Annotated in this window: 112 protein-coding genes, 1 tRNA gene, 2 rRNA genes and 4 pseudogenes (1 of these 119 only partly in view); 35 read left to right on the top strand and 84 right to left on the bottom strand. The window is 63.0% G+C overall.

The window, feature by feature from the left end:
• From EPD66_RS16335 to EPD66_RS16205, 26 genes and pseudogenes are all read right to left on the bottom strand, one after another.
• Positions 1-506, bottom strand: the 5' portion of a protein-coding gene (locus EPD66_RS16335; protein ID WP_086466205.1) for a nucleotidyl transferase AbiEii/AbiGii toxin family protein. It extends 409 nt beyond the left edge of the window; only the first 506 of its 915 coding nucleotides appear in the window; the start codon lies at positions 504-506; its stop codon lies beyond the left edge, outside the window.
• Positions 499-1,377 (bottom strand): type IV toxin-antitoxin system AbiEi family antitoxin domain-containing protein, encoded by an 879-nt coding sequence (locus EPD66_RS16330; protein ID WP_086466204.1) that lies wholly within the window; start codon positions 1,375-1,377, stop codon positions 499-501. The genes EPD66_RS16335 and EPD66_RS16330 overlap by 8 nt, the downstream gene beginning before the upstream one ends.
• Positions 1,378-1,454: 77 nt before the next feature.
• A complete protein-coding gene (locus EPD66_RS16325) occupies positions 1,455-1,754 on the bottom strand; it encodes a hypothetical protein (protein WP_142849567.1) in 300 nt (99 codons plus the stop codon).
• Complete coding sequence (locus EPD66_RS16320; RefSeq protein ID WP_086466203.1) at positions 1,751-2,068, bottom strand: DUF736 family protein; 318 nt, start codon at positions 2,066-2,068, stop codon at positions 1,751-1,753. Before EPD66_RS16320 ends, EPD66_RS16325 begins: the two co-directional genes overlap by 4 nt.
• A 3-nt stretch (positions 2,069-2,071) precedes the next feature.
• Positions 2,072-2,395, bottom strand: a complete 324-nt coding sequence (locus EPD66_RS16315) for a DUF2274 domain-containing protein (RefSeq protein ID WP_086466202.1) — start codon at positions 2,393-2,395, stop codon at positions 2,072-2,074.
• 38 nt (positions 2,396-2,433) lie between these two features.
• Positions 2,434-3,654 (bottom strand): TrbI/VirB10 family protein, encoded by a 1,221-nt coding sequence (locus EPD66_RS16310; protein WP_142849566.1) that lies wholly within the window; start codon positions 3,652-3,654, stop codon positions 2,434-2,436.
• Between the two features lie 11 nt (positions 3,655-3,665).
• Positions 3,666-4,667 (bottom strand): P-type conjugative transfer protein TrbG, encoded by a 1,002-nt coding sequence (gene trbG / locus EPD66_RS16305; RefSeq protein WP_221931007.1) that lies wholly within the window; start codon positions 4,665-4,667, stop codon positions 3,666-3,668.
• On the bottom strand, positions 4,664-5,383 hold the full coding sequence (gene trbF / locus EPD66_RS16300) for a conjugal transfer protein TrbF (RefSeq protein WP_142849564.1): 720 nt from the start codon (positions 5,381-5,383) through the stop codon (positions 4,664-4,666). Before trbF ends, trbG begins: the two co-directional genes overlap by 4 nt.
• A 3-nt stretch (positions 5,384-5,386) precedes the next feature.
• Complete coding sequence (gene trbL, locus EPD66_RS16295) at positions 5,387-6,730, bottom strand: P-type conjugative transfer protein TrbL (protein ID WP_142849563.1); 1,344 nt, start codon at positions 6,728-6,730, stop codon at positions 5,387-5,389.
• Between the two features lie 21 nt (positions 6,731-6,751).
• Entirely contained in the window at positions 6,752-7,465 is a 714-nt protein-coding gene (trbJ, locus tag EPD66_RS16290; RefSeq protein WP_142849562.1) for a P-type conjugative transfer protein TrbJ, read from the bottom strand.
• Entirely contained in the window at positions 7,462-9,987 is a 2,526-nt protein-coding gene (gene trbE, locus EPD66_RS16285; RefSeq protein WP_142849561.1) for a conjugal transfer protein TrbE, read from the bottom strand. Before trbE ends, trbJ begins: the two co-directional genes overlap by 4 nt.
• Complete coding sequence (locus EPD66_RS16280; RefSeq protein ID WP_142849560.1) at positions 9,981-10,250, bottom strand: VirB3 family type IV secretion system protein; 270 nt, start codon at positions 10,248-10,250, stop codon at positions 9,981-9,983. The genes trbE and EPD66_RS16280 overlap by 7 nt, the downstream gene beginning before the upstream one ends.
• On the bottom strand, positions 10,250-10,558 hold the full coding sequence (locus EPD66_RS16275; RefSeq protein ID WP_142849559.1) for a TrbC/VirB2 family protein: 309 nt from the start codon (positions 10,556-10,558) through the stop codon (positions 10,250-10,252). Before EPD66_RS16275 ends, EPD66_RS16280 begins: the two co-directional genes overlap by 1 nt.
• An 11-nt stretch (positions 10,559-10,569) precedes the next feature.
• Complete coding sequence (gene trbB / locus EPD66_RS16270) at positions 10,570-11,535, bottom strand: P-type conjugative transfer ATPase TrbB (RefSeq protein ID WP_142849558.1); 966 nt, start codon at positions 11,533-11,535, stop codon at positions 10,570-10,572.
• Positions 11,532-11,933, bottom strand: coding sequence for a CopG family transcriptional regulator (locus tag EPD66_RS16265; protein WP_142849557.1), 402 nt, complete (start codon positions 11,931-11,933; stop codon positions 11,532-11,534). Before EPD66_RS16265 ends, trbB begins: the two co-directional genes overlap by 4 nt.
• 116 nt (positions 11,934-12,049) lie before the next feature.
• A complete protein-coding gene (locus EPD66_RS16260; protein ID WP_142849556.1) occupies positions 12,050-14,086 on the bottom strand; it encodes a conjugal transfer protein TraG in 2,037 nt (678 codons plus the stop codon).
• 794 nt (positions 14,087-14,880) lie between these two features.
• Positions 14,881-15,114 (bottom strand): annotated as a pseudogene (locus tag EPD66_RS16255) (transposase); the annotation flags it as partial.
• 358 nt (positions 15,115-15,472) lie between these two features.
• Positions 15,473-16,618 carry a cation:proton antiporter gene (locus EPD66_RS16245; RefSeq protein WP_142849555.1) on the bottom strand — a complete coding sequence of 382 codons (1,146 nt, stop codon included), beginning with the start codon at positions 16,616-16,618 and terminating at the stop codon, positions 15,473-15,475.
• 48 nt (positions 16,619-16,666) lie between these two features.
• Entirely contained in the window at positions 16,667-17,089 is a 423-nt protein-coding gene (gene trxC, locus EPD66_RS16240) for a thioredoxin TrxC (RefSeq protein WP_142849554.1), read from the bottom strand.
• A 52-nt stretch (positions 17,090-17,141) separates the two neighbouring features.
• Positions 17,142-17,984 carry an ATP-dependent Clp protease proteolytic subunit gene (locus EPD66_RS16235; RefSeq protein WP_142849553.1) on the bottom strand — a complete coding sequence of 281 codons (843 nt, stop codon included), beginning with the start codon at positions 17,982-17,984 and terminating at the stop codon, positions 17,142-17,144.
• Positions 17,975-18,727, bottom strand: a complete 753-nt coding sequence (locus EPD66_RS16230) for a rhomboid family intramembrane serine protease (RefSeq protein WP_142849552.1) — start codon at positions 18,725-18,727, stop codon at positions 17,975-17,977. Before EPD66_RS16230 ends, EPD66_RS16235 begins: the two co-directional genes overlap by 10 nt.
• Positions 18,728-18,760: 33 nt before the next feature.
• Positions 18,761-19,339: an NADH dehydrogenase ubiquinone Fe-S protein 4 gene (locus EPD66_RS16225; RefSeq protein WP_142849551.1), complete on the bottom strand. Its 579-nt coding sequence runs from the start codon at positions 19,337-19,339 to the stop codon at positions 18,761-18,763.
• Positions 19,336-20,475 carry an RNA polymerase sigma factor gene (locus EPD66_RS16220; protein WP_142849550.1) on the bottom strand — a complete coding sequence of 380 codons (1,140 nt, stop codon included), beginning with the start codon at positions 20,473-20,475 and terminating at the stop codon, positions 19,336-19,338. The genes EPD66_RS16225 and EPD66_RS16220 overlap by 4 nt, the downstream gene beginning before the upstream one ends.
• Before the next feature lie 78 nt (positions 20,476-20,553).
• Positions 20,554-23,208, bottom strand: a complete 2,655-nt coding sequence (locus tag EPD66_RS16215) for an ATP-dependent Clp protease ATP-binding subunit (RefSeq protein ID WP_370511891.1) — start codon at positions 23,206-23,208, stop codon at positions 20,554-20,556.
• A 315-nt stretch (positions 23,209-23,523) separates the two neighbouring features.
• A complete protein-coding gene (gene ftsH, locus EPD66_RS16210; RefSeq protein WP_142849548.1) occupies positions 23,524-25,356 on the bottom strand; it encodes an ATP-dependent zinc metalloprotease FtsH in 1,833 nt (610 codons plus the stop codon).
• 17 nt (positions 25,357-25,373) lie between these two features.
• Positions 25,374-25,802 (bottom strand): MarR family winged helix-turn-helix transcriptional regulator, encoded by a 429-nt coding sequence (locus tag EPD66_RS16205; RefSeq protein ID WP_063187815.1) that lies wholly within the window; start codon positions 25,800-25,802, stop codon positions 25,374-25,376.
• Between the two features lie 203 nt (positions 25,803-26,005).
• On the opposite strand from EPD66_RS16205, the gene EPD66_RS16200 reads away from it, so the two are divergent.
• The 8 genes and pseudogenes from EPD66_RS16200 to EPD66_RS16165 all read left to right on the top strand — a co-directional run bounded on the left by EPD66_RS16200 (position 26,006) and on the right by EPD66_RS16165 (position 31,214).
• Positions 26,006-26,431: an Hsp20/alpha crystallin family protein gene (locus EPD66_RS16200; protein ID WP_063187817.1), complete on the top strand. Its 426-nt coding sequence runs from the start codon at positions 26,006-26,008 to the stop codon at positions 26,429-26,431.
• Positions 26,432-26,445: 14 nt separating this feature from the next.
• Positions 26,446-26,844 (top strand): Hsp20/alpha crystallin family protein, encoded by a 399-nt coding sequence (locus EPD66_RS16195; RefSeq protein ID WP_142849547.1) that lies wholly within the window; start codon positions 26,446-26,448, stop codon positions 26,842-26,844.
• A gap of 20 nt (positions 26,845-26,864) precedes the next feature.
• Positions 26,865-27,356 (top strand): Hsp20/alpha crystallin family protein, encoded by a 492-nt coding sequence (locus tag EPD66_RS16190; protein ID WP_142849546.1) that lies wholly within the window; start codon positions 26,865-26,867, stop codon positions 27,354-27,356.
• Between the two features lie 120 nt (positions 27,357-27,476).
• Positions 27,477-27,968 carry a phosphate-starvation-inducible PsiE family protein gene (locus EPD66_RS16185; protein ID WP_142849545.1) on the top strand — a complete coding sequence of 164 codons (492 nt, stop codon included), beginning with the start codon at positions 27,477-27,479 and terminating at the stop codon, positions 27,966-27,968.
• The gene (locus EPD66_RS16180) at positions 27,965-29,083 is read left to right on the top strand and encodes a S1C family serine protease (RefSeq protein ID WP_142849544.1); all 1,119 of its coding nucleotides are present in this window, start codon (positions 27,965-27,967) and stop codon (positions 29,081-29,083) included. Before EPD66_RS16185 ends, EPD66_RS16180 begins: the two co-directional genes overlap by 4 nt.
• A gap of 9 nt (positions 29,084-29,092) precedes the next feature.
• Positions 29,093-30,037 carry a zinc metalloprotease HtpX gene (locus EPD66_RS16175; RefSeq protein ID WP_086466659.1) on the top strand — a complete coding sequence of 315 codons (945 nt, stop codon included), beginning with the start codon at positions 29,093-29,095 and terminating at the stop codon, positions 30,035-30,037.
• Between the two features lie 183 nt (positions 30,038-30,220).
• Positions 30,221-30,523, top strand: a pseudogene (locus EPD66_RS16170) (IS481 family transposase); the annotation flags it as partial.
• Between the two features lie 133 nt (positions 30,524-30,656).
• Positions 30,657-31,214, top strand: coding sequence for a hypothetical protein (locus EPD66_RS16165; RefSeq protein WP_140056107.1), 558 nt, complete (start codon positions 30,657-30,659; stop codon positions 31,212-31,214).
• A 396-nt stretch (positions 31,215-31,610) separates the two neighbouring features.
• Here the strand turns inward: EPD66_RS16165 and rlxS are convergent, their stop codons facing one another.
• The 6 genes from rlxS to EPD66_RS16135 form a co-directional block, all read right to left on the bottom strand.
• Positions 31,611-33,671, bottom strand: a complete 2,061-nt coding sequence (gene rlxS, locus EPD66_RS16160; protein WP_255448542.1) for a relaxase/mobilization nuclease RlxS — start codon at positions 33,669-33,671, stop codon at positions 31,611-31,613.
• 302 nt (positions 33,672-33,973) lie between these two features.
• The gene (locus tag EPD66_RS16155) at positions 33,974-34,621 is read right to left on the bottom strand and encodes a lytic transglycosylase domain-containing protein (protein WP_142849542.1); all 648 of its coding nucleotides are present in this window, start codon (positions 34,619-34,621) and stop codon (positions 33,974-33,976) included.
• Positions 34,609-35,112, bottom strand: coding sequence for a conjugative transfer signal peptidase TraF (traF, locus tag EPD66_RS16150; protein WP_221931006.1), 504 nt, complete (start codon positions 35,110-35,112; stop codon positions 34,609-34,611). The genes EPD66_RS16155 and traF overlap by 13 nt, the downstream gene beginning before the upstream one ends.
• A complete protein-coding gene (locus tag EPD66_RS16145; protein WP_142849541.1) occupies positions 35,109-35,348 on the bottom strand; it encodes an AlpA family transcriptional regulator in 240 nt (79 codons plus the stop codon). The genes traF and EPD66_RS16145 overlap by 4 nt, the downstream gene beginning before the upstream one ends.
• Positions 35,349-35,541: 193 nt before the next feature.
• Positions 35,542-35,754: a hypothetical protein gene (locus EPD66_RS16140; RefSeq protein WP_142849540.1), complete on the bottom strand. Its 213-nt coding sequence runs from the start codon at positions 35,752-35,754 to the stop codon at positions 35,542-35,544.
• 336 nt (positions 35,755-36,090) lie between these two features.
• Positions 36,091-36,465 (bottom strand): DUF736 domain-containing protein, encoded by a 375-nt coding sequence (locus EPD66_RS16135; protein ID WP_255448541.1) that lies wholly within the window; start codon positions 36,463-36,465, stop codon positions 36,091-36,093.
• An 824-nt stretch (positions 36,466-37,289) separates the two neighbouring features.
• On the opposite strand from EPD66_RS16135, the gene EPD66_RS16130 reads away from it, so the two are divergent.
• A complete protein-coding gene (locus EPD66_RS16130) occupies positions 37,290-38,465 on the top strand; it encodes a DUF3644 domain-containing protein (protein WP_142849539.1) in 1,176 nt (391 codons plus the stop codon).
• A gap of 66 nt (positions 38,466-38,531) precedes the next feature.
• Here the strand turns inward: EPD66_RS16130 and EPD66_RS24650 are convergent.
• Positions 38,532-38,648, bottom strand: a pseudogene (locus EPD66_RS24650) (DUF2493 domain-containing protein); the annotation flags it as partial.
• Positions 38,649-38,730: 82 nt separating this feature from the next.
• The gene (locus EPD66_RS16120; RefSeq protein WP_142849538.1) at positions 38,731-39,135 is read right to left on the bottom strand and encodes a helix-turn-helix domain-containing protein; all 405 of its coding nucleotides are present in this window, start codon (positions 39,133-39,135) and stop codon (positions 38,731-38,733) included.
• Positions 39,136-39,202: 67 nt separating this feature from the next.
• Between EPD66_RS16120 and EPD66_RS24405 the strand changes: the two genes are divergently transcribed.
• Both EPD66_RS24405 and EPD66_RS24400 read left to right on the top strand, forming a co-directional pair.
• Positions 39,203-39,982 (top strand): MFS transporter, encoded by a 780-nt coding sequence (locus tag EPD66_RS24405; protein WP_221931005.1) that lies wholly within the window; start codon positions 39,203-39,205, stop codon positions 39,980-39,982.
• On the top strand, positions 39,982-40,533 hold the full coding sequence (locus tag EPD66_RS24400; protein ID WP_221931004.1) for an MFS transporter: 552 nt from the start codon (positions 39,982-39,984) through the stop codon (positions 40,531-40,533). The genes EPD66_RS24405 and EPD66_RS24400 overlap by 1 nt, the downstream gene beginning before the upstream one ends.
• 18 nt (positions 40,534-40,551) lie before the next feature.
• On the opposite strand, the gene EPD66_RS16110 is transcribed toward EPD66_RS24400, so the two are convergent.
• From EPD66_RS16110 to EPD66_RS16070, 10 genes are all read right to left on the bottom strand, one after another.
• Positions 40,552-41,496 carry a DUF2493 domain-containing protein gene (locus EPD66_RS16110; protein ID WP_142849537.1) on the bottom strand — a complete coding sequence of 315 codons (945 nt, stop codon included), beginning with the start codon at positions 41,494-41,496 and terminating at the stop codon, positions 40,552-40,554.
• Between the two features lie 238 nt (positions 41,497-41,734).
• On the bottom strand, positions 41,735-42,748 hold the full coding sequence (locus tag EPD66_RS16105; RefSeq protein WP_142849536.1) for a toprim domain-containing protein: 1,014 nt from the start codon (positions 42,746-42,748) through the stop codon (positions 41,735-41,737).
• Positions 42,749-42,751: 3 nt separating this feature from the next.
• A complete protein-coding gene (locus EPD66_RS16100; RefSeq protein WP_221931003.1) occupies positions 42,752-47,008 on the bottom strand; it encodes a strawberry notch-like NTP hydrolase domain-containing protein in 4,257 nt (1,418 codons plus the stop codon).
• A gap of 88 nt (positions 47,009-47,096) precedes the next feature.
• Entirely contained in the window at positions 47,097-47,204 is a 108-nt protein-coding gene (locus EPD66_RS24395; RefSeq protein WP_221931002.1) for a DUF6117 family protein, read from the bottom strand.
• Positions 47,201-47,800 carry a hypothetical protein gene (locus EPD66_RS16095; protein ID WP_142849535.1) on the bottom strand — a complete coding sequence of 200 codons (600 nt, stop codon included), beginning with the start codon at positions 47,798-47,800 and terminating at the stop codon, positions 47,201-47,203. Before EPD66_RS16095 ends, EPD66_RS24395 begins: the two co-directional genes overlap by 4 nt.
• A gap of 94 nt (positions 47,801-47,894) precedes the next feature.
• Positions 47,895-49,985, bottom strand: coding sequence for a ParB/RepB/Spo0J family partition protein (locus EPD66_RS16090; protein ID WP_142849534.1), 2,091 nt, complete (start codon positions 49,983-49,985; stop codon positions 47,895-47,897).
• 82 nt (positions 49,986-50,067) lie between these two features.
• The gene (locus EPD66_RS16085; RefSeq protein WP_142849533.1) at positions 50,068-50,454 is read right to left on the bottom strand and encodes a hypothetical protein; all 387 of its coding nucleotides are present in this window, start codon (positions 50,452-50,454) and stop codon (positions 50,068-50,070) included.
• Positions 50,455-50,571: 117 nt separating this feature from the next.
• Entirely contained in the window at positions 50,572-50,880 is a 309-nt protein-coding gene (locus EPD66_RS24390) for a hypothetical protein (RefSeq protein WP_221931001.1), read from the bottom strand.
• 540 nt (positions 50,881-51,420) lie between these two features.
• A complete protein-coding gene (locus tag EPD66_RS16075) occupies positions 51,421-51,936 on the bottom strand; it encodes a thermonuclease family protein (protein WP_142849532.1) in 516 nt (171 codons plus the stop codon).
• Positions 51,937-52,000: 64 nt separating this feature from the next.
• The gene (locus EPD66_RS16070) at positions 52,001-52,519 is read right to left on the bottom strand and encodes a DUF2285 domain-containing protein (RefSeq protein WP_142849531.1); all 519 of its coding nucleotides are present in this window, start codon (positions 52,517-52,519) and stop codon (positions 52,001-52,003) included.
• A gap of 782 nt (positions 52,520-53,301) precedes the next feature.
• Between EPD66_RS16070 and EPD66_RS16065 the strand changes: the two genes are divergently transcribed.
• The 5 genes and pseudogenes from EPD66_RS16065 to EPD66_RS16045 all read left to right on the top strand — a co-directional run bounded on the left by EPD66_RS16065 (position 53,302) and on the right by EPD66_RS16045 (position 57,561).
• Positions 53,302-54,183, top strand: coding sequence for an AraC family transcriptional regulator (locus EPD66_RS16065; RefSeq protein ID WP_142849530.1), 882 nt, complete (start codon positions 53,302-53,304; stop codon positions 54,181-54,183).
• A 93-nt stretch (positions 54,184-54,276) separates the two neighbouring features.
• Positions 54,277-55,341 (top strand): annotated as a pseudogene (locus tag EPD66_RS16060) (IS630 family transposase).
• Between the two features lie 143 nt (positions 55,342-55,484).
• Positions 55,485-55,757: a DNA -binding domain-containing protein gene (locus EPD66_RS16055; RefSeq protein ID WP_142849529.1), complete on the top strand. Its 273-nt coding sequence runs from the start codon at positions 55,485-55,487 to the stop codon at positions 55,755-55,757.
• A 397-nt stretch (positions 55,758-56,154) separates the two neighbouring features.
• Positions 56,155-57,288 carry a site-specific integrase gene (locus tag EPD66_RS16050; RefSeq protein ID WP_142849528.1) on the top strand — a complete coding sequence of 378 codons (1,134 nt, stop codon included), beginning with the start codon at positions 56,155-56,157 and terminating at the stop codon, positions 57,286-57,288.
• 51 nt (positions 57,289-57,339) lie between these two features.
• Positions 57,340-57,561 carry a helix-turn-helix domain-containing protein gene (locus EPD66_RS16045; protein WP_071923272.1) on the top strand — a complete coding sequence of 74 codons (222 nt, stop codon included), beginning with the start codon at positions 57,340-57,342 and terminating at the stop codon, positions 57,559-57,561.
• 60 nt (positions 57,562-57,621) lie between these two features.
• Here the strand turns inward: EPD66_RS16045 and EPD66_RS16040 are convergent, their stop codons facing one another.
• The 9 genes from EPD66_RS16040 to EPD66_RS16000 form a co-directional block, all read right to left on the bottom strand.
• A complete protein-coding gene (locus tag EPD66_RS16040) occupies positions 57,622-60,240 on the bottom strand; it encodes an AAA family ATPase (RefSeq protein WP_142849527.1) in 2,619 nt (872 codons plus the stop codon).
• On the bottom strand, positions 60,237-62,390 hold the full coding sequence (locus EPD66_RS24385; protein WP_221931000.1) for an N-6 DNA methylase: 2,154 nt from the start codon (positions 62,388-62,390) through the stop codon (positions 60,237-60,239). The genes EPD66_RS16040 and EPD66_RS24385 overlap by 4 nt, the downstream gene beginning before the upstream one ends.
• A complete protein-coding gene (gene hsdR / locus EPD66_RS16030) occupies positions 62,377-64,749 on the bottom strand; it encodes an EcoAI/FtnUII family type I restriction enzme subunit R (RefSeq protein WP_142849526.1) in 2,373 nt (790 codons plus the stop codon). The genes EPD66_RS24385 and hsdR overlap by 14 nt, the downstream gene beginning before the upstream one ends.
• A gap of 123 nt (positions 64,750-64,872) precedes the next feature.
• The gene (locus EPD66_RS16025; protein WP_142849525.1) at positions 64,873-65,067 is read right to left on the bottom strand and encodes a helix-turn-helix domain-containing protein; all 195 of its coding nucleotides are present in this window, start codon (positions 65,065-65,067) and stop codon (positions 64,873-64,875) included.
• A 73-nt stretch (positions 65,068-65,140) separates the two neighbouring features.
• Entirely contained in the window at positions 65,141-65,719 is a 579-nt protein-coding gene (locus EPD66_RS16020) for a recombinase family protein (protein WP_142849524.1), read from the bottom strand.
• Positions 65,720-67,022: 1,303 nt separating this feature from the next.
• Positions 67,023-67,781 carry a hypothetical protein gene (locus EPD66_RS16015; protein ID WP_058898883.1) on the bottom strand — a complete coding sequence of 253 codons (759 nt, stop codon included), beginning with the start codon at positions 67,779-67,781 and terminating at the stop codon, positions 67,023-67,025.
• Positions 67,782-67,961: 180 nt separating this feature from the next.
• Positions 67,962-68,168: a hypothetical protein gene (locus EPD66_RS16010; protein WP_058898882.1), complete on the bottom strand. Its 207-nt coding sequence runs from the start codon at positions 68,166-68,168 to the stop codon at positions 67,962-67,964.
• A complete protein-coding gene (locus tag EPD66_RS16005; protein ID WP_058898881.1) occupies positions 68,165-68,785 on the bottom strand; it encodes an acyl-homoserine-lactone synthase in 621 nt (206 codons plus the stop codon). Before EPD66_RS16005 ends, EPD66_RS16010 begins: the two co-directional genes overlap by 4 nt.
• 97 nt (positions 68,786-68,882) lie before the next feature.
• Positions 68,883-69,575, bottom strand: a complete 693-nt coding sequence (locus tag EPD66_RS16000; RefSeq protein WP_142849523.1) for a LuxR family transcriptional regulator — start codon at positions 69,573-69,575, stop codon at positions 68,883-68,885.
• Positions 69,576-69,733: 158 nt separating this feature from the next.
• On the opposite strand from EPD66_RS16000, the gene EPD66_RS15995 reads away from it, so the two are divergent.
• The 6 genes from EPD66_RS15995 (at position 69,734) to EPD66_RS15970 (ending at position 73,507) form a co-directional block, all read left to right on the top strand.
• Positions 69,734-70,387, top strand: coding sequence for a ParA family protein (locus EPD66_RS15995; protein WP_142849522.1), 654 nt, complete (start codon positions 69,734-69,736; stop codon positions 70,385-70,387).
• Position 70,388: 1 nt separating this feature from the next.
• The gene (locus tag EPD66_RS15990) at positions 70,389-70,616 is read left to right on the top strand and encodes a hypothetical protein (protein WP_142849521.1); all 228 of its coding nucleotides are present in this window, start codon (positions 70,389-70,391) and stop codon (positions 70,614-70,616) included.
• Between the two features lie 263 nt (positions 70,617-70,879).
• On the top strand, positions 70,880-72,475 hold the full coding sequence (locus tag EPD66_RS15985; protein WP_142849520.1) for a type IV secretory system conjugative DNA transfer family protein: 1,596 nt from the start codon (positions 70,880-70,882) through the stop codon (positions 72,473-72,475).
• 15 nt (positions 72,476-72,490) lie between these two features.
• Positions 72,491-72,880, top strand: a complete 390-nt coding sequence (locus EPD66_RS15980) for a hypothetical protein (RefSeq protein WP_142849519.1) — start codon at positions 72,491-72,493, stop codon at positions 72,878-72,880.
• Between the two features lie 49 nt (positions 72,881-72,929).
• Positions 72,930-73,181, top strand: a complete 252-nt coding sequence (locus EPD66_RS15975) for an AbrB/MazE/SpoVT family DNA-binding domain-containing protein (RefSeq protein WP_142849518.1) — start codon at positions 72,930-72,932, stop codon at positions 73,179-73,181.
• Positions 73,175-73,507: a type II toxin-antitoxin system PemK/MazF family toxin gene (locus EPD66_RS15970; RefSeq protein ID WP_221930999.1), complete on the top strand. Its 333-nt coding sequence runs from the start codon at positions 73,175-73,177 to the stop codon at positions 73,505-73,507. The genes EPD66_RS15975 and EPD66_RS15970 overlap by 7 nt, the downstream gene beginning before the upstream one ends.
• Before the next feature lie 798 nt (positions 73,508-74,305).
• On the opposite strand, the gene EPD66_RS15965 is transcribed toward EPD66_RS15970, so the two are convergent.
• From EPD66_RS15965 to EPD66_RS15950, 4 genes are read right to left on the bottom strand one after another with little or no spacing between them, the layout of a single operon-like run.
• Positions 74,306-74,920, bottom strand: coding sequence for a plasmid pRiA4b ORF-3 family protein (locus tag EPD66_RS15965; protein ID WP_142849516.1), 615 nt, complete (start codon positions 74,918-74,920; stop codon positions 74,306-74,308).
• 35 nt (positions 74,921-74,955) lie between these two features.
• Positions 74,956-75,426 carry a c-type cytochrome gene (locus tag EPD66_RS15960; RefSeq protein WP_142849515.1) on the bottom strand — a complete coding sequence of 157 codons (471 nt, stop codon included), beginning with the start codon at positions 75,424-75,426 and terminating at the stop codon, positions 74,956-74,958.
• Complete coding sequence (locus EPD66_RS15955; RefSeq protein ID WP_142849514.1) at positions 75,423-76,310, bottom strand: exo-alpha-sialidase; 888 nt, start codon at positions 76,308-76,310, stop codon at positions 75,423-75,425. Before EPD66_RS15955 ends, EPD66_RS15960 begins: the two co-directional genes overlap by 4 nt.
• Positions 76,307-76,771, bottom strand: coding sequence for a hypothetical protein (locus EPD66_RS15950; RefSeq protein ID WP_255448539.1), 465 nt, complete (start codon positions 76,769-76,771; stop codon positions 76,307-76,309). Before EPD66_RS15950 ends, EPD66_RS15955 begins: the two co-directional genes overlap by 4 nt.
• Positions 76,772-76,926: 155 nt before the next feature.
• Here EPD66_RS15950 and EPD66_RS24105 point away from each other — a divergent pair, with 155 nt between their 5' ends.
• Positions 76,927-77,091 (top strand): hypothetical protein, encoded by a 165-nt coding sequence (locus EPD66_RS24105; protein WP_185961454.1) that lies wholly within the window; start codon positions 76,927-76,929, stop codon positions 77,089-77,091.
• A 123-nt stretch (positions 77,092-77,214) separates the two neighbouring features.
• Here the strand turns inward: EPD66_RS24105 and EPD66_RS15945 are convergent, their stop codons facing one another.
• From EPD66_RS15945 to EPD66_RS15900, 10 genes are all read right to left on the bottom strand, one after another.
• Positions 77,215-77,883, bottom strand: coding sequence for a hypothetical protein (locus EPD66_RS15945; RefSeq protein WP_142849512.1), 669 nt, complete (start codon positions 77,881-77,883; stop codon positions 77,215-77,217).
• Positions 77,880-78,536, bottom strand: coding sequence for an isoprenylcysteine carboxylmethyltransferase family protein (locus EPD66_RS15940; RefSeq protein ID WP_142849511.1), 657 nt, complete (start codon positions 78,534-78,536; stop codon positions 77,880-77,882). Before EPD66_RS15940 ends, EPD66_RS15945 begins: the two co-directional genes overlap by 4 nt.
• Entirely contained in the window at positions 78,526-78,774 is a 249-nt protein-coding gene (locus EPD66_RS15935) for a DUF2933 domain-containing protein (RefSeq protein WP_142849510.1), read from the bottom strand. The genes EPD66_RS15940 and EPD66_RS15935 overlap by 11 nt, the downstream gene beginning before the upstream one ends.
• Entirely contained in the window at positions 78,771-81,299 is a 2,529-nt protein-coding gene (locus EPD66_RS15930; protein ID WP_142849509.1) for a heavy metal translocating P-type ATPase, read from the bottom strand. Before EPD66_RS15930 ends, EPD66_RS15935 begins: the two co-directional genes overlap by 4 nt.
• Positions 81,296-81,526 carry a hypothetical protein gene (locus tag EPD66_RS15925; protein WP_142849508.1) on the bottom strand — a complete coding sequence of 77 codons (231 nt, stop codon included), beginning with the start codon at positions 81,524-81,526 and terminating at the stop codon, positions 81,296-81,298. The genes EPD66_RS15930 and EPD66_RS15925 overlap by 4 nt, the downstream gene beginning before the upstream one ends.
• The gene (locus tag EPD66_RS15920) at positions 81,523-82,371 is read right to left on the bottom strand and encodes a ferric reductase-like transmembrane domain-containing protein (RefSeq protein WP_221930998.1); all 849 of its coding nucleotides are present in this window, start codon (positions 82,369-82,371) and stop codon (positions 81,523-81,525) included. Before EPD66_RS15920 ends, EPD66_RS15925 begins: the two co-directional genes overlap by 4 nt.
• A 151-nt stretch (positions 82,372-82,522) precedes the next feature.
• Positions 82,523-84,028 carry a multicopper oxidase family protein gene (locus EPD66_RS15915; protein WP_142849507.1) on the bottom strand — a complete coding sequence of 502 codons (1,506 nt, stop codon included), beginning with the start codon at positions 84,026-84,028 and terminating at the stop codon, positions 82,523-82,525.
• Between the two features lie 670 nt (positions 84,029-84,698).
• Positions 84,699-86,396, bottom strand: a complete 1,698-nt coding sequence (locus tag EPD66_RS15910) for a relaxase/mobilization nuclease domain-containing protein (RefSeq protein ID WP_142849506.1) — start codon at positions 86,394-86,396, stop codon at positions 84,699-84,701.
• Positions 86,386-86,946 (bottom strand): hypothetical protein, encoded by a 561-nt coding sequence (locus EPD66_RS15905; protein WP_142849505.1) that lies wholly within the window; start codon positions 86,944-86,946, stop codon positions 86,386-86,388. Before EPD66_RS15905 ends, EPD66_RS15910 begins: the two co-directional genes overlap by 11 nt.
• A 557-nt stretch (positions 86,947-87,503) precedes the next feature.
• Entirely contained in the window at positions 87,504-87,698 is a 195-nt protein-coding gene (locus EPD66_RS15900; protein ID WP_058898873.1) for a hypothetical protein, read from the bottom strand.
• 499 nt (positions 87,699-88,197) lie between these two features.
• On the opposite strand from EPD66_RS15900, the gene EPD66_RS15890 reads away from it, so the two are divergent.
• Entirely contained in the window at positions 88,198-88,428 is a 231-nt protein-coding gene (locus EPD66_RS15890; protein ID WP_058898871.1) for a hypothetical protein, read from the top strand.
• A 66-nt stretch (positions 88,429-88,494) separates the two neighbouring features.
• On the opposite strand, the gene EPD66_RS15885 is transcribed toward EPD66_RS15890, so the two are convergent.
• The 10 genes from EPD66_RS15885 to EPD66_RS15840 all read right to left on the bottom strand — a co-directional run bounded on the left by EPD66_RS15885 (position 88,495) and on the right by EPD66_RS15840 (position 94,907).
• A complete protein-coding gene (locus tag EPD66_RS15885; RefSeq protein WP_058898870.1) occupies positions 88,495-88,713 on the bottom strand; it encodes a hypothetical protein in 219 nt (72 codons plus the stop codon).
• Positions 88,714-89,232: 519 nt separating this feature from the next.
• The gene (locus EPD66_RS15880) at positions 89,233-89,598 is read right to left on the bottom strand and encodes a phosphoglycerate kinase (RefSeq protein ID WP_142849503.1); all 366 of its coding nucleotides are present in this window, start codon (positions 89,596-89,598) and stop codon (positions 89,233-89,235) included.
• A gap of 280 nt (positions 89,599-89,878) precedes the next feature.
• Positions 89,879-90,388 carry a hypothetical protein gene (locus tag EPD66_RS15875; protein ID WP_142849502.1) on the bottom strand — a complete coding sequence of 170 codons (510 nt, stop codon included), beginning with the start codon at positions 90,386-90,388 and terminating at the stop codon, positions 89,879-89,881.
• 66 nt (positions 90,389-90,454) lie between these two features.
• On the bottom strand, positions 90,455-90,751 hold the full coding sequence (locus EPD66_RS15870) for a DUF736 domain-containing protein (protein ID WP_058898867.1): 297 nt from the start codon (positions 90,749-90,751) through the stop codon (positions 90,455-90,457).
• A 504-nt stretch (positions 90,752-91,255) separates the two neighbouring features.
• Positions 91,256-91,441, bottom strand: a complete 186-nt coding sequence (locus EPD66_RS15865) for a hypothetical protein (protein WP_142849501.1) — start codon at positions 91,439-91,441, stop codon at positions 91,256-91,258.
• 12 nt (positions 91,442-91,453) lie between these two features.
• On the bottom strand, positions 91,454-91,771 hold the full coding sequence (locus EPD66_RS15860) for a hypothetical protein (protein ID WP_142849500.1): 318 nt from the start codon (positions 91,769-91,771) through the stop codon (positions 91,454-91,456).
• 55 nt (positions 91,772-91,826) lie between these two features.
• Complete coding sequence (locus tag EPD66_RS15855) at positions 91,827-92,180, bottom strand: hypothetical protein (protein ID WP_142849499.1); 354 nt, start codon at positions 92,178-92,180, stop codon at positions 91,827-91,829.
• A 98-nt stretch (positions 92,181-92,278) separates the two neighbouring features.
• The gene (locus tag EPD66_RS15850; RefSeq protein WP_142849498.1) at positions 92,279-94,120 is read right to left on the bottom strand and encodes a ParB/RepB/Spo0J family partition protein; all 1,842 of its coding nucleotides are present in this window, start codon (positions 94,118-94,120) and stop codon (positions 92,279-92,281) included.
• Between the two features lie 64 nt (positions 94,121-94,184).
• Positions 94,185-94,499 carry a hypothetical protein gene (locus EPD66_RS15845; protein WP_058898862.1) on the bottom strand — a complete coding sequence of 105 codons (315 nt, stop codon included), beginning with the start codon at positions 94,497-94,499 and terminating at the stop codon, positions 94,185-94,187.
• Positions 94,500-94,514: 15 nt separating this feature from the next.
• Positions 94,515-94,907 carry a DUF2958 domain-containing protein gene (locus tag EPD66_RS15840; RefSeq protein WP_142849497.1) on the bottom strand — a complete coding sequence of 131 codons (393 nt, stop codon included), beginning with the start codon at positions 94,905-94,907 and terminating at the stop codon, positions 94,515-94,517.
• Positions 94,908-95,783: 876 nt separating this feature from the next.
• Between EPD66_RS15840 and EPD66_RS15835 the strand changes: the two genes are divergently transcribed.
• The 4 genes from EPD66_RS15835 to EPD66_RS15820 all read left to right on the top strand — a co-directional run bounded on the left by EPD66_RS15835 (position 95,784) and on the right by EPD66_RS15820 (position 98,609).
• Positions 95,784-96,818 (top strand): hypothetical protein, encoded by a 1,035-nt coding sequence (locus EPD66_RS15835; protein ID WP_142849496.1) that lies wholly within the window; start codon positions 95,784-95,786, stop codon positions 96,816-96,818.
• A 321-nt stretch (positions 96,819-97,139) separates the two neighbouring features.
• Positions 97,140-97,502: a hypothetical protein gene (locus EPD66_RS15830; protein ID WP_142849495.1), complete on the top strand. Its 363-nt coding sequence runs from the start codon at positions 97,140-97,142 to the stop codon at positions 97,500-97,502.
• A 269-nt stretch (positions 97,503-97,771) separates the two neighbouring features.
• Positions 97,772-98,089 carry a hypothetical protein gene (locus EPD66_RS15825; RefSeq protein ID WP_142849494.1) on the top strand — a complete coding sequence of 106 codons (318 nt, stop codon included), beginning with the start codon at positions 97,772-97,774 and terminating at the stop codon, positions 98,087-98,089.
• A 271-nt stretch (positions 98,090-98,360) separates the two neighbouring features.
• Positions 98,361-98,609 carry a hypothetical protein gene (locus tag EPD66_RS15820; protein ID WP_142849493.1) on the top strand — a complete coding sequence of 83 codons (249 nt, stop codon included), beginning with the start codon at positions 98,361-98,363 and terminating at the stop codon, positions 98,607-98,609.
• A 155-nt stretch (positions 98,610-98,764) separates the two neighbouring features.
• On the opposite strand, the gene EPD66_RS15815 is transcribed toward EPD66_RS15820, so the two are convergent.
• The gene (locus EPD66_RS15815) at positions 98,765-99,349 is read right to left on the bottom strand and encodes a site-specific integrase (RefSeq protein ID WP_142849492.1); all 585 of its coding nucleotides are present in this window, start codon (positions 99,347-99,349) and stop codon (positions 98,765-98,767) included.
• 210 nt (positions 99,350-99,559) lie between these two features.
• Between EPD66_RS15815 and EPD66_RS15810 the strand changes: the two genes are divergently transcribed.
• Positions 99,560-100,015 (top strand): hypothetical protein, encoded by a 456-nt coding sequence (locus tag EPD66_RS15810; RefSeq protein WP_142849491.1) that lies wholly within the window; start codon positions 99,560-99,562, stop codon positions 100,013-100,015.
• Positions 100,016-100,018: 3 nt separating this feature from the next.
• The gene (locus tag EPD66_RS15805; RefSeq protein ID WP_142849490.1) at positions 100,019-100,555 is read left to right on the top strand and encodes a hypothetical protein; all 537 of its coding nucleotides are present in this window, start codon (positions 100,019-100,021) and stop codon (positions 100,553-100,555) included.
• Between the two features lie 47 nt (positions 100,556-100,602).
• On the opposite strand, the gene EPD66_RS15800 is transcribed toward EPD66_RS15805, so the two are convergent.
• Entirely contained in the window at positions 100,603-101,043 is a 441-nt protein-coding gene (locus EPD66_RS15800) for a hypothetical protein (protein ID WP_142849489.1), read from the bottom strand.
• A 75-nt stretch (positions 101,044-101,118) separates the two neighbouring features.
• Positions 101,119-102,024: an ArdC family protein gene (locus EPD66_RS15795; protein WP_221930997.1), complete on the bottom strand. Its 906-nt coding sequence runs from the start codon at positions 102,022-102,024 to the stop codon at positions 101,119-101,121.
• A 539-nt stretch (positions 102,025-102,563) separates the two neighbouring features.
• Between EPD66_RS15795 and EPD66_RS15790 the strand changes: the two genes are divergently transcribed.
• Both EPD66_RS15790 and EPD66_RS15785 read left to right on the top strand, forming a co-directional pair.
• On the top strand, positions 102,564-104,579 hold the full coding sequence (locus EPD66_RS15790) for a type IV secretory system conjugative DNA transfer family protein (RefSeq protein ID WP_142849487.1): 2,016 nt from the start codon (positions 102,564-102,566) through the stop codon (positions 104,577-104,579).
• A gap of 90 nt (positions 104,580-104,669) precedes the next feature.
• Entirely contained in the window at positions 104,670-104,900 is a 231-nt protein-coding gene (locus EPD66_RS15785) for a hypothetical protein (RefSeq protein WP_142849486.1), read from the top strand.
• Between the two features lie 541 nt (positions 104,901-105,441).
• Here the strand turns inward: EPD66_RS15785 and EPD66_RS15780 are convergent.
• Complete coding sequence (locus EPD66_RS15780) at positions 105,442-106,404, bottom strand: replication initiator protein A (protein WP_255448531.1); 963 nt, start codon at positions 106,402-106,404, stop codon at positions 105,442-105,444.
• Positions 106,405-106,615: 211 nt separating this feature from the next.
• Here EPD66_RS15780 and EPD66_RS15775 point away from each other — a divergent pair, with 211 nt between their 5' ends.
• The 3 genes from EPD66_RS15775 to EPD66_RS15765 are packed head-to-tail and all read left to right on the top strand — an operon-like array spanning position 106,616 to position 109,651.
• Entirely contained in the window at positions 106,616-107,602 is a 987-nt protein-coding gene (locus EPD66_RS15775; RefSeq protein ID WP_142849485.1) for a hypothetical protein, read from the top strand.
• Complete coding sequence (locus EPD66_RS15770) at positions 107,593-108,351, top strand: hypothetical protein (protein ID WP_142849484.1); 759 nt, start codon at positions 107,593-107,595, stop codon at positions 108,349-108,351. The genes EPD66_RS15775 and EPD66_RS15770 overlap by 10 nt, the downstream gene beginning before the upstream one ends.
• A gap of 16 nt (positions 108,352-108,367) precedes the next feature.
• The gene (locus EPD66_RS15765; RefSeq protein WP_221930996.1) at positions 108,368-109,651 is read left to right on the top strand and encodes a hypothetical protein; all 1,284 of its coding nucleotides are present in this window, start codon (positions 108,368-108,370) and stop codon (positions 109,649-109,651) included.
• A 151-nt stretch (positions 109,652-109,802) separates the two neighbouring features.
• On the opposite strand, the gene EPD66_RS15760 is transcribed toward EPD66_RS15765, so the two are convergent.
• From EPD66_RS15760 to EPD66_RS15750, 3 genes are all read right to left on the bottom strand, one after another.
• Positions 109,803-109,879 (bottom strand) — tRNA-Met (locus tag EPD66_RS15760).
• Positions 109,880-109,945: 66 nt separating this feature from the next.
• Positions 109,946-110,060 (bottom strand): 5S ribosomal RNA (rrf, locus tag EPD66_RS15755).
• Between the two features lie 92 nt (positions 110,061-110,152).
• A 23S ribosomal RNA gene (locus tag EPD66_RS15750) occupies positions 110,153-110,253 on the bottom strand; the annotation flags it as partial.

Genomic DNA, 110,253 nt, shown 5'->3' with positions numbered 1-110,253 from the left:
AGGTGGACATCGTAGAGATCGCGCGGGTGCTGGCGGTCGAGGGCGGCATGCAGCTTGCCGGCAAAGAGGTCCTCGAAGGCGAGCACCGGCATCTCGGCGAAGCCAAAGGCCTCCTCCACCGCGTCCGAAACCCTCATCGGCACCGGCGACAGCACCGTTCCGCGCATGACAGGCGAGGTCTCGATCTTCACACTCGCCGCACCGCGAGAGGCCATGATGCGGGTTTCCAGGTTCCCGCCGCCAGCGATGCGCTGGAGCCGCACATCCCTGTTGCTGCGGCCGAATGAGTCCATGATCCGGTCGAGCGTGGCATCGATTTGCTGAAGAGAGACGGCGCGATCCTCGATCGGCACATAGGTCAGATCGATATCGACCGACAGACGCGGCATGTCCCGGTAGAAGAGATTGATGGCCGAACCGCCTTTGAGCGCAAAGACCTCCTCAGCCGCAATGGCTGGCAGGAGGCGCATCAGCAAGCGGACCTGCTCGACATAGCGTTCACGCATGGCTCGCGTCCTCGTCCCCATCCGCAGGCAGAAGCGTCTCGGGCACATAGATCCGGTAGACCGGGTGCAGTTTTCCGCCCTTCACCAGCGCGCGCGGGCCGGATCCGAAATCGATGGCGCTCTTGTCAAGATGCTTCACCCAGGCATGGGCATGCCGGTCGGCGAACACGAAGAACAGGCGCTTAACCTTGATGCTTCGGCAAGCGCGCAGCAGGGTCATCAGGCGCTTGGGACGCAGGTTCGTCAGCCCCTGAAAGATCATGTCCAGATTGTCGAAGGTCGCGTGGGCTGGCAGCTCGTCGAGCGCTTCGAGGATGGCGCGCTCGGGGGACGAAACCTTGAGCGGCCAGCGCCAGGGGCTCACGGTCGGGCCATGTCCCGCCCCCACCCCCGGCGCGCTCTCGAATTGGTGCTCGGCATTCTCGACGCCGGCAAGGTCGTCACCGAACAGGACGCGCGAGCGAACGACGAACTGTGCCTTGCCCGGAAGGCGGGCCAGCCAGGAGGGAACTTCGCCATAGAGATAGACACGCTCCCCGCCGCCAAGCGGCAGATAGTGAGCGAGCCCATGGAAGCCGAGCGCGCTCAAGCCACCCAGATGGACGTCATGTTCCATGATCCATTGGATCGACAGCAGCGGGAGCTGCCAGTCGGTCTCCGGTCGGACAAGCGGGCGCCCTGCCTGATCGGTATGAGGCAGCGGCCGGCGGTAGACCCCGCGTACCACCCGCTCCAGCCAGCCCCGCTCGGCGTAATCGTGGATGGACTTGGGATCGATGCCGAAGCGCTTCAGCCATGCGGCGTCGACCAGGAAGCCGGGAGGAACGCGCTCCAGAAAGGGCTTCAGCCTTGGTGTTCTTTGATGGCTCATAACCATCAAATTCGCATATTTTGAAAATATGCGCAACTTTCATTTCCTATATATCCCCTTTTGATGGTCCATAACCATCAAAAAATGGAGACTTCAAAATTCTCTATGCCATTGCCGTCCGGGACGGGCGCACCGGCAGGAACGACCACGGACGCACCCCTTTTCGAGAGCCCGGCAGGACGATGATACGAATCCTCGGCACATACGCTTATGGTCCGAGGATTCGTAACAATCTCCCCTGCAGGAAGGCTCGCCTTGCCTTCCGCGACATCCACACGACCGCGAAGGGCGCGACTTCCGAATTCATGGGCAAAAGCCATCGCCGTCTGAAGTCTTTTGCGAACGATTTCGGAATAGAGCAAATCGGAGCAGTTCATCCCTCCCGCCGCCTGTTCCAGACGAGCTGCGCCCAGTCCCCCTCCTCGGAGGGGAACAGGGCGGCGGTGAAGGGTTCGGGAAGGCTCGGGTCGTCGAGACGGAGGCGGAGATAGTATTTCGGGTGATCACCCGTTGTCCGGGCATCCCAGGCGTCACCGATGCGGGCGTTGCCGACAAGGACTCGGAATGCCGGGGCGTTGTCATGGGTACGGTCGTCATTGGGGACGAGCCGGACTTTGGCGTCGATGGTGAGCGTGCGGATGGAACCGGTCCAGCCCCCGTCATTGGACAAAGTGAAGGTGCCGATTTGCATAGGTTACTCCTGGAATTGCGATGCGGATGAGACAGCGGGCGACGCCGCTTCGCTATCGCCCGCGCGGGGTGAGCGGGCGCGCCGCGCCGGTTTGTCGATGTTCGTCTCGGGCAACCCCTCCTTGCGCGCCTTAGCGAAGGCGCGGTCGCTGTCGAGGAAGGCCTCCAGCATGAAGGGAATGAGCTCGGCGACGGACTCGGCCTCGCCATAGGTGGCGCGGTAGAGGATCGCATAATCCCGTAGCGCCTGGTTCAGGTCGGCGCCGACGGTGATGGTGATCTTCGCCGGCGTGCGGTCGGGCAGTTTTCCGAGTTTCAGATTGGCCATGATCGATCCTCCTTTGCTAAAGCTTCGGTGGACAGGTTTCAGCCCTGGTAGCGGCGCAATACGAGATCCCTGTGGACGATGATCCTGAGCGGCCAGCCGGGACGGACGGTGATGGTCGGCTGGATGTTCAGGTTCTTCTCGGTGATGCGCTGGCCGGCCCGGTTGACGTTCTGCTGGGTGGATTCGCGGATCGCCCGGACCAGGTCGCTCTCGTCGCTGCCGAGGCTCAGCTCCGTGCCGACGCCGAGCAGGGTGGCAAGCGCGATGCCCTTGATGAGCCGCCAGGTGTGGTAGTCGACCTCGTCCTCGAGGCCGGCATAGCCGGCGGTGTCGGTGGCGGGCAGATTGTCGATCTCGATGGAGGAGCCGTCGGGCAGGATGATGCGCTGCCAGACAAGCAGCGCACGGGACTGGCCGAAGGCAATCACGCTGTCATAGGTGCCGATTAGGCGCGAGCCCTGCGGGATCAGCAGCGTGCGGCCGGTCACCGTGTCGTAGACGTTCTCGGTGACCTGGGCGGCGACGAGGCCCGGCAGGTCGAAATTGATGCCGGTGATCAGGCTCGCGGCGATCACACTGCCGGCCATCACCTGATGGGGCGAGACCGGGGTCTGCAGCGCATGCGGATTGTAGATGCCGCCAGTATCGCGCTGATTCAGGAAGTCGAGCTTGCGCTGCTGGTTGTTCTGGTCGCGTTCGGGATCGAGTGCCAGGCGGTCAGCGTCGGGCAAAACTATCTCCGTCGCTGCCATTTGCTGGGACTGGCCCGTCACTGCCGGCGTGTCCTGCCGCGGCCGGTTCTCGATCCGGAAGAAGACGCCGGCCTCCTTCGCCTGGATGGCCTGCTGGGCGAGGCGCTGCTCCTCGGCGGACAATTCCGATCCTCCCGGCGCGATGCCGAGCTGCCGCTGGCGTTCGAGGATCGGCCGGCCGAGATCGCCGGGCAGCGGCGGCCCGAGCTGCGGTGTCTCCGGCTTGACCTGGCTGTAATCGCCGGGCAACGCGGCAAGGCCGTCCGGGGTCGGTTTGCGTTCGGTGTTGTAGAGCTCCTCGGCCTGGTCCTGGATTCGCAGGGCCGGGCCTTGCAGCGCCATCATGGTCACGCCGAGGATGGCGCCGGAGCCGAGCGCGGCCACGCCGATGACAAGGCCGCGCCTGAAGCGTACGACGCGGCGGGGCGCGGCGCGCAGGTCCAGCTTGCCGGGATCGCGCTTGGACGAACCGGCAGGTTTTGGCGTGGGTGCGGCGGGATCCGTCATGGCCTCTCCCCCTACCGGTCCGTGCGCGAAAACAACGCGGTGCGCCGTGGCGTCTCGTCGGTCCGGGAAATCCGAACCACCTGCTGCGGCTTGGCGCCGAGGCGCAGTTCGGCGGCAGCGAAGAGGCGGTCGACGATGTAGTAGTTGCCGCGCATGCGGTAGTTGACGAGCTGGTTGCCGCCGTCGGCGCCCACCACGAAGAGCGGCGGCGCCTCGCCCTGGTCAATGCGGCGGGGGAACTCAATATAGACCTTGTGGCCGTCGTCGAAGGCGCGCAGCGGTTTCCAGGGCGGACTGTCGCCGGTGATGGCGTAACGGAAGCGGATGTTCTCGAGCGCCACGTTCGAGGCGACCGGCAACGCCGCCTCGGCCGCTGTGTTCTGTCGGCGCAGGGCGAGAATCTGGTCGGACGGATAAGTCCAGGAGATCGCCGCCATGGCGGTCCTCTCGGTGCTTTCAAGCTGGAGGTGATAGGCGCGCCGGTCGGTGGTGATGACGAGATTGGTTTTGAGGTCCGGCGCGAAGGGCTTGACCAGCACATGGATGCGCTCGCTATCGTCCGTGCCGCTCACCGTGTCGCCGATCACCCAACGCACGGTGTCGCCGGCGGAGACGGAGGTGAGCTTTTCGCCGGGCTGCAAGGCAATGTCGCTGACGCGCTCGGGCGCCGCATAGAGACGGTAGAGCGCCCCTTCCGTATAGGGATAGACCTGGATGGCGTTGACATAGCCGTGCTTGGTCGGCTCCTGGGTCGCCGCCTTGTTGGCGTCCTCGACCCGCTCGGTCGGCGGGCGCTTGTCCTCGGTCACCTCGCCGGGCTCCGGCAGAAGCTGGCCCGGCAATGGCAGGACCTTCGGCACCTCGACGATCTTCACCGGCCTGGCCGGTTCCCTGTCGATGACGGCCGGCTTGAAGTCGTCGGAGTCGTAGCTGATCGTTGGCGGCAAAGGCTTTGTGGCGCAGGCGGACAAGGCCAGCGCCGACACGGTGATGACGAACATGTTCTTCTTCATTGAGAGGGCTCCTTGGGCAATTGCGGCGCAGTGGCGTCGAGTTCGCGCGACCAGTCGATGGCGTTGACGAAGACGCCGAGGGGGTTCTTGCGGAGCTGCTCGGCGGTGCGCGGGGTCTGGATCACGACCGTCAGGATCGCGGTCCAGCGCTCGGTGCGGGCCAGGCTACCGCGCTCGAAGACCTGCTCGGTCCACTTGACCTGGAAGGAGGCGTCAGAGGCCCGCACAACGCTCGTCACCTGGACCGAGCCGCTGCGGGTGCCGATCGCGCTGAAGGGATCGTTCTTCTTAGCGTGGTCGTTCAGGAACAGCGCGGCGCGGTCGGTGGCGAAATCGTAGGCGGACAGCCAGTTCTGGCGCACCAGCACCGGATCGGTGGACACCGAACGGACGTTGGTGATGAAGCGGGCGAGGTGCCAGGCGATCTGGGCGTCGGCCGGCTGGTAGTTCTGGATTGCCGGCGCGACGGCGCGCGCCTCGCCGAACTTGTCGACCTCGACCACATAGGGCGCGACGCGGCTTTGCAGCGACTGCCAGAGCAAGCCGCCGGAAAGACCGACGGAAAGCGCCAGGCAGCCGAAGGCCATGACCCGCCAGTTTCTTGCCTGGATACGGGACGCGCCGATGCGCTCGTCCCAGAGCTGGGCGGCCCTCTGATAGGGAGTGACGGGCTCCGGCGTCGTGCCGTATCGTTGAATCGGTCGTCGGAAGAACATGGGTCAGTCGTCCTTGTCATTGAGGGAGGGATTGGCGCCGTTGCCGGGCCGGTCACCGTCCTTGATGGCTTGGGTGGCGGTCTGCCGATGCGCACGCGCCGCCTGTTCGGAGCGCAGGCGGTTCGCCCAATCCGGCGGGGAACTGGAGGGGATGCCCGCCGATGCGGCGCTTGCCTCCGACATGGAGGCGGTCGGCGTGCCGCCGGTGGCCGTCCAGGCGCCACGGCGTCCGGCATCGGCGCTTTCTTTCAGAGAGGAAGAGGCGCGACCCGCGACTTGGCGCGCGGCGTTTGTGGCGGCTCCGCCGGCAGCGCGCGCCATGCCACCAACACCGGCCGCGGCGCCTGCCATGCCGGACGTCCCGGAGGTCGCCTGTCCCAGTTGGTAGGCGGAAGAAGCGGCAGACCCCATCGCCGTGCCCGCGCGGATGGCGGAAAGACCGCCGCCAGCGGCCATGCGCGCCCCGGCAAGCGCCGCGCCACCGGCGAGCATGGTCGCGCCCACCGCAGCACCAGTTGCGCCGAGGGCGGCGCCGGCGCCGAGCTGCGGTGCTCCGGATACAAGACCCGAAGCGATGCCGGGGCCGAAGATGCCGAGACCGAGCAGCGCCAGAGCGCCCAGCACCCGCGACATGGCGGCGGCAAGGTCCGGTTCCTGACCCTGAAGGCCGTTGGTGAAGGAAGCGAACAGCGTCGAGCCGATGCCGACGATGACGGCGAGCATCATCACCTTGATGCCGGAGGAAATCACGTTGCCGAGAACCCGTTCGGCGAGGAACGACGTCTTGTTCCAGAGCGCGAAGGGCACCAGGACGAAACCGGCGAGCGTCGTCAGTTTGAACTCGAGCACGGTGATGAAGAGCTGGATCGCCAGAATGAAGAAGGCGATGAGGACCAGGAACCAGGCCAGCAGCAGGACGAAGACGGTGAGTGCGTTGCCGAAGATTTCCGGAAAGCCGACGAGATTGCCGACCTGATCGATGAGCGGATACGCCGCCTCATAACCGGTGGCGGCGATCTTGCCAGGTTTGAGCAGATCGTCGGCGGCGAGCGTGCCGGGCGCGGCCTGGATGCCGAGACCGGAGAAGGACCTGTAGATGATCTCGGCAAGGTTCTGGAAGTTGTTGAGGATCAGCGCGAAGACGCCGACATAGAGCATCTTCCGGATCAGGCGCCCGATGATGTTGTCCTCGCCGCCCAGAGCCCAGAACAGGCCTGCCAGCGTGATGTCGATGCCGATCAGGATGGTGGTGAGGAAGGCGACGTCACCCGACAAGAGTCCGAAGCCGCTGTCGATGTAGCGGCTGAAGGTCTCCATGAACCGGTCGATGATGCCGAGATCATTCATCGCGCGTCGCCTCCCTGCCGGTCAGTTCCCAGAATAGGCGGAGCCGGAACCGAGGAACCTGCGCGTTGTCTCGCGCGCCGCTTCCTCCGCCTGCGCCTTGCGCGCGGCGTCTTCTGCCTCGGCGCGGTAATGGGCGGCCATCAGCGTCTGGATCTGCATCTGCTGCTTGGCCGAAAGCGCAATGAGCTGATTCGCGGCCTGCTGCGCCTGCAGCGCCCCGACGGCGCCATGGCTCCGATTGACGAGATCGGTGAGTAGCCCTTCGTCGACGCGCACGTTCTCGACGATCTGCGATTGCACCCGCATGGTTTGGCGGAAAGCGTTCATGGCACTCTGCCAGCGCTCGCGCGCGGCAGTGGCGATATCGCTGGTGCTGACCGTGGCATCGTACGAGCTTGGATATTGCTGCCGCCACTGGCCTTCGAGCTGCGTCAGGTCGAAGCTGAGGCCGTCGACCTGCATCATCAGCCCGTCGATACGGTTCAGCGCCCCCTGGAGTTGTCCGAGCGAGGAGAAATCCAGCCGCTGAAGGTTCTTTGCCATGTTCTGCAACATGACCGCCTGGTTCTGGAGCTGCTGGATCTGGTTGTTGATCTGCTCCAGCGCACGCGCCGCCTGCAGGACATTCTGACCGTAGTTGGTGGCATCGAAGACCGGCCAGGCGGCATGGCCCACCTGTGGCGTAGCGATGGCAAGAGATGCGGCGAGGAGCGCCGCGAGAGACGTGCGTTTCATGGTGTTGGCTCCTGTATTTGAGGAGAGAACGGGCCGAGGATGTCGGCGGCCCAATCGAGGCCGCGGGCTCTCAGAAACTCGACGGCGAAGGCCTCCCTGCCGTGCTCGGCCAGGATTGTGTCGATGAGGGTCTGGGAGGACGGATCGGAGGCGCCGCAGAGCGCCAGTGCCACGGGGCCGAGGCCCAGCTCGAACAGCCGGTTGCCGCGGCGCGATTGCAGGTAGTAGTGCCGTTTTGGCGTTGCCTGCGCGATCAGTTCGATCTGCCGATCGTTGAGGCCGAAGCGCTCATAGGCCGTGCGCGCCTGGGGTTCGATGGCCCGGTCGTTGAGAAGAAAAATGCGCTGCGGGCAGCTCTCGATGATGGCGGGCGCGATGGAGCTGTCGGCCACGTCCGCCAGCGACTGCGTCGCGAAGATCACCGACACGTTCTTCTTGCGCAGGACCTTCAGCCATTCGCGGATGCGGGCGGCGAAGAGCGGATTGTCGAGATAGACCCAGGCCTCGTCGAGAATGAGCAGCGTCGGCCGCCCGTCGAACCTCTCCTCCAGACGGTGGAAGAGGTAGGTCAGCACCGGCAGGACGACGCCAGCCTCATGCATCAGTTCCTCGGTCTCGAAGCATTGAACCTCGGACAGCGCCAACCGGTCCTCGGCGGCGTCGAGCAGCCGACCGAAGGGGCCATCGAGCGTATAGGGCTGGAGCGCGGCCTTGAGGGCGTTCGCCTGGACGAGGACGGACAGGCCGGTGAGCGTGCGCTCCTCGGCCGGCGCGGTGGCGAGGTTGCACAACGCCGACCAGACGGCCTCCTTCACTTCCGGGGTAACGGTGACATGCTCATGAGCGAGCAGCGCGCCGATCCATTCAGCCGCCCAGCTTCGCGTCGCCGGGTCGTCGATGTCGCGGAGCGGCTGGAAGGCGAGCGCGTTCGTGATGTCATCAGGGGCCGCACCCAGCGCATGATGCTCCCCACCCATGGCCAGCACGGCTGCGCGCGCCGAATTGCCCTTGTCGAAGATGGTGACCTGAGAGCCGGCATAGCGCCGGAATTGCAGTGCGATCAGCGACAAGAGCACCGACTTGCCTGCGCCGGTCGGGCCGACGATCAGCATGTGGCCGACATCGCCCACATGGGTGGAGAGGCGGAACGGTGTGGAGCCGCTGGTTTCCGCATGGAGTAGCGGCGGACATTCTGTCTGAGTGACTTTGGCGAGATGGGCGTTGCGCGCCGGTCCGGCCCACACCGCCGAGAGCGGCATGAGATGGGCGAGGTTCAGGGTGTGGACGAGCGGCTGCCGGACATTGGCGTAGACATGGCCCGGCAGTGAACCGAGCCAGGCTTCGACGGCATTCACCGTTTCCCGAATGCAGGTGAAGCCGAGGCCGTTGACGATGCGCTCGACGGCGCGGACCTTTTCCTCCGCGGTATCCCGGTCCTCGTCCCAGACGGTGATGGTCGTCGTCAGATAACCGAAACCGACATGATCACTGCCGAGCGCCTGCAAAGCGGCGTCTGCATCGAGCGCCTTGTTGTCGGCGTCGCTATCGACCAGTACAGCAGGCTCGTTGGTCAGCACCTCGCGCAGGATCGCTGTGATCGACTTGCGCTTGGCGAACCACTGCCGGCGCAGGCGGGTGAGCACCTTCGTCGCCGCCATCTTATCGAGCGGGATGAAGCGCGTGCCCCAGCGATAGGCAAAGTCCTGATGGTTCAGTGCGTCGAGGATGCCGGGGCGGGTCGCGTTCGGAAAGCCGAGGATCGTCAGCGTCCGCAAGTGCCGGTCGCCGAGCATCGGCTCCAGGCCGCCGGTCAAGGGCGTATCGACCAGCACGCCATCAAGATACATCGGCGTTTCGGGCACGGCGACGGGATGGCGCTTCGTCGAAATCGCCCCGTGCAGAAAGGTCAGCGTCTCGGCATCGTCGAGCGCGCGGATCTCCGGCAGGAAGCCGCTGAGCAAATCCAGCACCCGCTCGGTCTCGTCCCGGAACCGGGCCAGTTCCTGCCGCCAGTTGCGGCCGCCGCCGTCCCCTTCCCCCTTCCGGCCGGAATCCAGCAGCGCATTCTCGGTGCGCGCCTGCGCGTCGGGCGGCGGCATGTAGAGAAGTGTGAGGTGATAGCGGCTTTCGAAATGCCGGCCCTGCCCGTTCGCCGGGTCATCGCTCCACCGGGGCGATGACTGATCTGACTCACCTTCAAAGGCCGCGCGGCGTTCCTCATCGACGAGCCATGAGGCCGCATCCGGGAAGTTGGACCGCGGATAATCCTGCGCCTCAAGCCGCTCCGCCTCGAAGAACAGCGCCCAGCCGGAGCCAAGGCGCTTCAGCGCATTGTTGGCCCGTGCGCCGAGCCCGACCAGTTCGGCCTCCGTCGCGCTTTCGAGATCGGGGCCGCGAAAGCGGAAGCTGCGCTGGAAACTGCCGTCCTTGTTGAGGACGATGCCGGGCGCGAGGAGCGCCGCCCAGGGCAGAAGATCGGCGAGCCGGTCGGCTCGCCCACGGTATTCGGCCAAGCTCAGCATCGCCACCACCCCCGTTGACGCAGATGGCGGGCGAGCACGGGCAGGAAGTCCGGATCGTGCCTGGCCGCAAAAACGCTGAGCGTATGCCCGGCGACGAACAGGCCGAGCCCGGCGATCCACTGCTGGAGACCGAGGCCGATGGCGGCCGCCAGCGTGCCGTTGAGGATGGCGACGGCGCGCGGCGCGCCGCCGAGCAGGATCGGCTCGGTCAGCGCGCGATGGACGGGGATTTCGAAGCCCTCGATGTGGCGAGCAGCATCCATCAGACGAGCGCTCCGCCGCCGAAGGAGAAGAAGGAGAGGAAGAAGCTCGACGCCGCGAAGGCGATGGACAGGCCGAAGACGATCTGGATAAGCCGACGGAAGCCGCCAGAGGTCTCGCCGAAGGCGAGTGTCAGGCCGGTTACGATGATGATGATCACCGCGACGATCTTGGCCACCGGCCCCTGAACCGATTCCAGGATACGCTGGAGCGGTTCTTCCCACGGCATGCCGGAGCCCGCCGCATAGGCCGGCGCAACCATGAAAAACGTGAGGGCGGTAGCCGACAGAAATCGGAGCTTTTTGCGCATGAGATGTCCTTTCACGAGAGCGATTGCAGTTGGGGCATGGAAAGCGTGGTCACCGCGTAATCGCCGTTGGCGTCGAGGCCGGTGACTTCGGCGATGGTCTCGATGTGTCGGGATGAGCCGCGCCCGGCGATGAACACCACGAGATCGATCGCCTCGGCGATCAGGCGGCGCGGGATGACGGTGACGCTCTCCTGCACCAATTGCTCGATGCGGTAGAGAGCGGCATGGGCGGAATTGGCATGCACGGTGGCGATGCCACCCGGATGGCCGGTGTTCCAGGCCTTGAGCATGTCGAGCGCCTCGGCGCCCCGCACCTCGCCGACGATGATCCGGTCGGGGCGCAGGCGCAGGGTCGAGCGAACGAGATCGGCCAGAGATACGACACCCCGCCGCGTGCGCAGCGCCACGCAATCGGCCGCCGCGCATTGCAGCTCGCGCGTATCCTCGATGAGGATGACCCGTTCGTCGCAATTGGCGATCTCGGCCAGCAGTGCATTGGCGAGTGTGGTCTTGCCCGAGGAGGTGCCGCCGGCGACCAGGATGTTTATCCGCTCCCGCACCGCCTGCCTGAGGGCTTCGGCCTGGATCGGGACCATGATCTGGGCACGGACGTAGTCGGCTAGGGTGAAGATCTTCACGGCGGGCTTGCGGATGGCGAAGCACGGCGCCAATGCGACCGGGGGCAGCACGCCCTCGAAGCGCTCTCCCGATGGCAGCTCGGCGCTGACAATTGGATTGTCCGCATGCACCTCGGCGCGGACATGGGAAGCGATCAGGCGGATGATCCGCTCGGTTTCGGAGGGGTGAACACGCAGGCCAGCATCGCTGCGTCCCTCGCCGAGACGGTCGATCCAGAGCCTGCCGTCGGGGTTGACCATCACCTCGATCACGGCGGTATCGGAGAGGGCCTCGGCAATTGCCGGGCCCATCGCCGTCTTCAGCATGGCGCGGCGGCGTTCTTCGGCAGTTGTGCTCATGGGTTTTCCTCCCCGTCCCTGGGGCCGAGCGAGCGCTTGCCGCCGGCGATCTGACGGCCCACCTGCTCGACGAATTTCTGGTAACGCTCCTGCGCGACCGCCTGCGTCGCCTTGTCCGGGATCGGCGTGTGCGCGTTGAAGGTGAGATAGAGCCGCACGAAAAAGGCGAGGCTCTCGGTCAGGACATCGATGTCGCGCCGGATGAGGTTGTTCTCGCGCGTCAGCCGATCGAGGCGGATCCTCAACGCCTCATCGAGCGCATGGGCACCGCGGTGACGGATGTAATGGCGGATCGCGTCAGTGATGATGGCTGACTTGGAGGCACCGGGCTTGGCCGCCAGCGCTTCGAGCTCGGCGCTCGTTTCCTCGTCAATGTAGATGTTGTGGCGTGGCTTCATGCAGTGTTGCCCTGACAGTCTTGAAGAAGTCAGGACAAGGATCGCCGGATGGGCCGGAATCTCTTACGGCCTTTATGTACGACGGAATGCGATCACATGCGGATGCTTGCGCGGGATCAGAATCCTTCGAGGATATCTTTCTCCGGCCCCATTGCTTCGTTGACGCCATAGACGCGCGCTGGCTTCGACAGCCGATCCAGGGCGCGTTGGTCGGCGACGACATCCGACTCGTCTACATCGAGTCCCGGAATATCCGGCTGCCCCGGTTCGGCGGGCTTCGCAATCTCTTCTTCCGCCAAGCCCGGGTGGCGCTGCTGCTGAAGCCCACCTTCCTCACAAAGGGAACCGCGCCTCGTACCGTCCTCGCCGGAAGGCATCAGGCGGTCGTCGGTATCGCGCACCTGGCCGCTCCAGTCGTCGGGGCGCGGTGCCGGTTTGTCCTCGTAGCCGCCTTCGGAAAGCTGTGGGGCCGGCAGAACACGCTGCGTGAAGTTGCGATCTTCGTAATAGCGGAGCTTCTTCGCCCGGATCGGCGGCAGGCCCGAAACCAGCACCAGTTCATCCGCGGACGGCAATTGCATCACCTCGCCGGGCGTCAGCAGCGGCCGCGCGGTCTCCTGCCGGCTGACCATAACGTGGCTCAGCCACGGCGCTAGGCGGTGGCCGGCATAGTTGCGCTGCGCCCTGAGTTCCGTCGCCGTGCCAAGAGCGTCGGAGATGCGTTTCGCCGTCCGCTCGTCGTTGGAGGAAAAGGCGATGCGCACATGGCAATTGTCGAGGATGGCGTTGTTCTCGCCATACGCCTTGGATATCTGATTGAGCGACTGCGCAATGAGGTAGGCACGGATGCCATACCCGGCCATGAAGGCCAGCGCCGTTTCGAAGAAATCAAGCCGCCCCAGCGCCGGAAACTCGTCGAGCATCATTATGAGCTGATGCCTGCGGGTCTTCTTCGGGTCTCCTTCCAGCCGCTCGGTCAACCGCCGCCCGATCTGGTTCAACACCAGTCGCACCAACGGCTTGGTGCGCGAGATGTCGGATGGCGGGATGACGAGATAGAGCGAGACCGGATGTTCGGCATCCATGAGATCGGCGATGCGCCAGTCGCAGGCCGAGGTCGTCGCCGCGACGGTCGGGTCGCGATAGAGTCCGAGGAAGGACATGGCGGTGGAGAGCACACCCGAGCGCTCGTTCTCCGACTTGTTCAGCACCTCACGCGCGGCCGAAGCCACGACCGGATGGACCCTCGGGTTCTCCGGCGTGCCGAGATGGTTGGTCGCCATCATCCGCCGCAGCGTCGCCGCGAAGGACCGGCGCGGATCGGACAGGAAGGTGGCGACTCGCGCCAGCGTCTTCTCCTCCTCGGCATAAAGCACGTGCAGGATGGCGCCGACCAGCAAGGCGTGACTGGTCTTTTCCCAATGGTTCCGGCGCTCGAGCGCACCCTCGGGATCGACCAGGATATCGGCGATGTTCTGGACGTCGCGCACCTCGTCCGGCCCCTTGCGTACCTCCAGCAGCGGATTGTAGCGGGCCGACCGCAGGTCGGTCGGGTTGAATAGCAGGCAATGCGAAAATTTCGCGCGCCAGCCAGCGGTCAACTGCCAGTTTTCGCCCTTGATGTCGTGGATGACGGCCGAGCCGGTCCAGGTGAGAAGGGTCGGGACGACGAGGCCGACGCCCTTGCCCGAGCGCGTCGGCGCGAAGGCCATGACATGCTCCGGTCCGTCATGGCGAAGATACTGGTCGGCGAACCTACCGAGGAACACGCCTGCCGGACGGAACAGGCCGGCCTTGCGAATCTCGCGCGGCAAGGCCCAGCGCGAGGAGCCATAGGTGGTGACGAGCCTGCTCTGCCGCGCGCGCCACAGTGAGCCGATAATCGCCGCCGCACAGCCCATGAAGCCGCTGCCCGCCGCCAGCATCCCGGCCTTGTCGAATACCTCCGGCGCATAGGCCTCGTAGAAATACCACCACTCGAACAGCTTCCACGGCTGATAGACCGGCCAGCCGAACAGGACGAACCAGGGGCTGCCAAGCTGCGCCTGATAGCCCAACATGTCGGCGCACCACTGCGTCGCCGCCCATACGCCGAGGATGACGATGGCGAAGACGACGGCGATCTGGCCGATCAGGAGCTTGGTGGGGGTCATGGGCGTCGTTCCGCTGCTTGAGACAAACGGAACGATAATCGAGCGATGCGACAGAAGTGCTTATGGTCTTTATATACGATGGAATGCGATCGACGTTCTACGATCAGGACAACCACTTGGCATAATGAGTCGCCTGCCAAACGAAGTATGCCGCCGAGGCCATGTGCACAACTCCCACAATAGGATCGACGGAGGAAGACCCCGCCACTACGACCCGAAAGAGCAGCAGCGTGCAGGCCATGTGGAAATGCCGAAAGACGGTTCTAAGACATAGGCCCCTACAAGAACGACATCGGACAATTAAGTGGCTATGTTGGTACCCTCCGCGCCAACGGCAATGCCGGCATCGGCCTTTCTTCGAACCGACAGCAGGACAGCACCCTTGCTGCTCGACGGCGCCATGCGCGGTCGTGCGTTTCCGACCAAGTCGAACAGGTCCTGGGACCGACGCTCAGGCCCGGCGAAACTATCGTCATGGACCTGTCTGGACGCCCCCGTTGATGCAAGAAGAATCTTTTCGAAGAGTTCGGAGCGTAGTCGGGTGCTGACATGTGTCCGGCCTCTGTTGCGGCTATCACACGCTGCGGGCCCGTATGGGGATTTCGCGGATTGGGCCAATACAATCTGGCGCGCTCGAGGTGCGCATCCATGATCTGGTTTTCCCGATCCCGTCTTATTGACCGTGGCGCCTTACTCTCCGTTCGACCTTCTCACACTTTCGCAGCCCGCTAGAGGAGCGGACTAACCTGCTACGACCGGCGTTCGATAGGTTCCGCTTTTAGAGCAGAATTCGTTCATGCTGCATCGTATCCGGCGGCGGCGATGTAATTGGCACATTCCTGCACTGTGAAGGTTGGGATCAGGCTGCCGATCCTGTCCCACAGGCCGTCGATGGTGCGCTCGGCTGCCTTCCTGAGCATTGCCTTGAGCTTCGAGAAGTCCGGGCTGTAGGGCGGAAGAAACAGCAACGGCGCTCCCGCTGTTTCGATCATCTGGCGAGTCCGCGGACCCTTATGGCTGGACAGATTGATGGGGTGGACGCCCCCTCAACCTGTCCAGCCATAAGCGCACCGCCGTGCGCCGGGCCATCGAACGGGCCGGCCTCCAAATGCACCTTTTCCAGGACTACAACTCCGACTTAAATCCAGTAGAAATAGCCTTCTCCACGCTAAAAGCATTCCCATAAAGAAGCATGCGCCGCGGCTCGTCAATGAGCTTTGGGACACTATTGCTCACGGCATCGACGCCATCTTTCTCGTCTATGTCTCCACTACCTCGCTGCTGCCGATTATGACTGGTGAGTGATCGAAAAATGCTTAGGTAAGAACGTTGCATCAAGATTCAACCGGTTCGCTCATTCAGCCGGGTCTAGTTGTTTTGGTCCCGCTAAACCTTTAGCCCCGCCCATCTGACCATGACACTCCCGGCCAGCATGCTCATGCCAATCGCGAGGAGTAGAGGACCAGCGAATTCCTCTGCAACAATGCTTGAGGTCGAGGAAACCGACAGCAGCATCAGGCTGAATTCTCCTCCGTGGGCCAGGATGATCCCAGTGCGCCATGAGCTCTGAAGCGACTCGCCGAACAGTCGGGCGACGACCAAAACGATCAGCGTCTTGCCCGCGAATATGATCGCGAGCCAGATCAGCACCACAGGCCATACAGATGGAATGATCCAAAGTGGCAATTGCGTTCCGATGCCGACAAAGAAAATCCCGACAAACAAATCGCGGAAGGGCCGAATCTCGTTCTCGACAGCATGGCGCGCGTCACCCTCGCCGATAATCATGCCGGCCGCGAATGCAGCGAGTGCCGGAGAAAAACCGGCGGAGGCCGCGACAATCGCAGACCCGAGCGCAATGGTGAGCGCGAGGAGCTGGGCAAGTTCCGGATCGCCACGCGACGCTACCCAACGGGCAAGCACCTGCAACGGGCCACGGGCAATGAACAGAGCTGCAACCAATGCCATTGCACTGGCGACGACCGTTATCACGCCATGTCCCTCGGCGGCTCCACTCATCGAATCGTGCAGAAGCAGGAATGCGACAGCTGCCAAGTCTTGAAACAGAAGCACTGCAATGGCCAGACGCCCTTGGGCCGATCCCAGAGCGTTCGCGCTTGCGAGCACCTTGAGGCACATGGCCGTGGATGACATGGCAACGGCCCCGCCGATGAGGATTGCGGGGAGGGGCGCGAGATCGAAGATCAGACTCGCTACCAACGACACCGTTATCGTCGTGACTGCAACCTGCACGGCTCCAAGACCGAAGACATGCTTCCTGAGCGTTACGATCTTCTCGAACGAGAATTCCAGGCCAAGAGCGAACAGCAGGAGTACCACTCCGATCTCGCCAATGCTGCTCAGGGCAGCGCTCTCCGCAATCAGGCCGAGGCCGGCAGGTCCGATGACTATGCTGGCAAGAATGTAACCGACGATACTGGGCACGCCGATCCGTGAACATATCGTCACGAGCACGAACGCGGCAAAGACCAACAAGGCCGCACTTTCGACAAATCCGGTCACGCCATGCATGTTCTTCTCCTGATGGCATGGCGCAGGTAAGGCCAATACCTGTAAACTCTAGACGTGCGAGCGCGCCCACTGCGCTATCTGCGCGGCAGGCATTGCTCCGCTCGTTCTCGCAATTTCCTTCCCGCTACTGAACAGGATCATGGTGGGAATGCCGCGGATCCCGTGGCGGCCGGCGATCTTCTGTTCGGCTTCCGTATCGAGCTTGCCGAGGCGGAAATTTGGTTCGAGCGACTGCGCCGCCGCCTCGAATTGGGGCGCCATCATCTTGCATGGCCCGCACCACTCGGCCCAGAAATCGACGAGCAAGGGCAGTTCGGCATTCGCATGACGGTCAAAATTAGCCGCTGTAAGCGTGACGGGCCTGCCTTGAAAGAGAGGCGCGCCGCAGCGTCCGCAATTGGGATTGTCGGTCAGGCGCTCTTGCGGCACCCTGTTGGTGGCATTGCACTGCGGGCAGGCGACCGTGGGCATCCTGTATCCTTTCGTTGACGAGCAGGTCCTGGCGGCCGGCTGATGCAAGCGTTCAGCGCGTGGACATGGCGCGGCGCGCCTCTCGCTGCCGCGGCTCGGGCAGGTATTCCACGCCACCGCCCTGGCGCCGAACCGGCTGCGGATAGAGCGTCATCAGCTCCAGTATTTCCTTGGGCATGTCCGTTCCAACGGGCAGGCCCATGTCGCGGGCCTCATCGGCAGAGATGGGATAGTCGTGGGTCCAGATGCCGGTCGCCAGCTTCGCCGCCACGGACGCCGCGCGGTTCTCGTCCATCTTGTCCGACAGCAGACGCTTCGCGAACGCCTCGATCTGCGCAATGGCCTTGCGACCGACATCGGCCATGATCAGGGTCTGGTCGTCGATCTCGGCGATGGGTTTCTCCTCGACGACCTTGATGAGCGAGGCAGCAGGCAACTGGCCAAGTTGCGGATCGACGGGTCCCAGCACGGAATGTTCGCACATCACGATCTCGTCGGCAGCGAGTGCGATCAGCGTGCCACCGGACATCGCGTAATGTGGCACGAACACTGTGACCTTGCCCTTGTGTCCCTGAATGGCGCGGGCAATCTGTGTTGCCGCCAGCACAAGGCCGCCCGGTGTGTGCAGCACGATGTCGAGCGGCACTTCGTCGTCGGTCATCTGGATCGCGCGCAGCACTTCCTCCGAGTCATTGACGTCGATGTAACGCATCAGAGGGAATCCCAGCAGGTTCATCGTCTCCTGCCGATGAATCAGCAGAATGACGCGACTGGCGCGTTTCTTCTCGATCTGGGCGATCTTGCGTGTGCGCATCGCCTCAAGATATCTGCGCTGCAGAACCGGCTGCAGCGCCGAAATGATGAAGAACAGCCAGAACAGCTGCATTATGTCCATGGACCTTGTCCTCCTTCCCGTCGGCCATCCGGCAGAAAGCCATAGATGCCCTCGTCGCGATAATAGTGGCGATAGGCGTCGGCGCGCCGTCGCAGGAGTGGCGTTACGAGCCAACCGGCGACAAACCCGCCGATATGCGCCCACCAGGCGATCCCGCCCGTGGCCTGATCGCTGCCGAGCGACAGAAAGCCGGGAATGACCTGCATGAAGAACCAGATCATTGCGAAAATGAACGCGCGCACTTCGAAGAACAGCGGAATGAACAGAATCGGCACGATCACCACCAGCCGAGCCGCCGGAAACATGCGTGCGTAGCAACCGATCACGCCCGCGATCGCCCCCGACGCGCCAAGCGCGGGAACGACCGAGTCGGGGTTCGCCAGCGCGTGCGCCAGTCCGGCCGCCACACCACAGAACAGATAGAACAGCGTGAATCGACCCGGTCCGAGCCGATCCTCGACGGCGGGGCCGAAGATCCAGAGCGTCCACATGTTCAAGATGAGGTGCAGCCAGCCCCCGTGCAGGAAGATGTTGGTCAGGAAAGGGGTCCAGTCCGATGGGGCGACGAGGCTTAGCTGTCCGAAGAAGCGCGAGGGCACCAGCGCGAACTCGAACAGGAACCGGTCCAGCACGCGCGGCGGCAGGCTGGTCTGATAGAGAAACGCGAGGACGCTCATGCCGATGACCGCCCAAACGATGACGGGCGGGTAGCGGCGCGCGACGCTGTCAAGATAGGGAAACAAGCGGCAGATCCTCGCTCGCGCTAGACATTCCGTTCATTGTTCTTTCCCGGCTATCGTCACGCCCGTCCAGGCCGGCGGATCGGAGGCTGGGAAGGATTCGAGTGAGGCTTCGAGCACCGGATCGAATTCGGCCTGTTCTTGCGACGACAAGTCCACCGTGCCTTCCTGCTCGACCGCGCGCCTGAGGCGGTGATCCGAGCGACCGTGATCCACGCGGGACGGTATGCGGAAGGCTTCAGGCGCATCGGCTCCCTTGTAGAGCCGATGCCGTTCCTCTCCCCGCCAACGGTCAGGCGCACGCCTGTGAGTCGTGTCTTCGCGCACGAGGTAGCGCCAGTCTTGCCGCTCCGCGAATTCAACGGCGCTTTCGCGGTCGGGGAATTTCAGCCGGATCGAACGATAGGGATCGTCGCTGGAGGTATATCCCATCAGCGGCTCGATTTGGGGCGGACGCGACGGCTCGAACTCCAGTATCCAGTAGTTGGGCCGCGGCGCCGACGTCATCGCGGAACGTGCCGGCCGGTAGATGATCGCGGTCGGGACGTCCCATGACCTCGTGTTGGTCCCGGGTATCTTCGGCGGAAAGGGTGGACGATTGTGACCGCGCATCATGGTGCTTCCCCTCGGCTGTCCCCCAGAAAAGCGCGTTCCAGACGGGCGCGATCCCGAAGGGGCTGTGGAATTCGCAACCTCCTCTGGTGAGCACTTTCAAAAAGCGCATGAGCGGTATCGGAAGACTGACCTGAGTCACGCAGTTTATCGCGAAGATAATCGCGAGCCGACTGGACGATCCGGGTCACGTCGTCTTCAGGAATGCCGAGAACCGAAGAGGCCTTTTCAAGCGGGGTGTCGTTCAGATCGACGAGAAACAGAACCCTGCGCCATAGCGCTGGAAGACCGGCCATCGCCCGGTGAAGGGCCAACGCGTCCTGGCGTTTCGCGACAGCCGTTTCGGGGTCGTCCCCACCGTCGTCGGCGATGAGCTCCTCGAGAAGCAGCACATCGTCGGGCTGATAGAACTCGAACATCTCCTCATCCGACTCGGTAGGCTCCCCGGCCGGCGCCTCGGGTGCAGCGTCGATCGGGGCGGCATCCTCGGGCACCGCGCGGCGCGCGGCCTGCGCCTCGGCCTCGATGGTCTCGAAGGCCAGTTGCGTGAGCCAATCGCCGACTGAGAATTCGGTCGGCCGCCGCTCGAAGCGGTCGAGCCCCTTGAGGATCGTCGCATCGACGATATCGCGAACGGCAAGATAGCCCTGTGGTACCGATCCGCTGCATTCGAGATAGGTCAACTCACGCCTGACGGTGTCGTAGACCGTATCGAGATGATCCTCGATCAGGTCGAAGAAGAGCTGGCGCCGTTCCGCTTCCGCCGCATCCCGCGCGGGCGCCAGCGGGGCGCCGATTCGGCGCCGGCGGGCGGGACGCTTGTACTCAGGCTCGTGCTTGAGGCGTGCCACATGCCGATCGATCCGGTGGCGCAGATCGGCAAAGGCCTTGCGCAGGGCAGGCTCGATCTCGAACCCCTCTTCCTGCGCCGTGATCATTCCCGAGGGCAGTTGCAGGCGCAGGCTGACCTGGATGCGCGTCTTGCCCTTCGTCTGCGAGGCGACGACCTCGAGCCGGACGAGTTCCTCGCGGAAGCGTACAAGATGCGGTTCAAGTTGCCGCACCTCTTCCTCGATGACCTCAGGCGCGCGCTGTTGGCCGTGCCGGTCGAGATTGCGAAACGCTCTTATAACTTTCATGCCGTTAAACCTTCTTGTCGCTTTTCGACGAAACAAGCCGGCGCGACCGTCATCGCGCCGGGCCAGTCCCTCGCAACGTCACCCGGCGGATTTGTCGTCCTTGGACTGCACCTCATCCTTGGCCTCGACCGGGACGTCGGGCGTCGGAGCGTCCGCCTTGTCTCCGGCAACTTCGCTAGACTCGTCGATCCCGGCCTTGGCCTGATCGTCCGGGCTGTCGTCACCGGTGTCCTTTGCGATCTTGTCAAACACGACCTTCTGCTCGTCCGCCGACCAGGCGACGCGGACCTTGTCACCATCCTCGATCCGCCCGGAGAGCATCTCGCGGGCCAACTCGGTCTCCAGCTCCGACCGGATCAGCCGGCGCAGCTCGCGGGCGCCGAATTCGGGGCGGAAGCCGACCGCGCCGAAGTGATCCACGACGCTCACGTCGAATTCGAGTTCGACGCCCTGGCCGAGGGCGGTCCGTTTCACCCGGTTCAGCTGCAACTCGACGATCTGGCGGATTTCCGACTGGTTCAGCGAATGGAAGACGATGATCTCGTCGATCCGGTTGATGAACTCTGGCCGGAAATGACCGCGCAGCACTTCCATCAGTTCGGACTTCTGCTTTGCCTCGTCGAACTCCTTGGTGCCCCGTTTCTTGAGGTTGCGCTGGATAATGTCCGAGCCCAGGTTCGAGGTGGCGATGATGATGGTGTTGGTGAAGTCAACGACGCGGCCCTTGCCGTCGGTCAGCCGGCCATCGTCGAACACCTGAAGCAGGATGTTGTAGACATCCGGATGCGCCTTCTCGATCTCGTCGAGGAGCACGACTGAGTAGGGCCGACGGCGCACCTTCTCGGTCAGTTGCCCGCCTTCCTCGTATCCGACGTAGCCCGGAGGTGCGCCAACCAGCCGGGCAACCGAGTGGCGCTCGCCATACTCCGACATGTCGATACGGATCATCGCATCCTGATCGCCGAAGATCACCTCGGCGAGCGTCTTGGCAAGTTCGGTCTTGCCAACGCCGGTCGGCCCGAGGAACAGGAATGTCGCCGTCGGGCCGCGTCCTTCGCGCAGGCCCGCGCGCGCCAGGCGCACCGCATCGGCCACGGCGCGGATGGCCTCTTCCTGGCCGATGACGCGCTCGTGCAGCTTCTCCTCGAGCTTGAGGAGCTTGTCCTTCTCCTCGGTGGTCAGTTCGGTGACCGGAACGCCGGTGATCTTGGAGACGATCTGCGCGACATGATCGGCGCGCACCTCGGCGGTCGCCGAAGCCTGGTCGCGCTTCCAGATCTCCAGAAGCTCGTCCAGCTCCTTCTGCTTCTGCTCCAGTTCCTTCTTCAGCTCCGCTGCCCGGTCGAATTGCTTTCGGGCTGCGGCATAGTCCTGCTCGCGCTTGATCTGCGCGACCTCGGCCTCCAGCTCCTGGACGTCCACGGGGCGCGCCGTGGCGCTGATCTTCACCCGTGCGGCGGCCTGGTCGATCAGGTCGATCGCCTTGTCGGGCATAAAGCGGCCAGTAATGTAGCGGTCGGAAAGCTCGGCCGCCGCGACGATGGCTTCGTCGGTGATGGTCACCTTGTGGTGCGCCTCCAGCGTGTCGCGCAGGCCGCGCAGGATCATGATGACCTGTGCGACCGTGGGTTCCTCGACATAGACCGGCTGGAAGCGGCGCTCGAGCGCGGCATCCTTCTCGATGTATTTCTGGTACTCGTTGAGCGTCGTTGCACCGATCAGGTTCAATTCGCCCCGCGCCAGCGCCGGCTTGAAGGTGTTGGCGATGTCGAGACCGCCTTCGCCGCCGCCCTGGCCGGCGCCGACGATGGTGTGGATCTCGTCGATGAACAGGATCAGAGTGTCCTTCTCCTCGGTGATCTCCTTGAGGATCTTCTGCACCCGCTCCTCGAACTCGCCCCGATACTTCGACCCGGCCACCATCGAGTTGATGTTGAGTTCGACCAGCCGCTTGTCGCGCAGCGCCTCTGGCACTTCCCCCGCGACGATCCGTTGTGCAAGTCCCTCGACGATGGCGGTCTTGCCCACGCCAGGCTCGCCGATCAGCACCGGGTTGTTCTTTTTTCGGCGGGCCAGCACTTCGATCGTCGTCTCGATCTCGCGGGCGCGGCCGATGACGGGGTCGAGCTTGCCCTCGCGGGCGAGCTTCGTCAGGTCACGGCTGAACTGGTCCAGATCGGGCGTGCTGGAAGGCGCCTCCACGCGGCCCTCCTCGGCTCCCTTGCCCACGACCTTGGTCACCTGCTGGCGAAGCGCCTGCGGCGTCAATCCGTATTTGCGCAGGATCGACGCGGCCAGGCCTTCACCTTCCTCGGCGAGGCCGATCAGCAGGTGCTCGGGACCGACATAGGAATGGCCGAGTTCGTTCGAGGCGATGAAGGCCCGGTTCAGCGCGTCCTTCAGGCGAGGACTGACGCCGATTTCGCCCTCCGTCTTGGCCTCTCCACGCTTCGCTTCCTTCTCGATCTGGCGCCGCAGGTCGTCCACATCGACCTTGAACTGCTCCAGGATCGTCTTGACGACGTCGGACGAGGTCAATGCCAGAAGCAAATGTTCGGTATCGACCTCGCTGCGCCCGAATTCTCCGGCCTTCTGTGCGGCATCCTGCAGCAGCTTGTTGCCCTGTTCGCTCAGCCGGTCGGCGATGGTGCGCCCCCCGCCGCGCCGCGATCCACGCCGCGGCGCCCCCTCACCGAAAGTGGCCTCGACGACATCGTCATCGCCGTCACCCATGGGGCCGAGCGTGCCGCCGCGCAACGGACTGTCGCCGAAAAGGCTGCCGAAACCGCTATCGCCGAAGAATTCGTCAAAAAGGGAATGCCGCCCGAACAGGGACTCCAGCGGCGAGGCGCTGCGGCCCGACCGGCGCGCCATTTCGCGGTAATGCTGGTCGCAAAGCTCCATATTCTGGATTCTGCCGTTCACCGAGGCGCGCACGCGCGCCGTCGCCGGGCGACCGCAGATGTCGCAAGCTCCGTTTGCCATTCGTCTTCTCCGTTTCCTTATCCAGTCAGGGTTGTCCGCCGATCATCTGCGCCAGTGACCGTGTCACGCAGCGACTGCTTCCGTTCGTTTCACCTTGGACGCAATTGCCACCAGATCGGGCTCGTCCAGTGTCTCCCGTTGCAGGAGATCCTGCGCCGATTGCTCAAGAAGATCCCGATTGGTCTCAAGAAGGGCGAGGGTGCGCTTGAACACGCCATCCACGATGTCGCGCACCTTCGCGTCCATCCGCTCGGCCGTGGCCTCGCTGTAGCGGCGGTTGAGCCAGGACGCCTGATCGCCGGTGCCGAGAAAGCCCGGGCGGTCGGTGTCATAGCTGACATGACCGAGGTCTTCGTCCATGCCGTAGCGGGCCACCATCGCGCGGGCGATGTCGGTCGCCTTGACCAGATCGTCGGCCGCCCCCGTCGAGAACTGATCGTAGATGATCTTCTCTGCCGCACGCCCGCCAAGCAGGACTGCGATCTTGTTCTCGAGCTCCTCCCGCGTCATCAGGAAGCGGTCCTCGGTCGGGCGCTGGATCGTATAGCCAAGCGCGCCAATCCCGCGCGGGATGATCGAGACCTTGTGCACCGGATCCACCCCCGGCAGCGCCATCGCCACCAGCGCGTGCCCCATCTCGTGATGCGCCACGATCTCGCGTTCGCGCGGGTTGAGGACGCGGTTCTTCTTTTCAAGCCCAGCGACGATGCGCTCGACGGCATTGTTGAAGTCGTCCATCGTCACCGCATCCGCCTTGCGGCGCGTGGCCAGGAGCGCGGCCTCGTTGACGAGGTTGGCGAGGTCAGCGCCCGAGAACCCGGGAGTAAGCGCCGCGACCTTCTCGGCATCGACGTCCGGGGCGAGCGTCACCTTCTTCATGTGCACATTCAAGATCTGCACACGCCCCTTCTTGTCCGGCCGGTCCACCAGCACCTGACGGTCGAAGCGTCCCGCACGCAGCAGCGCGGGGTCGAGGATCTCTGGTCGGTTGGTGGCGGCCAAGAGCACGATGCCCACCGAAGGGTCGAAGCCGTCGAGCTCGGTCAGAAGCTGGTTCAGCGTCTGCTCACGCTCATCATGGCCACCGGCGATCTGGCCGGAGGAGCGCGCCCTCCCAAGAGCGTCGAGTTCGTCGATGAAGATGATCGCTGGGGCGGATTTCCGGGCCTGCTCGAACAGGTCGCGCACCCGTGCGGCGCCGACGCCCACGAACATCTCGACGAACTCGGAGCCCGAGATCGAAAAGAAGGTCACGCCCGCCTCACCCGCCACCGCGCGCGCCAGCAGCGTCTTGCCGGTGCCCGGCGGCCCAACGAGCAATATGCCTTTGGGGATATGTGCGCCCAGCTTTCCGTATTCGGCCGGGTTCTTGAGGAACTCCACGACCTCCTCCAGCTCGGCCTTGGCCTCGTCCACGCCGGCCACGTCGGCAAAGCTGACGCCGGTTTCCTTTTCCATGTAGACCTTGGCCTTGCTGCGGCCGACCTGCATGAACCCGCCGAAACCCTGCTTGTCGGCGAACTTGCGGAACAGCAGCATCCAGATTCCGAAGAAGACAAGCGCAGGCGCCACCCAGGAAATCAGCGTGCCGAGAAAAGTGTTTTGCGGAACGCCAGTGATCTCGATACCTGACCGGTCTATCCGTTCCAGGATTGCGGGATTCACTACGGTCGTCACGAACTGCTTCTTGCCGTCGACCGGTTCGGCGAAGGTGCCTGTGATAGTGTCTGACCCGACCGCGACAGAGGAAATTTTCCCGTCAGCGAGATACTTCTCGAACTGGCTGTAGCTGATCGGCGCGACGGATTGCCAGCCGGCGATCAGGTTCTGGATGAAAAGCACGGCTATGAAAGCCACCACCCAGTACCAGATGTTGTATTCGGTCTTCTTTTCCATGCCCCTTGTCCCTTTCACTAGCGCCCGATCCGCGCCCTGATCCGCTCGAGCAGCGCCAGCAGGACGCGCCTTTCGTCCGCCGACAGATCCTGCAGGATTTCATCTTCGAGCGCCGATTGCCGCGGCGCGAGTTCCTTCAGCATCGCCCGGGCCTTCGACGTTGCCGTGACGATCTGCGCCCGCCTGTCGTCGGGCGAGGGCGACCGCTCGACCCAGCCGCCCCTGACCATGCGATCGACGAGCTGGCCGGCTGTGGCCGGGCCGACCTCCAGCCGGTCGGCCAGATCGCCGATGGTCAGCCCAGGCTCATCCTCGACATGCGCCGCCGCCATCCAGGACAGGCGGGTCAGGCCGCTGCCGCGAATTTCTTGGTCGATCCGCTGCTGGATGAGCTGCGCGACCCGGTGGATCGTCGTCCCGATCAGCGCGATGTCCGAAGAGATCATGGGTATCCTTCCTCCGATTGCATGGGACACAGGAGAGACCGCACTCCATCCAAAACGCAATGCATACATTATATATGCTTGCATAATAAATGGGAACCGCCTATCTTGATGGGCGGTCTCCGAACCGACATCTGGCCGGCACCGTTGCCCGCTCGGACCATGCCGCCGGTTCGGGGGCATCGATCAGCAGCAGGAGGCCAGCAATGCTCTATCCGACATATCTGCGCCGCAGCGATCCCTTCGCGCTGATGCGCTCCATGATGCGCGATCTCGACCGCGGCGTCTGGCCGACGTCCCGCGCGGCGTTCCCGGCGGTGAATGTCTGGCAAGGCCCTGAGGCCGTCGCCGTCACCGCTGAACTTCCCGGCATCGAACCGGGCGACATTGAAATTTCGATCAAGGACAACGTCCTGACGCTGTCGGGCGAACGCAAGGCGCCCGAGGTTCCCGAAGGTGCGCGCTGGCACCGCAACGAACGCGGTTACGGCAGGTTCTCCCGCGCTATCCGTCTGCCGTTCGCGGCCTCGGATGACAAGGTCGAGGCGAGGATGACGAACGGCGTATTGCGGATCGTCATCTCCAGGCCCGAGGAAACGAAGCCGAAGAGAATCGAAATCAAGGCAGCCTGAGAGGAGCTGGAACGATGAGCCCCGACATCACGCAAGCCACCGAAAAGACACCGACAGACTCGCCCGAGACAACCGGCGGCGGCCGCATCTACCGCCCGCTGACCGATATCGTCGAAACCGATCAGGGCGTCTCCATGATGCTCGAAATGCCTGGGGTCGCCCCCGATGCGGTCGAAATCACGCTGGAAAATCGCGTGTTGACGATCCGCGGCAAGGTTGACCCGGTGCGGCCGGAAAACCTCGAACTTGCCTATGCCGAATATGGCGAGGGCGATTTCGAGCGTGCCTTCACGCTTTCCGAGGACTTCGACCCTGACAGGATCGAGGCCGAGATGCATGGAGGTGTCCTCACCCTGACGCTCCCCCGAGCCCCTGAAGCGCAGCCGAAAAGGATCGCCGTCAAGGGCGCCTGAAAACCGAAGGAGACCATATCATGCAGATCAAAGACCTCATCCCCTGGGCGCGCAAGGACGGCGCGCCAGATGCCAAGAGCAGCGAAGATAACCCGATCGCGACACTCCAGCGCGAAATGAACCATGTGTTCGAGAACTTCTGGAACCGGGTCGGTCAGTTCGAATGGCCCTGGGGCAGCGGCGAAGCCAAATCCGACATGGTCGAGACCGACAACGCGATCGAAGTGTCGATCGAGCTGCCGGGCATGGAGATGAAGGACATCGAGGTGACGGTCAACGATGACATGTTGACCGTGAAGGGGGAGAAGAAGATCGAGCGCCAGGAGGAGAAGAAGGGATACTATCTCTCCGAGCGCAGCTACGGCGCGATCTACCGCACGATCCCGCTTCCGCCCGGCGTGGATGGCGAAAAGGCGCAGGCATCCTTCAAGAACGGGGTTCTGACGATCAAGCTGCCCCAGACACCCGAGGCGCAGGCGAAGGTCAAGCGCATCGAGGTCAAGAACGGCTGATTTGCCAAATCGGGTGTCGCCGGTTTGCGGTGTCTCCCTCCGCTCCGTGTGATATCGCAACGTCTGACGGAGCCCCCGGGGAGATTGTTTTCCCCGGGGCGGCTTTTTTTGGAGGGGAAGATGAAAGACTTGAAACAACCCGGGCTGACCCGTGAACAATGGTCGGCGATGACGCTCTACGAGAAGTTCGAACAAATCGTCATCTTCGTCCTCAGCGTCATCATTGCGGCGATCGTCGTGGCATCGGTCTGGGCGCTGATGCGCGAAGTCGTGAACCACCTGGTTCTGGGGGCATTCGACACTCTCGATTACGCCACCTTCCAGGTGGTGTTCGGCATGATCTTCACCGTGGTGATCGCGCTCGAGTTCAAGCGCTCCATTCTTGTTACGACCGAACGCAGCTTCGGGATCATCCAGGTCCGCACGATCGTGCTGATCGCGCTCCTCGCCATCGCGCGCAAATTCATCATCCTGGACCTCGGCGAGACGGAATCATCCAAGATTGCCGCACTCGCGGGCGCGGCGCTTGCGCTCGGGATTGTCCATTGGCTCGTGCGCGATCAGGACCGGCGCGAACAGCTCCCTACTGAAAATGCAGATGGCGGTCAATGAACCGAACCTTTTTCATTCGACTTGTTTCAGTAACCTCTGCCGCGCTCCTTATCATAATTGTGTGGCAGAGCTTTCCTATCATTCAGGGCGTTGTGCTCGGTCGGTTTGCCGAACCGCGCGCCGTGGCTCCGCGCGGCGACCTGGCGGCGTTTGAACAAAGCACCATCACGGTATTCAACGCCGCTCGAGACAGTGTCGTCTTCATCACGACGGCCGAGCGTGTAGTCGATCCCTGGACCCGGAATGCCTATGACGTTCCGCGCGGGAACGGTTCAGGATTCGTCTGGGACGAACTCGGTCATGTGGTGACGAACAATCATGTTATCGCCGGCGCGAGCCGGGCAGTCGTCAGGCTGGCTGATGGCCGTGCCTTCTCCGCGCGCCTGGTGGGGCGTGCCCCCGAGCACGATCTGGCAGTCCTGCATATCGGCGTAGGTTCTGACCGGCCACCGCCAATCCCCATCGGCACCAGCAACGAGTTGCGTGTCGGTCAGAGCGTGTTCGCCATCGGCAATCCGTTTGGCTTGGACTGGACGATGACGACCGGAATTGTCTCGGCTCTCGGCCGCGAATTGCCGGGAGAAGGCAGTCTCCCGATACGTGGCCTGATCCAGACGGACGCAGCAATTAACCCCGGAAATTCCGGTGGCCCTCTGATTGACAGCGCGGGGCGTCTGATCGGCGTCAACACGGCGATTTTCAGTCCATCCGGCGGCAGTGCGGGAATCGGCTTTGCGGTTCCCGTCGATACGGTCAACCGGGTGGTGCCACAGCTCATCGCTCGCGGCAGCTATGCACCACCACGACTCGGCATCTTATTCGATCCCAGGGTCGACGCGATGCTCGCGCAGGATGGCTCCTCCGGCGTCATGGTCCTCGGAGTCGATCCTGACGGCCCCGCTGCCCGCGCGGGACTGGTCCCCGCCCGCATTAGCGGCGATGGGTTCATTGTAGCCGGCGACCGGATAATCGGCCTTGGAGCGACTAGAGTTGATGAAGCGGCTGACCTGATCGCGGCGCTCGAAGCGCATCGCCCCGGGGATCAGGTTGAATTGCACCTCCGGCGCGGCGATCAACACAAGAGCCTCAGGATCACACTTGGCGAACCGCGATAGGAGCCGGAAATGCCTGCTGTCTCGACGAGGCATCGATTTATCAATCTCGTCCAATCCGCGCTCTTGCTTGGCCTTATGGCGATGATCGCCTGGGTGTCCATGACAGCGGTCGTCGGCGCGGAGGTCGGGCTGCTGCTTGCCTTCGGAATGGTTGCGGGTCTGATTTTTGCCCCCAATCTGCCGCAAGACTTCTTGCTGTCCGCATATCAGGCGGAGCGCATAACGGGACGTGATGCGCCCGGCCTTGTCGCAGGAATAGCGGAACTTGCGCGACGTGCCGATTTGCCGCGCGCGCCGAAGCTCTATCGCGTATCGAGCCCGTTGCCGAACGCCTTCGCGATGGGCAGTCCGGAAGACAGTACAATCTGCGTCACCGATGGACTGCTTCAACTCCTCGACGGTCGCGAACTCGTCGGCGTCCTGGCTCACGAAGTTGGCCACATCGCGAACCGCGACCTGTGGATCATGGGATTGGCAGATATGATGTCACGGTTGGTTTCCATCGCGAGTTGGCTTGGACAATTCCTGCTGCTCCTCAACCTACCTCTTATTTTCGCGGGCGCGGTCTATGTTCCGTGGCATATCGTGGCGCTTCTCATCTTTGCGCCCACCTTGATGGCGCTCGTGCAGCTCGGCCTGTCGCGCACCCGCGAGTATGACGCAGATCGCGCGGCGGCAGAGCTGACTGGCGACCCGGAGGGTCTCATGAGAGCGCTGAGCAAACTCGAACGTCGTGTCGGAAGGTTCTGGGAAGAAATTTTTCTTCCCGGTCGGCGCATTCCCGAGCCGTCTCTCTTGCGAACGCATCCAAGCACAGAAAGTCGGATCGCCAGGCTGCGTGAACTCACCGCCTTGGCAACACCGCAGTATCCGACAATTGCGGGCATGTCTTATAAACCACGGCTACCCTCGTTCTTGCCGCCCAAATTCCGTCGATATGGATTTTATTGGTAGAACGCGCTTGGCATTTTACCACCAAAGTTTGCTCCTGACGAGATTGCGGTATCTTTCAAGCGCGAAACCAGCCAGAAGTTTCAATCGAATTTTGGCTCGCCTGAAAACTTCTTGCGGCAGATCTTGGTGTTTGATCCCGGGCTTTGATGGTGCATTGTTTTCCCAGGAATGGAAGGATGCACTATGGGACAGTTTCTTCACGGCAGCGCCACGACGACAGAGGCGGTTCGTCGAGCAATACAGAATAGTCAAGCGAGCCTGAAAACGCTGGCCAAGCGCTACGGGATTAACCAGAAGATGGCCGCCAAATGGAAGAACCGTGATACGGTCAGCGACCGCCGGACGGGACCGGCAGAACCACGTTCGACGGTCCTGTCGGTGGAAGAGGAAGCGGTGATTGTCGCCTTCCGACGCCACACGATGCTGCCACTGGATGATTGCCTCAATGCGCTGCAGCCGACCATCCCGGATTTGACGCGTTCCTCGTAATGGTCTTCCGAGCAACGTTCGTTTACAAAATTTCTTCCTTTGGAAACTTTTCGGCACCGTAGGGATGAACCCCAGATACACGAGCCTCCTAATTTCATGACCGTAGCCTGCGGTATGGAAGGAAGTTTGCATGAGGAACAATCTCAAAACCCTAGCCCTCTTGTCGACAACAGTTTTGGTGTCGACGGTCTCCCCTTCGCTATCGAAAGCTCTCAACTCTCATTCACTTGATAGGGAGCGGCCGATCGTACGATCGATTGCCGATGCTGACGCGGCGCTTCACGATCGGCAGGTCTTCGCGCAAGTCGAACACGGTCCGTCTGCGAAAAAAGCGTTAATCGACTTCCTCGAGCCTCCCGTTTTCCGCCCTCGCTCGGCTAGCCCTCGACCGGAAGATGATACGCGGCCACCCACAGCAAATGATCATCCGCCAGGTGGCGGTACGCAGCCGGTACCGTTGATTGCGACACTGGCGGCCGATCAAGCGATCGAACGAGGTGAAAAGGCCCAAGCTCTGAAGACCGCCGTCGAGGGATTGCGGTCGGCGATACCCCCCGACCAATTCGAAAAGCTGGCCAAAGCTGAGCATGCGGTGGGGATACTTCCTCCTCCGCGTCGTCCAAAGCAAGATCGGTCGATCCCGCATTGGGCCGATCGTGAGCTTCCCGCGTCTGTCCGGGAACACTAGCCGCTCGTCCACTGTCCCCCAACGGTGGACAAGCGACGCCGTTGACACGGCACACTTTTCGTTACCGCTCTCTATCCGCACCACCACCGCGGCGGGCCTTCTTGGAGGTTATGACCTCGCTCGGCCCGGGGACGTCGCGCTTCAGGGCGACGCAGTGCTTGCCGGGATGCTTGCGTTTGCAAGTGCACTTGCTGCGATTGCCGGGCTGATGGCTTGGCTCTAGCGCGCCAGCTTTACTCATTTCGTGATCTATCGGTTGATTCTGGCGGGGTTGCTCTGGAAATTTCTGGCGAAACGCATGCTTTGCAGCGCTTAGCGGAAGGTCGCGCCGTCGTTTGATCAACACCGCGATTGTCAATTGAAGCCCCCTGCCGACGGGTCTTTCCCCACGAATGACTACGTTATGTTCGGCCCACCCCTCTGCCTCCCAATGGTCCAGGAAATGCCGTCGTCGCGCATGATGCCGGAGACCTGCTTGCCGACATGGCGTTCGAGGATGGGGCGCCATGGGACGAGGGTGAATTCGCGGCTGTTCTCGACGAGCGCATATTTGCCGCTGGCGAGTTGGACGGAACGGCGGAGCGTCCCCTCCACCGGCTCGCCGGGGCGGGCTTCAACATAGGCAAGGCCCAACTCCTCGGAGAGCTGACCGGCCACGCGAGTGAGCTCGCGCCGGCGCAGGGTCGCCAGCATGTTGGCACGATAGACGATCCGATTCTGTTCCTCGTGAGCGAGGCCCTCGGCGATCAGCCATTGCCGGCGGCGGGCCTGGGCCTCGCGCACCTCCCGGCCGAAACCGGAGTCGCGGGTGGGCTCCGGATGATCCGAGACGAGCTCGCGGTCGAGCCAGGTGGCGCCGTCGGTGCCCACCTGCCGGTCGAGCGTGAGATGGGAAAGCTTCTCGACGATGACCGGCGCTGCGCGAGCCATGCTCCGCTCGTATTCCACCACCCGGTCGAGATGGTCGGGCTCGACGATCCAGGTCCCGTCGGGCTCACGGGCAACGCCACCGGTGGCGCGGCGGATGGCCTCGAGCCGCCGCACATGGGTCTCGGCGTATTCCTCGGTGGCGCGAGGATCATGCTTGAGATGCAGGTCGATGGTGTAGCGCCCGTCGTTGGCAGCGGCGACCTCGGCGACGGTTCGATCCACTCGCCGAGGCTCGATAGTCTTCGGCGTCACACGCACGATATTGCCGTCCGGTGTCGGCTCGGTCGCCTCGCCCCTGCCGATGTCGACATAATGGGTGCGCCCATCCACCCCGTCGACGATCAGATAGTGGCGGTCCTTGAGTTCGTCGGATAGCCCACGCGCCACCACGCGCCCGATGACGGGGTTCGCGGTCGGGTCTCCGGGGTCGAGGATCGCGTAATCGCCGGGACTGCGGGCGATGTTTTTCCCGGCCATTTCGCGGTGCATGGTCTTGACGATGTCGCCGCGCTCGCCCATGCGGCGGAGCGTATCCTCCAGCCCCACCTCCAGCCGCCATTGGCCGGGGCGAAGTTCCTCGGCCAGGCCCAGCCGCCTCAGCTTGTGCAGCCGGCCCGCGCGCAGGCTCTGCTGGAAGGCGTCGCGGTCAGTCGCGGCGACGAGACCCGCCTCGTCCATATCGCGGATGAGGCGGCGGTCTACGCTCGTCAGACGCTCCTGCTCGATCTCATGGCGCAGCCGGTTCTCGATCTCGAAATCCGACCGCGGCCCGAAATCCAGGCTGACGATCTCGGCAGCGCGCTCGCGCATGCCGGTGGTGATGTAGTCGCGGGCGATGATGAGGTCCTTGCCGCCCTCGTCGCGGCCACGCAGCAGGATATGCGTGTGCGGATGGCCGGTGTTGTAGTGATCGACCGCCACCCAATCGAGCTTCGTGCCGAGGTCTTCCTCCATGCGGGCCATCAGGCGGCGGGTGAGCGGCTTGAGATTGTCGTATTCCGCGCCGTCCTCGGCCGAGACGATGAAGCGGAACTGGTGGCGGTCGCCCTCCGAGCGCTCCAGGAAGGCTTTTCCGTCCGCTCGGTCCTGCTCGGCGCCGTAAAGCTCGCCGCGCTCCGCGCCCCCCTCGCGGGTCACACCGTCGCGCTGGATATACCGCAGGTGCGCCCGCGCATTTTCCATTCCCTTGGCCATCCCCTTGCCGGCCAGCTTGACGATGCGGGATTTGATGATGACGCGGCGCTGGCGGAAGGCGGCATAGCGGTCGCGATTGGCAAGCACACGTCCGACGCCCGCGCCGCGCCCGATGCGGCTGCCGGTGAAGCGGGACTTGCGTGTGCCGCCCGCCCCGCCGCGCGCGAGGTTCGATGCAGCCAATACCTGATGCAGGAATTTGCGTCCGACCTTCGAGCCGCGCGAGCGGATCTTGCCGGGCTTGAGTTTGAAATCGTCGTCGTCGAACACGGTCTGCTCCTCATAGACCCCAATAGAATGGGCACGAAACGAGCCTCTGGAAATTGGTGCCAACCGACCCCAGGAAAACCGGGGAGTTGCGGCCCACATGGCACCACGGCGGGGGTGCATAGCACCACCCACCAACAGAAAAATCGATGTGCAGACACAGGCTTACAGCCCGCGACACCGCGGATGGTGCCGGAGCTTCATCTTGCCTTACGCGGCTCCCATCAGCCTCTCTGCGACCACCCACGATCACCTGCGATCACCTGTCCTGTTGGGGAACAAGCCCGACGGCGGCCAAGCCGCGCCGCCGGGCGAAGGAAGGAGCGAGAAGCGCACCGGAAACGGACTCCGGCGACGCATTTCTTGCCTCATTTTTCATCCGTCTTTCGCGTCGAAAGCGGCACAAAAAGCTCGCCATTCGGGACGGCATTTTCGTCGCCTGCGGCCTCGCTTTTCGTCGGCGAGAGCGAGAAAAAGAGCCGCTGCCCGGAGGCGATTTGGTCGGGATTCCGTGTGTCAATCGGCGGCAAATTCGTTCTGTCCGAAGCGAATCCGCCCGCGTCCGCGAGCGTCTCCGCAATGCGCGCGACATAGTCGCGCGTCTCGGCGGGAAGCGGCTTTCCATCACGGAGATGTGCCTCGTAGCGGCCCGGTCCGGCATTGTAGGCGGCGAAGAGTGCCGGATAGCCGAAGCGGTCCTGCATGGCCTTGAGATAGGCGGTTCCGGCGAGGATATTCGTGCGTGGATCGAAGGGATCGGCGCCGAGATCATGCTGATCGCGCAACTCCGCCCATGTGTCCGGCATGAGCTGCATTAGGCCCATGGCGCCCTTGGGTGAGACAGCCTTCGGGTCTCCGCTGCTCTCGGCCATGATGACCGCCTCAACCCATCTGGCGGGAATGCCAAAACGCTGCGACGCCTCTTTGATATGCCCCTGAAATTGGTTGAGCGGCGCGGCATAGGCCGGGGAAACGATGGTGGCGGCCGCGAAGATAAGAGGGCTCAGTCGATCCATAGCGGCGCGAGCCTCCCGATCACGCGGGCGCTCGTCACCGGCCCGAAATAGCGGCTGTCGAAAGAGTCCGGGGCTTTCGTCAGGACGAAGAATTCGCCCTGGGCAAGTTCCCGGCATTCATTCCAGCGCGGCAGGGAACGTCCTGCTCGATCCACCTTGCGTTGGCGGGCAACGATGTCGCCATTGACGATGATGGTCCCGTCGAAGGCGCAGACATCATCCCCTGCGACGGCGGCAATGCGCTTGATGAGCGGCACGCCGGCGGGCAGATAGCCGCGAATGGCGGCCAGCTTTTCGATGGATTTCGGGAGGCGAACGAAGATGAAGTCGCCGCGTTCCGACGCGCCGGAGACGACGCGATAAAGACCGATCGGCGCGCTGGCGGAGGCGTTCCAGACAAGGTGTGGCTGAGGGTGCGCGATGGCGGAGAAACCGACGAGCGCGATGCCGGCAAGCATGGCGGCGAGAGGAAGAAAAGTGGGCCTTTTCATCCGCGTTCTCCCTCGTCAGATGTGGAGGGATGCCGTCGTCCTTCGGACCAGGCATCGAGGTCGGCGATGTGGTAGCGGACAAAGCGGCCATGCTTGCGGAAGCGCGGGCCGTTACCCGTCAGGCGCATCTTTTCAAGGGTTCGGAAAGAGAGGCCGAGATAGAATGCGGCCTCCCGTGTGGAGAGGAACGGCGAGCCTTTGCGGGCCTCGGCCGCCCTTGATGTGTGATCGATCATCCTTTGGCTCCTTTCGACGAAGATCGACGCGAATGGACAAAGGATGTCGGCGGGGAGCGTGCTTGCTCAGGATCGAAAAACGGGGGGTGCCGAAAACGATCCCCCCTTCGCGATGAATGGACGAGACCGGCGTCCGGCTCGGAATCGCAGATGAACGAGCGCAGCGAGGACAAAACGCCCCGAAAGGCGGGGCTCAACGCCCCGCTTCCTCGGCCGTCACAAGCGCCTTGAGCGCTGCTTCCATTTCCGCGATCTGCTGCTTGGCCTCAATGTGCTCGCGCCTCGGCAGGCCGTTGCGCAGCTCCATGTTGACGAGCCAAATGCTCTCGCGCAGCTCGTCCTCGGCGTAGAAATGGCCGCGATATTCAACGCGGATGCCGTGGGCGAAATTGATCTGGATGGACATGGGAACCTCCTTGATTGAGCCGTTCTCTTGGTCAGAGAACGGGGTCCCCGGTCATCCGGATAGAGCCTGTCAAGGACGGCGAAGCCGCCGCGAAGCGGGCGCGGGAGGAGCCAAAATGCGGAGTGGAGCGCCAGCGGAACGGAGTATTTTGGAGGGTGCCCGCGATCCTTTACAGGCTCGCCCAAGCCGGATGGCAGAATGGGAAGATCGAGACGGAAAGCCCGTCGGCGCGACCAGCGCCGACACCGTTTGGATTGCGGCGGTCGGGCGCGGCGGAATGCATGAAGATAAGCCCCGCCGGATGCGCTCCGGCGGGGTCTTCGTGAGTGGACGGGATCAGCGCTCGCGCGGCTCCCACAGGGCGAGGTGGGAGGTTCCGTCCTCCATCGGCGTCTCCAGCTTGACGAGGCGGGCGCGTACCCAGTTGGGGCCGAATTCCGGCGCGGCGATCTTGAGGTTCAGGTAGGTCTCGCCGCTCGACTTGGCGACCTGGCTCCAGCCGGCGCCGACCTCGTAGCGCTGGCCGTTGCCGGCATAGACGCGATAGTCGGGGGCGTTTTCGGACATCTTGTCGACGGGGACGACGACGAGGCTGGCGGTGACGTTGAGGGTCTTGAGGGTCCCGGTGAAGCTGCCGTCGTTCTGCTTGGTGAACGTGCCGAGGGTGATGGCCATGGTGATGATCCTTTCGCTGTTCGTCGCAGGGACCATTCCTGCGATGGCTCCAGCGGAAAGACCGCATAGGCGGGCCGGTTCACCCGCAGCGTAAGCGAAGGGCCGGAACGAAGTGGAGGACCCGCCGGGAGGGAAAATTTGGAGCGAAGCGGGCGCGAGGAATGCCGGGAAAAGTTGACGGCTTCGCCGTCACCCCCGCGCGCTCTGCGCGCTATTCGTAAGAATAGGCGGCCATAGGCCGCCGGGGGCGCAGCGTCAGCGGAGCACTTTTCGCGGCAGGGGAAATTTTCCCGGATGGCGGGTTGAACGGGCCGGCGCGGGATTTACGCGATGAGAGACATGCAGGGATGGTGACTGCCTTGATGAACAGTTGGCGAAGGAGCGCCATTGCCTTTCCCGCCACCGAGTTCACCGAATCGGACGACGGCTTGGCCGAGGTTGCAACGACACGAAAACCGCCAACCACCCGGCCTTCGACCGCGCCCCTTTCGACCGCATGCGCACGCCCATCGGAGCGGGAGATGCGGGAAAGATAGCGTTCCGGCCTGCCCTTGGGAGCTATGGCCAGCGCCGCATTCTCCCCTCCAGGCCCCGTCACCATCGCGTCCGGCGGGGCGCGTCTTGGCCGGCGCCTGTTGGACCGCCATCCGCCGGCGGAGCGGGCGCTCGCGCCAGGGATCGAAGCCGAAGGCCGAAACGCCGAAGGCGGTTCGGTTCACGAGAGCCCGGCGCGCGGGGCTTGTCCCCGCGCGGGCGCCCATTGGACAGAGAGATACTCGATGTGTTTGCCAGCGAATTCTTGACGTTCGCAAGTCATCACATTGACAGTGGGGAAACGAAATCTGGATGGGGGAAATAGCGTGGCGCGGCGACCGGGTAACACGTTGGAAAAATGGAAAGTCGCCATCGTCAAAGCGATGCTGGCGAAGAAATATGTGCCGCAAGACATCCAGGCCTATTTCTCGCGCCCTACGCGATCGATCAATCACGCGCGCATTTCCGAGATACGCGACGGGACCAAACACAAGGGTATAAAGCCTGCTTCCGATACAGAACTGGATGCTTTTCTCGCGGCCTGGCCGAATATCGATCCGGCAACCGGTTTGCATCTTCAGGGCGACGAACTGCTGATCAAAGCGAGAGAAGCAATGATCGCGGCCGTCCACACCTTCAACAGCGCCGGGCTCTATTTCAGGGCCGAGCTTTTCATCGTCACCAGCATCATCGCCTGGACCTATCTCTTGCACGCCTACTACAAGCGAGAGGGCATCGACTACCGGCACAAGAAGGGCGGTGTCATCGAGAAAACACCGAGCGGTGCAGACAAATACTGGGAACTTGGCCAATGTCTGGCACACGGGAAATGCCCGCTGGAGAAAGGTATTATCAACAACCTGAAATTCCTGACCGAGATTCGCCACGAGATCGAGCATCGCTCCACGAACAGGATCGACGATGCCCTGAGCGCGAAGCTCCAAGTTTGCTGCATCAATTTCAACGACGCTATCAAAGCGCTGTTCGGGAGAGAATTCGCCCTGGAAAAACGCCTGCCGATCGCGCTGCAGTTCGTGACCTTCGACGGTGCACAGAGGGCCAGTCTGATCGGAGCCGATTTGCCAGCGCATATCGCCACCGCAATGGACAATTTCCACAATGGGCTGACCGAGGAGGAGCAGAAGGACCCGAAGTTCAGATACCGTGTGGCCTTCGTGCCGAAGGTATCGGGCAAGGTTTCAAAAGCCGACCTCGCAGTTGAGTTCATCAAGCCGGGATCGCCGGAAGCGGAAGCGGTGGAGCGGGTATTGCTGAAGGAAGTAGAGCGACCAAAGTTTCTGCCGTCTCAGATCGTGCAGAGAGTCAACGCTGGCGGATATCCAAACTTCAACATGTACGATCACACTCTTCTCGCCAAGCAGCTTGACGCGCGCAAGCCCAGCAAGGGTTACGGCGTCATGGTCGCCAAGACTTGGTATTGGTACGAGAATTGGTTCGAGAAAGTGATCGAAAAGCTGGCGGAAGGATGGACCCGCCCCTGACAGTTTTCCGCTCACCGGAAGTGCCAGAAGGTAGCGGCGCCTATTCGGCGCCGCTGTCGAACCGCCGACCGCGATCCCCATCTTCCGCGCCTTGTCGGCGAGGCTCTGCGAGACGCCCGAGCCGGGGAAGGCGATGACGCCGATGGGCAGCGCTTCGAGCATCTGGTCGTTGCGCTTGAAGGGGTACGGCGTTCTTGTTGCGAGCTGAGTGGTAGGCAACACGGACGCTTCCCGATACGGGTTTCCAGCTTACCTCCATCAACCGTCAGCGGCGACTTGCGGGCCGGCTTGCGACCCGTAGCAATTTCCTGAAGCGCGGGCATTCGAGGTGGGATGGTGCGGGGCAATCGGCCACATGCCTGAGCATATCGCGGAGAACGGTCAGATCCCGGATCTGATTGTCTATCTCATCGGCGCGGGCGTGCAGAGTTTGTCGCGGCAGTTCGACGACGCCCGCTTTACCGAACATCGCCGCAATTTCCTTGAGAGAGAAGCCGGCCTTTTTGCCCAGAGAAATCAGCGACAATTGCCAGATCGTCTCCGGTCCGAACTGGCGGCGTAGCCCCCGTCGGCCGACGGAGGTAACGAGGCCGATCTCATCATAGTAGCGCAGGGCAGAGGCCGGCACGCCGGTGCGTTCCGCCACCTCGCCGATGTCGAGAATTTCCATGCTTGACCTCAAGCGAACTTGAAGTGGCAGTGTGCCGCTTCAACGCGCAATCAGCAAGGACAAAGGCATGGAAATCAACGGTGCGATCACGCAGGCCCGAAGCCCGCATCTCGGCGTCGCGGCCCTCGCCATGGCGATATTATTGGCCTCGCTGGGGATCAGCATCGTCACCGTGGCCTTGCCCACTTTGGCGCGCGATTTCGCCCTGCCCGTGACCGGCGCCCAGTGGGTCGTTCTGGCCTACCTGCTTTCGGTGACCGTGACCATTGTCATGGCTGGACGGCTGGGTGACCTGATCGGCCACCGGCGCGTGCTCCTTGCCGGGCTGGTGATTTTCGGGGCGGCCTCCGCGTTTTGCAGCATTGCACCGACCATCGTTATGCTGATCGCCGCGCGGGTCACCCAGGGCGTGGGTGGCGCCATTCTCATGGCCCTGCCGGTTTCGATTATCCGTGAGGCAGTCGTGAAGGAGCGAACCGGATCCGCCATGGGGCTGCTCGGCACCATGTCCGCCATCGGAACCGCGCTCGGACCGTCTCTCGGCGGGGTTGTCATCGCCTGGTCGGGGTGGCGGGCGACGTTTCTCATCCTTGCCCTGATGGCTCTCGTGGCCTTGATCTTCGCAGCGCGGGCGCTCCCCACAGACCGGATCGGCCAGCGCGGGGAACGTAAAAGTCTCGACTTGCCGGGCGCACTGGTTCTCGCGCTCACGCTGGCGGCGTATTCCTTGTCCATGTCCGGTGGCGGGAATGGCTTTTCGATCACGAGCGCCCTGCTGCTGGCCGGCGCGGCGCTGGGCGTCGTTGTCTTCGTTGTCATGGAGCACGGCAGGGAAACGCCCCTCTGATGGCGACGCTGGTGGTCGGGCCATTTTATCTGACCTTCGCCTTGCACCTGAACGAAGCCCTCGTCGGCCTGGTCATGGCGGTCGGGCCGGTAATGGCTGCGCTATCCGGCGTTCCAGCCGGGAGGATTACTGACCGGTTCGGGGCCGGACGCACACTGATTGTCGGCCTGGGGCAGATGGTCATCGGCCTGCTGTGTCTTTCCGTCTTGCCGGATGTTTTCGGCGTGGCGGGCTATATCCTGTCCCTGATGCTGCTGACGCCGGGTTTTCAGCTTTTTCTGGCCGCCAACAATACGACGGTCATGCTGACGGCCAGGGACGACCAGCGCGGCATGATTTCCGGCCTGCTGGGCCTGTCACGCAATCTCGGCTTCATGACCGGCACGTCAGCCATGGGAGCGGTTTTTGCCATGGCGGCCGGCACGCCGGATATCGTAGGGGCCGCGCCCGAGGCCATCAGCGCCGCATTTGCGACAACGTTCCAAATGGCGGCAGGCCTGATGGCATTCGCCATCCTGCTGGCCGTTCTTGAGCGCGGTCCATCGCGATAAGCGGGAGGAGAACGGCGCCTATTTGGCGCCGCCCTCGCCGAACCGCCACACCGCGATCCCCATCTTCCGCGCCTTGTCGGCGAGGTTCTGCGAGATGCCCGAGCCGGGGAAGGCGATGAGGCCGATGGGGAGCGCTTCGAGCATCTGGTCGTTGCGCTTGAAGGGGGCTGCGTTCCGATGGCGGGTCCAATCGGGCTTGAAGACGATCTGCGCCACGCCGCGATTGTCGGCCCAGCAGGCGGCGATCTTTTCGGCGCCTTTCGGCGATCCGCCATGGATGAGCACCATATCGGGATGCTTGGCGCGGGCCTTGTCGAGGGCATCCCAGATGCGGGCGTGATCATTGCAGTCGACGCCGCCGGTGAACGCGATGCGCGGACCGGTGGGCAGCAGCGGTTCGGTCTCGGCCCGCCGCTTGGCGGCGATGAAGTCGCGGCTGTCGATCATGGCCGCCGTCATCGTCCGCCGGTTCGTCATCGAGCCGGTGCGCGGCCGCCAGGCGGAACCGGTCGCAGATTCGAACTGGACGGCGGCAAGGTCGCGGAGGCTCTCGAAGGCGTCGCGGCGTTCGAGCAATGCCTCGCCACAGGCAATCAGGCGCTCGAGTTCGACCGATTTGACCTCCGAGCCGTCCTGCTCGCTTGCCAAGCGCCGCTGCGTCATCTCGTTGTCGTCGAGCAAGCGGTCGAGCCAGCCGATGCGGCGGTGGAAAAGATTGGCGAAGCCCCAGAGGACGTCATCGAGATCGTCATCCAACGCCGTATCGGCCATGAGGGCAATGAGGGCGGCTGCGGCGGTCTCGATCTCCTGCTCGGCACGGTCGGCTTCGGGCAAGGTCAGGCGCTCCGGATCGTCCGGGCCGGGACCGGTGCCGTGAAGCGCCATTTCGTCGAGGACATGGGCGGTTGGCGATGCCGCGTGATGGGGTTCGATGGCGTCGTCGGTGAAGAGGTTGTGCAGCATGGGGCTGTCTCCCGGTTCCGAGGCCGCGTCCGTCGCGGCCTTTCCGGGGATCGCCCGCCAGCGCCAAGGGGCGGCTTTGCACCCGCCGGGCCGCAACGAAGTGGAGGACGGCCGCAAGGCCGTTGCAAAGCCGGCCGGCGCTGGCAGATCCCTCTCTTGGAAAGGCCGTGGCGCGGCCCCTTGCGAACCGGAAGGCCGGCCCCGATGCCGCTCCTCGCCCGTCCGGCGCTGACGGACTTCACATGCATCGCCTCTGCTCATCCGCGACCAGGAAACGTTGAACATCGTCCGGAGCGAGTTGCTCGGCGAGCCATGCCCTGAGCCGGTCCGGGCCGAGCGTCAGGAGATCGGCGTTGAAATCCTCTGTCCTCGGGGCGAGCGCGCGGATGTCGATATCGTCGGCTCTGGAGCGGGCGTGCAATCGTTCCACCGCGAAACGCCCGGCCTGATCATTGTCGCGGGCGACATAGACACGGCGCAGCCCGACCGGCAGGATCAGGGCAGCGAGGTGGGCGGCGGAGAGTGCGGCGGCGACCGGCATGGCGGGTATCACGGTCTTGAGCGCCAGCGCCGTTTCGATGCCTTCCGCCGCCGTCAGGACGTCGGAGGCAACGCCAAGCCGGACCGCGTTCCCGGCGAGATGTCCCATGGCGCGGCGGGGCTGATCGAGAGGCGCCTTGCCGCCGCCAGGATCAAGCCAGGTGCGATGCACGCCAGTGATGGCGCCGCCCTGATCGGTGACGGCGGCGATGAGCGCCGGCCATATCTCGCGCCCCACGGGCTCGCGATAAAGGCAGCGCGGATGAAAGCGCAGGACGGAAACGTCCGCAGGCAGAATGATGCCGCGGCTTTGGAGATAGCGTTCCGCCAGCGTGCCTTGGATCGGCTTCGACGCGGCGAAGAGCCGCCGCGCCGCTTCGGAAGAGTTCGTCGGCACGGGCGGGGCGACCTGGCGGATCGGCGGAACCGGCAGGCTGAGGAATCCCCGCGCCTCATCGAGCGCGGCGCGGAAGCCGAGGCCGCGATTGAGGGCGATGAGGTCAAGAAGATCGCCATGTGTTCCATCAGCGGCATCGCAAAACTTGCCGGCACGTTCGCCGGAAAGGCGGACATAAAGACTCCGCCCCGGCGTTCCCATGACATCGCCGCAGATCCAGTATCGGCCCTGGCGGCGACCGTTCGGCAGGTAATAGCGGCACACCGCCTCGGCCTGTTCGCCGAGACGGCGCGCCAGATCGGCGGCGCGGGACATAAGTCACCCCCGATCCACGATTTCGGTGAGCGGCCAACGGTCGGTGAGACTCTCGAAAATCGCCTTGCCGGATTCGCCCACGGGCACGAACAGCCGCAGCTTCCAGGAGATGATCTCACTGAACAGACCGCGCGCTTTCAAGGCATCGACCATGCCGGAGGTGAAGCCGGTGAGTTCGATGCGGTGTTCGTTCATCACCCGCACGCGGCGCAGGCTGAGACCGTCGACGAGATGCACCGTGACCTTGCCGTCGTTGACGAGGCCCCAGGCATCCGCCGCCGACATCTGCGGCGCATCGATGCCGAGATTGCGGCAAACCGCTTCCGCCTCGACGGGCGACAGCATGCGGCCGATGATGCGCTCGCCATCATCGGTTTGGAGGCGATAGACGCGGGCGTTGGTCTCCGGAAGACGCCGCCAGATCGGCAGCAGGAGGCCGGTGACGAGGTGGAACGTGCTCGTCGAGAATTCGGGGATTCCGGCGATCTCCTTTTCCCATGCGGCGATAAACTCTTCCCTCTCCGCCTCCTTCCAGTGCGTGGCGGCGAAGTCATCGACGCTCATCGTGTCGCGCTGCATGGGGCGGATCAGCCGCACGCGGCGTTCCATGCTACCATCGTCGTGCATCAGGCTCGGCGCAGAGGTTTTGACAGAAGCCCGGCCCGAGCGCTCATTGACCAGAAGCTTGCCATCGCGGATCGTTAAGGCTTCATCGACGGAAAGCGGCTGATTGCGATCTTTCCGCTGGACGGTGAACAGCCGCGTCTCGGCTCCGCTGTCATGCTGCCAGACGGTACGCCGGTCGGTGACGATCAGGCTTTCGGCGCGGATCGTCTCCAGCCCGACATCATGGATGCCCGCTGCAATCGCCGCCTCGATGCGGGCGTTCAAAGTCTCCTCGAACGCCGCGAACAGCGTGTTCTGCATGGCGATGGGCAGCGCCAGCAGCCGGTTGAGGAACGTCGTGATCGGCGGCAATTCCTCTTTCAGCGCTCCGCCTTCGGAGGTGAGCGAGAGGCCGGTCATTTCCTCGAACTGCGTCAACGAGCAGCCCTGAATGGCGCCCTGCGCCAGCCAGTAATAGAACTGCCTGAGCGCCGCGCGGGCCTGATTGCCTTCGAGATTGTCCTCGGCGCGGAACAGCCCCTGGCCGCCAGTCTGGCGCTGCCCGCGCGTGATGGCGCCGAGGGTGTCCAAGCGGCGGGCAATCGTCGAAAGAAAGCGCTTCTCGGCCTTCACGTCCGTGGCGATGGGGCGGAACAGCGGCGGCTGCGCCTGATTGGTGCGGTTGGAGCGGCCGAGGCCCTGGATGGCGGTGTCGGCCTTCCAGCCCGCTTCGAGCAGGTAATGGACGCGCAGGCGCTGATTCTTCGCGCCGCGGTCGGCATGGTAGGAGCGGCCCGTCCCGCCGGCGTCCGAGAAGACTAGGATGCGCTTCTCGTCATCCATGAAGGCCTGCGTCTCCGCAAGATTGGCCGAGGGCGGACGGTTCTCGACGCACAGGCGATCGCCCTTGCGCACGATCCGCCGCGAGCGGCCAGTCACCTCGGCGACCTTGTCAGTCCCGAAGCGATGAATGATCTGGTCGAGGCTGCCTGGCACGGGATCGAGCGAGGCGAGACGCTCTATCATCCGGTCACGGGAGGCGACGGCCTCGCGGCACCGGATCGGGTTGCCCTCGGCATCGAACGCGGGGCGCGAGCGCAGATTGCCGTCCTCGTCGGTATAGGGCTCATAGAGCTGCGTCGGAAAGGCATGCTGCAAATAGGTGAGGATCACGTCGCGGGGCGACAGATCGACGTTCAGGTCCGCCCATTCCTCGGCTGGAATCTCGGACAGACGGCGATCGAGGATCGCCTCACCGGTAGAGACCAGTTGCACGATGGCGGCGTGTCCCGCCGCCATATCCGCCTCGATGGATTTGATGAGCGTGGCGGTCTTCAGCCCCGAAAGCAGCGCGGCGAAGAAGCGCTGCTTGGCGCCCTCGAACACCGACAGCGCGGCGGACTTCGCCTGGCCGTTGAGGGTTTTTCGCTCCCCGGTGACGTTCGAGGCTTCGAGGGCGGCGCCCAGGTTGGAATGGATCACCTGGAACGCTTCAGCGTAGGCGTCGTAGATTTCCACCTGCGCCGGGGTGAGATTGTGCTCGACGATCTCGACCTCGACGCCCTCATAGGACAGCGACCGCGCCGTATAGAGGCCAAGCGCCTTGAGGTCGCGGGCCAGGACCTCCATCGCCGCCACGCCGCCAGCCTCGACGGCCTGGACGAACTCTGCCCGGTTGGCGAAGGGGAAATCCTCGCCGCCCCACAGGCCGAGCCGCTCGGCATAGGCGAGGTTGCGCACGTCGGTGGCGCCAGTGGCGGAGACATAGACGATGCGAGCGTCCGGCAAGGCGCGCTGCAGGCGCAGGCCGGCACGACCTTGTTGGGAGGGAAGTTGTTCGCCGCGCTCACCCTTGCTGCCGGCGGCGTTGGCCATGGCATGGGCTTCGTCGAAAACGATCACGCCGTCGAAGCCGTCTCCCAGCCAGTCGATGACCTGGCGCAGGCGCGGCTCGTTGCGCAGGGTGGCGTAGGTCACGAACAGCACCCCTTCCGACAGCCGGACCGGCGTGCCCTGCTTGAAGCGCGACAGAGGCTGGACGAGCAGTTGCTCCATGCCGAGCGCCGACCAGTCGCGCTGCGCGTCCTCGATCAGCTTGTCGGACTTGGAGATCCACACCGCCTTGTGGCGGCCCTTGATCCAGTTGTCGAGGATGATGCCAGCAACCTGCCGGCCCTTGCCGCAGCCGGTGCCGTCGCCCAGGAACCAGCCGCGGCGGAAGCGTATGGCGTCCTCTGCATCTTCGGGCGCGGCATGGATATTGTCGAAGGTCTCATCGACCGTCCACGATCCGGCGAGATGCCCGGAATGCGCCTCGCCGGCATAGATGACGCTCTCAAGCTGAGCGTCGGAGAGGATGCCACTCTTTATTATATGCACCGGAAGATGCGGCCGGTAGGAAGGGTGCGGCGACGCCACCGAGGCCATGGCCGCCGACTGCACCAGCTTCGTAGGATGCGGCTTGGCGCCGGGGATATGGATCGATTGCAGGGCGTAGCCTTCGTAGAGCGCGTCGGTCAGGTCGGCGCCCTCGGCTGGCTTCCACTCGATGGGCTCATAGGTGAGCTCGACGGCATCGGGCGCCGCAGAAATAACGGGCTGCGGCCCGCGCGCGATTGGCGCGGCCTTGCGTGCAACAGCGACCTTCGCCGATCTGCCGAGTCCGATCTCCCCGTCCACCTCCAAGCGAGACGGCAGATGTTCGATGAGGCGGGCGAGCAATTCGGCGGCGTTCTCCGCGCGCGGCAAAACCGGCGGCGAAGCCGTTTCGAGCGACTTGTCGATGACGGTGAGGCGCGTGTCGAAGGTGGTCCCGTGCTTGTAATAGACGGCGCCGTCCACGACGCAGGTGAAGCGCACCGCGCCGTTCAGCTTATCGACGGGGAAATTGTGCCCGGTGATGGCAACCAGCCGGCCGCCCTGCGGCAGCCGCGCCAACGCCGAACGCACGTGATGGAAGTCCGCGTCGGAGACGCGCCCCTGCACGTGGAGCGCCGCCGAGAAGGGTGGGTTCATGAGAACGACCGACGGAGCGATATCGTCCGCCAGCCGGTCATCGATGCTGGCGGCATCATGTGTGCTGACCAGGCTGTCCGGGAACAGCCGCCGGAGGAGCGCAGCCCGCGTCGCTGCGATCTCGTTGAGCGCCAGCCGCGCGCCCATAATCTCGGCGAATACGGCAAGTATCCCCGTGCCAGCGGACGGCTCCAGCACCGCATCGTCGCCGGTGAGGCCCGCCGCGATGATGGCCGCATAGGCAAGCGGCATGGGTGTGCTGAACTGCTGGAACTCCTCGGACTCCTGCGTGCGGCGGGTGTGGGTGGGAAGACGCTCGGCGATGCGGGAAAGCATGGCGAGCTGTGCGGCGGGCGAGCCCGCCGTCTCCCGCATGGCGCGACCATATCTGCGGAGGAACAGCACCTGCGCGGCTTCGCAAGCTTCGTATGCAGCTTTCCAGGTCCAGAAACCCTCGGCGTCCGAACCGCCGAACGCTTCCTCCATCGCCTGCCGCAGGACGCGGGCCTCGATGAGAAGGCCGCGTTCGAGACCGGTGAGAATGCGCTCCGCCGCCTTGAGGATGCAGGCGGCCTCTTCTTCGGGCGCACGGACGGGTGCGGCGACGGTCACCGCCGCCGCTGGCGTCATCAGATTCATGAGATTGCTCCGGGATTGAGGTTTCAGGAAAAGGCCGCGGCAGGCTCTCTCTTGCCCGCTCCCGGCCTACCCTCATCCCGGTCCGCTCTCACTCTGGCGGCCGGTAAGCCTCGTAGGGATTCTTCTCCGCCAGGTCGCCGTTTTCGGCGGCACGCATGAGGGTCTGGAAATTGGCGCGGATGTGGTCAGGGATCATGACGCCACCCTCCCTGTGAGGAGGCTGGCGGGATCGTCGCAGAGCGCGTGGCGATCGGGATCGATGACGAAGCCGAATTTGCCGCGCTGGTCGTATTCCTGATTGGACACAAGATAGCGCCGCTCGGCGGAATCGGGCTTGCCCCATTGCCCGCGTCGGCCGCCTATTGTGGCGATGCACTCGACCATGCCGGGATGCTGGTCCGACCTGATCGCGCTGATGACGATCCAGTCGTTGGCGTGGCGTTCAAGGAACAGCCGCTCGTCTTTGACGTGGGATTCGCCGGGGGCAAGGATAACGCCTGCGACAGTCTCGTATTCGTCGGGATACCATTCCTTCAGCGTGCGGATGGCCGCTTCGCGGTCCTTCTCGGAAAAGACTTCGGGGAAGGTGAAGGCGACTTTCGCCCAGGCGCAATCCTCTTCGTAAAATCCGTCTCTCTCGCGCAGAGCAGGATGAACCTTGGCGTTGCGCTCGCGGTCGAGCTTGTAGCCGCCATGCGACGGTGTGCCGTAGAAGACGATGCCCTCGGCATAGACCTTTTCATAGTCGGCTTTGCCCCATGGGGTGTAGGCAGGGTTGGTCGGGTTCGGCATTTCGACCTCCAGAAATGGGCGAAGCCCGGCCCCGCGCGGACATTCCGCCTTACGGGGACCGGGCTTAAGTGAATGGATTTGAGAGAGCAGCCGCTTATTCGGCAGCGGTGAGGAAAGCCGGAAGTTCGGCGGCGGCGGAAGACTCCGATGGCGAGGCATCCGGCTCCGGGGACCCCGGTTCGCCCGTGACCACTACGGTCTCGACGCCGGGCGTGCGCAGCGGCTCGGGCAGCCAGCCGGTATCGGCCAGAAGGCGCTCGGCCTGCTCGGCCATGTCGGACTTCTTCAGACCTTCGATGAGCTCCGCCATGCCGGCGCCTTTGGCCTCGGTGACCGCCTCGAGGATGCGAGCCTTCGGCACGCGATTGAAGTAGTTCTCCACCGTCGGCTTCCACCCGGCTGCGGTCATGTCGAGCGAAACCGCGCAGGCGAGTTGGTCGGCATGATGCCGGCGTCCCTGTGTCCGGTTCCACGGCTCATGCACTGCGTTAACGGTGAGCGATACGCAATGGGCGAAGAGCGCCATGCGGCTGTCGTGGTCGAAATCGCAAAGGAACTCCCAGAGTAGGTCGGGCTCGTCGGGAAGTTGCTTTTCCCAGTTGGCGTGCCGCTCGTCGATGGCCGTCGCCGACAGGCTCTCCTTCAGCCCCGGCCCCTGAACGGTCGGCGTTGAGCTTTCCGCGCGAATCTCCAGGCAGCTCGCCGTCGGATAACGCCAGAAGGTCTGGAGAACGAGGGCATGCAGCGCGGCGAGGAAGGCGATGTCCGGATCGCCGGCCACCGCATCGCGCAGGGCGAGTGTCCGATGCGCTGTCAGTTCCATGACCAGGCGCTCGGACAGCGGCTTCAGGCCGTCTTCCTCACCATCCGCGTCGGCGTCGGAGGAATCTGCGTTCGTCGGATCCTGACTGGATGCAAATTGCGTGCCTTCGACGGAACTTGGCGATGCTGCATCGACATCGCCCCTTGCTTCGCTAGCATCACCCCGGTCGTCCGCGACCGGTGCTTCGTCCTCGGGACGGACATAGCCGCGCTCGATCTTCAGCCGGCCGTCGCTGTCGATGGAGACGAACGCGCCAGCGCGGGCGACCTCTTGCGCGTCGTAGATGACGGGCCGATTCTCGAAGGCATCGAGTGCCGCCTCGATCTCGGCGAGACGCCGGTCGACCTCTTCGGGCAGGTCCTCGTCGCTCTCCTGGAAGTAGCGCTGTTCGATCTCTTCGAACTCCGAGCGCAGGGCTTCGCGGCGGGCGTGCTCCTCGTCGGACAGCGGCTCCGTTTCGCCCATGACGCGGCGCAGGCCGGCGGTGTGGCCATAGGGGAAGTCCGGAGCGACCTCGATCCACTTCCAGCCTTCGGCCTTGATCGTCTTGGCCTCGGCCGCGAGCTTCTCGGTGACAAGCTTCTCCAGCAACGTGACATCCTGGAGCCAGCCTTCGTCATTCTGCGAGAACAAGTCGCGCAGCACGATGCCGCGGGCTTCCTCGTAGGCTGCGAGCCCGACGAAGCGGGCGCGCTTATCAATGGCGCGGACGGTGTTTTCCGTCAGCAGCTTGCGGATGTAATAGGGCTCCTTGTTGTAGCCGCGCTGCACGGTTTCCCAGACCTGCTCCTGCCGGGCATGGTCGTCGGAAATCGTGAAGCTCATGAGCTGTTCCAACGACATCTCGTCATCGGCATAGACTTCCAGCAACCTAGGCGACACGCTGGCCAGCTTCAGCCGCTGCCGGACGATCTGCGGCGTCACAAAGAAGCGGGCGGCGATCTCCTCCTCGCCGAGGCCCTGCTCCTTGAGCGACTGGAAGGCGCGGAATTGATCCAACGGGTGGAGCGATACGCGCTGGCAGTTTTCGGCCAACGAATCTTCCTCGAGAATGCCGTCCACTCGCACGATGCAGGGGATCGGCGCGTTCTTCGCCAGCCGCTTTTGCTTGACCAGCAATTCCAGCGCCCGGTAGCGCCGTCCGCCGGCCTGCACCTCATATTTGTCGGTGGGCTGACCTTCCTCGCCGATCACCGCCCGCACGCTCAGAGATTGCAACAGCGTGCGCCGGACGATGTCCTCGGCCAGTTCCTCGATCGATACGCCAGCCCGCACCCGCCGGACGTTGCGGCTCGACAGCACCAGTTTGTCAAACGGAATATCCCGGGACTGGGAAAGGGAGATTTTCTTGGGGTTTGCCATATCGGTTCTCCGTGACGAGCCGGAGAAAGCCCTCTTTCCCCAACCAGGCTCGTCACGAAGACACCCACTTCCCTCTCCCTCTTCAGGCCGCCGCCCCCGCCGCTTCCTCCAGGTCGAGGTTGTAGACCTCCGCCCCGGCTGCGGCGTAGACGCGGGCGACCACGACCAGCGGGGCATAGGAGAACGCGCCCCATGGTTCAGGCTCGGGCGTACCGCCCACGCAGATCATCGGCCCGGAGATAGCGAGCCTGACCACCTTGTCGAAGTCGACACAGCGGCTGTCGATCACCGCAAGTCCGGCGGCGATGGCCTGCTGTTTCACGGCGTCGCAGTCGTAGCCGGACAGGCTGCTCTGGCCGCCATACTCATTCAGGTAGTGCAGACTGAACCCTCCGCGGCCGAGCTTCAGATGGCCGCCCGGCGTGGCGAGGGCCTTGGCGATGGTGGCGCTGTAATTGCGATCGTGCATCGATGTTCTCCGCGACGGGCGGCCCAGAACCGTTCCGGACCTGGCAACCCGTCACGGGCGAAAGGGCCGCTCTCGAACTTGTCGAGAGCGACCCTTTCGGCGATCAGGCAAAACAGGTCACACGCCGCACATGCCGTCACATTCGTCGGCGAAGAGGTCGAGTTGTCCCTTGTTCGCCAGCGTGTCGAGATCGGCCTCGTCGAGCGGCACGCAGGAGCGATGGAGATACACCTCGCCGCGCAGATTGCGGAAACCGGTGCGGATCAGCCGGTCGATGGCGACAGCATCGGCGAAGCCGTCGGGATCCTCCTCGCGCATCTGCCGCCACATGACGTCGGAATGATACGGACATCCGATGCAGGCGCTCTTGGGCGGCATGGAATAGCCGTGCCGTTCCAGCCAGCGCAGGCAGTCGCGGCGCGCCATGCCCCAGTTCGATGAGGGGCCAGCGGTTCACCTGCCAGGGCTCGAAGGACATTTTCATACGCACGATCTCGTCCAGGGAGATACCGATCCACTGTTCAACGACGGGGCGGCCCGGCGAGCGTTTGCCCGTGAGCCCGACCAGCTCACGCACCTTGCGGCGGATCGGCACGATCTTCAGTTCCTTGGTGCACTGCCGGCGGATCATGCCGACCTTGCCCGATGCGGATTTGGTGAAGGCGGGGATCGAGGCCCAGCGCTCGCCCTGCGCGCCGCGGACCAGCCCGTCGCGGATGTTGCCAGCAGTCACGATATGCACTGGGAACGGCAATACATTCGGCAATTTAAGCCAGGCGAGATGCTCATAGACGGCCTTCGACTCCCAGCCGGTGTCTGCGAAGATGGCGCAGTCGGGCATCGGCCCGACCTCGCCGTGGGCGGCCATAAGGGCCAGGGTGGTAGACTGCACACCGGCGCCGAGCGAAGGCGCTCGGAGCCTGATGGTGGAGATGTCGGTCGGCGGGGGAAACAGCGCGTTCATGGCTACCCTCCTACCTGCTGCCGGCGCCGCCATTCGGCGGGCGGATCGAAGGTTCCGTTCCAGATGCCGCGGCGCAGAAACCGGGCCGTGCCCTCGTCGCTTGTGTAGTTGTAGAGACGATTGGCGTCGCGATCGGCAACCGCCCAGCCGTTCTTCGCCACCCAGCTACTGATGTCGTCGCCACCGGCGTAGCAAACAGATACGAACCGGCCATGGGCATCGCGCGTCGTTCCCTGCCAGACTTCGCAACTGACCTTTCGGCCTTCGAGAAATTTGGTAAGCGCGGCGGCGGCCTCTCTGCCGCAAGGCCATGTCGCGCTATCGCGACGGCGGCAGCGCTGGTCGATCTCCACGGCATCGACGCCGTAGAGGCGATGCTTCTCGCCGCCCACTTCGATTGTATCGGCGTCGATCACATTGGCCGGGCCGGAATGCTCCTCGTCGAGCGCGGGCCAGAAGGACAGACAGGCGAAAAACACGATGCCGATGACGGCGGACAGGCGGACGAACTGGAACATGGGAGGTCTCCTCACGGGTTGCGGGTGGGCCGGTGTTCTCTCGCCGGCTTCAGCCCTTCACCCGTCAGAAGCCCCTCTTTCCCTCTGTTTCCCGCCTCAGCAGTCCCAGGTAGCCGCCGCTGACCATCTCCTCCGCCTCGCCGACAAGTCGTTGCATGCGGGAGCGGTAACCGGACTCCCAGAGCTCGCGCGCCGCCATCTCCCCGAAGATCGCCGCCGCAACCTGCCGCCGGCTCGCGCCCGCCATTTCTCCGTCCCAGGCGCGCAGCATCATCGCCCAGCGCCTGACCCGGCGCTCCGGCGGAAAGAGGCCGCGCGGCAGACGGCCGAGGCGGCAAAGCCCGCACAGGCGTTGCAGCGTCAGAACCTTCGCCTCCATGTGCCGGAGACCCGACAGCAGGTAGCGAAGGCACACCGGGCCATCGAGAACACTGCCTGCCGTCACCATCAGTTGGAGATGGCGCAAGCCATCGCTGAAAAGCACGTGCTCGGATCCGCCGCAGCACAACACGGTCGTCATTGACGCAAAGCATCGGATGTCGAAGGCGTCGGTGTGGCCGGGTGCAATGGGCTGCGCTTCCACGACGAGCACCGATGGATTGAGATCGGGCAGCCAAAAGACGTCCGTAGCCGGCAGGGCAACGCCAGTGGTGAAAGAAGACGCCCCAGTGTTCGAACGGCCCCGGATTCTGGATACGGAGGACTCGGGGCTGAGCGGCCTTCAGCCGGGGCTCGGTGGCGGACGGACGGAGTGGAGGCGACACCTGTGGCAGCCCACCGGCAGCCGTGGCGAAGTCGGGATTGCGCTTGAGCCACTCCCAGGCCCAACCGGCCCGGTCCAGGTCGATGAGGGGTTTGTAACTTTCGGGATCGCGCCAGTCGGCGCGCGGACTTATGCCGGGGACGGTCTTCTCCTTGGACATGGGGCTTGTCTCCTCCCATGAGGCCATCCGGCCGTAGCGGACGCGGCGCGGCCATTTGACGATCCGTCGCACAGCACCTGGAACAAGCCGCCTCCTGCCAGGTCGATGTCACTGGCGGGAGGTCGCCGACGACATCGATTACTATCGATAGTTGAGACACGGGTTGGCTTCCGTGTTTTCGCGGCGTCTTTCAGGAAATCGTTACAATATTCGCAACATCAGACCTGGATAGATCTGCAAACTACAGAATTTTATTAAAGTACAAATGAACTCGGGCAGAGATAACAAAACCCGAGATTGCCACAGTTGCACCGTCCTCATCACAAAGTTGCCACAGGATCATCGATTTTGAAACACACACTCTACCGGGAATGGAACTTGTTAAAGGCCGGCAACCCGCTATCGGCCGAGATATCAATTTTCAGGCGATGGAGATTGCGTCATGGCCGAAACCACTCTGGTCGATTTCACGTCGGAAATTGCGTCCCCGGTACTGTCTGTCACGCGGCGCATCGCCCGCAACGGCATTGTCGTCAGCCGATGCGATATCCCGATCAATCCCGGGACACAGATCGTCACGGCACAGTTCGCCCTCTTCATGCATGAAAGCGAACCGCTGGATCTCATCTGCCGTCTGCCAGAAAGCCGCCGCATCGAGAAGCATTCGGTCGCTGCAGGGCACTTCCATTTGAGCCCGGCCGATCGGGCCGCCCATGTCGGCTGGACAGCCGACAAGCAGTCCTTCGTCATTGCCATGGAAAATAGCTTCATCGAACGCACGATCGGCAACGCCTTCGACGGGCGCGTGCCCGAGATCAGAGGTAGGGCGGCGCTCCGCGACCCGGCGGTCGAGGAGCTGATAGCCTGCCTCAGGCGCAGCTTGATCGACGATAGCCGCTGCGGCGGGCTCTGCCTGGACCTCGTCGGTACCTCGCTCGCTCTGCGCTTGTTTGAAACCTATGGCGAAAACGGTAGGCCGCCGCCGTCGATCCGGGGCGGTCTCGGCGCCTCGCGCCGGCGGCGGATCGTCGACTTCATCGAGGCGCATCTGGACGAAGATATCGGGCTCGCAGCGCTCGCCGCGGAAGCAGGACTCAGCCCGCATCATTTCGGCAAGGCGTTCAAGACGACGTTTGGCAAGCCTCCTTGCCGCTACATCACCGAGCGGCGGATTCAGAAGGCGAAGGAGATGCTGCTGTCGGACGGCGCGTCGATCACGGAGATCGCGCTCGCCCTTGGCTTTTCCAGCCACAGCCATTTCACGGACGTGTTCCGCAAGATGACAGGGACGACGCCTTCGCTGTTCCGCAGGAATTGCACCTGACCGGAGACATTATACCAACGGGCGCTTCAATTGACTCGAAAGGGATTCCCCTTTCGGCGTTGATGTGATTCACCGTGGCAGGGAGAACCTGCCATGCCGAAGGTCGTTGAGGTCAAGCCGAGCTATACGCCTGCACAACTGCGTCGACTGGCGGCGTTGACGAAGAACGCGAGCCAGAGCCGCCGCCTTCTGTCGATTGCGGCTATTCTGGACGGAATGAGCCGGGCGGATGCCGCGAAGATCGGCGGCATGGACCGCCAGACGCTGCGGGACTGGGTGCATCGGTTCAACGCGCTCGGCCCGGAGGGGTTGAAGGACAATCGCCGTCGCGGAAATCCGCGCCGTTTGTCGTCGGAGCAACATCAGGAGCTGGCGGGCCTTATCGAGACCGGCCCGGATCGCGCAACCCATGGCGTAGTGCGCTGGCGCCGTGTTGATCTTCAGCGATTGATCGAGGAGCGCTTCGGCGTGGTCTATCATGAGCGGACGGTTGGCAAGCTCCTGAAGCACCTCGGCTTCTCGCACATCAGCGCCCGCCCGCATCATCCCGGGCAGGACGCCGGTGTGATGGAAGCGTTCAAAACTTCGCCTCGACGCTGAAAGCGCATCTGCCACCACGCGCACACGATCGAAAGATCGAAATCTGGTCCCAGGATGAGGCGCGCATCGGGCAGAAGAACGGCATTTGTCCGGCAATGGGCTCGCCGGGGAACACGCCCACGTCAACCCGCCGACCAGCGCTATGAAAGCGCCTACCTCTTCGGCGCGATCTGCCCGGCCCGGGGTGTCGGGGCCGGTCTTGCCATGCCTTTCGCCGACACCGAGGCGATGCAGCAGCATCTTTGCGAAATATCGTCCATGGTCCGACGAGGCGGCCATGCCGTTCTGCTGCTTGATCGCGCCGGCTGGCACACCACAGGCAGCCTGTGCTGGCCGAAAAACATCACACCGATCCTGCTGCTCTCGCGCTCGCCGGAACTGAATCCCGTCGAGCAAGTCTGGCAGTATCTGCGCGCCAACTTCCTCTCGAACCGCGTCTTCGAAACCTACGACGACATCATCGACGCGGCCTGCGAGGCATGGAACAGCCTCATCGCCATGCCCGACACCGTAACATCAATCGGAACCAGAGCATGGGCCGTTATCGGTCAATCGTGAGGGCCGCTGGTACTAATCGACATATGCCCGCGGGCCCCCGGCGCCATTCCGTATTAAGATAGGTGGAGCAGCACCGCGCACCCGACGCCCGGAGGCTGCCCTGAACGGGCGCCATGGATGTGCACGGCACGGAGGACGGGTGCATGGCCAAACTCGATCCCGAGATCGCCGACGATGTGCCGTGGGCGGACGAAATCACGTCCTATGACGAGGACCACTTCATCACCTACCTGCGCCTGCTGGACGCGGAGGCCGAAGGCGCAGACTGGCGCGAGGTCGCCCGCATCGTCCTGGATCGCGATCCAGAAGCTGAACCCGACCGAACCCGTCACTGCTGGGAATCCCACTTCCAGCGCGCCCGTTGGATGACCGAGCACGTTTTCCGCTATCTACTCGATGCGGTGCGAGCCGGATAGGTATTCCGGATCATGTCGTCGGAGACCAACGCCATTTGGTCTTCGTGACCGCAAGCCTCACCACCACACTTGAGTACGGTGTCGGACAAGGCAAAAGGCCGCCTTTTTGCGACCTAAGTAATTGTTATATCTCACATTCTATTGAGTTATAACGAAAGTGGTTGCGGGGGCAGGATTTGAACCTGCGACCTTCAGGTTATGAGCCAAGCGGAAAGCCACTTTTGGCACAATCCGCCAACAATTCTCAATAAGCATATAATTGAAACGGCGGCATTTTCTGATTGAGCCCTTCAGGCTGTTGTTGAGGTTTTTTGCTTCTCAGTGTGCCAAAAGTGTGCCAAAAACGGTTTGGCGCATCCGCGCCGCTCCTCTCCCCCTCGTGTTCCCGAGGCATACCATGGCGACCATCCAGAAGCGTGAAGGCAAGAAAGGCCCGTCCTATCGGGTCATGGTTCGGATGAAGGGCTTCCCCGACCAAGTGCGCACCTTCAAGCGGCTGACGGACGCCAAACAGTGGGCGTCCGATACCGAAAGCGGCATCCGCAAGGGCGAGTTCAAGAACGTCGTCCGCACGGCCGCGACCAAGACGCTCCAGGACGTGATCGACCGCTTCCGCAAGGAAGTGTTCATCCACAGGGCGGAGAGCACCAAGCGGGCGGAAGGCTCCTTCCTCGCCTACTGGGAGAAGACCCTGGGGCAATACTCCCTCGCCTACATCACGGCCGACATGGTGAGCGACAAGCTCGCCGAGCTGGCTGCCGCCGGCGACGGTCGGCGGAAGCCGCCCGAGGAAGGCGAAGAGACCAAAGCCCCGAAGGCGGCACCAAAGCCGAAGAGCCGCAAGACGATGAAGCACTACCGCGACATGCTGGCGGTGCTGTTCAAGTACGCGGTCCAGTGGGGCTGGACGGGGTCGAGCCCACTGGATGGCGTGAACCGGATTACCAAGATCAGGAACGAGCGTATGCGCTATCTGAGCGATGCCGAGCGCAAGCGCCTGCTCGATGCCTGCAAGGCCAGCGACAACGAGCACCTCTACCCCGTGGTGGTGTTCGCGCTGTCCACCGGCGCACGGAAGAGCGAAATCCTCGGCCTGACGCTGGCCGATCTCGACCTCGACCGTGACACGGCTGTGCTCCGCGATACCAAGAACGGCGACACGCGAGCGGTGCCCGTCGTCCATCACCTGCGCGACGTGCTCGAAGGCCAGGTCGAGAAGGTCAATGGCGTCTACAAAGAGCTGGGCTCGCCGCCGGGGCCACGCTGGCTGTTCCCCCGCCGGGACGGCGAGGCGCCGATCGACATCCGCACGGCCTGGGAGAACGCGCGCGATACGGCGGAAATCGCCGATTTCCGCTTCCATGACCTCCGGCACTCGACGGCCAGCTACCTCGCCATGAACGGCGCCAGCCTCGTCGAGATCGCCGAAATCCTCGGCCACCGGACGCTCCAGATGGTCCGGCGGTATGCCCACCTGTCCGAGAGCCACGTCAAGGGGGTGGTCCGGGAATTGAACGAGAAGATGTTCTGAGGCATAGATTAGGCTTCCTGCTGTTTATAGGCCCCGAACCATGAGGAAAACATGGTGGATTACAGGGACCTCGCTACCGTGAAGCAGGTTGCGGCGGATTCGCCGGTCATCACGGAGCACACGTTGCGCTGGTGGATATTCCATGCGGAGACGAATGGACTGAAGCCCGCGCTGCTGAAGATCGGTGGCCGGGTCTACATCGACCGCGCCGAATTCAACAAGTGGCTGGAGGGCCAGCGCATGGCTCCGAAGCCGTTGAAGCCCGCGGCCTGACCGGCCCCTTTCCTCGACTGAAACCCCGCCGAAAGGCGGGGTTTCTTTCTCCATAACAACCTAACTTAGCACCGGCTTGACCGCATTTCGTTGACGCTCACGCATAGACTGAATCCATTCTTCCAGAGCCTTGATCTCATTTAGCAGATCATCAAGTGATACGGCTTCGGGATTCAACGCTTGTGCCGCCGAATGAAGATCTTCGGACAACCTTGCCTGCGCGGCCATCACGCGCTTCACGTCATCTTCCGTGAGAATGCCAAGTTTGAACATTGAGGTCGGCTTGACCTTGTTGTCGAACCTTTCAAGCACGGGGCGGATATAATCTGAGATTGCCTGCTCCCAGGCATCACGCAGTTGACCAATAGTGCCCTTACAGAAGATGGTACGCTGAGTATCTGTTAGGTTGTCGAAGCCCGGTTTCTCCGCTTTGAGCGATGACCGCAACGAGTTGCACATCTCAAGTCCAGATTTGGCCTTGTCCGGTAATTCGTTCTTAATGTAACCGGGCTTGTCCTGCTGCCGCCGAACATTGCGAAACGCGATGGATCGGTTTACCTTCTCCGCCTCGCGGCGAAGCTCATACAGAAACGCAAGGTCGTGCGTGAATACGATGACCTGGCGATGGTCCGCCTCTTCCACCAGCCGCGATGCGACCGCGCCTCTATGGATATGGTCAAGCGATGACATTGGATCATCGAAAACAATACCGGAGTAACGCTGCGCAGTGACCAGTTCGGCAAGGAACGCCGCGAGCGCAACGCAGCGGTGTTCACCTTCGCTGAATATCTCGCCGACCTTGGCGTCCGGCCGCTCCACCAACGCGACGCGAAAATAGGATACTGCTTGCCGGTCCTTCTCCTTGCGCAGTTCAACCGGCATGCGGGACAGCTTCAGCTTGTCAATCTCTCGCGCGAACCGACCGCGAAGCGCATCCGTCACCATGCGGTCCGACAGTTCTTTGTTCTTGTCGGTGATGGGCTTTTTCGCGGTCGCCTTGAGCGCCGTACTGATCTTCTCAATCTCCTTGAGGCGGGCGATTTGCGCCTTGATGTCGGGGAGCAGCGGCGCAAGGGCGGCGCGCTCCTTCAGCTCAAGGTATTCGGATTTCAGTTTCTTGTAGTCTTCGCTTTGCGTATTGGCGGAAAGTTGCGCGGCGCGCGTTTTGAGATCGGATGCGAGGGTCGAAAGCGCCTGGAGCGGATCAGCGCCAAGCGGCTTCGGTTCGCCATACGCCCTGACCATCGCCCGAAGCCGCCAGAGCACTACGACAAAAGCCCGACAAACTTGCTGCGCAAGCGACGCATCGCCGATTTCGGTGGCGAGGAACTTGCTAGATTTCAGAATATCGCCAGAGCGTAGCCTCCGCCCTTTCAGCTGTGTAAGGGCCGCGTCCAGCTTCGCACGCGCCGCCGCTTCATCAGCTTTGGTCGAGCTTTTGACAAACGACTCAAATGTCTGTTGGCGGGCGATTGCCTCCGCGCTGAGGGGCTGCTGGCAAAGCACGCAAAGCGTGTCCGGTTCGCTCGAAGGGAACGTCCTTCCGGGATAGGCGACGGTGTCCGCATAGGTGCGTGCAGCCTCCCATAGCTTTTGCCAAGCGGCTTGGCCTACCTCGGGCAACGGCGATGCGCTGAATAGCTGCTGCGACGCTACCGATGCGGCTTCCACGGCATCGCCATGCGCCTTGCGCAGCGTATTGATTTCAGCGAACGCCGCCGAACTCGTGGCGCCGATGAGAGCTTGAAGGGTGGTCTGGAGGCGCTCAACCTCTCCGCGCTGATTCTCCAGACGCGCCACAGCGCGCTTGGGGTCTTGAGCGAAGTCGGTTTCAAGCGTGGAGAGGCGCACACTTTCTTGCTCGCTAAGTTCGGCGAGCTTATCCAGCTGCGAGATGTTGGACTTGGCGCTTAACCCGAAAATATAGCTGCCGGCCGCCGTTTCCGTACTAAGCGTCGGGTTAGAAATCGCCAGCGGTACTTGGCCTTTGAGCGTTACAATCTTGCTGTCGAGGACTGCTTTGATACGGTCGGCGGCGTCAGCCAACGCTTCCAGTAAACGCATTGGCCGGGGGATGTAGGCGACCTCGTTTGTGCTCTCGACATGGATGCTGGCACTTCTAGAGTCAAAGATGCTGACGGATGGGAGGTCGCTGTGCGGCTCGCCGTCAGGCGTCCAACTGAACTGATCAGTGTTCGTGCCCCGCGCGAAGCATATCTCGGCAGACTGCGGCGTGTCGGTCTTGTCCTCTAAGTCCCTGTGGATTGAGAACTTTCCGTCCCGCGAACGACATGCGTGCTTCAGGACGCGAACGTAGCCCGACTTGCCCGAACCGTTATCGCCGTAAATCACCGTCAGCCCCGACGGCTCAAAGGATAGCTCTTGCTGGCTGGCCAGCGCGTTGATGGCAGTGGGGTTCTTTATCGAAAGAAGCGAAATCGGTTCCGCCGCGCTCGTTTCAGCCGCAATATGCGATTGCGAGATCGGCGCATGGGTGCGCGTCGGATCGAGGCAAAGCTCCGTAAGTTCTGCAATCGCCTGATCGTCGAGCGTTTCGCCTGTGACCAGCCGGCGAAGCGCATCTCTCTGCCAAGCAGGCCGTTTCTCCGCCCATGCCACAAGGTCCGCAAGAGCGGCCTTTTCGGTCAGAGGCGCGGATGGCGTGGCCGCGACGCTCATGCCGCCCGGCTCCCCGGTGAAGTGTCTGACGGCTTGTCGCTTTCAAGGAGAAAGCCGGAGCGCGTGGCCGCGTTAAGACAATCTGTCGCCGACGAAGCGGCGGCATTGAGCATCTTCTTCAGGCCCTCAAGCCTGTTACAGGCATTTACAAACCGCTGCTGAGTCTCAATGTCTTTTGGCACGGGTATTTTAATCTTAGATAGCTGTTCGAAATACAATCTGAACCGTACCGACCCCTTGGTTTTCAGGTTGATTTCGTGACGACCCGCCTCACTTCTCAAATAGTGATATACGTATTCAGGCAACAAGTCTGGTCCACAGCAGAAGACGACGTAGTCAGGGCTCGTGATACCTTGCTGCGTATCGTCACGAACGACGCCGATTGACCCGATATTGATACGCATGGGGTTGTAGGCAAGGTAATGCGTCCGTAGCACCTTGTATCGTTCAGGCGATTTGCCGATAGCCGTCTTCGGATTGGTAATCCCTTCTTCGGCAGACACGCCCAGGAGTTGCAGCTCGGGTGAATAGTCCTCACCGATCCGCTCGTCCGATTCATACGTGTGGCCACCAAGCAACTCCCACGGTGATTGCCTTATCAATTCCGTGACCTGCGCCAGCTCGGCTTTAATGGCATCGGCCTCGTCGGCATACGAGCGCATTTGCGCAGAGAGGGTTTCAAGGTCTCCCCGGTCAGCCAAAGAAATGAATTTTCGGCGAGGGTTCTTGATGTCGAGATTGAGATTTTCGTCGAGGTCATCCCGCCGAACAAGCCAAGAGGTATCCGTTTCCTGCCTCGACGCTATGAGCTTCTTGAGCGGCTCCATCCATTCGTAAAGCAAAGGCTTGGTCTTGCTGAGCGAGTAGCCGAGCGGAAGGGACGGCTCGCAATAGAGAATTGATTGTGTTGGTTCGCCGCGCTCAAAAAATATGACGTTCGATTGTATGTCAGTGTACGGGGCAAAAACATTGTGAGGCAGGCGCACTATCGCAGTGATATTGAAATCGCCAAGCAGCGTTTCGCGGATGCGCTTGGCAACACCTGGGGATGAAAGGCTGCCATGCGGCACGACGACGGCCGCACGCGCCGGGCGACCGGCGAGAGTCGGCTGGCGCTTGAGCTTGCGCATGATGAGTTGCAGGAACAAGAGCGCCGTTTCCGCCGTCTGGCGGTCTTCCGGGAAATTGCCCTGGATACCCTTCTCCTCCTCCCCGCCGAAGGGCGGATTGGTGAGGATCACATCGACGCGCTCTTTCTCGCCGATCTCGGAGAGCTTGAAACGAAGCGCGTTGCCGGGGTCGATCTGTGGCGCGTCCAGCCCGTGCAGCAGCAGGTTCATCTGGCAGAGCAGATAAGGCAGGGATTTGGGTTCGCAGCCGGCGATAGTGTCGTTTTGCAGACGCTTGCGGTCGGCGACGGTCTTCACCTGTTTTTCAAGGTGGTTATACGCCTCCACCAGAAAGCCGCCTGTGCCGCTGGCCGGGTCGAGGACGGTTTCGCCAAGGCGCGGGTCGGTGACTTCCACCATGAAGCGGACGACGGCGCGCGGCGTATAGAACTCGCCAGAATCGCCCGCCGCGTCGCGCATTTCGCGGAGCATGGATTCATAGAGTGCACCAAGGGTGTGAAGTTCGTCCGACGACGTGAAATGAATCCCGCCGACCTTGTTAACGATGTCGCGAAGCAGATAGCCGCTCTTCATGCGGTTATCGACGCCCTTGAACACGGTGGCTATCACGTCGCGTCGGTTGTCGCCGTTTGAACTGGACAGCGAGCGCAGATAAGCGAACAGGCCGGGGCCTTTCTTGCCGTCGGCGCGCACGGCTTCCTCGGCATTGATGAAGGAGAGCAATTCGTCGCCCGTGATTCCCTGCGGATCAGCGGCCCAATCGCGCCAGCGATACGGGGCTTCGATGGCGGCCTTGAACTTCTTGCCCGACAGCGCGGCTTCCTCTTCGCGCTGCTGCTCAAGATCGTCGAGGAATTTGAGGAACATGATCCATGTCAGCAGCGGCAAACGGTCGAGGTCGCCGTTCAGCCCCTTGTCCTTGCGCATGATTTTGCGGGCGGAGTTCAGCAGACTCCCAAGCATCTGGGCGGTCGTCATCGGTGCGGCGTCTGCGCCGTTCTTTTTCTTAGTTCGTGCCATAGAGCAATCCTTGCAGGTCGTTCACGGCCCGGCGAAGCTCATCGGGGCCGCCGAATAGCTTGATGATCTCGGCAGGCTGGCCGTGGGTTGAGATGGGCGGAACCTTGAGCACGTCCGGCAGGACAAACTGCGCGTCGCCGTGTTCCGCATATTTTTCCAGAAGCTCGTCGAGCACCTGACGCGCCTCGGGGGAAAACTTCTCGAAATAGTCCTTGCGCTCGGCTTTGAGGCGCTGTGCTCGCTCGCGCCGGGTGCGAAGCGGCGCGTTGAAGGCGAGATGGCAAAGCAGGTCGAAGGGGTCCGCATCGGTCTGCCCCGTCTGTTCGGCCAGCACGTCAAAGTCGATGCCGCGCTCGGCCAGCGCGGCGATAATCTCGCTGCGCTGGCCTGCGTCCGCCCATCGATTGCGAAGCTCGGCGGAGGTCGGCGCAAGCGAGCGAACGCTTTCGGCGGCATAGTCGGTGTATTTGACGACGCGAAGCTGCTTGCCGTTCGGATCAAGCTCGTGGACCAGATGGGCCACGACTTCGACCCGCCCCCCGTCAAAATAGAATTTGCGCGGCTCGCCGGTCGGCGGTTCGATCACGCCGGGCTCGCCTTCCTCCGGCGCGGCAGGCTCCGGTTCCTGCCCTTCGGGGACCGTTTCCGTCGTCGCGGTGGTTTCCCCGGCGTCGTTCACTTCTTCTTCCGTGATCCGGGCCGGATCGCCGTCGAAATCCGGGTCGGCGAACATGCGGGTTGCCGAGCCGGTGTAGTCGAGGATATTGAACCAGAGTTTGCCGTAGTCATCGCGCAGGCGTGTCCCACGTCCGATGATCTGCTTAAACTCGCTCATAGACCCGACAACGCGTGCCAGAACGACATTCTTGCACGTCGGCGCGTCCACGCCCGTCGTCAGCAGTTGCGACGATGTGAGGATAACTGGCGTCTTGGTTTCGAGGTCCTGGAAACGGGATAGATGCCCGCGCCCGATTGCGCCCTCGTCTGCGGTGACACGCGCCACAAGGTCCGGATATTGCGCCACAAGGTCGGCATTGAGATTGACCAGAGCCTGCCGCATCTCCGAGGCGTGTTCCTGATCGACGCAGAAAACGATGGTCTTGGCGAAGCGGTCGGTCTTTTTGAGGAAGTCGGTCAGGTGGCGGGCGATAGACTGCGTGCGGGCGCGCAGAGCGATGACCCGTTCAAAATCCTTGGTCTGGTACTCATCGTCGGGGATTGCTCGGCCAAAGCGATCCACCTCGTCCTTGCTGGGCCGCCACCCTGCCGCATCCCATTGGGTGACGACGCGATGAACGCGGTAGGGAGCAAGAAAGCCGTCGTCGATGCCCTGGCGCAGGCTGTATTCGTAGAGCGGGTTGCCGAAATAGCGGTAGGTGTCACGATTGTCATCTCGTAACGGCGTCGCCGTCATCCCGAGCTGGAAAGCGGGTTTGAAATGCTCAAGGATGACGCGCCATGAACTGTCATCCCGCGCGCTCCCGCGATGGCATTCGTCCACGATGATGAGGTCGAAGAAGTCCGGCGGGTAGTCCCGGAAAAGCCCAGCGCGGCGCTCGTTCTCTGCAAGTGCCTGGTAGATGGCGAAATACATTTCCCGGCTTTTGACGATCTCGCCGGATTCAATCTTGTAGCGCGCGTCCCCAAAGGGGATGAAGGTTTTGTCCTTCGGGTCGTCAATGAGGATGTTGCGATCAGCAAGGAACAGGATACGCGGCTTGCGATGCTCCCCGGTCGTGTTCCAGCGGCTCGACCAGAGCTTCCAGCAAATTTGGAAGGCGACGATGGTCTTGCCAGTTCCCGTCGCCATGGTGAGAAGCAGGCGTTTCTTCCCGGACAGAATGGACTCGACCGTGCGATTGATGGCGATCTGCTGATAGTATCTCGGAGGTTTACCGCCCACCGTGTTGTAAGGGGCGATCAGGTGCTCTATTCGCTCCGGCGTGTCGATCCCGCTGCCTGTTTGATAGCGCTGCCAGAGTTCTTGGGGCTTGGGAAAATCAGAGACGCGAGTTTCCGTCCCCATGAAATAGTCGATTTCGATAATTTCAATCCCGTTGGTGGCGTAGGCGTATTTGAGGTCCAGAATCTCTGCGTAGCTGCGAGCTTGCTGAACGGCATCGGCGGCGGATTTGTAGCTGGCCTTAGCCTCGACCACGGCAAGAGGAAAGTCCCGCATGTAGCGCAGCAGATAGTCCACACGCTTCGGAGGCTTGCGGACAAAGCCTTTGCCGACGGGAATGACGCGCCCATCCGTGATGGTGCGCTGCTCGGCTATGGAATGGGGTTCATTGTCCCAACCAGCCGATTGCAGCTTGGGGACGACGTATTTCCTACAGGTGTCAGCTTCGGTCGCCATGTCGCGCACCCTTCTCGATACAAAGCCTACTGCGTGCCATGCGCGGGCTACTGCTGTGAGGGAACGCCTCCGCAATCCAGACGAAGCCTCCGAAGCTCTGAACCATGGCGATTGCCCCCGACACTATTCCCCTCCCCGTTTTTTCGCCTCGGCCGACTGCTGCTCTATCCATTTATCAATGTCACCGCGCCGGAACCGCCATGCGCCGCCAACCTTGAAGCCGGGAATCTTGCGCTCGGCTGCGAGTCGGTAAGCCGTCTTCTCGGTGAGCTTGAGATACTCAGCCACCTCCCGGATCGTCATTATGTCGGTGTCCATACGGCTCCCCGCCGGAACATCCAGCCCGTATTGAGAAATTACGGGAAGAATCGGGAAAGTCCAAGAGGAACCGTCAGGCGGCGCCCTCTCGGAGCGCTCCCCGGCCGCCCGGCAGGTGCCGATATAGAGTGGCAGGCGACACGCCGAGTTGGTTTGCGACGGCTGCAACGCCTATCTCAGGGTTGCGTAGCAGGGTTCTGGCCATGCGGAGCTTATCCTCGGACAGCTTGCGCCGCCGGCCGCCCTTGCGGCCTCGTGCGCGAGCCGCTTCCAACCCTGCCCTCGTGCGCTCGCGGATCATGGCGCGCTCGAACTCCGCCAGGGCGCCAAAGATGTGAAACACCAGCATGCCGCCGGCCGTCGTCGTGTCGATGGCTTCGGTCAGGGAGCGGAAGCCCATGCCCTTGGATTGAAGAAGCTCCACGGTGTCGATGAGCTGGCGCATGGAACGGGCCAGGCGGTCGAGCTTCCAAACGACAAGTGTGTCGCCGGAGCGCATGTAGTCCAGCGCCTTAAGAAGCTCGGGCCGGTCACGCTGCGCACCGGACGCGGTTTCAACGAAAATGCGTTCACATCCGACCGCCGAAAGGGCGTCCGTCTGAGGTGTCAGATTTTGCTCGGCTGTTGAAATGCGGGCGTAACCAATATTCACTCTCTCAAAATCCGTAAATTTAACTCGGACAGTGTATCAGATTTCGACGCACAGTTTTGAGAAATACAAAAGAGCGGAAACACGTTCCGCCCTCCTCAGAACATCCGCCCTGTCAGTATCGGTCGTTTTTGCGAGAGATATTTCCGCCGGTTAGGCCAGCGAACATCCGTACTCTTTCCCACTTGGACACCACCCATTGGCTGTGTCTCAAAGTTTGTCGGCGAAAAGTTTAGTCGCTCGCTGGCCTTCGGCAAAAACCCGTTAACGCGGGTTGCACGATCCTGCCATGCCAATAGCGCACCCGCCCGCTAATTCTGGCGTGCCCGCCGGATTGGGCTTGGTCCGCTTGCCCGCCGGTGAGGGCTTTCCTCGTTTACCCGCCGGACTTGGGTTGCAAGATCCTGCCATCCCAATAGCACACCCCCCGACAACTTCGGGGGTCCCGGCCGGATTGGGCTTGACCGGTTTGCCCGCAGGTGTGGGCCTGTACTTAGCCCTCTGACCCGCCGGCGTCCGCGAAGAGTTAAACTTCTTGGCTTTGTACTGCCCGACAATCATCTCCGTCGAATCGTTGGTTGCAGTAGCCCTCACTGCTTGACCTTCCACCGCATACCCATAGGCAGTCATCGGAACCACGGCGAAAAGAGCAAGAGTTGCAATTGACAGCGACATCAGACATTTTATATCTATGCATGATTTATAATTAGCGTTAGACATGACGCTTTCTCCATAAATGTTTGAAAATAACTTGAATGCCATTTTTACAATCTGCATGATGTTAAATTTAATTCTGAATTAACTTTTTATTCCTCCTATTTTTAATGAAACCCTGACGGTGACTGCGTCATGCCTACTGGTTCTTGTCGTTCTCATCATTGTCGTACCGAGCGTTGATGTCGCACAATCCTTTACTTGTTACGTTCCAGTCAGCGGACTCGGCCTCGCATTTATTGCCGAAGGTGCGAGTCTCTCCGGTTTTGCTTCGCGCACAGACAGGGTCGTAGTGCCTCGTGCAGAACCCCCGAGATGACGCCGCCTTCTTCGTGGCTTGGGGCTTCTTCAATGCCCACTCGGCAGCCGCAGTTTGTGCAAGGTGCTGCCCAATCACCGCCTCCGGCCGATGGTCGGGGTCTGTACACTGAGCGGATGCCGCGGCCAATGTTGATAGAAACGTTGGCAGCAGCGCGGCAATGGACAGTGCGTATATAAAGGAAAATAAGATGATGCGTCGCGTCAAATGATTCTGACCTTTCTAGGATTCAACTGAAACGACCTACGAAATCCCAATCACTGATCTCAGTCTTCATGGGCCACGCTCCGCACAGGCGTGGTGTAATTGCTCTGTGACAGATTCGAAGACGCCTTCCGAGCAAAGGGCGGTTATTGTCGCGAGACCTCTGGTCCCGTCCGCGCCACCCACTAAGAGAGCTCTCGCCATCTGACCATGTTGGGTTTTCGGCAATCGGACGCCGCACCGATCAGTTCCAACGTATTTCGACTCACAGGCGCGTCGCTCGATTGTTTCTTGACGCACCTCCATGCAAAGCAAGTTGCCGTTAGCAGCAATCCCTCTGACAACATGCCCCGGCGGGCAGGTACCGGAGAGCGAGGCATTCAGGTTCACGCATTTCGGGGTGCTTCCTGAAAGAGATTGGAGCGCCTGGCCGGCTGGACAGTGGACGTCGATACCAGGCGAGGTGCCACCGCCGCCGCCGCCTCCTCCGCTTTGTTTGATATGCTTCTCTACGACCTTTACCCGGACATCCAGATTCTCTGACTGCTTGACGAGTTTGCGGAGGTCTACGTGGAGGCTCTCAATCTGCTTGGTGAGTTGACGGTTCTGTTCGCGTAGCTCATCAATCCGAATGCTATAAGCCTCCAAGGTGGCCGTTACAGCCTGCGAGAACTGGAGATAGTCATTCTCCAGACGGTTAATGTTCTCTCGGGAAATGCTTACACCTGTTCCGGTGCGTGCCACACCCTGAGCTTCAGCGACCACGGTCGCGCCCAACACGGCGCTTGCTGCTATAAAGCAAACAAAAGTAATGTGGTGACATTTCATTCGGATTCACTCCCACAAATTGATGGACATTCCGTCCGGTCAATGACTTATGGGCAGCTCTGAAAATGCCATGTAGCTTTGTGCTGACAGTATTACTGACAGCAGCACAGTTGGAGCCGTTATCTTCCCGAACTCTGCATCCCCCACAAATTCTGCTAAGAGAATGCGCCTGCCGGTGTTTCAATCCCTCAAGCGATCGGCTGGACGTTCGTCGCCATCGGCGATCGGCGCGGCCGCATCCAAGGCCGCGGCCGTATCCTCGAAACCACTGCGCCGCGCCTCATTTGCGAGGTAGCGGATGCACCAAGCGAGCCAACCAGCTTCAGTAGCAGCCTGCTCCTGACCGCAATGCGGCTCGGCCGCCGGCCATTCAGTATCGTGTGTCATGCGGCCACCCTCTCCTGGCTGAACTCATGGAGGTTGGCGATGACAGGACCCACCGCACCTGTGCGTCGAGCTACACGCGCCAGATATTCGGGCGACACCTCCAACCACTCGGCCGCGGCCGTGTCGGTGCCAGTGTGCATCGTCCCGCCCAGGCGGATGGGATTCCAGCCGGCGCGGCGCATGATCGGCTCCATGCGTATGTCTGATACCGAGACATATGCGCGAAGCCCGGCGCTCAAGCCAAACTCCAGCATGCCGGCCATGAGGATTGCGGCGATGTTCGCCGGCGCCGTCGTCTGGTCGGCGCAGAAGCGCGTGCTCTCCCAGACGTGTGCCTCGCGCGGCAATACGCCATCGACCAGCTGAGGGAATACGTCGGCCAGCAAGTAAGGGCCTGTCGTCGGCAGAAGTCGTGTGCAGGCGTTAACGCGGCCGTCCGGCGCGCGGTGAATCAGGTAGTGCGCATCCGGCAGGTCGAACTGGTCGAGTTCCAGTCCGTTGACGACGTTGACATCCCAGCCGAGGCGTTCCTTGAAAACTGCGCGGCGGAGCTGGTGCATGGAGGCGAGCGCATCCCAATGCAGGTGCGCGTTGTCACGCGAAATAAGTAGAAGCATCAAAAATTCCTTTCCTGAAATTAACTCAGGAAAGGAAAACAGATTTTGGCGCAGGGCGTATCCTACCCACTCGGGTAGTTACCGGCGGGTAAAGCTGTCACGGGCTTATCAGACCAAGGCGAACAGCCTGCACGATAATCTCATGACGGGAGAACGTACCGAATTTCGCCCGAATATTTTTGAGATGGTACTTCACTGTCTCCTCCGATATGCAGAGGATCATCGAAATCTCCCATCGGGTCTTACCCTTGGCGAGCCAGAGCAGGCACTCCCGCTCCCGTGCGGACAAGCTGATCGGTCCACGGCCGGATCGTCCCAACGACATCAGCTCCCGCGCGAGATTGTGGAAGATGAGGGAGATCAGATGAACCTCCTCTCCGTGGCAACGCAGCATGCTGGCCAGACGGCGCGTCTCTTCCTCGGCGACCATGGACACCATCGCGAGCGAACCGTGCACGCCATGCACCGGAATGCCCAGACCCTCGCCAAGACCGAACGCCTCGGCTTCGGCAAAGAAGCTCTTCTGCTCCTCCGTCGGCTCGACGCCGAAAGACATGCTGCTCCAGGTGAAGGGCAACAACTGCTCCGGCCCCTTCAGAATGACCGGGTCGATGAGGTGGTAGCCGCTGTCGATGTAGTGGTCGCGCCAGGCATCCGAGAACGTCGTCAGGATCACCGGCTTTTCGTCCGGCAGGGCTTCGGCGCGGATGACCTGATAGGCCCATTCCCGGAAGCCGAGATCGGCCAGCACTTGCGAGAACAGCGCCTCTAGCGCGGCCAGGTCAGCCACGTCCCGCGACTTTTCGATGAAGTCCAGTACCGCCAGATTGATGTTTCGCCCTCCCCATTATCCTTATGCTTATGGAGGAGACAGAAAGCATTAAATCTACATTTGTTTATTTCGTTCTTTCTTCTGTGACGGTAGAATGAAATAAAAAGGGTATTTTATTGAGTATCGTTATTGGCTTCGTTTCGCAGAAGGGCGGCGTGGGGAAGAGCACACTGGCCCGCCTGATCGCCCGGGAATATGCCGCGGCGGGCTGGCACGTCAAAATCGCGGACCTCGATATCCAACAGGGCACCAGCTTCAACTGGCAGGCGCGTCGCCTGCAACGCGGGCAGGAGCCCGCCGTCCCGGTCGAGCGGTTCGGCACCGTCGCACAGGCGCTCAAGGTGGTGGCGCCCTACGACCTGCTCGTGCTCGATGGACCCCCGCATGCGACCATGGGCACCCTGCACATCGCCGAGGCCAGCCGGCTCACCGTACTGCCCACCGGCCTTGCTCTCGACGATCTGGAGCCGAGCGTTCTGCTCGCCCACGAGCTGGTGCGCAAAGGCGTGCCTGCCAGCCGCCTGGTCTTCGTGTTCACACGCGCCGGCGACAGTGGCGCCGAAGAGGACGAGGCGAAAGCCTATGTCCGCCAGGCGGGCTATCGCTATGTCGATGCCGCCCTGCCGGAGAAGGTCGCCTATCGCCGCGCCAGCGACGAAGGCCGCGCCTTGTCGGAAACCCGCTTCGCCAGCCTCAATGCCAAGGCCGATGCCGTCGCGCAAGCTCTGGTCGACCTCATTACCGAACAACAACAAGAGGAAGCCGCCTGATATGGCCAACGTCCCCGCACCGACCCGCTCGACCAAGGGCAACCCGCCCGCTTCGGCCGAGATCCCGCACAATCTCCAGCGCCCCGAGGGAAGCGGGCTGAAGCCGCTCAACTTCAAGGTCTCTCCGGAGTTTCATCGGGAGTTCAAGTCGCTGGCGGCCATGCACGGCATGTCCATGCTCGACCTGCTGCGCGAAGGCTGGGAGTTGGTGAAAGCCCGGCGCGGGTAACGAAATCGTCCTTTATGGAAATCGTCCACGTTTTCAACCTACCCGTTCGGGTAGGTGAAAGATCGCGTCTGCGTAGTCACAAATAAGTACGGAGGCGTTGCCGACCCCTCATTTGGCAAAGTCGTCAATTGGGAATGCGACGAACGGGATCGGCAACACTTCCATTATTGTCTCATCCGATAAGAATTACCACACGTCAGCTAAAGTAATTTTCTCGTCGCTCCATAAGTCCTTGGCAAAGTCAACTACCAAGGGAATGCACCATGGGGCATTTACGTCTATTGTGGCGCCTCGTCAGGCTTGTCCTCGTCGAGCTGCCAATCTGCCTGCTCATCGCGGCGCTCATCTGGGCTCTCATCGACAACCTCACCGTCGGAACCGACAGGCTGCTTGTACTCGCGACGGCGGGAAGCATCGCCTTCGCCGGTATCCTCTTCTTCGCGTATCGCCTCTACCGCCGGCCGAGCGACGCGCACGGCGCCGCCGCATTTGCGACGCCGGCCGACATCGGCCGCGCTGGTCTGCGGTCACGCGGGGTCATCCTCGGCAAGAAGGGCGGACGCTTCGTCCGCTTCGACCGGCCGGGCCACTTGCTCACCTTCGCGCCGACCCGTTCCGGCAAGGGCGTCGGTGTCGTCATTCCCAACCTGCTCGACCATCCGGGCTCGGTGGTGGTGACGGACATCAAGGGCGAGAACTACCGCATCACGGCCAGGCACCGAGGCACGCTTGGGCCGGTGCATGCGTTCGCGCCTTTCGATCCGAACATCGAAAGCGCTTGCTACAACCCGGTCGAGTTCATCCGCACGGGCACCGTCAACGACGTGGACGATGCGCGGCTGATTGCCGAGATGATCGTCGCGCCGGAAAGCCACGAGCCGAACCACTGGGAGCGCGAGGCGCGGGTGCTTGTCACCGGCCTGCTGCTCCATATTGCCCATGACCTGCCGCCCGGCCGCCGGAACCTGCGCGAGCTGCGAGTTCTGCTCATGCGCTCGCGCGAAGGCTTCGACGGCGTGCTCACCGGCATGGCCGATGCCAAACACCCCATCGTGCAGCGTATCGCTCAGGGGTTCTCGCAGAAGGAGGACAAGGAGCGCTCGGCCGTCATCTCGACGGCGCAGACGCGGACGGAGGTCTTCGACAGCCCCCAGCTCGGGGCGATCACCAGCCGCTCCACCTTCCGGCTAGAAGACCTGAAGAACGGCGTCATGTCGGTCTTCCTGATCATCCCGCCGGAGTATGTCTCCGTCTACCAGCCCTTCCTGCGCCTGATGGTGGGCCTAACCACGGCCGCGATGACACGGAACAAGCGGATACCCCGCCATCCGGTGCTGTTCCTGCTCGATGAGCTGCCGGCGCTGGGACCGATGCGGCCGATCGAGGACGGCATCGGCTACTTGGCTGGCTACGGGGCGCACCTGTGGCTGTTCGTCCAGGACCTCGACCAGCTCCAGAAGACCTATCGGAAGTGGCGCTCGATGATCGCCAACTGCGCGGTGCGGCAAGCCTTCAACGTCCAGGATGATGAAACGGCGCTGCTGCTTTCGCTCATGCTCGGCCAGCGCACGGTGAAGGTCTCCAGCGGAGGCAAGAGCGGGCGGTTCCCGTTCCTGGCGCTGGCGTCGAACTACAGCGAACAGCACAGCGAGATCGGAAGGCCGCTGCTGGCGCCGTCCGAAATCATGCTGCTGCCGGAGAGCTGTCAGCTCCTGTTCGTGCAGGGCTGTCGGCCGATCCTGGCGCAGAAGCTCCGCTACTTCGAGGAACGGGCCTTCAAGGGGCGCTGGACGCCATGGCGCATGGATGCGGCGGAGGACGATCCCGGCGCGCTCATATCCGCCGACATGATGAAATAACGAAAGGATGAAAGGATGAAATCGTTCAATCACGATACTGGCGCGTATGCCTTCCTCGGCGTGCTCGTCGCCACAGTGTGGGCCATCCCGCTCGCTGTGCTTCTGCACCGCGACGCGCATGGAGGTCCGATGGAGTTACCCCGTTGCGACGAAGCGCGTTCTCTCGATCAGATTCGCGTCGCGCTCGAAGAGAAAAGCGGCAGCGTGGTTCTCGGTCTATACGCCGCATCGGAAGTCCGGAGCGGCGCCGGCCGCGATTACCGGCGCTGTACGGCAACCATCGTGACAAGCGACCGGGAAGCCCACATCGGGTTCACCATCGGTTGGCATGATCGCCGGAACAGCATCCCCTTCTGGGCGGGGGACGGACTGCCGTCGTCGCGGCAGGACGTGTCGAGCCATTGACACGCGCGACCATAGTAATTACATTGTTATTACATAGGAGGACATGGCAATGAAAGTGAACCTGGTTCCGATTGGCAATTCCAAGGGCGTTCGGATTCCAAGCTCGGTCATCAAGGAATGTGGCTTCGGCGAACAGATCGAGATGCGCGTTGAGCACGGCATTGTCGTGCTGGCACCCGCCCGCCGTACTCGCGATGGCTGGGATGGCGCGTTCGCGAAGATGGCTGCCGCCAAGGACGATGCCCTGCTTGTCCCCGACACGATCGATCATGATTGGGACAAGGAGGAATGGGAGTGGTAGCGGAAGTCCGGCGCTATGACGTGTATCTGGTGAACCTCGACCCCACCTTGGGCTCGGAGATCAAGAAGACCCGGCCTTGCCTGGTCATATCGCCGGACGAGATGAACCGGCACATCCGGACGATCATCATCGCTCCCATGACCTCCGTGCGGCGGGACTATCCGAGCCGCGTCGATGTCACCTTCCAGCGGAAGAAGGGACAAGTGGTTCTCGACCAGATACGGACAGTGGACAAGGCGCGCCTCGCCAAGCATCTCGGGCGCCTGCCGGAGCCGCGTTGTCGCGAGGTCGCCGACGTTCTTCAGCAGATGTTCGCCTACGAATAGCCTTCGTTCCATAATGACACCATCAAGGTACCAGTGTCCGGCCCTGAACGTGCTTTTTCCGATGGGAACCGGCTGGCCCATCAGCGACGCACGCTTTCCAGCACGCTGCCGAGGCTCCTGGCCTGTCGAACCGCCATACGGTCTCCACGACAGAGTGAAAGGGCAGGCTGACTTTGCTCATCGGTCGGAGCGTCAGCGTCCGCTCTGCCTCGTCACAGGTTTCCACGAGAATCTCGTCATCCCGGATCGGGAAATGCTGATGTAGAAGACAGATACCGAAGCGGTTGGCCATCCCGTGGCGGTCCAAAACGGCGCGAACCTCGTCGAGGCAAGCGCGAGGACAGACATTGTTCTTCCCCCTGTCATTCGAGAATTGGAGGCGGAGTGCATAAGACGATGTAGAAAACTAAGGAGATTATCTTGCCATGCAGTGTCTGGCAGACAAGTGGCGTCGGGCAGGTGCGGAGGAGGACCCCCTTCAATCGGCCAGGGATTTCAATCAAACAGCAGCCGAGCGTGAGATACGCGCCGGCGAGCACCTGACGCGAATGAGAGCCGAGGATGTGCCGCAAGGGATACAATCCTGCATGTCGCGCGGCGGCCGTATTCTCGGGCTTCCACTCGACAGTGCATTCCTCGGAACCCGCGCGCTATCGGAGTTTCTGGACTGGTGTGATAGCCAAGGCTTGGCCGTAGCTATCGAACCGGAAAGCCGGGACCAGGCACTGTTGCTCATCAGTCCAAAAGAATGCCGGTAAGCAGGCAAATGCAGGCCACCTAATCCCACGCCCGAGCCGGTCATGGCTGACGAAAACCCCAGCCTCGCTCCCCATACAGCGCGCAGATTGCGCCGATCAGCGCGTTGGCCTGCGACAAGCTGAATACCTCGGACTCGAAGCCGCCCGCCCAATCCACTATGTCCCGGTGTTCAGGGTGGTTGGGGTCGGCCAGCGCGTCCAGGAACTCCGGATAGCGATAGTCGCCGCCACAGTCCTCCGGCGGACATGCGCGCTCGCCGGCAATGCAGCGCGGTATGAATTGGCACGCGGAGGCGGGAGCGGCGACATCCTCGACCGTGACCAGGTGCTTCCAGTTGTCGCCGAAATCGTAGACGTAGAGGAACTCCATTCCCCTTGTGAGGATTCTCGCCAGCGTTTGCTTCCGCTCGTCCGCATAGCCATCCTCCGGCCCGATCCTGTCATCCTCCGGCACCTCGAAGCGCTTTCCGTCGATCTCGAACATGTGCAGGTGGTAGTCCTGCCAGCCCATGGCTCCTTGCAGGACCGCATGAAGCTCCCGCAGCGTCAGCGTGGCGGGGACGATGACGCGCCGCCAGATTTCCGGCTCGATGCCGATAATCTGAACCTTGAGCTGAAATGCCGTGTTCGCGGCGGGCCTTTTCTTGCTGGGCATGCGCCCCCCTACTCTCTTCCGACGGGCCGTCAGCGTCAATCCTGCCCGGTTCGGCGATTGATGTCCGCCTGTCGGGCCTGAATGGCCGGAGGCCATCGACTTTTGATGTATGCAAGCACAGCCCAGATTTCATTATCGGTCAGTGTATCCGCATAGGCCGGCATGTCGCTTTCGTAACCAGGCACCAAAGCGGCGACGCCCTCTTTCGTGATGCGAAACAGGACTTCGTCGGCGTGATGCCAAGTATGCCCAGTTTCATCGTGGGGTGGAGCAGGCAATCGGCCGTCGGGCCGCCGGCTCTGCCAGTCCCGCTGGCCTTCCAGATTCGTTCCGTGACAGGCGGCACAATGTTCGCGATAGACTCGTTCGCCCAGCGCAATCGCTTGAGGGTCTGTTGGATCGGCCCGGCCAGGTGGTGACCGCTGGCCAATACCACCAAGGAAAACCGTCGCGACCACCGCAGTGACGGTTGCCACTATCCCGATGAGAATTGCGGTGCGCTTCACGGTGCCCCGAGCCGACGCCAGCTCCGGCCCCCATCATCGCTGGTCAGCAGCTCGTTGTTCTGTGTCGATGCAAACTGGCGCGCCGGATTCACGGGATCGACAGCGAAGTGCAGCAGGTATCTATCCCCGAAATCGTTGCTCAAGGTTTGCCAGTTGAAGGACGGCTCCTCCGCGCGAAGTAGGCCGCTGCCGAGCATGAACGCATAGATTGCTCCGTCTGTTGCCACTTCGACCATACTGACCGGACGACGCAAGAGGTGCGCAGGCTGCCATCCATGCCCGCCGTCCTCGCTGACCAGAAGCCCTTGCTGTGTCGCGGCGTAGAGTCTCGCGGCGACGGTTGAAGATGCGGCGAGGTCGATCAAGCCGTCCGGCACCGGCCCAACAAGGCTCCAACTGCGTCCGCCGTCGCGACTTGTCTGAAGCCCGCCATGAACGCCGTAGATCACGTTCGGATCGGCTTTGCTCACGTCCATCTGATGGAAATCGACTGGTCCTCCGACTCCCGGCGACATTATCGTCCAGTTCCTCCCGGCATCCGTGGACGCGACGAAGCCGAGGTTTCCACCGCGCGCCGGATGCCCGCTCGCATAGAACTTCGTCGCGTCGGTCGGATGCGACGTGAAGCCCATGAAGTCATCCTGTCGCTCGGACACACGCTCGACTGTTGCGGTATCGAGGCGCAGCGCGTGCAAGCCGTGATGGGTGGCGATGAGAAGACGCCCGCTTTCGGCGCGATCGACCGCAAGACCGTGAATGTGCGTCGACCGCAACAGCTCGGTCAGGGGCACACCCGGTTGCGCATGCGCGGCGGCCGTCGTGAGGAACAGGCCGGCAACCATGGTCACGATGGCAGGGGCATATTTCAGATCTTGAAAATTCATGATGCTTCTCTCCGCGGTGCCGCCCACCAGAAGGCGAGAATCGGCAGCACGATCCATTGGGCGATGGGCGAGAGACCGGCGTCGATCACAGGTATGACCGGCATCAGGTCGCGATAGGCCCAGGCTTCCCGGACCTCGATGTTCAGCCACTCGCTGAAGACGGTGTAGCCCAGACCGACTACAATGGTGACAAGAGCTACACGTAGGTAGTCAGCCTCTGGCCATCGGCTGCTGCCGAACAGAAACAGCGTGGCGAGGAGTGCGCTCATCGCGATCAGTATGTCTCCGCCAGTACAGTGAATGGCGGCAAACACGATTTCGCCCGGGGCGCCGGTTTCCCACAGCGTGTAGAGCGGCATATGGGCGAACTCCCAGACGAGACTGCCGAGGGCCATGAGAACCAGGTAACGCCTCATGGTCGAAAGCCAGTTGGCTTGTCCGGCGGAATACGGAGCGCCCATGCCAACCGTCATCCGTCGATGCGGAACGGGATGATGGCTCTCCCGTCTTGGGTTTCGATCTGAAGCTCCCAAAGGCCCGGCATCGGTAGAAGGCCGGAAGCGGTGAATCCCCCCCCATCGCCACGTGACAGGGCAGGGACGAGCGGTGACATGGCATGCTCCGGCATGACCAGGACGAGCGAGACTGGCTTTTCGGCTCGACCCTCACCACCGGAGTCGCCTATCCGGAACGTCGCCCGGAATCGGCGATCCGCCGTCACCTCCAGCCGACCATTCGCACTCCCACGTCCCAGGTCGATGCTGAACGCGAGGGGTGCTGACGCCGATACGACGGGCGTCCCCTCACGAACCAGAAACGGAATGCTCATCAGCCCGAGCGCCAGTCCGAGAAACAGCGCCAACAGGACGATCGGCAGGGCTCGGCCTCGCATCCGGCAGCACGCCTATTCGGTGATTTGCCGGAACAGGCCCGGATAGCGGTTGAAGGCCAGCTTCTGCACCAGCGAGCCATCCACGGTAACGATCTCGGCCGTGATGCTTCCGTCGGCAGCGCTCGCGATCTCACCGAGTTTGAGGCGCGGATTGCCGTGCTGTTCCAGGCGTTGCTCCAGAAATGTGCGTACACGCTCAGGCGTCATTTCTTCGGCATTGCCGTGGGGCATCCCATAGAGCATCGCGGCTCCCATCATGGATTGCATGTCCATCCCCGAGCGCGCGCCCATCATCTGCATCATCGGGCACATCATCATGCCGCCGGCCATCGGCATCTGACCCGTCATGCCCTGGCCCATGCCGCCTTCCGGCATGCCGCGGCCCTGCATTCCGCCCATCATGCGCTGCATCATCTGCATCATCTCGGGCGTCATCATGCCCATGCCGGGCATGCCGCCTTGCATGCCTGCGGGCGGCGGCACGTCTCCTGTCGGCGCAGCGGGGGCAGCCTGGGTTTCCGCCGGATGGTGCGCGTCGTGATCCTGGCTGCCGGTTTGTGCAACGGCGGCCGTTGCCGTGCCGACGAACAACAGGCTGGCGAACAGAATGGATAGGGTTGGGTTGGTTTTCATGGCTCGTACTCCTGGTTGGGATGAGAAGCTTTGGGGTTGTGCAGTCATGGCGCTCCGCCAGTCGACAGGCTGCCCAAGCGCGGCAGAAACGCAGGTACGCTTCTGGCGTAGTGCCGGTATGCCTCGCCGAAGGCCGCTTCGACCTCGCGTTCCTCACGCTTGGCGAGGCGCCAGTACATGACGAGCAGGACCGGCAGCATCAGGCCGGTGACCAGCGTCGGCCATTGCAGGAAGAAGCCGATCATGATCAGCGCGAACCCGGCGTACTGGGGGTGGCGAAGACGCGCATAGGGACCTGTGGTCGCCAGTCTCCCTTCGCGCTGCGCTTCATGCAGCACCCGCCAGGCGGTCGCGATGAGGATGAAGCCGCCGCCGATGAAGACGAAGCTGAGCAGATGGAAGGGCGACCAATGGGGATCCATCGACCAGCCGAAGATCGCGGGCCAGAGATGGCCGGCATCGTGGGACATGGGATCCAGTGCCGGAAACCGGGTGCCGAGCCAGCCGGCGAGCAGGTAGAGTGTCAGCGGAAAGCCGTACATCTCAACGAAGAGCGCCACGATAAAGGCGGAGAAAGCGCCCAATGTTCGCCAGTCGCGTGCCGTCTTCGGTTTGAAGAAGCTGAAGGCGAACAGGATAAAAATCCCGGCGTTGACCGCCACCAGAAGCCACAGGCCATAGGCGGGAAGATCACCGTTCATGGCGCCCCCCGCCGTGTCCACCGTGGCCCCGATGCATGAAGAAGTGCATGCCGAGGCAGATGGCCAGTGGGAGCAGAAGCGGCAGGGCGCCGAGGATATGGGCGCGATGTTCGATCCAGAGCAAGACCCCGGCGACGGCCAGGAACACGCAGAGCGCAAATCCCGCCGGTGTGTTCAGAAACGGCCGCTTGCGGACTTCGTTCTGGTTCGAATCTCGGTGCGAATGATCGTGCGTCATGGTTTGTGGACCTCCAGCCTGGTGCGCTTCAGCAGCAGCGAGTTGCCGATGACCGAGAGCGAGCTCGCGGTCATGGCGACCACGCCGATCATCGGGTGCAGCAGCCCGAGCGCGGCGATCGGGATCGCGGCGACGTTGTAGAACCAGGCCCAGAAAAGGTTCTGGACGATCTTCGAGAATGTCGCCTTGGAGAGACGAATGGCTTCGACGGCTTTGGTAAGCTCACCCTTAACGAGGGTCACGTCGGCCGCCTCGATGGCGACATCGGCACCGGCGCCGATAGCAATGCCGACATTGGCCTGCTTCAACGCGGGAGCATCGTTAATCCCATCGCCGACCATCGCCACCCTGTCGCCGTAACGCGATTGGAGTTCGCGGATCGCTGCGACCTTGCCTTCGGGCAGCACGCCCGCCTGCACCTCGTCGATGCCGACTTGGGAGGCGACATGCCTCGCCGTGCGCTCGTTGTCGCCGGTGATCATGACGACATGGATGCCAAGTTCGTGCATCGCCGCGATGGCGGCCCTGGAGTCTTCCTTGATCGTGTCGGCGACTGCCACCAGGCCCGCAGCGCGGTCGCCGATGGCGACCAGCATGGCGGTCTTGCCCGTGGTTTCGAGCTGCGTCAGCCGTTCGTCGAGGTCTCCAAGCTCTATCCCAGCCTCGTTCAGAAGCCGCCGGCTGCCGACCCGGACATGGCGGCCATCGACTTTCCCCTCGACACCGCGAGCGGTGATTGCCTTGAACTCGGTAACTTCGGGGACGTCCAGCCCGCGTTCGCGCGCGCCGGTAACGATGGCCTGACCGAGGGGGTGTTCCGACCCGGCTTCGACGGACGCCGCCGCCCGCAGGACTTCCGCCTCGTCGAACCCTTCCATGGCCGAGACATCGGTGAGCGACGGCTTCCCCTTGGTGATGGTGCCGGTCTTATCCAGCACCACGGCCTTGATGTCCTTCAGGGTCTGGATGGCTTCACCGGAACGGATCAGCACGCCGCGCTCAGCGCCAAGCCCACTGCCCACCATGATCGCGGTCGGCGTCGCGAGTCCGAGGGCACACGGGCACGCGATCACGAGCACGGCCACCGAAGCCAGGACGCCGACAAGGAGTGGCGTCAGCTCGGGGTTGACCCAGGGAAGGAAGGTCGCTCCCCAGAGCAGGATCGGGCGAAGGCTCTCACCGAAGGCAAGCCATATTGCCAGACTGGCGAGGCTGATCAGAATGACGGCGGGGACGAAGTAGCCGGTGATGCGGTCGGCGAATTCTTGGATGGGTACCTTGGAGCCCTGCGCTTCTTCGACAAGTCGGATGACCTGCGACAGGAACGTGTCGGCACCGACTTTCGTCGCGCGCACCCTGAGCAGCCCCTCCTTGTTGATGGTCGCCCCAATGACGGCGTCGCCTGGTCCTTTCTCGACCGGCACGGACTCGCCGGTGGCGATGGATTCGTCCAGATGGCTGTTGCCCTCGACGATCTCGCCATCGGTCGGCACCTTCGCGCCGGGGCGCACCACCATGATGTCGCCGGCCTGGAGCTCGGAAACGGGCACCTCGACTTCCTGACCGTCGCGCAGCACCGAGGCGGTCTTGGCACCCATGGTGATCAGTCGCTTGATCGCCTGGCTGGCCCGACCTTTGGCGCGGGTCTCCAGATAGCGGCCGAGCAGATGAAACGTCATGATCGTGGCCGCCATCTCGATGAACGAGGTCATCGGATAGACGAAGCCGACCAAGCCGATGAAATACGGCGGCAGACTGCCCATCGAGATGAGCACGTCCATGTTGGCCGTGCGGTTGGTCAGCGAGCGCCATGCTGAGCGGTGCGTTGCAAAACCGCCGTAAAGGAACACGACGGGGAAGGCGAGGACGGCGACGATCGCCAGATAGCCCGGGATCGGCTGCCAGAACATGTGCGGTCCCATGATCAACATGATCAGGGTCGTCGGCACCGCCGCGATCCACAGCCGTTTCCAGGCCGTCGCGAGGTACCGCTCCTCGACGTCGTCGGCCACCGGCGCCCTCGCCGAGCTGCGGCCTTCCTCGACCGCCTCCACGTCATAGCCCGCTCGCTCGATGGCTGCCTTTATGGCGGCTGCATCGGTGCTGGTGGAATCGAATTGCACGGTGACCCGATGGTTACCGATATTGGTTCCCACATCGGCGATACCGGGAAGTCGCCTGATCGAACCGGACACGAGGCCCGCACAGTGATCGCTCCCCATGCCGGGGACAGTGAGGCGAACGACATGCACACCTTGGGCTTCGTCGCTCTCCGCCCGGGCGACATCGTAGCCGGCCTTTTCGACGGCGGTCTTGAGGCCGTCGAGATCGAGCCGCCCAGGATCGAACACCACATCGACGCGATGATTGGCGATGTTCGTGCGGATGTTCGCTACGCCCTCAAGGCGCCTGAGTGAGGTGGAAACCAAACCGGCGCAATGGTCGCTCCCCATGCCTGGGACGATAAGGTGCGCGGCGCTTACGGTGGCTTTTCCTGCGGCCTCTCGTGTGCGTCTGTCGTTCATGGCTCTTTCCTCGATGTTCTGTTTTCCTGCCGGTCGATCACCAGGACCCACGCGACGACGAGAGGGCACGCAATCAGGAACAGGAAAGCGACCACGGTCCAAAGGCCAATCCCGAAAAGCCAGAGGATGGCGACGCCGGCCATCAGCCCGACGATTGGGCAAATCCAGAGCAGATGACTTCGCGTCAGGCGGAAGAATCCCCTCTCAGTTTGTGACGTCTTTGTCATGCGCTTTGCTTTCCATGGTTTAATTCTGCGCCGAACTTCAGACGCGAAGCGCTCCGGTCATTCACGCTGGAGGCGCCCGCTCCGAGACGGTAGCCGCTATACCCATCTGCGGGCCGCCTGCCGCGCCACGAACGGATAGAAGCGGTCCAGCGGAGTACGAGAATCAGCAACACGAGCAGAGTAAACGGCCACTGCAGAGGGTTGGTGGGAGGCGTCGGGCGGTGAAAGTCCAGAAAATGCATGAACAGGAAATACGCGGTATGGGCCACGACAAGCACCCAGAGGACATAAGCGCCTCGCTGCACGAACTTCCACACTGGCCCGCCAAGGAAACGCAAGGCGCGGTCATTGGACGTGACGACGAGGATGAGGCCGTAGCCGAGCGCCAGGACGCCGACGAGGTTTGCCAGCCCGAAGCCGTGCTGCACCATCACGTAATGTCCAAGACCGGGATGGAACTCGAAGCCGACCAGCCGTGCCAGGTCCCATTCAACCCAGCCATCCAGGATGATGGCGGTGTGAATGAACGCCAGTAGCACCGCGTGGACGCCCAGTTCCCGCCGAAACGGCAAGAGGCGTCCCCATGCCGGCCACAGCTTTGCCAGCGGCCCCAGTGCCATGGTCATCGACAACATTACGATGGAGGCGTCGGCGGTAGCCCTGTTCCAGCGATGCATCGGGCTCCACTGTTGATGGACCAGCCCGAACAGAGCGACCAGCAGGACAGCGGCAAGAATGATCAGAACATGCCGCATCGCCGTGTTTTTCACCAAAATTTTCGGCAATCGCGATCTGCCGCGACCACTGCCTCGCGGGCGAGCAAGCTCAGGTACGTTTTCATCCATTGTCGTTTCTCATCATTCTATGTCTGTCGGCAGTTCTGGCATTGACCGGTGGTTGCTCTTAGGATGTCTACGAAACTGCTGCCAACATCGCCCGCACCCCGCAGCTACCGAGAACAAGACGAACCGCCGCTGCGGCCTTCCGCCCCCGTTTCTATGTGTCGTATTCGACCGTGGTCATCATGCCGCCCGCCATGTGATAGAGGTGGTGGCAGTGCAGCGCCCACTTACCGGGGTTTGTCGCGTCAAAGGCGATGGTGACGCTGCCCCTCGCGGGCACGAGCACGGTATCGCGCACCGCGCCTGCGAAGCGTTCGCCGTTTATCGCCACCACCTGGAAATGATGCCCGTGCAGGTGCATCGGGTGGGCCATGGTGGTCTGGTCGTTGAACGTGATCTCGACCCGCTCGCCCGCGCGCACGTCCAGAGGGGCGTGATCGCCATGAGAAGCGCCGTTCAGCATCCAGATGTAGCCCGGCGCCTCGGTGATGGTCACAGTGTGACGACGGTCTGCCTCCTGCAGCGCCAAGGGCTGCGTGGCTCGTAACCTCCGTTCGAGAGCAAGCCCGACCGCTTGGACCGGCTCCGCGGCATCGCCGGCGACCCTTTCGACGGTGCCACGTGGCGTTGCCAGAATGAATCCCGTGCGCGCCCGTTCGCCTTCCCGTACGGCGAAGACGGGCCACGTCCCTTCGCCCGCCGGCAGGTCGAGGAGAATGTCGAGCCTCTGCGCGATTGCGAATTCGAATCGCCGCCCGGTGACCGGGGCAACCGGCATCCCGTCGACCGCTACCAGGCGGCCTTCGAGACGGCCCAGGTCCAACCAGAAATTGGTTGCCGTCGCGCCGTTGATCAGGCGCAGGCGGACACGGCCGCCGCGTTCGACGCGGAACACCTCCGGGTCGTCCAGGGTCCGGTCGTTGGCGAGAAAGGCGTCGTAGTCCACGTCGTGCAGGTGCACCATGCCCGCGCCCATGGCGCCATGGTCCATGCCGCCATGGCCGGCTCCGTGATCCATGCCGCGCATGGGCATCACGGTTTCCATCATGCGGCGCAGCAGGCCAGGCCGGTGTTCGGCAGCTACGTGTCCGGCGCCGCCATGGCCGCCGCCCCTGAGCCCTGCGAGAATCTCGTCGGGGTCCCGGAAGGTGAAATCGTGGAACAGGACCACGACATCTTGGATGTCGGTACCTGCCTCGGCCGGGTCGCGGACGATCAGTGGCGCTGCCATCAGGCGCTGCTCCTGAAGCCCGTGGTGCGAATGCATCCAGTTGGTACCGGGCCGGTCCAGCGGGAAGTCGTAATCGTAAGCCGCGCCGGGGGCGAGCGGCGGCTGCGAAAGTTGCGGCACGCCATCCTGCTGCCAGGGTGGCGTGAGCCCATGCCAATGGATGAGCGTTTCTTCGTCGAGCCGGTTCTCAAGCCGGACCCGGAACCGCTGACCAGCTTCTGTAACGAGGCCATGGGTGCCGTCGGGCTGGGTAAGGCCGAAGACGGTGGCCGCGCGCCCGTTCACCTCTATGACTCGGGTATCCACCCGGATCGTCGAAGCGGAGGCTGCCAGGGCGGCACGGGTCGGGAACAGCAGTGACGGCGCGGCGACGAGTGCACTTGTCGCGGCAACTGACGCCAGAAACTGGCGACGGGATGTATATTGCATAAGGTAGCAACCTCCTTAACGTGACGGGCGGACCGGCTAGGCGCAGCCAGACAGCGCTTTCAGCGCGCTTCAGACGAAGCGCACCGCATCAGACGTTCAGGAGATTCGTGGAGGGCGAAACAGGGCCGAAGCAATACGGCCAGACTGGACGGCCTCTACCGCCCACTGAGCCGTGCCAGTCTTCGAGACACGCGTTGCGGCGGGGTTGCTCACGGGCACGCACAGGAAGCACCCGCTGGTCATACCGCAATTCGCAGCATGCGGCTGGCCGCGGTGATCAGGGCAGCAAGGTTCATCGCCTGCGTCATCACCAACCCAACCGAGCTCGTGAGTGTGCCCCGGTGACGGTACGTCGTGACTGGCAACTGCGAAATGCGAGAACCCGGTAACGAGCAGGGCGAAAGTGAGCAAAAAGGCAAGCCAACGCCGGGAGCCCGGCACCCCGAGGGGCGAACCCGCTTTGCGTTGAAATGTCCTTGCCTGCTTCACGGACTACCTAGCCGGTTGGTGACAGGGAAATAGAACTCATATGCAATATAGGGACGGAGTGAACGTCGTGCCATTGATCTCGATCAAGTCGAGTGCCCAAACCGCCAGCGCAGCGCCACAATTCAGAATCCTGCCCAATTCTCATATATGCTACCGAAAATACGATAGAAGCGACGTCGTGTCACTTGTCGAACAAACTCAGGTCGAGCCCGAACGCCCGGCCTCGTTCGCGTTTGCGCTCCCGCTCAAGACGCTTCTCCTTCGCCACGCGCCAGGCGCGATGGAGCTGCTCCCGCCGCTCGTCCGACAGACGGCTGCGCTCTATGGCCTTCTCGGTGACGCGCGACAGCGCCCGCGCCCGCGCCTTGATCTTCTCTAGCATGGTGTCCCGCAGCACCTGCGGGCTGCCGGCAATCTGCTGTAGCATCTCGTAATCGCGGATGGCCTGCTTCACCCGCCGTCGCGCCTGCTCGATTTCCGAGCGTGTATGCTCCAGCCGGTTCCTGGCGTCACGCCACCGGCGGCGACGCTCGATGATGTAGCGGTAGTAGCGCCTGGCCTCCTTTCGGTCGGCCGTCCGCGTGTCGCCCAATCGCGTGCCGCGCACGGCACCGAGGATGAAGGGGTCCTTCTCGATCATGCGCTCGGCGTCGCGGATGCCGAACTTCTCCTCTAGGTCATCCCATAGCGTGCGGGCCTTGGCAGCATCGCGGTAGACCTTGCCGAGGATGTCGTCGAGGCTGCGGCTGCGCTTCTGAAGCCATGACTGGTCGCGGGGCACCTGCTTCTCGGCGAAGGATTGCTGACGCTCGGCATAGCGCACCTTGCCGGCGGCCGACCGGTAGGACGCCTCGATCTGGCTCCAGTAGCGGAAGTCCATGTCGGCCTCGTCGAACCGACGCACCGCCGCCTCGGCCGGATCACGGTCGGGCTCCTCGGCGAACATGCCCTCGACCGTGCGCCGCTCGGGCGGCGCCATGCCCGACGTGTCGGGTGTCGGTTCTTCCTTGCCCCGCTCCCGCTGCGCCACGCGCGCGGCCTGACGCGCCATGTGGTCGTCGAAGCTCTCCGCGAAGCGTTCCTCCAGGGCATGGAAGCGTACGCCCTTGCCCATATCGGAGAGCTTGGCGAAGCGCTCCCCGTCGGTGAGGATCAGCCCCTGCCCCTTGCGCTCCAGGGTGACGCCCTTGTCGGCCAGCCGCTGGGCCAGGTCATCCCAATCGCGGGCGCGGATGAAGTCGTCCTTCAGGCGGCGACGCAGGTCGGCAATGTCGTCCTTGGCGAAGGGGATCTGCGCCTCGCGCTGCTCCCGCCGCGCCTGCCAGTATTCGGCGTCGGAGACGGTGGGGCCGAAGTCCTCCACCACGTCCCGGCCAAGCTGTCGCTCGTACTCGCGGTTGCGCAGGATGTTGAGGCCGTGCTCCTGCGCCAGCTCCTGCACGATGCCGGTCAGGCGCCGTCCGTCCTGATGCCGGTCGTAGGCGACGTGCTTCTCGGGATGCACACGGTTGACCAGAAAATGCAGGTGGGGGTGGTCGGTGTCGCGGTGGCTGTAGACGAGGAGCTGATGCTCCGTCAGCCCCATCCGCTCGATGACCTGCTGCGCCACCTTCCGCTTGACCTCCGGCGTCACCTTCCCCGCCGCCGCGTCCTTCGGGTCGAAGGTGATCATGAAGTGATAGGCCGGCTGCTTGCAGCGCACCGACTTGGCCGCCGTCGCGTCCATGACGGCCGCGGCCGCGCGCGGGTCGTCAGTGAAGAGGTTGCGCGTTTCGACGAACTCCACCCGGTCGGGGGAGAGCCCCTTGATCTGGCCGGCGAGATAGAGTGCCGAGCCCCGGAAGCTCTCCGGCTGACGGGCGGGCACCTTAAAGCGCATCAGCTCCCTCCGGGCCGTCGGGCTTGCCGTCCGGCTCCCGCCCCTTCGGTCCCTTGGCGACGGCCTTGTGGATCGGGGCCAGCACGTCCTTCAGGATGGTGAGCGCCTCGTCGCGCTCCGCGTCGTCGATGTCCTTCCCCGAGTTGGCACGGCGGGCGAGGCTGTTGATCAGGTGGCCGATGCCGTTGACGGCCTCGACGTGGTGCATGAGGACCGGCGCCAGGTCGGCACGGTCGGTCAGGCGCTCGACCATCTCCTTTCCGACATAGACCGCCCACGGCCGGTAGGTCTCATCCCCCGTGGCGGCTTCGAGCTGGGCGAGGTTATTGGCGATTCGCCCCAGTTCGTAGAACACGTCCTCGATGGCCTTCGCCTTCGCCGGCTTGGCCCTGGGCTTGCGGCCCATCGCTGTCTCGCGGACATAGTCGGCGAAGGTGACGCCGGCCTCGACGGCGCGCTGCTGGATGGCACGCTGCTCGGCGCGGGTCAGGCGGATGCGGGCGACGACGTCGCGGCGGTCCTCGGGGGCTTTGGGTCTGCGTCCTGCCATGCCGGTGCCTCCCCGTTCAACAGTCCCGAAAGGGGAGCATCAGGGTGCCGTGACTCTCCCTCCCTTGAGGCCGCAGGGCCGAATGGCGAGGCAAGATGGCGACGCTTGAGACCCCGCCAGGGGGTCGAATGCGGGGCCTGTTGGGCGAATAATAATGCCGTCGGTCGTCCCCGTCAGGGGCGAGCGGAGGGGCCGGCCGCAGGCCGCCCGTCAGGTATTTTTGTAGACCAACATCCATCTTGCCTCCCCCCTGTGACACGAAAACCCTCCCCCACTTATGGGGTCGGTCCACAGGGTGGAGTGGATTCGGACTGACAGGTCAGACACTTAATGCCAACGATGGACAACGCGATACTAACCGCAATCGCCCTTCTCCACAAGCCACAACACCTGCCAACGGCCACCAACAACATCCGCCGCCGGAACGCGGCACAGCGCAAGCGGGCGGTCGGCGGCGCGACAGCGCCGTCTCGGCCGCCCGAAAGTGCCGGCGGATAGGCATGCGAGGAGCCCCGCCGTCAGGCCGGCGGGGCTGATGCAACGGAGCGCGGCGGCTGTCAGTAGCCCCAGTCAGGCAGCATCAGGGCGGCGCTTATCGGGTGGACGTTGATGTCGTACCAGAAGCGCACGCCCGACTTCACGTCGCCGTTGGGCATCCGGTCGAAGTACTCGACGAATGCAATGTTTACGAACTCGACGTACTGGTCGAAGGTCAGGCTGCGGACGAGATCAAGGGTGGTTGGGTGGCTCATGGTCGGTCTCCTCTTGGGGTTTCTTGGGCCGCACCGCGCGGCCTTCGTGGCCAAGATGAGGCAGCGGCGCAGGAGCGTGCCGCACCCGGAGGGCCGCAGCGCAGCGGAGGACGGCAAGGCCCGTCTTTCTTGGAGCGCAGCGACCGCGAGGAAGGCGCCGCAGGCGCCGGGGAAGAAAGTCGGGCACGAGCCGTTGCGGTGGGCGACGCCGATGCCAGATTGGCCGCAGTCGAAGGCCCGTGCTGGTGTGGCTGCTGTTTTCCCAAGAGGAGAGCGGACGTGGGCGACTGACGCCCCTCGGCCGGGCTGAGCTTCCGGCGGTATGGCGGAACGTCGAAGGCATTTCGCCGCCGCCTCGGCCGGTGCTCCGGAGCTGCCGGTCGGTGCCGTCTCGGCTCGGTCACTGTCCAGGCGGATAGTGCCGCGCCTGTGCCTGTCAGGCGGCGATTGCCGACCGCGCTCATAAGCCCCTGCATATGAATCACTCGGAGACGACGGCATGACGGACTTCACGGCGGCAACCTTGCTTAGGCGCATCGAGGAGCATGCGCCCCAAGGGGCAGCGGAAGTGTTCGCCGTCTGGAAGGGTGCCTGTAGCGACGGCTGGACAAGCGATGCATTTGCCGACGCGCTGGAACAGCTCATCAACCTCGACTACGTCGAAGTTGTCGGTGACCGCGTGGTGCTCAAAGACCCTCAGATCGCCGTTGCACCCCAGCGGCAGCAGTGACCGCGCGGGACATGACGAAGCCCCGCCGGGATACCCGACGGGGCTAGGTGCGCGGTCGCGGCTGGGTCAGGCGGCCAGCGGCCGACCCTGGTGATGCCGCAGGTCCATCAGGGCGATGGCGCAGCCGATCGGGCTCAGGCCTTGGTCGTAGGCGCGGACGATGTCGGCGTACTGGTCTTCGTCGATGTCGTCGCCGGTCTCCAGCAGGTAGTTGTCCTCGACCTCGATAACGTACTCGTCCCAGGTCAGGTCCAGAAAGCTGTCGGTGGTGTTCAGTCGGTTCATGGTCTTTCCTCCTTCGTTGCCTGGCCGCGACCGCGGCCTTCCATGGGCGACGAAAGGCGGCGGCAGAGGCGACCAGCCGCACCCGCAGGGCCGCAGCGCAGCGGAGGACGGCGAGGCCCGTCTTTCTTGGAGCGAAGCGACCGCGAGGAAGGTGCCGCAGGCACCGGGGAAGAAAGTCGGGCACGAGCCGTTGCGGCGGACGCCGCCGGCGCCACGTTCGCCCAGGTCAGGAAGGCCCGCCGGTCACGGCCAGAGGAAGGATGGAAAGGCCCCGGCTGAACACGCCGGCTGTCTCGCAAACTGACATGCCGGACGGCGGCGTCGAAGGCACGGCAACATCCGAGCAAGGCGACGATCAGTGGGGAGCCAGGTGTCCCTATCGGCCCGCGCACCGAGGCTGAGTCGGTGCATGTACTTTCCGGCCTGTTCGGCGGTGGCTCATGGCGTCCGTCAGCCAACCCACCCCAGCACGACAAAAGCCGCCCGTCGCCGGGCGGCTTCGTCGATGGTGCCAGAGGCTCACCACCACGATGTGTAGAACACCGTCTTCCCTTCGGCGATGGCCGCACGGGCCTTCGCGATGAAGGCGAGGTCGTCGTCACGTTCGCTGCCGTCGCTCGACCCGAAGAAGAAGCCTTCGGTGAAGGGCAGTGCGTTCGCCTCGATGTCGGCCTCCAGCCGGTCGAGGTCGTCGGTCGTCAACGCGACGTTGACGCAATTGAAGTCGATGTCGTGGCCGCCCTTGGCGTAGTAGAGATTCTCCATCCAGCCGTGCAGGTTGGGGTGCTTCCGCCAGTAGGCGAGCTCAGTGGCGGTCTTGGCGGTGAAGTCCACTTCGGCCTCGACGGGTTCGGCGGTGGTGAAGGCGTACATATCCAGTCCCATGATGATCTCCTTTCGGTCGTTGGTTGCGCGTCCTGACGGACGCGGCCGAAAGGGCGGGCGGCATGAGCCGCCGCCGTCCTGACCAACACGGGCGGGCCAGCCCGCTGGCGCGGGCAGGTCATGGACGGCAAGGCGCCGCCTGCTACGAACGCGAACATCCGAAGGACGGCAACGGGCCGGAAGGGATCGGGACTGGATGTGTGCGCCCCCGCCGAAGCACGGCGACCAGGAGCACAAAAAGCCCCCGACGGCGAACCGACGGGGGCAGTTGGTGGACGCCTCAATCGAGGCGGATTTCAAGCTGGCCGTCGCCAGCCCACGGGCGTTCGGTGACGAGGTAGCCCATCCGGTTGACGAAATGGCAGCCGGACAGAAGGTAGAGGCCGTCGTCGTCATCGCTGCTGACGAGCGTCCAGATGCAGGCCGGGTCGGCCGCACTAACGGCATCGAGTTCGGGGCCGAAGGTCTCGAACATCAGGCCGTCGAAGGGCGCATACTTGCGGATGGTGTTGCGGACGGGGCGATAGGCAGCCAGCCAGTCGTCGTAGCTGAGCGCAGGCGCGGGCGGCGTCGGTTCGGGGTTGGCCACCTCGCGGGCGACCTCCTGAAGGGCGAGCTTGAAGCCGCTCGCGATGCCGTCGGCCTCCTTCCACGCATCCCAGTCGTCGGAATCGTCGGTGTCCTCGGCAGTCGCGAGGCGGCGGTCGGCGTCCTCGGAGAGGCGCGCGCCCTCGGCGTGCAGGCGTTGCATGTGGATGTCGGTCAAAGTGATCATGATGAAATCGTCCATTCGTTAAATCGTTAAACTATGCGGAGGCAGCGCCGCCCGCCGTGTGGCGGGCGGCGTCGCCTGCGGTCAGCGGCTCCAGATGAGGGCGAAGCCCTTGTCCTGCTGCTCGACCAGGTTGGCGTAGATGGGAGCGACGAAGCTCGGGTCGTCCAGTTTGACCGAGATGTACTCGTTGCCACCCTTGCTGGTGCGGTGCCAGGCCGCGCCGATCTCGACGGTGCCCGCCTTGACGCGGAAGTCGGGGGCGGAGTCGTTGGTCTTCTCGACGCCGGTGATCGCGACCTTGGTGGCCTTGAGGCCGAGGGTCTGGATGGTGCCGGTGAAGCCGCTGTCGGTCTTGGTGAAGGTGCCGATGGTTGCCATGATGAAAGTCTCCTTGCGTTTGGTTCTGGCGGTCGCGCCCATCGCGACCTTTCCATGGCCCATGAGAGAGACCGTCGAAGCACGGCCCCGCACCCCAAGAGGCGCGGAGGGGCGAAGCCCCGACCGGGACACGAAGCGGGCGAAGCGAAGCGGCAGACGGCAAGCGGGCTGTTTCTTGATGCGCGAGGAAGGCCGCAGGCCGGGGAAGAAACTGACCGTGCGCCGTTGCGGGGACGGGCGACGGGCTCAGATGTGGCCATGACAGGAAAGGACGCAGATGGGTGGCTGACCGATCCAAACAGGTAGGAAGCTCAGCTTGGCGACCTCGGCGCCCCTTCACCCGACGTGCGGCGCGGCGGCATCAGATCCCGCTGGCCGATGTCGGCCAGTCGCGTTCATCGGTGATGTCGAGAAGTCCATCCGCCCCCATCACAAAGCCAAGGCGGCAGGCGAGAAAACGGCGCACGCCGCACCTGCATCGGCACGGCGTGCGCGGGAGCATGGTCAGCGGGAGCCCGGCCCGCTTCGGACTGCCTTCACAAGCCAGCCGACGAGCATCAGGACATAGAACAGCCCCACAGCCGCGAAAGGGCCGACGAACAGCACGGCTATGAAGGCGTCGGCACTGCCGGTGCTGGTACTGACGAAAGCGGCCAGGACGATGACCGCGATGGTGACGATGATGGGCATGATGGCGTCCTCCTATTCGTCTGTCGGGTTCGCGGCGTCCTGCTCGGCGTCTACCCACACGACGGTGAGCTTCTGGCCGACCGCGTCGGCCAAGGCGTTCAGATGCAGGCGACAGGCGATGTCGTCGAAGGCGGTGGTCGGCTTGACCAGCATGAGTTCCGTCGGCACACGGCCGAGTTTCTCGGCGTGCAGCCAGTAGCGGCCGGTCAGCTCCTTGAGCCGTTCCGCCAGCGCCACGGCAACGGGATTATTGGGGTCGGGGTTGGCAAGCGCCGCGAGAATGGCGGCGCGGTCGTTTCGGTCGAAGCTCATCGTCGTTGCGACTTCCATCTTGGTTTTCTTCTTCAGGCTTATGAGGGACAGCGAAAGCGCGGCGCATGTCCGCTCAGGCCGCATCGATGGGACGCACCGACCAGCCGCCGATGTCGTTGCCGTGAACCGCGATGACCTTCGCCGCACAATCCGCCGCCGTGCGCCCCCAGATCGGCAGCGAGATGCGGCGGGAATCGTGATGTCCCGCCATGTCGTGCCAAGGCCGCAGCGCGGTGGTACGCGCCAGCGAGGGGCTGACCTCGCCATAGAAGTTCAGGGTGCCGTCGAAACGGCCCCGCTCGTCCCGGCCAGGCCGGAACACACCAACGCCGCCGTCATGGCTGACGGCCATGAGCAGCGCGTCAACCGCATCAAGCCCCGTGGCCTCTATGTCGCCGTCGCGATTCAGAACATCGTATGTCGTCATGGGTGGGTTGCCTCCCGTTTCGATTGTTGTTGGCCGCCCCTTATGGAAGGCGGCGAAAGCCCTGTCGGGGTGTGACCCGACAGGGCAGCCGTGCGCGGCTACGCCGCCGCCTCGGTGAGGTCGCCCTCGTCGGCCTCGATGTCGGACAGGTCGGCATCGTCGTCCTGCCCGTCCGCCTCGATGTCCTCGGCCTCCGGCTCGGCGGGCGCATCCGCCGTCACGGCGGGGAACAGCATGGCTCCCGGCAGCCAGTTCCGCCCCCGCTCCCGCATGGCGGCGGGCAAGGTCGCGTCGTCCTCGGCGCAACGCTGGAAGTGGTTGGCCAGCGCAGCGGCCAGCTTGCCCTTGGCGTAGTCTTTGAGCTTGCCGAGGCGCGACACCGCCCCGCTCTCGCGGGCGATGGCCTCCAAGTGCTCCTTGCGGCGACGATAGAGGAAGTCCTCGTCGGGCACCCATCGGTCACGCATATCCACGTCCAAATCCACGGCAACCTGATTGAACAGGCTGTCGGTGGTATCGAGCGCCTCCATGCTTTCCTGCCCGAAGGCCAGCGCGGTCAGCAGCAGGTGCAACTGCTCAAGCTCGCTGTCAGACAATTCTTTCACCGCCGCGTAAAGCTGCTCGGCGCTCTTGTCGTCGCCTAACAGCACATCCCACGCGCCACGGCTGGGGCGGGCGTAGGCATGGCGCTTGCCGCCCTCCAGGCCCAGCGCGGTGACGAACTCCTGCGCCGTCCGTTCCACGGCGCTGTAGCTGACGGGCGGCTTGTCGCTGGTGGCGAAGAACGCCAGCGCGGGATGGGCATCGACCGCAATCCGCCCGTGATAGCGGATACCGCGCATCATCTGGATGACGGCCACTTCCTTGGCCTTGCGGGCATCGGCCAGCAAGGCTTCCATCACGGCCATGCTCTTGTGAGCGGCAACCATCCGCACCACAGGCCCCGTATATTCGGGCTGCGGCTTGGGTGCTGCGGGCGCTGCCGCCGTTTCCTCGGCAACGCTCGGACGCACGTCGCGGCGGGCAAGCCCTTCGCGCACCTCGACACGGCCAGACGGCTTGAAGTGGATGACCACGCCGCCCGCTTCGCCGTCCTCGGTGTTGGCCTCGCGGTACTGCCACCATGGGGCATAGCCCTCGGTCAGCACCTCGACGAACGCCGCACCCGCTTCACGGTGATGCGCGGCCAGCGCCTCGACCGCTTGCGACTGCAAGCGGAAGAACTGCTCGGCATCGTCAAAGAAGGTGTTGTCGTCGTCGGCGAACAGGTCGGCGGTGACGGTGCCCTCGTACTGTTCCATCGGAAAAATGGCTAGCGACACGGCGGGCTTTTCGCCCGTCAGCATCCCGCGCACATCGTCGGCATCGTAGTGATACCCCTGCTCCAGCCGCTCGACGAGGGCGCGTTGCTGCTCATGGGTAGCCAGTGTCAGGGCTTCCGCCACCGACAGGGAAAACTCACCCTCCCGCACCAAGGCTTTCGCCTCGTCGCACAGCGAGGCCAGCGCCACGCGGCGCTTGACGGTCAGCACCGACACGCCCGCCTTGGCGGCCACGTCCTCAAGGCTGGCACCCTCGCCCAACAGGGCGGCAAAGGCTTCCGCCTCGTCCATAGGGGCAAGCTGCTCCCGCTGGATGTTCTCGACGGTGGCCAGCCGCAGCGCGTCGGCCTCCGACAGGCCACCGCGTACCTCCACGGGCACGGGATGGTCTTTGCCGATGTCGCCGCGCTCGGCCAAGAGCAACAGGGCGCGATAGCGGCGTTCGCCCGACACGATGCGGAACTTCCGCCCGTCCTTGCGAACCACAAGGTTTTGCAGAAGGCCGTCGGCCTTGATGGAGGCTGCCAGCCCGTCGAGGGCGGCGGCGTCCATGCTGCGGCGGGGGTTGTTGCCGTCAGCGACAGCCAGCTTGTTCAGGGGGATGGTCTGGATGGTCATGGGTTTCGTCCTTTCGTGATTTCGTCAATTCGTGCCCGCCCCGTCACCGAAGCGGGCGGGTTGGTCAGGCGGTGGTGATGGCGCTTTCGGCTGGCACGGCAGGTGCCGCCGCCATGCGGTAGATGAGGCGGGTGCCCCACTCGTCGCCGTGGTCGATGACCAGCGTTTGCGGGTCGGGGAAACGGCAAAGACGGGCGGACGGGAAGTCCAGCCACGTCTTGCCGCCGCCCCTATCGGGCATGGTGAACCACACCCCGTTGGTCTGGACGTGAGCGACGGTGCGGCGCTGGACGCCGCAATCGCGCTCGTTGTCGATGTACTGGAACGTCCAGCAGGGATGCGCCAGCAGGGCGCGTTTGAAATCGGCAAGGCATTTCATGGTCTGCCCTCCCGACTACGCGACGATACGGCCAGCAAGCCGCGCCTCGGCGGCATAGGCCGTCAGGCTCTTGGTCGGCTTGAAGTGCTGGTCGCGCTCGATGGTCAGGCCACCGGGACCACGGATGGCGGCAATTTCCGACAGGCTGACGCTGCCGAGTTCGGGGCTGCCCATGCCCAAATCACACAAGCCGAAGGCAATATCCGGCGCGTCCGGGTCGAGTTCGGACAGCAGCCACGTCGCCGCGCCCCATGGGCAGAACAGCTTCACCACAGGCCAGAAATTATGGGTGTCGCCGTCCTCGCTTATGCGCTCGGCGTTCTCCCGCCCGTTCCTCAACATGCGGGCGCGTTGCTCGTCGGTCAGCAGCGCGGCAGCGCTGCCAAGGGTCGTCGTCGTGTCGTTCATTCGCTCAATCCTCCGTGCAGTCGTTACAGGCAGCACAGAGCACACACGCCCCGCGCCTGAACCTCTGCCCAGCGGCGAGCGACGACAGAAGAACCAGTGATGATCAGTGAGCGCGGTCGGCCTGGCGGCGTCGCGCCGACATCCGACGGGCTCCAAGAGAGCCGCCCCGAAGGGGTGCAATCCGGCCAACACGGGAGGGCAGCTTGCTGCCCGAACGGAACGGGCAGGCCGGACGGCGACCTTGGGCAAGCCCGGCGGGGTCGGCACAAGCTGGCCAGAGAGGTTCCGCGCGCAGCGCGAAGAACGAAATCAACGTCGGCCCAAAGGGCCGTCCTTCGCCGCCGCACAGGGTAGCGTGAGCGCGGGTCCCGGTGCGGCGGCTTCGGGGGCGTTGCGGGGGACTGCCCCCGCTCGAAGGGGTGTCCGGAAAACGCCGCAGGCGGTTGCAGGCAGGGGAATTCTTTCCCCACACCAAAACTTGCGTTATTATTCTACTTGTTCGCCGCAACGATAATATTGTCGGGACATAGTATTGCTTGTTGTTCAATTTATTATTGAGTCTTTATTCTATCCGCATCCTTCCCCTGTTCTGGAGGGCGCCCTCAATCAATCCTCACGTTTTGATCTCGTGAGCGATGTACGCGTCAAAGGACGCGGTCCTTGCATAGAGGTGGATGTCGGCGACGCGCTATGCCCTGCCACCAATCACGGCGCGCACACGGTGTGCGACTGCTCCGCGAGCACTCTCCAGAAAGTCTATGTGTGCCTGGACTCTATGTTCATTTACCGAGGCGGGAAGTGCTGAACGCAGGTCAGATTTTTACAAAACGCCATTTTTGGCCGCGCCCATAAAGAACAAATAGTGAGGGCATTGCCGTGATACGCATACTTTTATTGTTCATCGCACTCCTGTGCACCGCATCTGCCGCCAACGTAATGGCTCAAAGCAAATTCTTCTCCACGCCGTCGCGTGGTGGCGCCGAGGGAGCCAAGCAGAATGCGCAGCTAACCACTCTCCAAACCGAGAACGAGCGCATGAACGCCTGTACCGCGGCTGGGCGGGTGTACGCGCCAACGCACGCCAACAGGGACGCCAACGACTGCATCCCCCACCTGACGCTCAATCCCACCAACGGACAGGCCACCTTCACGAACCGCGTCAACGTCAACAGCGGCGGCGTGAACGTCACCGGAAACAGCACCTTCAACAACCGCATTACGATCGGTGCCGGCGGCCTGACCGTCGGCGCGGGCGGCGCCAACATCACAGGCAATACCACGCTCAACAACAACCTGGCTGTGACGGGAACCTCGACGTTCAGCAGCAACATGAACGTCAACGCCCGCGTGACGGCCAATCAACTCTACGTTGGCAGCGGCAACGTCGGCAACATCCCCACCTGTACCTCCTCGCAAAAGCTGCAATGGAGCGGCACGGCCTGGACCTGTGTGACCGATAACATTGGCGCCACCGCTTCCACCGAGGTTGACCCCAAGGTGGGTGCACTGACCAATGGTCGTTGGTGCCGGACCAATGGGTCGAAGGTTATCTGCGATCGACCCGCTCCAATTTCCTGCGGGACTGCTCAGAAGTTGAGATGGACGGGCTCAACGTGGGAGTGCATCGCCGATCAGGGCATAACCCAGTCGGATGGCGATGGGCGCTACCTCCGCCTTACCGGCGGCACCCTCACCGGCACGCTCAATTCACAACGAATAAATGCGACGATGGTCTTCACGAACGACTATTCGGGAGACCGTTGGTGTCGGGCAAATACGAATGGCCGGATGCTGTGTACGTCAGCAACTCCAGGGGGTTTTACATCCTGCAACGTTTGTTGTGACAATGTGTGCCGTACCAGTTGTTCGGGCATTTTCTGCTCCGGCGGCGATGACTTCGGCGATTGGTGACGTATGCGCTTCCGTGATCCTGACACGCAGGATGTGATGACTGTGCCCGCTCGGCCCTGAGCGCCGCAGTCCGCACAGAATCTCAATCATGGCCAGGACATAGACGCATCAGCGCGCGCTGCGCTTTGGGCGTGGCTGCGACAGAGGCGTCAGTCAGTGATTTGTGCCGCATTCCATAAGCACTGGCAAACTGAACCACTGACCCTGCCAGGGCATACCTTTTCCTATTCTGATTTCCAGTCCCAGGACTGGTTAATGCGACAATCACCTGGATTCTCGTCAACTCTTGCTGAGGGAGCAGACCGCAGTAATGCGGTTTGTATGTCCATGCGCGATGTGTTCCACGCCCCCAAGACGCTCGCTGTCACTTTCACCCTGATTGTGGCGATTGCGCTCGCGTCGCTCCTGTGGGTTCCGGTAACGGTGGTGCTGGTGGGTACGACCTTGTACATGCTGATGCTCGTCGCATTCGCTCTCATTTTCTACTGCGTCGAGTACAACGATATCGGCATGCTGTACCTCGCTGGCATGTTCGTGGCCTTCGGTGTTGCGGTCAGCATCATGGCCGATGTCGGTGCGGTTCAGCCGGAGACTGCCTTCAGGTACGCGGCGGTTCTGACCGTGCTCGCACTGGTAACGGCTCTGGCCGTTCCGCTCGTCGCCATGCTGTGCAAGGAGGGCTAACACCACTCCAATCGAAAGCCCTCCCGCGCTTGTGCGCGGGAGGGCTCATCTGCATTCGACGGTGACTAGCGAGGCGCCGCGCAAGCCATTGTCAGGCAGCCGTTGGCGCCACCTTTCATAAGCTCGGCAAACCGAAACATCAGCCTTCGTGGCTTTGTCGCTTCACGTCTTACCCCCGCTCCTTGTGGCGGCGTAAGCGGCATTTCGCCCTCCAATCCCATTCACTCTTGTCGAGGGAGCCGACCGCAGCAATGCGGCGGTGCGTATTCATGTTCCAAAGGATCCCGAAGGGAGTTTCCTTCCGCACCTTCGCGGCGGGAATCGTATTCGGCTTGCTCGCCGAAGCCCTGCTGCCCATTTCCGCCACGGTCACCGTGGTCGCGATAGTGCTGGCCGTGAGCGTTTCGATCCCGGCCGCCCTGGCGTGGCTCGATTATGCCGACGCGGTCGCCGGCGTGATGTTCACGGCCGTAGTGATCGCGGCCGTAGCAATCATTGCCGGGTTCGCAGTCCTGGCAATCTCGATGCTGGTCGCGACCATGGTCGCGGTGAACGCCCCGCTCAACGCGCACTACGCTGGCCGATAGCGAAGGAGCCGCCCCCATGAGGGGCGGCTCCTTTTTCTGAGAAGCGTTCTTAAAGTAAGTCCGCCCGTGTGAGCGGCACCGGTAGGCAGGTGTCAGGAACCGGCTCGCGCACCCCCCCATAAGGGGATGAAAACCGACACATCAGCCCTTCGTGGCTTTACCGCTTCACGTCTCAACCCGCCTCTTATGGCGGAGTAAGCGCCGTTTCGGCGTGCAATTCCATCCACTCTAGCTGAGGGAGCCGACCGCAGTAATGCGGCGGAGAAATGACATGCGGCAGCTTTTCACCATGTTGTTCGTCCTGATGATCATCATGGCGTTCGGCGGCACCGGCTTTGTCGTCGGGATCGGCATTGCCCTGGATGTCGCGGTGATGCTTACCGAGGCCGGAACATTCTGGCTTTTGGTCGGCGTGGTCGTGTTCGGCATCGTCACCATGGGCGTCGCGCTGGGCGGACTGCTCGCGCTTGCTGTGATCTGGCTGTTTGCGGCAGCGGCCAACTTGACCGCTGGCCGATAACGGAGGAGCCGCCCCCGAAAGGGGGCGGCTTATCTCGTTAAGCAACCATCCGTCCCCATGCTTTCGCAGCCAAGCAGGCGCCGCCGAAAGATCGAGCTTTCGGAAAGTGACGGAATGGGCAATTCAGTCACAGAAATCAAGATCGAAAAATCCAGCTAATCCCACAGTTTCCGGGCCATGCGCCGTTCTTCGGCGCCGACGGCATCGCCATAGATGGCGGTGGTCGCGAGCTTCGCGTGACCGAGCCATTTCTGGAGCAACGTGATCGGAATTCCGCGCTCAAGTGCTGCAACTCCGAAGCCGTGGCGGAGACCCTTGGCGGTCGCGTGCGGACCGTTCACACCTGCCACCGCCATCACTTCCTTTACGCGCCGGTGCCCGGTCATCCGGTGCCAGGGCCAGAGGCGTGCCGATGCACCACCATCCGGCCCGCCCTGAGCGCCGCGCACACCATGTACACGGTCGAGCTCGGCGAGCACGGTTGGAGAGACGGGCACAGCGCGATGTACACCAGGACGGCGCTTTTTGAGGCTACGGAAGACGACGACACCCGCGCGTAGGTCGATGTGATCGGCCGTTAGAGCGAGGGCTTCGGACAGGCGACAGCCCGTGTCCTTCAGCACCAGGCACAGCGTGTAGACCTCCGGTGCCTGGCTCTTAGCGGCTTTGATGAAGGCTCGCCGCTCGGCCTCGGTCAGGTACTTCCGGTGGCCGGCCGGATCGAACAGGCTCCATTCCATATCGCCTCGCGCCTGAAAGAAGACCGTCCCTCCGTTGCCGTTTCACCTTCCAGAATCGTAACGCAGGGCAGTCCGAGCGAGCGACACTATTGCCCATTCTGTAACTCGATTTGCCGAAGGGTCTGTGGCAGCCGCGCAACGCGCATCTTCGACTGCGGCTCGATGGGTCCGGAGCGATCAACTTCCCGTCCTCCTTCTCATGAGGTTCCCATGCCGAAGGCTTCTCGCTCTTCCCGCCGTATTCCTACGGCGCTTCTCGGCGCTGTGCTGACCATCGGAATTGCCAGTGCGCAGGCTCAAGAGGCCCGCCGAGCCGACCGCGTCCCCGAACTTGAGGTGCGCCGCACCTTCATCGATCAGCATTGGGCCATTCATGCCCCAACCGCTGACCAGGTCACTTTCGATCTGTCCACGGGCGGCCGGGGGCGAATAACCCGCATCGGGCTGTTCATTCAGGGGACATGGTCCGTCGATGGGCAAGGAGAGCTATGCCTCACGGCAGAGGCAGGCTCAGACATCGCGCCCGGCACGCGACTTTGCCATGTGTTCCACCGCGAGGGCGAAGGCTATGCGGTGGCGGTTCAGGGCCATACGCCCATGCCGGTGTTCTTCGTGGACCAGCAGACGAGACTGTTCGTGGACAGCACGAAACGGTCAGGCGGGTGAGCGATGCAGGAAGTGACGATGACGCGGCGCTTCACCCTTGAGCGAGACAGGACTCTCGCGCAGGCGACGGCCGCAACCATGAAGGCCGTGGAAGCGGCACTTGGCGGGACATTCGACCAAACTTCGGATGGCAGCTTCTCCGGCACGGGACGCGCCTTCGCGCAGCAACAGCGGAATGCCTTCGACCGGAAGACAGGCGCCGAGGTCGGCTACAACATCAAGGTCAGCGGGAAACTCAAGGATCACGGCAACGGTGAGTTTTCAGCGATGGTCGCCCTAACCGGCGACGGCGCCAACACGGTCGGTCGGATGATGAAGGCTGGCAGCGTCCTCAACATCGTCGTATTGCCAGTTCTAGGTGGGGTCCTGAGCCTAGGCATGTTCCGGGGCTCGATGTTAGCCGGTTTGATCGGCGCCGGCATCGGCCTTGCGCTAGCCCTCGCGATAGCGAACGCCTTCCGCAAGTTGCCTGAGAAGGCCATGCACAATGCGCGTGCTGCCGTGGAGAGCAAGCTGGCGACTGTCGAGTTTTCCACGTAGTCGCAGGGCGGCGGGTCAGCTATGGGAGCGGGCTGCTCCTTCAGCTGCTACCGCTCGGGTTCCTGCTCGTCGTTCGGGCGCACCCGAGGTACAGGGCATGTCGTCACTTTGCGCATCTTTCGCAAATTTTGCTCCACGAAGAGAGGTCCGGATTGAATTTCCACCTCGGCTGCGGCTCTCACGCCTGCACGAGCGTTTTCAATTTCTTCGGCGCGCCATTGTGCCTCTCGCTCGGCACGGATTTGCCGGTCATGCAAGCGGGCTTGGACACCCGCGACCCTGAAGGTCATGGATTGACTTAGGTGACTTTCAGGCATGGCCGAAGCGATTTCGGCCGCTTCACTGACGCGCTCCTCACTGAGCAATGCGTCCACTTTTTGGGCCTCAGGGCTCATTCTCATTTGCAGATCACTGGCGAAGAACCGCACTTTCAGTGGCATGCTTTTGTTTGCGGCTATCCGGTCGAGAAAGTTGAAAACCAAACCCATTGGGAACCTCCATGTTTGGAGGCTTATGCCGGGAGCCAAAAGCTCCCGGCCTGACTGAAGGAGTAGAGGCGGCCATCAGGCCGCCTCCTCCGTCTCGACGGATTGCAGGCCACCGAGGAAGTCGGTGGCCTTGGCGGCCTGCGACGCGGCGGTGAAGATGGCCTTCTTGTCGGCCTTGAGCACCTTCAGCCAGTTGTCGATGTAGGCGGCGTGGTCGGGACGCGGGGTGAGCGTCACGCCCAGGTCGGCGCAGAGGAATGCTGCGCCAAGTTCGGCCACAAGCTCTTCCATCGCATAGGCGTCGTCGCCGAAGCGCTTGCCGAATTGCCGGTCGCAGCGGCGGTCGTTCCCCGTCCAGTGGGTCAGCTCGTGCAGCAACGTGGCGTAGTAGCTCTCGGTCGCAGTGCTGGTTTCGGTGCCGAGGAAGCGCTCCCGCTCGGGCATCTGGATGATGTCGTCCGAGGGACGATAGAAGGCGCGGCTGCCGCCGTGTCGGATGGTTGCGCCGGTGCCGGTGACAAAGTGCTCGGCCGCGTCGATGACCTGCACGGGGTCCTTGGGCTCGGGCAGCGCGGGCGCCTCGCAGCCGTCCACCTGGTCGGCGTTGAAGACCCAGCTCGCGCGCGCCATGAGGCGCTTGCCGTGCTCGGTCGTGCCGTCGTCGTTCTGCTCCTCCACGTCGAGTTCCTTGTAGAACACCACCAGGCTCGACTTCTCGCCCTTGCGGACCTGACAGCCCTTGTTCTGCCACTGGCGATAGGTGCCCCAGGTGCCGGTGCTGAAGCCGCGGGCTTGTCCTGCGGCCCAGAGGCTGACGACGTTGATGCCGCGATAGGCTTTGGCGGTGTCGATGTTGACGGGGCGGTTCAGGCCCTCGCCGCTGCGGTGCCAGGGCATCTGCCAGTCGCCCGCGCCCGCCTCGATGGCGGCGATGATGTTGTTCGTGACCTGGGTGTAAACGTCGATGCGTTGTGCGGTCATGGTTCCTCTCCTTGTCTTTGCGACCGCGCCCATCGCGGCCGTTCGATGGCGACCGGAGAGGCAGGGGCAAGACGGGCGGCGCACCCGAGAGGGCTGGAGGGAACCGGAAGACGGCGGGCGGACTGTTTCTTGGATCGCGCAGCGCCCGCGAGGAATGCGGCCTCGGCCGCAGGGGAAGAAACTGACCGACCACCGTTGTGCCGCACGGCGACCCTGCCAGGTCAGCCACAACTGAGGACGGCTCGTGGGCTGCGGTCAGCGGCAAGGATCAGAGGAACCTCGCCAACGGGAGAGTTGGAGCCCGGAGACCGAACAGCCCCACCGTCAGGGGGCGGCGGGGCCATTTGGGAGACTGTCACGATGCCCATTGGCGCAAGGCATCGAGGGCTTATGGCCGCCGGCAACAATCACCGCCTGACAGGCGCGGCGTAGCTGAAACGTCAACCTCGGGCAGCACTCAAGTCATAGGAAGATCAGCCAAATCGGGGTACAAGGAATCGACAGAACAAAAGGGGGTCTGGTCTGCTGGCGGAGGGCGGATGGTGTTCGGCAAGCTGTTCGGGGGTGGAAAGAAAGACCGGCCGGTAGACCCGGACGCCGGCAAGTCGCCCGTGCACCTGCTGCTGGAGACCCTCGACCCGGCATGGCGCGAGGCGTTCAAGATGGTCGTCCGCGACCCTCAGCTCGACTCGGTCTACAGGGACATTCTCTACCGCAACCTATTGCAAGGCCATATCGAGGAGGCCCGCACCACGCTGCGCCAGGCCATCCCGATGATGACCAAGGCGAACCGCGACCGCATCCAGCACCTCGGACAAGCGCAGGCATGGGCGAGCGACGACGATCTGCTGCGGGTGGGGATATTCTCGCGCAAGGGCACGCCATTTCCGGTGGACAGGCTGGAGCTGGGCTACATGCCGAGGCAGCGGTCGAATGGCGAGGACGTGAGGCTGCCGGTCCTGTTTCACGGCGAAGGCCACCTGCTGACGGTGGCGCCGACCGGCTCGGGCAAGGGCCAGCGCTTCATCCTGCGCACGCTGCTGGAGTTCGAGGGGCCGGTGGTGGTGCTCGACCCCAAAGGCGAAAACTACCGGGAGACGGCGTGGCGTCGGGACCTTTACGGCCAGGTCTACAAATGGGCGCCGGGCGAGCCCGATTCCGACTGCTACAACCCGCTCGACCGGGTGAAGGGCTGGGACGACGCGCGGCTTCTCGCCGAATTGCTGGTGGTGCCGCAGAGCAAGGAGCCGTTCTGGGACGATGCCGCCCGCGACCTGCTGACCGGGCTGATCTTCTACGTCATGCACCGCCGGCCGCGCGAGCGCCGCAACATGCGCGAAGTCTGCCGCCTGCTGGCGGCGAGCAAGGCCGATTTCGACGCCATGGTCGAGGACCTGCAAGGCTCCGACGACGAACGACTGCAAGAGCTGGGCAACATCATCGAGACGCAATCGGAGGCGCTGCGCGCCTCGATTACGACGACGCTGCGCACACAGCTTGCGGTATGGCGGTCCGATGATGTGGTGGCGGTGACGTCCAGCTCGACACCGGGCTGGTCGGTGGAGACCATTCTCCGCGAGGACAACAGTTGCGTCATGCAGGCTGCGAAGGCCGGCCGCCCACCGGGCTGGTACTACGACGAAGAAGCTGAGGAGGCCCAAGTCGGCCGGGCAGCTACGATCTACCTGATCGTGTCGCCGGAGAAGATGAGTTCGATGCGCACGGTGCTGCGCGTCATGCTGGGCCAGCATCTGAGCGAAGCGATCCGCGTCCGCAGGATGCTCGACGAGGAGAACGCGACCGACGCGGACCTGCCAAAGAGCTATCCCAACTGGCCGATGACGTTCTATTTCGACGAGATGCCGCAGCTCGGCTACATGCGCATTATCGAGGACGCGGTTGCGATCACGCGGAGCTACCGCATCCGGCTGTGGCTGTTCACCCAGGACATGGCGCAGCTGAAGGAGGTCTACCAGAAATGGGAGAGCCTCATCGCCAACTGCCGCTGTCAGGTTTATTTCCGCCCGAATGATCAGACGACGGCGGAGCATGTCGCGAACCGCCTCGGCAAGCGCAAGGACCTGTGGGGCGGCGAAGACTGGGTGGCCTCGCCACAGCAACTGATGGGGCCTGAGTTCCGCGAGGACTGCGTCATTATCCAGGATGGGCTGACGATCCGCGCCCGGATGTTCAAGCCCCACTATGCCGATGAGGATCTGCAAGACTGGGTGATCGAGCAGAAAAGCAAATTTGGCGAGGAGATACACCGAGCCCCGCGCCCTGAACCAACCCCAGCCATGGAGCCTGAGCCGAACGACGAAGAGCCTGAGGCGGAAGCACCCGTCGCAGCATCGCCGGAAGACGCCGATCTGCAAGGGGATGCCGAATACCAGGCGGAGTTGGCCGCACTGCAAGCGCGCATGCGCGCCCGCAAGGCCGATACGCCCGAGGCAACCAAGAATGCCGATGAAGGGGACGGCGGAGCGCCTGAGCGGCCCGCTGGATCATCGGAGCCGCCGCGCCGCCCTCCGACACCGCCGAGCTTCGACGAATGAACAGAAACGGCTCCTGTTGCGCCTCGCGCCCCTTCAAAACCGATGCGGCGGGAGCGAACGCGCCGCCGCCAGAATAGCGAGGTCAAAAGGATGAGTGGAAGTCTGATCATAGCCGCGCTTATTGCCGCGCCGCTCTGCTATCTCTTCATGCGCTGGTATCTGAGGCGCCTGCCAAAGTCGAAAAGCTGGCGCGAGCAGTTCGATGAGGGACGCAATGCGGCTCGGGCGCGATCAGAGCAGATTGCGGAGCAGTCCCGGCAGTATCAGGAAATCCAGAAGGCAAAGCGTGAAGACAGGCAGTCTGGTCAGGATAACGCCTGAACCGAGAACTGGAACGGACCTCCTTGCCGCAGTCAGAAGGACTGCCAAACACGACAGGTTGCTCCTGGTCAGGCTTGCAAGCGGTTTGCCAACAGCATGCTACCGGCATCACCATCTGGACCCCATTCGAGAGCCCCTTTGCCGGCCGCACAGCGCCTTCGCTGTGTCCGACGGAATGCCGCCGATGGCATTGGGCACCCCTCCGCATGCACAAAAGAGGTCGGCGTTGCCGAAGAAGAACTGGTCGAGACCAGGCAGGTTGGACCGCCGAGTTATCCACAAGCGACTGCGTTTTAATCGTTTCAATATTTGTTTTAATTAGTTTTAGACTCGTCTGATCATCGGAAATCTTGGCAATCCGCCTCGATCAGTGGATAACCGGGTCCGCAATAGACAGGCTCCGGTCCGCAATAGACAGCACTTCGGTCCGCAATGGACAGTGACGGGTCCGCAATAGACAGCCTATCCACAGGGCGCGATTTCAGACGCGCGGCTACGCGCGGAAAGGTCGTGGGACTGTCTATTGCGGACTCCAGAAGGATCAGGCTGCGGCGCGGCTGGCTCGGGACGTGATGAGCAGAAGGGGACCGTCCTTGCCATTGCCCTCGGCCAGTTCATAGTCTGGCAGGTCGTTGGCCGCGATGAGCTGACGCAGCTCGTGGGCGAACTTCTTGAGCTGCCGCGTCGTCCCGCAACGGGCATGCACGGTCTCGAAGGAGTACGCCGCCTCACCGGTGCCAGCCGCTTTGCGGGCGAGGCGATAGATGAATCGGGCCAAGCCCTTTCTGATGAGGAAGTAGTCGGCGTTGACCGTCAGAATCTCAGGCTTCTGGTGGCCGGTCACACCCTGATAAATCCAGTCGGGGATGGTGATCTCCAAAGACCCGACCCGGCCCGTGTCGGTGCGCGTCGCGACGGTAGCGCCGGCGATGAGTGGAAAGTATCCGGCACGCCGGCCGGCCTTCCGGCGGTCGTTGACCGAAATCTTGATGTAGGTGCCTTGCAGCCTGTCGAGGGCCTGCTCCAACGCCTCGTATTGGCGGCCGCCGAAGGGCATGCGGCAGAACTTGAATATCTCGGCGCTGTGCGGACGGAACTTTGCCGAGGGCATTTCACCAAGGCCGGCGCGGTACCGCCGCATGGCGTCGGCCAGGTGACTGATCATCATCAGGACGATGTCATAGTCATAGACCGTAGCCATGCCGTCGGCGCCGCCCTTCACCTCCACGACCGCGTCGGCAAGTTCGTAGCGGATCGTATCGCCCTTCCGCGTCTGGCTTTTCGAGAGCCGGAACACGGCGATGTCCATCAGACCGATACCGTCCTTGACGGGAATGTCGCAGAGCGAGGGAACGAAGAAGTCCGGCTGGTTGTCGTTCGCCGGGGCTGGGCGCATGGAGGGGCGCGGAGCTGTCCGCTCGATGGTCTCGCGAAGCCGGTCGATGGTGTGCTTAAGCGAGCCTGTCTGACTAGCGGCAGTTGCTGGCGGACGCGCGGTCTTCATTCGATGGCGAAACCTCACAGTTCATCGTTTGTTCTTTTTACCCTATCATACGAGATTGGTAACGCGGGCAGAAATTGACATCCGCCAGAGGGGTTTGGTGGGGCGGACGGGGCTGCGCCCCTGAGCGTCGTCAGATCACTAACAGCTATATTGCACGCTAACACTAACAGTGTTACTATGCACATCGATGTTAGATAAACAGCGCACCATCATGGAAGAGCCGTTCGCCGAGGCGCTGGAGCGCTATCTCGGGGAAACCCTGCATGACCGAATCCGTGTGACGGAGATTGGTGGCACCTTCGCGCTCCCTTCATTCCTGGAACGCACTTACAAGCTCTATGAAGCTCAGATTGCCGGCAAGCGCTGCATATTCGTTGCCGCTCGGGAGAACTTGGCAACGCCGTCGGATATCGCCAAACACGTTGGCTTGGTTCGCTCCGCGATAGAAGCCGTTGTCGTGTTCGCAGCGCCCTCCCTCAGCGCACACAATCGGTCGCGCCTTCTCAGCCATGGTGTCGCCTTCGTCGTGCCGGGCAATCAGCTCTATATCCCGGATCTTGCCATGGACCTCCGGGAGCACTTTCGCGCGCCGAAGCTCCAGGATGCGGATGGCTTGTCCCCGGCTGCACAGGCCGTCCTCTTCCACCACCTCTTACGACCCGACGAGAACGCCTTCACGCCTTCGCTGATTGCCAAACGGCTGCACTACTCGGCCATGTCGATTGGCCGCGCCTTCGATGATTTGGTCGCCGTCCGGTTGGCGGAGACCGAAAAGCACGGGAAAGAACGGCATATTCGATTCAAAGCGTCCGGCCGCCAGCTTCTTGATGTGGCGCGTGACCACCTGCGAAGCCCCGTTCGGGCCGTGAAGTTCGTCAAAGGTAATTTCGTGGGAGCGCCCCTGAAAACCGCCGGTGAGAGCGCACTTGCTGAGCTGACCGATCTATCGAGGCCGCGCATGGATGCCTACGCGATAGCGGCAAGTGACTGGAAAACCCTCGCTCGCGATCGCGGGCTGGTCGAGACGGACAGGCATGACGCTGACTACATGGTGGAAACTTGGTCCTACGACCCTGCCGGGTTATCCGACATGCCGACCGTCGATCCACTGTCGCTCTATGCGCAGTTCAAGGATCACAGCGATGAGCGCGTGGCCGCGGCCGCGGAACGATTAGTGGAGGGGCTGCCGTGGTTGTAGGAATAGATAAGTTTCGCGAGCATTTCGCAGGGCATGAAGAGCAATACGCCATCATCGGCGGCGCCGCCTGCGACCTGCTGTTCGACGCGGCCGGTCTCGGTTTCCGGGCGACGAAGGACATCGACATGGTGCTCTGTGTCGAGGTGGTCGATGCCGCATTCGGAAAAGTCTTCAGGGCGTTTCTCGATGCAGGCGGATACCAGGCTCGGGAGCGCAGCGACGGAGAGAAGGAGTTCTATCGCTTTCACAAGCCGACCGACCAGAGCTTCCCCTTCATGATCGAGCTGTTCTCGCGCAAGCCGGGAACGCTCGACCTTCCTGAAGATGCCGCTCTGACGCCGATTCCTGTGGAAGAGGATGTTGTCAGCCTTTCCGCGATCCTGCTCGACGAGGGCTATTACGAGGCACTCCAGGCAGCAAAGCGGAAGCTGGATGGCGTGACGATCATCGATGAGACGCTGCTGATCCCCTTCAAGGCGCGCGCATTTCTTGATCTCAAGGCGCGTTCCGATGCTGGCGAGAAAGTGGACGGCAAGAACATCAAGAAACACCGCAATGACGTCTTCCGGTTGGTGCAGCTCCTACCGCGCGGTGCCTCGGTCGAGATATCCGGCCCCATCCGCACCGACCTCGGGCGCTTTGTCGAACTGGCGCAAGCGGACGAAGCGCTCGACCCGAAAGCCTTTGACGTGCCGTTCACCCGCGACGAAGCGCTTGCGCTCCTCCGCTCAGCATACGGACTGACGTAGAGGAGGCGACAGCCCGTTGGCCGGCGTGGGAAGGAAGCCACAACGCATCGTCGAAGCCGCCGTGGTCGATGGGATCGGCCCGGTAACGGCCCACGACTTGGTGGCAATGCCCGAAGATAGCTGGGGCTTGTTACGCGACCGGATCACCGATCATAGGCAGGGCAACGAAGGCTTGGTTGCCCGTTGCCTGGCATGCGACGGCAGCGTGTACATAAGGACGGCGCGACGACGTGGTGTCAGCCTCCCACTCTTCGCGCATTACAGCGGCAGCGATCCAAGTTGCCCCTGGTATCACGGCCGCAACACCGTGCCAGACGATGCCCGCGCCGCTCAGTATCAGGGCCGTCAAGAATCGGATTTCCATAGGCTGATGTGCGAGCAAGTGGCGGCGCTTGTGGCCCTCGACCCGCGCCATGTGAGGCACACCGTGGCCGAATACCTGCCGCCGACCGAGACGGCACATGGCCGGTTCCCGGATGTCTATGTCGAGTGGGAAGGCTTCGGCGCCTTCGCCGTCGAATTCCAGATGTCGAGCACCTTCCAGACGGAGATTTCGGCCAGGTGCAAACACTATGAGCGCGAAGGGGTGCCGCTGCTTTGGATCTTGTTCGGGATCGACACCAAGGCCCAGGTGCAGCAGAGCTTCATCGATGTCATTCGCCGGCACCGGGGAAACGCCTTCGTCCTCGACCCGCTCGCCGTCGAGGCGTCGAAGGAACAGCGGACTCTCGTCCTCAACTGTTATCTGCGGAGCGGCGACGGCTTCGATCCGCCGAAACTCGTCCGGTTCGATGAGCTGACCATCCCGAGGTCGAAGCTCCCCTATCATGAGGACCGGATCGTGACGCCGCTCCTCGCGGAGATCGAACGACGTCGCCGACCGTGGTTCAGCGACCTGGCCAAATGGGATCACTCTGCACCGCTGCATGGCCTTGAACGTCCTCAAAGCCTACTCGTGGCGGCGGCCTTCTCGATCGTGGCGGCGGCGAACGGGAAGGAGCGCAACTATGCGAGCGGACACCCGAACATCCGGGCGATGCTCAATACCTACCTGCATGCCGGCACCTTCGGTGGCTACACCGACCTGCTGACGCGGTTGATAGGGAACACGGCAATGGCTGGATTGCTGAAGGCCAAGGTGGGGGAACATCTGCATCGCCATCGCAGCGAAGCACAGGCTGATGAGCGGTCGCAGGAATGGTCGATGCTCCGGCACCTGCTGCCCGAGGCGCTCGATCCCGTGGTCCGCGAGGAGCTGAGATACCTCGATGCGTTGCCGGCCTGGGCGAGCCCGGAATGACGTACAGGCAGGACATAGAGTTGCCGGGATTTGTTGTCGGCAGTTGGCACAGCTTGGTTCTGACTGTGCCAAAACTGTGCCAAAAACGCTGAAAGCCCCGTCCGTGAGGAGCGGGACTTTCGTCTGAAGCGTTGATATTGCTTGGTAATTTTGGTTGCGGGGGCAGGATTTGAACCTGCGACCTTCAGGTTATGAGCCTGACGAGCTACCGGGCTGCTCCACCCCGCGGTGATGTGTGGGCGCTGGGGGTGCGCCGTGATCGTGATTAGGTTTTTCTTTGTGCGCGTTTGGAAGACCTGGCGGCGACCTACTCTCCCGCGTCTTGAGACGCAGTACCATCGGCGCTGAGGGTTTTCACGGTCGAGTTCGGGATGGGATCGGGTGTAGGCCCCTCGCCATGACCACCAGGTCGTCGAAACGCGCGTCTGATCCGGCCCTCGTGCGGGTTATCTTCTGGAAAGTGCTTTTGTGTTCGTTGCGCCAGGCTTGCCGCTGCGATGATGGGTCAAGCCGGTCGAGCGATTAGTATGGCTTAGCTTCATGCGTTGCCGCACTTCCACATGCCACCTATCGACGTGGTGGTCTTCCACGGCTCTGATAGG

This window comes from Telmatospirillum sp. J64-1 (assembly GCF_006980715.1).
GTDB lineage: Bacteria > Pseudomonadota > Alphaproteobacteria > Rhodospirillales > Magnetospirillaceae > Oleiliquidispirillum > Oleiliquidispirillum nitrogeniifigens.
Note: the sequence above shows the minus strand (reverse complement) of the source record. Positions and strands in the feature narration are given on the sequence as shown.

Bases quoted from the DNA above. Each gene is read 5' to 3' on its own strand.
- EPD66_RS16330 (WP_086466204.1), bottom strand. From the start codon at position 1,377: ATGAGCCATCAAAGAACACCAAGGCTGAAGCCCTTTCTGGAGCGCGTT.
- EPD66_RS16325 (WP_142849567.1), bottom strand. From the start codon at position 1,754: ATGAACTGCTCCGATTTGCTCTATTCCGAAATCGTTCGCAAAAGACTT.
- EPD66_RS16320 (WP_086466203.1), bottom strand. From the start codon at position 2,068: ATGCAAATCGGCACCTTCACTTTGTCCAATGACGGGGGCTGGACCGGT.
- EPD66_RS16315 (WP_086466202.1), bottom strand. From the start codon at position 2,395: ATGGCCAATCTGAAACTCGGAAAACTGCCCGACCGCACGCCGGCGAAG.
- EPD66_RS16310 (WP_142849566.1), bottom strand. From the start codon at position 3,654: ATGACGGATCCCGCCGCACCCACGCCAAAACCTGCCGGTTCGTCCAAG.
- trbG (WP_221931007.1), bottom strand. From the start codon at position 4,667: ATGAAGAAGAACATGTTCGTCATCACCGTGTCGGCGCTGGCCTTGTCC.
- trbF (WP_142849564.1), bottom strand. From the start codon at position 5,383: ATGTTCTTCCGACGACCGATTCAACGATACGGCACGACGCCGGAGCCC.
- trbL (WP_142849563.1), bottom strand. From the start codon at position 6,730: ATGAATGATCTCGGCATCATCGACCGGTTCATGGAGACCTTCAGCCGC.
- trbJ (WP_142849562.1), bottom strand. From the start codon at position 7,465: ATGAAACGCACGTCTCTCGCGGCGCTCCTCGCCGCATCTCTTGCCATC.
- trbE (WP_142849561.1), bottom strand. From the start codon at position 9,987: ATGCTGAGCTTGGCCGAATACCGTGGGCGAGCCGACCGGCTCGCCGAT.
- EPD66_RS16280 (WP_142849560.1), bottom strand. From the start codon at position 10,250: ATGGATGCTGCTCGCCACATCGAGGGCTTCGAAATCCCCGTCCATCGC.
- EPD66_RS16275 (WP_142849559.1), bottom strand. From the start codon at position 10,558: ATGCGCAAAAAGCTCCGATTTCTGTCGGCTACCGCCCTCACGTTTTTC.
- trbB (WP_142849558.1), bottom strand. From the start codon at position 11,535: ATGAGCACAACTGCCGAAGAACGCCGCCGCGCCATGCTGAAGACGGCG.
- EPD66_RS16265 (WP_142849557.1), bottom strand. From the start codon at position 11,933: ATGAAGCCACGCCACAACATCTACATTGACGAGGAAACGAGCGCCGAG.
- EPD66_RS16260 (WP_142849556.1), bottom strand. From the start codon at position 14,086: ATGACCCCCACCAAGCTCCTGATCGGCCAGATCGCCGTCGTCTTCGCC.
- EPD66_RS16245 (WP_142849555.1), bottom strand. From the start codon at position 16,618: ATGCATGGCGTGACCGGATTTGTCGAAAGTGCGGCCTTGTTGGTCTTT.
- trxC (WP_142849554.1), bottom strand. From the start codon at position 17,089: ATGCCCACGGTCGCCTGCCCGCAGTGCAATGCCACCAACAGGGTGCCG.
- EPD66_RS16235 (WP_142849553.1), bottom strand. From the start codon at position 17,984: ATGGACATAATGCAGCTGTTCTGGCTGTTCTTCATCATTTCGGCGCTG.
- EPD66_RS16225 (WP_142849551.1), bottom strand. From the start codon at position 19,339: ATGATGCGCGGTCACAATCGTCCACCCTTTCCGCCGAAGATACCCGGG.
- EPD66_RS16220 (WP_142849550.1), bottom strand. From the start codon at position 20,475: ATGAAAGTTATAAGAGCGTTTCGCAATCTCGACCGGCACGGCCAACAG.
- EPD66_RS16215 (WP_370511891.1), bottom strand. From the start codon at position 23,208: ATGGGTGACGGCGATGACGATGTCGTCGAGGCCACTTTCGGTGAGGGG.
- ftsH (WP_142849548.1), bottom strand. From the start codon at position 25,356: ATGGAAAAGAAGACCGAATACAACATCTGGTACTGGGTGGTGGCTTTC.
- EPD66_RS16205 (WP_063187815.1), bottom strand. From the start codon at position 25,802: ATGATCTCTTCGGACATCGCGCTGATCGGGACGACGATCCACCGGGTC.
- EPD66_RS16200 (WP_063187817.1), top strand. From the start codon at position 26,006: ATGCTCTATCCGACATATCTGCGCCGCAGCGATCCCTTCGCGCTGATG.
- EPD66_RS16195 (WP_142849547.1), top strand. From the start codon at position 26,446: ATGAGCCCCGACATCACGCAAGCCACCGAAAAGACACCGACAGACTCG.
- EPD66_RS16190 (WP_142849546.1), top strand. From the start codon at position 26,865: ATGCAGATCAAAGACCTCATCCCCTGGGCGCGCAAGGACGGCGCGCCA.
- EPD66_RS16185 (WP_142849545.1), top strand. From the start codon at position 27,477: ATGAAAGACTTGAAACAACCCGGGCTGACCCGTGAACAATGGTCGGCG.
- EPD66_RS16180 (WP_142849544.1), top strand. From the start codon at position 27,965: ATGAACCGAACCTTTTTCATTCGACTTGTTTCAGTAACCTCTGCCGCG.
- EPD66_RS16175 (WP_086466659.1), top strand. From the start codon at position 29,093: ATGCCTGCTGTCTCGACGAGGCATCGATTTATCAATCTCGTCCAATCC.
- EPD66_RS16165 (WP_140056107.1), top strand. From the start codon at position 30,657: ATGAGGAACAATCTCAAAACCCTAGCCCTCTTGTCGACAACAGTTTTG.
- EPD66_RS16155 (WP_142849542.1), bottom strand. From the start codon at position 34,621: ATGGATCGACTGAGCCCTCTTATCTTCGCGGCCGCCACCATCGTTTCC.
- traF (WP_221931006.1), bottom strand. From the start codon at position 35,112: ATGAAAAGGCCCACTTTTCTTCCTCTCGCCGCCATGCTTGCCGGCATC.
- EPD66_RS16145 (WP_142849541.1), bottom strand. From the start codon at position 35,348: ATGATCGATCACACATCAAGGGCGGCCGAGGCCCGCAAAGGCTCGCCG.
- EPD66_RS16140 (WP_142849540.1), bottom strand. From the start codon at position 35,754: ATGTCCATCCAGATCAATTTCGCCCACGGCATCCGCGTTGAATATCGC.
- EPD66_RS16135 (WP_255448541.1), bottom strand. From the start codon at position 36,465: ATGGTCCCTGCGACGAACAGCGAAAGGATCATCACCATGGCCATCACC.
- EPD66_RS16120 (WP_142849538.1), bottom strand. From the start codon at position 39,135: ATGGAAATTCTCGACATCGGCGAGGTGGCGGAACGCACCGGCGTGCCG.
- EPD66_RS24405 (WP_221931005.1), top strand. From the start codon at position 39,203: ATGGAAATCAACGGTGCGATCACGCAGGCCCGAAGCCCGCATCTCGGC.
- EPD66_RS24400 (WP_221931004.1), top strand. From the start codon at position 39,982: ATGGCGACGCTGGTGGTCGGGCCATTTTATCTGACCTTCGCCTTGCAC.
- EPD66_RS16110 (WP_142849537.1), bottom strand. From the start codon at position 41,496: ATGCTGCACAACCTCTTCACCGACGACGCCATCGAACCCCATCACGCG.
- EPD66_RS16105 (WP_142849536.1), bottom strand. From the start codon at position 42,748: ATGTCCCGCGCCGCCGATCTGGCGCGCCGTCTCGGCGAACAGGCCGAG.
- EPD66_RS16100 (WP_221931003.1), bottom strand. From the start codon at position 47,008: ATGAATCTGATGACGCCAGCGGCGGCGGTGACCGTCGCCGCACCCGTC.
- EPD66_RS24395 (WP_221931002.1), bottom strand. From the start codon at position 47,204: ATGATCCCTGACCACATCCGCGCCAATTTCCAGACCCTCATGCGTGCC.
- EPD66_RS16095 (WP_142849535.1), bottom strand. From the start codon at position 47,800: ATGCCGAACCCGACCAACCCTGCCTACACCCCATGGGGCAAAGCCGAC.
- EPD66_RS16090 (WP_142849534.1), bottom strand. From the start codon at position 49,985: ATGGCAAACCCCAAGAAAATCTCCCTTTCCCAGTCCCGGGATATTCCG.
- EPD66_RS16085 (WP_142849533.1), bottom strand. From the start codon at position 50,454: ATGCACGATCGCAATTACAGCGCCACCATCGCCAAGGCCCTCGCCACG.
- EPD66_RS24390 (WP_221931001.1), bottom strand. From the start codon at position 50,880: ATGGCGCGCCGCGACTGCCTGCGCTGGCTGGAACGGCACGGCTATTCC.
- EPD66_RS16075 (WP_142849532.1), bottom strand. From the start codon at position 51,936: ATGTTCCAGTTCGTCCGCCTGTCCGCCGTCATCGGCATCGTGTTTTTC.
- EPD66_RS16065 (WP_142849530.1), top strand. From the start codon at position 53,302: ATGGCCGAAACCACTCTGGTCGATTTCACGTCGGAAATTGCGTCCCCG.
- EPD66_RS16055 (WP_142849529.1), top strand. From the start codon at position 55,485: ATGGCCAAACTCGATCCCGAGATCGCCGACGATGTGCCGTGGGCGGAC.
- EPD66_RS16050 (WP_142849528.1), top strand. From the start codon at position 56,155: ATGGCGACCATCCAGAAGCGTGAAGGCAAGAAAGGCCCGTCCTATCGG.
- EPD66_RS16045 (WP_071923272.1), top strand. From the start codon at position 57,340: ATGGTGGATTACAGGGACCTCGCTACCGTGAAGCAGGTTGCGGCGGAT.
- EPD66_RS16040 (WP_142849527.1), bottom strand. From the start codon at position 60,240: ATGAGCGTCGCGGCCACGCCATCCGCGCCTCTGACCGAAAAGGCCGCT.
- EPD66_RS24385 (WP_221931000.1), bottom strand. From the start codon at position 62,390: ATGGCACGAACTAAGAAAAAGAACGGCGCAGACGCCGCACCGATGACG.
- hsdR (WP_142849526.1), bottom strand. From the start codon at position 64,749: ATGGCGACCGAAGCTGACACCTGTAGGAAATACGTCGTCCCCAAGCTG.
- EPD66_RS16025 (WP_142849525.1), bottom strand. From the start codon at position 65,067: ATGGACACCGACATAATGACGATCCGGGAGGTGGCTGAGTATCTCAAG.
- EPD66_RS16015 (WP_058898883.1), bottom strand. From the start codon at position 67,781: ATGAAATGTCACCACATTACTTTTGTTTGCTTTATAGCAGCAAGCGCC.
- EPD66_RS16010 (WP_058898882.1), bottom strand. From the start codon at position 68,168: ATGACACACGATACTGAATGGCCGGCGGCCGAGCCGCATTGCGGTCAG.
- EPD66_RS16005 (WP_058898881.1), bottom strand. From the start codon at position 68,785: ATGCTTCTACTTATTTCGCGTGACAACGCGCACCTGCATTGGGATGCG.
- EPD66_RS15990 (WP_142849521.1), top strand. From the start codon at position 70,389: ATGGCCAACGTCCCCGCACCGACCCGCTCGACCAAGGGCAACCCGCCC.
- EPD66_RS15985 (WP_142849520.1), top strand. From the start codon at position 70,880: ATGGGGCATTTACGTCTATTGTGGCGCCTCGTCAGGCTTGTCCTCGTC.
- EPD66_RS15980 (WP_142849519.1), top strand. From the start codon at position 72,491: ATGAAATCGTTCAATCACGATACTGGCGCGTATGCCTTCCTCGGCGTG.
- EPD66_RS15975 (WP_142849518.1), top strand. From the start codon at position 72,930: ATGAAAGTGAACCTGGTTCCGATTGGCAATTCCAAGGGCGTTCGGATT.
- EPD66_RS15965 (WP_142849516.1), bottom strand. From the start codon at position 74,920: ATGCCCAGCAAGAAAAGGCCCGCCGCGAACACGGCATTTCAGCTCAAG.
- EPD66_RS15955 (WP_142849514.1), bottom strand. From the start codon at position 76,310: ATGAATTTTCAAGATCTGAAATATGCCCCTGCCATCGTGACCATGGTT.
- EPD66_RS15950 (WP_255448539.1), bottom strand. From the start codon at position 76,771: ATGGGCGCTCCGTATTCCGCCGGACAAGCCAACTGGCTTTCGACCATG.
- EPD66_RS24105 (WP_185961454.1), top strand. From the start codon at position 76,927: ATGCTCCGGCATGACCAGGACGAGCGAGACTGGCTTTTCGGCTCGACC.
- EPD66_RS15945 (WP_142849512.1), bottom strand. From the start codon at position 77,883: ATGACTGCACAACCCCAAAGCTTCTCATCCCAACCAGGAGTACGAGCC.
- EPD66_RS15940 (WP_142849511.1), bottom strand. From the start codon at position 78,536: ATGAACGGTGATCTTCCCGCCTATGGCCTGTGGCTTCTGGTGGCGGTC.
- EPD66_RS15935 (WP_142849510.1), bottom strand. From the start codon at position 78,774: ATGACGCACGATCATTCGCACCGAGATTCGAACCAGAACGAAGTCCGC.
- EPD66_RS15930 (WP_142849509.1), bottom strand. From the start codon at position 81,299: ATGAACGACAGACGCACACGAGAGGCCGCAGGAAAAGCCACCGTAAGC.
- EPD66_RS15925 (WP_142849508.1), bottom strand. From the start codon at position 81,526: ATGACAAAGACGTCACAAACTGAGAGGGGATTCTTCCGCCTGACGCGA.
- EPD66_RS15920 (WP_221930998.1), bottom strand. From the start codon at position 82,371: ATGGATGAAAACGTACCTGAGCTTGCTCGCCCGCGAGGCAGTGGTCGC.
- EPD66_RS15915 (WP_142849507.1), bottom strand. From the start codon at position 84,028: ATGCAATATACATCCCGTCGCCAGTTTCTGGCGTCAGTTGCCGCGACA.
- EPD66_RS15910 (WP_142849506.1), bottom strand. From the start codon at position 86,396: ATGCGCTTTAAGGTGCCCGCCCGTCAGCCGGAGAGCTTCCGGGGCTCG.
- EPD66_RS15905 (WP_142849505.1), bottom strand. From the start codon at position 86,946: ATGGCAGGACGCAGACCCAAAGCCCCCGAGGACCGCCGCGACGTCGTC.
- EPD66_RS15900 (WP_058898873.1), bottom strand. From the start codon at position 87,698: ATGAGCCACCCAACCACCCTTGATCTCGTCCGCAGCCTGACCTTCGAC.
- EPD66_RS15890 (WP_058898871.1), top strand. From the start codon at position 88,198: ATGACGGACTTCACGGCGGCAACCTTGCTTAGGCGCATCGAGGAGCAT.
- EPD66_RS15885 (WP_058898870.1), bottom strand. From the start codon at position 88,713: ATGAACCGACTGAACACCACCGACAGCTTTCTGGACCTGACCTGGGAC.
- EPD66_RS15880 (WP_142849503.1), bottom strand. From the start codon at position 89,598: ATGGGACTGGATATGTACGCCTTCACCACCGCCGAACCCGTCGAGGCC.
- EPD66_RS15875 (WP_142849502.1), bottom strand. From the start codon at position 90,388: ATGGACGATTTCATCATGATCACTTTGACCGACATCCACATGCAACGC.
- EPD66_RS15870 (WP_058898867.1), bottom strand. From the start codon at position 90,751: ATGGCAACCATCGGCACCTTCACCAAGACCGACAGCGGCTTCACCGGC.
- EPD66_RS15865 (WP_142849501.1), bottom strand. From the start codon at position 91,441: ATGCCCATCATCGTCACCATCGCGGTCATCGTCCTGGCCGCTTTCGTC.
- EPD66_RS15860 (WP_142849500.1), bottom strand. From the start codon at position 91,771: ATGGAAGTCGCAACGACGATGAGCTTCGACCGAAACGACCGCGCCGCC.
- EPD66_RS15855 (WP_142849499.1), bottom strand. From the start codon at position 92,180: ATGACGACATACGATGTTCTGAATCGCGACGGCGACATAGAGGCCACG.
- EPD66_RS15850 (WP_142849498.1), bottom strand. From the start codon at position 94,120: ATGACCATCCAGACCATCCCCCTGAACAAGCTGGCTGTCGCTGACGGC.
- EPD66_RS15845 (WP_058898862.1), bottom strand. From the start codon at position 94,499: ATGAAATGCCTTGCCGATTTCAAACGCGCCCTGCTGGCGCATCCCTGC.
- EPD66_RS15840 (WP_142849497.1), bottom strand. From the start codon at position 94,907: ATGAACGACACGACGACGACCCTTGGCAGCGCTGCCGCGCTGCTGACC.
- EPD66_RS15830 (WP_142849495.1), top strand. From the start codon at position 97,140: ATGTCCATGCGCGATGTGTTCCACGCCCCCAAGACGCTCGCTGTCACT.
- EPD66_RS15825 (WP_142849494.1), top strand. From the start codon at position 97,772: ATGTTCCAAAGGATCCCGAAGGGAGTTTCCTTCCGCACCTTCGCGGCG.
- EPD66_RS15820 (WP_142849493.1), top strand. From the start codon at position 98,361: ATGCGGCAGCTTTTCACCATGTTGTTCGTCCTGATGATCATCATGGCG.
- EPD66_RS15815 (WP_142849492.1), bottom strand. From the start codon at position 99,349: ATGGAATGGAGCCTGTTCGATCCGGCCGGCCACCGGAAGTACCTGACC.
- EPD66_RS15810 (WP_142849491.1), top strand. From the start codon at position 99,560: ATGCCGAAGGCTTCTCGCTCTTCCCGCCGTATTCCTACGGCGCTTCTC.
- EPD66_RS15805 (WP_142849490.1), top strand. From the start codon at position 100,019: ATGCAGGAAGTGACGATGACGCGGCGCTTCACCCTTGAGCGAGACAGG.
- EPD66_RS15800 (WP_142849489.1), bottom strand. From the start codon at position 101,043: ATGGGTTTGGTTTTCAACTTTCTCGACCGGATAGCCGCAAACAAAAGC.
- EPD66_RS15795 (WP_221930997.1), bottom strand. From the start codon at position 102,024: ATGACCGCACAACGCATCGACGTTTACACCCAGGTCACGAACAACATC.
- EPD66_RS15790 (WP_142849487.1), top strand. From the start codon at position 102,564: ATGGTGTTCGGCAAGCTGTTCGGGGGTGGAAAGAAAGACCGGCCGGTA.
- EPD66_RS15785 (WP_142849486.1), top strand. From the start codon at position 104,670: ATGAGTGGAAGTCTGATCATAGCCGCGCTTATTGCCGCGCCGCTCTGC.
- EPD66_RS15780 (WP_255448531.1), bottom strand. From the start codon at position 106,404: ATGAAGACCGCGCGTCCGCCAGCAACTGCCGCTAGTCAGACAGGCTCG.
- EPD66_RS15775 (WP_142849485.1), top strand. From the start codon at position 106,616: ATGGAAGAGCCGTTCGCCGAGGCGCTGGAGCGCTATCTCGGGGAAACC.